This is a genomic window from Mycobacterium pinniadriaticum (assembly GCF_026242045.1).
Taxonomy (GTDB): domain Bacteria; phylum Actinomycetota; class Actinomycetes; order Mycobacteriales; family Mycobacteriaceae; genus Mycobacterium; species Mycobacterium pinniadriaticum.
The window spans coordinates 1-81,187 of record NZ_JAPJDO010000029.1; the positions used below are offsets into that span (position 1 = coordinate 1).

Here is an 81,187-nt window from a genome sequence, read left to right on the forward strand (position 1 = left end):
GCGGACCACCACCCTGAAACGCCACCGGAATGTCGCGACCCATCGCCGCAGACGGCACCATCAGGTACTCGACGTCGGCGGCATGGCCGGCCGGCGCTGTGGCACCCCACAGGCCGAGCGCCACAACGGCCGCGCAGACTCCACGGAACAGGCCCGACAGACTCTTCATAGTCACCTCAATGTCGACTCATCGCGCTAATAGCCCCCCCACCTGCTCATGAGTGAATCACACCGCTTACTCAGATAGTTCGGATACGCCAACGGCGACGACCCGAAGGTCGCCGCCGCTGACGGATTAGTGACCGGCCCGGTGTCAGGCGGTCGGCGTCGCGCCGAGCACCCGCTGGATGTCGGGCTTCATCTGCTGCAACTGCTGACCCCAGTAGTTCCACTGGTGGGTGCCGTTGGCCGGGAAGTTGAACACCCCGTTGGTCCCGCCATCGGCGAGGTAGGTGTCCCGGAACGTCTTGTTGGTCCGCAACGTGAAGCCCTCGAGGAACTTCGCGTTGAACAGGTTGCCAGCGCTGGTGCCGGCATCCAGATCGGACGGCTTGCCGTCGCCGCAGTAGATCCAGATGCGGGTGTTGTTGGCGATCAGCGTCTTGATGTTGACCATCGGGTCGTTGCGCTTCCACGCGTTGTTGGCATCACCGGTCGAGCCCCACATGTCGTCGGCCTTGTAGCCACCGGCATCGCCCATCGAGATGTTCACCAGGAACGGCCACCAGCCCTCGGACAGGTTGAGGAAGCCGGACAAGGACGCGGCGTACGGGAACTGCTCGGGATGCCAGATCGCCAGGGTGAGCGCGGCGGAGCCGGCCATCGACAGACCGACGGCCGCGCTGCCGGTGGGCTTGACCTCACGGTTGGCGGCCAGCCAGGCCGGCAGCTCCTGGGTCAGGAAGGTCTCCCACTTGTAGGTCTGGCAGCCGTTCTTGCCACACGCCGGCTTGTACCAGTCGGAGTAGAAGCTGGACTGGCCACCGACGGGCATGATCACCGACAGGCCGGAGTTGTAATACCACTCAAAGGCCGGGGTGTTGATATCCCAGCCGTTGAAGTCATCCTGGGCGCGCAGACCGTCTAGCAGGTAGACCGCAGGAGAGTTCGGCCCACCACTCTGGAACTGGATGCGGATGTCATGTCCCATGCCAGCGGACGGCACATCGAGATACTCCACCGGGAGGCCCGGCTTGGAGAACGCTCCCGCCGTTGCGGAGCCACCGACGACGCCGATCAGGCCGGGCAGCACGGCGGCGGCCGCGGTGGCCACCGTCAGCCGACGCAGCCAAACGCCGCGCAACTTCTCAACGAACTTCATTTATTTCCATCCTTTTTTGGGTGCCGCACCGCATGCGCTCAACGCAGCCGTGCCCTGGTAGTCAACCACAAGTGACGTGATCGTTCCTCTTCTACAGATGTTGTCGTTACCGCCCTCTCACCGGTTGATTGTGGCGATGAGGTCGGGTTTCAGCGCCGCCAACTGGGCTCCCCAATACGGCCACGAATGGTTGCCGGACACCGGGAAGTCGAACGTCGCGTTGGTGCCGCCCGCAGCGGTGTAGGCAGCCTGGAAATCCTTGTTGCTCGCCAACGCCATCGACTCCAGGCTGGTCGCACTCAGCGCCTGGCCCGGATCAGAACCGGTATCCAGGTCGGTCTGGCCGCCCGGCGCGCAGTAGATCCACAGCCGGGTGCCGTTGCGGGCGATGGTGCCCGCCTGCAGGACCGGGTCATTGCGCTTCCAGGCGGGATCCCACGGTGGACCCCACATGTTATCGACGTTGTAGCCACCCGCGTCGAGCATCGCCACCCGGATGGCCTGCTGCATGAACAGTGCCGACGGGTTGAGGAAACCCGACAGCGAGGCCGCATAGACGAACTGCTGGGGATGGTAGGCCGACAGGATCAGCGCGGCCCCGCCGGACATCGACAGGCCGACCACACCGTTGCCGGTCGTGGCGACCTGCTTGTTGGCCGACAGCCACTGCGGCAGCTCGCTGGTGAGGAATGTCTCCCACTTGTAGGTGTAAGGCTGCTTGTTGTAACTCGACGGCGAGTACCAGTCGCTGTAGAAGCTGGATTGCCCGCCGACGGGCATCACGACCGACAAACCCGAGCCGTAGAACCACTCGAATGCCGGGGTGTTGATGTCCCAACCGCTGTAGTCGTCCTGGGCTCGCAGACCGTCGAGCAGATACACCGCGTGCGGGCCGCTTCCTTGGAACTCGACGCGGATGTTTCGGTTCATCGACGGCGAGTACACGTCGAGGTACTCCACCGGAAGTCCGTCCCGTGAGAACGCCATAGCGCTCGGGACCACGCCGAGGACTGTCGCCAGTGCGGCCAGCAGGACGGCGGTGAGGGAGGCGCTCACAGCACGAACCATCGGTTGCTCAACTCATTTTCCGCGGCATGGGAGTGCCGCTCTCAGCCGACGTCGTTATCGGCGGGGACTCAGCCAGCGTTCACGCTTGACCTGTGTATCGCCGCGATCCTGCCGCAGCGTTACCGGCCGGAACCCGGCCGGCAGACCAAGCTACCGCCTCGACGATGGAATCGTGAAACCCGCTGGAATCGGCCAGCGCCGGGCGCCCGACCGCCGGGACACCGTTCTGCACGCCTCCGCGCAGCCGTAACCAGCGGATTTGATGCCGGCCCGGCGTTGTCTGGACACCCCTGGGCAGGGCGCACCCAGCACAGTCGTGCACTCAGGCGAAAGTTCCAGCGATGTTCACTTCAGCGCGATCCAGGTTGCGTTGACTATAGGCACACTCGTCTCATCTGCCTCAGCAATCACTGACGAATCCCGGACCAAGCACGCGGCGTGGCTTGTTGCGATCGTCACACCAACGGCGCTCGAGGCAAATATCCGGCGTACCAACGGCTTTGCCTCAGTCGCTGCAGAAGTCCCGGCTAGGGACCCGTCGCCGGCAGGCCGGTGTATGGAGTGCCCGGCAGGTCAGGCTCATCGAGACCGCAGCGCCGCAGTTCGTACTCCGGCACCCGATCGATCCGGTAACGGGTGAATTCGAGCGCATGCATCACATTCGACACGAACCGCCGGATCCCCAGTGGGCCGCGGATGGAGTTCAGCATCGCATCGGTTTCGGGGCAGCCAAGGGCCGCCTCGGCTTCCTTGATCCAGCCCTCGTCGAGGTAGGGCGGGACATAGGGATGTTTCTTGAACCAGGGCCCCTCGGCAACCGCCCAATCCGGGAACAGATTCTTGTCGTGGCCGATGCGGGCGTCCTCGAGACGCGCGGTGTGGGCCGCGATCGGGTTGGCCAGACCGATCTGGTCGATCACCCTGGTATCAAGGCCGACGTTCATACCCAGCATCCCCAGGTTGGTGAAAAACACTGTGTGATGCGCTATTTCACGACGCCACGTATCCATCGAGACCCCGGGCGGTGGTGGCGGCGGCGGGTAGGCGGGCACCACATCCCACTGGTCGTAGTTTCCCGACGGGAGCAACAACGCCCCGTCGGGGGTGTTGTTGATCGCGGCCAGGACCGCGCGCATACGCGGATAGTCCAGGTAGTCGGCAGCGGTCAGCGGATGCGCGTGACCCGTGGCCTGGGAGTAGAACCGTCGCTCGTCGACGATGCCCGAGTAGGTGACCCGGGTGGCGTCGGGACCCAAGCCCGGTGAGTTCGCCGCCCACAGCGACCAGCCGACGACGCCCAGCCACAGCGCGACGGTCGCGCCGGCCAGTACCACCCCCCGGTCCCGGGCGGACCGGACGGTGTCGGGCAGCACGACCGGAATCACCGACACCGGCGCCAGGAGGCAAAACACCGGCGTGAGCAAGACTCGGCCATGCATGAAGTCGCCGCCCTGACGGATCCAGTACAGGGCCTGCAGCAAACCGCTGACGAGCATGAAAATAACCACGGCCGCGGGACTTTGAATTCGCCGGGCCCATCGGCCCCAATTACCGAGCGGTTCCGCGGGACGGCGCCAGGTCGTGGCGCGCGCCGCCAGCAGCACCGCGCCGAGGGCGATCACCAACAGCGCCGCCAGCCACAGCGCGTAGGGACGATTGAAGTTGGCCAAGTAGATCAGGCCCTGCCCCCACTTGTCGCCGGAGGCGTCTTTCGCCAACGCGGTCTGCGGGAAAAGCAGCCCGTAGTAACCCATTCGGAAGATCTGGTAGCCCACCGGAAGCAGCCCGCCGGCTACCACGACGAGCAGTCGGCTGCCCCAGCCGCCAGCGGCGACGAGCATCATCACCAAAGCCAGCCCGCCTACCAAGGCGAGCTCCGGGCGGACCAGCACGCTCAGACCGGCGACGAAAGCCAGAGCGGCGATGAAGAAAGGGCCGCCCCGCTGCGTGCGGGGCGCCTGCGCCCAGACGATCATCATCCACCACAGCAGGCCCACCCAGGCGAGCACCAGGCCGTTCTCCAGACCCGAGGTGGCGAAATCACGAGCCGGCGGGATCGCGATGTACACCAGCGCGCCGGCCGGCAGCAGCACGGCCCGATGCCCCTGCAATCCCGGCGCGAACAGCCTTGCGGTACCGAGCATCACGAACACCACGCCGGCGATGGAAAGGCCGAGCGCCAGCGCCAGCGCGACGTACTCCAGCCGCACCGGCCCAGCGATCAGCGCACCGAAATAGTTGAGGAACGTCCACAGCGTGGAGGTGTTGGACTCCACCCGCTCACCGGCGTTGAAAACCGGACCGTTGCCGGCCAACAGGTTGCGCACCGTGCGCAGCACGATCAATCCGTCGTCGGCGATCCAGCGTCGCTGCCAGGCCCCCCAGCCCCACAACACGGTGACCACGACGACACCGAGCCACAAGCTGATCCGTGCCCACCGACCGAGCGGAAAGTCGGGCCAGCGCGTGAGCCGGTCCGCCGCCGCCGTAACGACCCTGTCAGCCGAAGAAGACTGCCGCACCGATGGTCCCGATCCACGCCAGCAGTAGAAGCTGCAGGACGCGGTCTTTCAACGCTATCTCCTCAGGCTCACCGGCCAGTCCACCGTCAACGTCGACGGCGTAGCGCAGGATCGCGATGGTGATCGGAATGATCGTGACCGCATACCAGGACGCGTTCGCGCCGTCACGCTCGAAGGCCCACAGGCTGTAGCAGACCACCATGGCGGTAGCGGCCACCGTCCACACGAAACGCAGGTAGGAAGCCGTGTAGCTCTCCAGAGACTTGCGGATCTTGGCGCCGGTGCGCTCGGCGAGTTGCAGTTCCGCGTAACGCTTTCCGGCCACCATGAACAGCGAACCGAACGTCATCACCAGCAGGAACCACTGCGACAGCAGAATACCCGCGGCCGCACCCCCGGCGATCGCACGAATGAGATATGCGGAGGACACGATGCAGATGTCCAGCACCGCTTGATGTTTGAGACCGAAGCAGTAGGCCAGCTGCATGACGATGTAGATAGCGATGACCACGGCCAGGTTCGGTGAGGCCAGGAATGAGATCGCCAGCGAGGCGATACCAAGGACCACCGCGAGTGTGTAGGCCAGCCATTGCGGCACCACACCGGCAGCGATCGGCCGGAACCGCTTCGTCGGGTGCTGACGGTCGGCCTCGACGTCACGCGAGTCGTTGACCAGGTAGATGCAGGAGGCGGCGAGCGAGAAGGCGACGAACGCGATCAGGATGTTGATCGCCATCTCGTCGTAGTTGTAGGGCACCTCGCTGCCGAGTGCCGCGATCGGCGCCGCGAGCACCAGCAGATTCTTGACCCATTGGCGGGGGCGGATGGCCTTGATGATCCCCCTGAACAGATTGCTCGGCGGTCCGGTCACCGGTGCCGCTTCCTCACTCATGGGCGCTCATTCCCGCGTCTCCTCCTGCGGTGATGCGAAACAGCCGACCGTGCGCGCGACGACGGCGCCGACGGCCGCACCGGCAAGCACATCGCTCGGGTAGTGCACGCCGAGCACCAGCCGCGACAGAGCCATCGCGGGCACCACCGCCAACGGGAGCCGCGAGCGGGTGGCCCGGCACAGCAGCATAGCCGCGGCGGTGGTGGAGGTGGCGTGCGCCGAGGGAAAGCTCAGCGCACTGGGCGTGCCGACGTTGACGGCGACCGCCGGGTGATTGGGTCGCTTGCGGCGTACCACCAACTTGATCGCGATGGCGGCCGCATGCGCGGCCACCGCTCCGATCCCCACCAACGCCCAGTCGCGCCGCCGTTTCGGCATGGCCAGCCCGCCCAGCGCCGACACCGCCACCCAACCCTGCGCATGCTCACCGAAGTGCGACATCGCCCTGGCCACCTCGATCACCGCCGGCTTGCCCAGCGTGGATTGGACGGCGACCAAGGCGGCAAGCTCACCGCGTGCGGGCGGCGCGACCGGCTCCGGCACGCTGTGCAGGGAGCCGTCAGGCATGAGCCGACGAGTTCTCGAGTAGCACCGTTTCCCACTTCTCCTTGCTGGACAGCACCGGCAACGCCTTGCGGTAGACCCTGCGCATCCGGTTGTACTTGCGGGCCAGCTCCACGTGCTGCCGCATCGAGGCGCGCAACAGCGCGAACATCTTGGCCCGGTCGCGCTGGCGGTACACCACCCCGCGGCCGTCGGCGGTGGTCACTGTGACCCCGTCGACCTTGCACAACAGGAACCAGCGTGCGTCCTGGGTCGGCACGTTGAGCTGGGGACGCTCGTGGTGGATCGGATTCTCCTTGCGGAGCTGGTGCAGCACACCACGGGCGAGCCGAAAACCGATGGCGGGCAGGGATACCGGCGGCTTGTGCACCTTGGTGCGCCCACTGGGCGCGGGCAGCGACGTCGCTCCCGGCAGAGTGACCGCGTCGGGGTACTGCTCGCGCATCTTGCGCACCTCGGGCAGCGCCGACTCCAGGATGGAGAAGATGTGCTCGGGCCCGGCCAGGAAATCCGCGATCGCCCGGTTCTGGATCGCAACCGTCGAATATTCAAGGCAGAGAAGATGTTTGAAGGTCGCCTTGATCGAGCTGGCCAACAGGCCGCGAACCGGGCCATCCCAGTGCAGGGCCGACACCACCAAGCGGTTGCGCAGATGGAAGTAGGCCTGCCAGTCGATCGCGTCGTCTTTGTCGCTCCACGCCATGTGCCAGATGGCGGTGCCGGGCATGGTCACCGTGCCGTATCCGTGTTCGCCGGCCCGCAGACCGTAGTCGGCGTCGTCCCATTTGATGAACAGCGGCAGCGGCTGGCCGAGTTCCTCGGCCACCTGCCGCGGGATCATGCACATCCACCAGCCGTTGTAGTCGACGTCGATGCGTCGGTGCAGCGCCAGGCTCTGTTCCTCGTCGTCGGCCAGCGGGTACTTGGCGAAGTTGTGGTCGTATTCGGTGTGCGGTGCGTTGGTCCACATGAAGTTGGCCCGGTCGACCACCTCACCCATGACGTGCAGGTGCGACGGCTCCTGCAGGTTGAGCATCTGGCCGCCGACCAAGGTCGGCGATTTGGCAAACCGGTTGAGCGCCAGCGCCCGTAGCACCGAGTCCGGCTCGATGCGGATGTCGTCGTCCATGAACAGGATCTGTTCGCAGTCGGTGTTCTTCAGCGCCTCGTACATCACCCTGCTGTAGCCGCCGGAACCACCGAGATTGGGTTGGTGGTACACGGCGAGCCGGTCCCCCAGCCGGGCCGCCACCGCCTCGAAATCGGGGTGTGCGGTTGACTTGTTGGTGCCCTGGTCGGTGACGATCACCGCACCGATCACCTCGTCCACCAATGGATCTGCCGTCAGCGACCGCAGGGCGTTGACACAGTCGGCCGGGCGGTTGAACGTGGGAATGCCGACCGTGATGTTGGCCCGCCCCGGTGCCGGCACCGGCGCATACCAGGCCGCCTTGTGCAGGGTGACGCTGCTGTCGGTGGTGATGTCGAACCAGATCCAGCCGCCGTCTTCGAAGGGGCCGAGCCCGATCTCGAACTCCGCCGCGGTCGGCGACGTCTCGTCCGGACTGCTGATCTCGGTGCCGCCGACCGTGATTCGGGCACCGGTGGCCTTCGACCGGTAGACGTCGACCCGGGCCGACCCGGTCAGTTCGACCCGCAGGACCACCGACTCCAGGGTCGACCAGCGACGCCAGTAGCTGGCGGGGAAGGCGTTGAAGTACGTCGCGAACGACACCTCGGACTCCGCACCGATCTCCAACGTGGTGCGCGAGGGGGCGTGCGCCCGGCGCGCGTTGGTCTCCGACTCTTCGATGTAGAGCTTGCGAACGTCGAGCGGTTCGCCAGGGCGCGGGAGGATCACCCGGGCCAGCAGGCTGACGGCCTTGGTTTCCCCGGCCGCGATGGGGCCGGATGGAATTTCGCTCATTCTGTGCTGCTTTCGGTAAGCGGGGTCCCGTCGCGCAGGTGCGGCGCCAGGACGTTCTCGTACATGTTCAGCGCGCTGGCGATCGCCATGTGCATATCCAGGTATTGATAGGTACCCAGCCTGCCACCGAAGAGCACCTTCGCCGAGGAGGTCTCCTGCCTGGCCCGGCTTCGGTAGGCGGTCAGCATTGCGCGGTCGGTCTCGGTGTTGATCGGGTAGTACGGCTCGTCGTCGTCGGCGGCGAACCGGGAGTACTCCCGCATGATGACCGTCTTGTCGGTCGGGTAGTCGCGTTCCGGGTGGAAGTGCCGGAACTCGTGGATGCGGGTGTAGGGCACGTCGAGATCGTTGTAGTTCATCACCGGGGTGCCTTGAAAATCTCCGCAGTCGCTCAAAACTTCGAGCTCGAAGTCCAGGGTGCGCCAGCCCAACCGTCCGTCGGCGTAGTCGAAGTAGCGGTCCAGCGGGCCGGTGTACACGACCGGGGCGTCGGGGCTCTGGGCCCGCAGGGTGTCGCGGACCTCGAACCAATCGGTATCGGTGCGGACCTCGATGAGGTCGTCGGCGGCCATGTTCTCCAGCCACTTGGTGTAGCCCTCGACCGGCAGACCCTCGTAGGTGTCGTTGAAGTAGCGGTTGTCGAAGTTGTAGCGCACCGGGAGGCGATTGATGACGGCAGCCGGAAGATCGGCGGGATCGGTCTGCCACTGCTTGGCGGTGTAACCCTTGACGAACGCCTCGTAGAGCGGGCGGCCGATCAGCGAAATGGCCTTCTCTTCGAGATTGGCGGCTTCGTCGGTGTTGAACTCGGCGGCCTGCTCCTTGATCAGCTGGCGGGCTTCGTCGGGGGTGAAGTACTTGCCGAAGAACTGCGCCACCAACCCCAATCCCATCGGGAACTGATAGGCCTGTCCGCTGTGCATCGCGAACACCCGGTGCTGATATCCGGTGAAGTCGGTGAACTGCCGGACGTAGTCCCACACCTTCTTGTTGGAGGTGTGGAACAGATGCGCGCCGTACCTGTGGATCTCGATACCCGTCTGCGGCTCGGGCTCGGAGTAGGCGTTGCCCCCGATGTGCGGCCGACGTTCGACAACCAGAACCCGTTTGCCGAGTTGGCTGGCCGCCCGCTCGGCGACGGTCAGGCCGAAGAAGCCGGAGCCGACGACGAGGAGGTCGAACGATCGCGATTCGGCCGGGGATTTGGATCCGGCGGGCAGGAGCGGAGCAACCCGGGAATCTGAACTGGTCATCGGCGCCTAGGTTATCGGACCGCGGCGGTGTGACCCGCATCGCAAGGCCAAGCGCCAGCGGGAAATCGGCTGTGCTCGCAACGAATCAAGGTCGCAATTAGCTCACGATTCCGCATCGCCACTCTGGACACTCCAATAACACCCGTACCATCAATCACGTTGGCTTCGGGCCCGGCGCACGGCCGATTCCGGGCCTTAACGAATAGCTCAGACACGAACGCTGTCTAAAAATTGAGGAGACTTCCGTGCCGAACCGACGTCGACGCAGGCTCTCGACAGCCATGAGCGCGGTCGCCGCCCTGGCCGTCGCAAGTCCAATTGCCGCTATTGGTGTGGTCGAGCTGACCGCCGCCCCGCAGAAGGCGCCCGAGCAGCGCGACTTCGTTCGCGCCGCGGTGGTGACCGATCTGCCCAACGAGCTGATGTCCGCGCTGCAGCAGGGTCTCTCGCAATTCGGGATCAACCTCCCACCGCTGCCGACGGGCCTGAGCCCGGCCGGCGCTCAACCGGCACAGGCCGGGCCGACGCTGACCACACCCAGCCTGGCGACGCCCGGGCTCACCACCCCCGGCCTGACCACCCCGGGTCTCACCACCCCCGGCCTGACCACCCCCGGTCTCACCACGCCGAGCCTCACCACACCAGGGCTCACCACACCCGGTCTGACCACACCCGGTCTGACCACCCCCGGTCTCACCACCCCCGGGCTCACCACTCCCAGCGTCAGCACCCCGGGCCTCACCACCCCCGGCCTGACCACACCCGGCCTGACCACACCCGGCCTGACCACACCCAGCGTCAGCACCCCGGGTCTCACGGTGCCCCCGGCGTCGGCTTCCTTGACCGATCCCGCCCTGACCAACCCGGCGCTGACCACTCCGCAGCTCGACGCGGGAACTCCGTCGCTGACGAGCCCCGGGCTGACCAGCCCCTCGGCGACCGGACTCGGCTTGCCCAACGAGCAGCCGATCAGCGCACCCCTGGGCCCGGTCGCCGGGACCTATCCGATCCTCGGTGATCCGTCACTGGCCATGCCGACCGCACCGGCCGCGTCCGGCGGGATCATCAGCGACTTGAGCAGCGCCGCCAACCAGCTCGGCGTCGGGCAAGCGATCGACCTGCTCAAGGGTGTGGTCATGCCGTCGATTACCCAGGCGATCCAAGGCGCCTCGACGGCGGCCGCCGCGACCCCAGCGGAAGCGGCAGCCCCGGCCGGTTAACGCAGACCTGCGTCGGAACGGCACCGCAGGGTGGGTCAGGCCGCTAGGTCAGTTAACCCGGAGAGGCCCCTGCGGTGCCGTTGCAGGCTCAACTATCACTTTCTTCACACTGGCCCGTGTCGGAACAGTGGTATCAGACGGCACATACGTAACATCGCCTTGTGTTGTCTCGTCGACCCGCGCCGACGATCGTGTTCTCCGCCATCGCGGCGACCGTCGTCATCCTGCCGTGGGCGATCACCGGGGTCCCCGGTTCGGAACACAAGGACGGCCCCCGCGCCGACGACACCGTGCTTTCCCAGCAGTCGCTGACCGGGTTGGGCGGCGGTGTGACAGTTCGCGAAGTCAGCCAGACGACCCCGTTCTCCATGGTGGCGCTGACGGGTACCGACCTCACTGGAACATCGGCCCGGGTGCGAGCCAAACGACCGGACGGAGCCTGGGGGCCGTGGTACGACGCGGAAACCCTCGAGTCCAATGCCGACGACAGCCAGCATGGCGGGCCGCGTGGCACCGACCCGGTTTTCGTGGGCACCACCACCTCGGTGCAGATTGCGATCACCCGTCCGCCCGGTGCCCCGGTCACCAGCGCACCACCCGAGAACGGACTCGATGCCGGCAAGGAACTCGGCTACGTGCCCGCGACGGCCGAACGGCCGTTCGCCCAGAACATCTCCGCCGTGCTCATCACACCGCCCAAGGCACCCGTCGACTCGCAGTGGAATCCTCCGACGGCCGCACTGGGACCCGGTCAGCCACCCAACATCATCAGCCGTGCCCAGTGGGGCGCCGATGACCACCTGCGTTGTGGCAATACCGCCTACGGCAACGGAATTCGCGCGGCAGTGGTACATCACACCGCGGGCAGCAACGACTACGCACCCGAAGACTCGGCGGCGATCGTCCGATCGATCTACGCCTACCACACTCGCACCCTGGGCTGGTGTGACATCGCCTACAACGCGCTGGTGGACAAGTACGGGCAGGTCTTCGAAGGACGGGCCGGCGGGATCACGAAAGATGTAATAGGTTCGCACACCGGAGGTTTCAACACCGACGTGTGGGGCGTGTCGTTGATCGGCGACTTCGAGGACGTCCCGCCCACCGATATCATGATCCGCACCGTCGGTCGGCTGCTGGGCTGGCGGATGGGTCTGGATCACGTCAACCCACTCGGCACCGTCATGCTGAGGTCAGCCGGTGGCGACTACACTTTCTTCTCGGCCGGGTCGACACCGACGGTGCCGACGATCTTCGCCCATCGCGACGTCGGCAACACCTTGTGTCCCGGCAACGCCGGCTATGCCGCGCTCGGCCAGATTCGGGATATCGCAGCACGATTCAATCGGCCACCCGACCTCGTCGACTCACTGCGTGGCGGCGCCATCCTCGCCAAGTGGGAAGCCATGGGCGGTAAGGACGGACCGCTGGGACTGCCGACCTCACCGGAGGCATCCGCTGACGGCAACGCGCGCTACGCGACCTTCGAGCACGGCGCCATCTACTGGTCGCCGACCACCGAGGCGCAACCGCTGACCGGGGCCATCTATGAGGCCTGGGCCTCGCTCGGCTATGAGCGCGGTGCGCTGGGCCTACCGACCAGCGGCGAGATTCAGGAGCCCGAGTGGATCGTGCAGAACTTCCAGCACGGCACCCTGAACTTCGACCGGCAGACCCACAACATCTTGCGAGTGGTCGACGCGCTGACCCTGGTAATGCCGCCACCGCCCGCCGACGGGCCGCCGGTGCAGCTGGAGCGGTTCAGCCGCCCCGAGAACCCGGCGGTGGACCATTGACGATTCTGCGGATTCTTCGCTCGCAGGTCTGAGGCAAATCTAGAGCCACCAGCGTTCGAGGACCCGAGCCAGGCCGTCGTCAGCGTTGGATGCGGTCACCTCATTGGCGGCCGCGACCGCCTCCGGGTGTGCATTGCCCATTGCGACGCCGTGGCCGGCCCAGCGCAGCATCGGCACGTCGTTGGGCATATCTCCGAACGCGACCACATCCTCGGCGGTGATCTCCAACGGCCGCGCGACCTCTTCGACACCGGTCGCCTTACTGGTCCCGAGGGGATTGATCTCGATCAGGCCGTTGTTCGTGGAGTAGGTGATATCACCCTCTACCCCAATATGTTTGGCAAGAACAGCGGCCATATCCGAACTACGGGCACCGGCCTTGCGGATCAGTAGCTTCACCGCCGGTGCGCTCAGTAGGTCCTCGATCGAGACCTCGGTGTTGTCCGGGTTGAGCCACGCATGCTCATAGCCGGGTGAGCTCACGAACTGCGGAGTCGCAGAGTCGTGAGCGCTGCGCCCGACCCGCTCAACGGCCAGGCCGGCACCGGGGATCACCCGGGTGGCGATCTCGGCCAGCTCGGTCAGGACATCGACCGACAAGGTGTGCGCGGAGATGATGCGGTCCTGGTCGGGGTCGTAGATCACCGCACCGTTGGCGCACACGGCCATCGGTGCGAAACCCAGCGCCTCGACCACCGGTGACACCCACCGCGGCGGACGGCCGGTCGCCAGCACGAATGTCGCGCCCGCGGCCACGGCGGCCCGCACCGCCTGGCGGGTGCGCGGCGTGACCCGCTCGTCGTCGTCGAGCAGCGTGCCGTCCACGTCGGTGGCGATCAACGCCGGCAACATCAGTGGTGCTCCCTTGCGCGGCGGGCCCGTTCGGCCAGCTCCGCCTCGTCGAGCCGCTTGGCCTCCTGCAGGCTCGGGGCCCCGCCGCCCAACGCCTCGGGGACCCAGTACTCGCCGGCCGGGTGCGGGTAGGCCAGCTGGACCTCATGCAGGATCGCGCTCATCTGATCCTTGAGGGCCGCTTCGAGCTCCGCGGCAGTCCCGGTCGGCGGAAGCGGCCGGCCGAAGCGGACGGTGAATGGAATCTTGTTGCGGCGCAGCTGCTTTGGGTGGTCTTTGGTCCATATCCGATGGGCCCCCCACACGATGCACGGAATGATCGGGACCTGAGCCTCCAGCGCCATGCGCGCAGCCCCGCTCTTGAAGTCCTTGAGGACGAAGGCCCGGCTGATGGTGGCTTCGGGATAGACCCCCACCAACTCACCGGCTTTCAGCTGACGAACCGCCTCGACATAAGCCTCGCCACCGGCCCGCCGGTTGACCGGGATCGTCTTTGTTCGCCTGATCAGCAAGTTCACGATCCGCACGTCCTGCATTTCGGCCTTGATCATGAACCGGATACGGCGCTTACGTTGGTACGTGCCCAGCGCGGCCGGCAGGAAGTCGATATAGCTGGTGTGGTTGATCGCGACCACGGCGCCGCCCCGTGCGGGAACGTTCTCGAGCCCCTCGAAGGTGATCTTGGTCCCCGCCGCCCGGACCGCCACCGAGGCGGCGATCTCCAGGGTGCGGAAAACGGGTTCCATGACTGCTACCCCGGCGGATCCGGTCGCTGTGCCCGTCTGGCCGCCTTTTCGGCCGCTTCGGCAGCTTCCATTGCGGCGGCCTCCGCCAACGTCGGCGCGCCACCGCCCAACCGGTGCGGGACCCAGAATTCCCCGGCCGGATGGGGACCGTAGCTGTCCTGCACATGTTCGAGCAGATGCTGCATTCTCGAGTGCAGCAGCGCGGTCAGCTCATTGGCCGGCAACGTCGGAGCGATGGGTTCACCCACCGCGATCGAGATGGGCACCCTGGGTCGCCACATCTTGCGCGGACGGCCCTTGGTCCAGATCCGCTGGGCACCCCACACGATGTGCGGGATGATCGGTACGTCCGCCGCGATCGCCATGCGCGCCGCCCCGGACTTGAAACCCTTGAGCTCGAAGCTACGGCTGATCGTCGCCTCCGGGTAAACGCCCACGAGCTCGCCGGCCTTCAGGGCCAGGCAGGCGGCGTCGAACGAGGCGGCGCCACTGTCCCGATCCACCGGGATGTGCCGCAGGCTGCGCATGATCGGGCCGGTGACCTTGGCGTCGAAGACCTCACGTTTGGCCATGAACCGCACCTTGCGACCTCTGCCCTGCAGATAGGCGGGCAGGCCGGCGAAGGTGAAATCGAAGTAGCTGGTGTGGTTGATCGCGATGACAGCCCCACCAGTGATGGGGAGGTTCTCGACGCCGGTCACGGTGAACTTCAGGCCCTGCACCCGCCAGGTCAGGCGGGCAAGCTGGATGACAGTCCCGTACACCGGTTCCACAGCGGTCAGCCTAGCCCGCCGCCGATGCGGGCCGCTTGCGGACCGGGGAGGAAGCGGGCCATCCAACACCGCCGCTGACGATGCGGGCCGCCTGCGGACCGCTAAGCTCGTCTCGGGTGCAGCGACCAGGGGAAAGGGGATTCGTGCAGGTCACCAGCATCGGCCACGCCGGCTTTCGGATCGACACCCAAGCGGGAAGCATCCTGTGCGACCCGTGGCTGAACCCGGCGTATTTCGCCTCGTGGTTCGTCTTCCCGGATAACAGCGGGCTGGACTGGGCTTGTCTGGGCGACTGCGATTATCTCTACGTCTCGCACCTGCACAAGGATCATTTCGACCCGAAATTGCTGGCCGAGTATGTCAACAAGGACGCCGTCGTTCTGCTGCCGGATTTCCCGGTACCCGACCTGAAACGCGAACTCGAGAGGGTGGGCTTTCACCGGTTCTTCGAAACCGCCGACTCGGTCAGGCATCGCGTCAGCGGACCCAAGGGCGAACTGGACGTGATGATCGTTGCACTGCGGGCACCGGCCGACGGCCCCATCGGCGACTCGGGACTGATCGTCTCCGACGGCACCACCACGGTCTTCAACATGAACGACTCGCGGCCGCTGGCGGTGGACGTGCTCGCCGAAGAATTCGGCCACATCGACGTGCACATGCTGCAGTACTCGGGCGCGATCTGGTACCCGATGGTGTACGACATGCCGGCGCGTGCCAAGCAATCGTTCGGAACACAGAAGCGTCAACGCGGCATGGACCGTTGCCGCCAATACATCGCCGACGTCGGTGCGACGTGGGTGATCCCGTCGGCCGGACCGCCGTGCTTCCTGGACCCCGCACTGCGCGACCTCAACGATGACCACGGCGACCCCGCCAACATCTTCCCCGACCAGATGGTGTTCCTGGAACAGATGCACCTGAACGGAAACGACGGCGGCCTGTTGATGATTCCCGGCTCGGTCGCTGATTTCACTGGTACGCAACTGGATTCGCTGACACATCCGCTGCCGACCGCCGACGTGGAGGCGATTTTCACCACCGGCAAGGCCGACTATATCGCCGACTATGCCGAGCGGATGGCGCCGGTGCTGGCGGCCGAGAAGGCCGGGTGGGCGCCCGCCACCGGTGAGCCGCTCCTGGAGCCGCTGCGTGCGAAGTTCGAGCCGATCATGCTGCAGAGCGATCAGATCTGCGACGGTATCGGGTATCCGGTGGAGTTGCGGCTGGGCGCGGAGACCGTCGTGCTGGATTTCCCGAAACGTGCCGTGCGCGAACCGGTTGCCGACGAGAAGTTCCGCTACGGCTTCGAGATCGCGCCCGAACTGGTGCGGACGGTTCTCCGTGACAACGAACCCGACTGGGTCAACACCATCTTTCTGTCTACCCGGTTCCGGGCGTGGCGGGTCGGCGGATACAACGAGTATCTGTACACCTTCTTCAAATGCCTGACCGACGAGCGGATCGCCTACGCCGACGGCTGGTTCGCCGAGGCGCGCGACGACAGCAGCGAAGTCACACTGAACGGTTGGACGATTCAGCGTCGCTGCCCCCATCTCAAGGCCGATCTGTCGAAATTCGGTGTGGTGGAAGGTTCGACGCTGACCTGCAACCTGCACGGCTGGCAATGGAACCTCGAGAACGGCCGCTGCCTGACAACCAACGGCCACGAATTGCGGTGTGCCCGGCGATGAGCGCGCCCCCGCAGCAGTATTACGACGACGGCCTGATTCAACTCGACCGTTTCGCACTGACACTGCGGCGCTATCACTTTCCGTCCGGCACCGCCAAGGTGATACCGCTATCCGCGATCAAGGGATACAAGGCCGAACCGCTCGGGTTCTGGATGCAACGCTTCCGGCTCTGGGGCAGTTCGGATCTGCGGCGCTGGCTGCCACTGGACATCTACCGCCCGATCAAATCGACGCTGGTCACCCTCGACGTGCCCGGAACTCATCCGAGCCCGGCGTTCACCCCGGTGAAGCCGCGCGAGTTTGTGCGGGTATTGGACGAGTTGCTGAGTTAATGGTGCGGTCTGCGCTCTCGGACCAGCCCGTACCCACGAGCGTCACGGCGCGGAAGTCCAGGGCCCCTTGATCACGCAGGTGACCCCGGGGTACTGGACGTTGACGAACAGCAACCGGCCATCCGCGGTGAAGGCCGGCCCGGCCATCTCGCTAGCCCCAGTGGGTCCGGGTTCGGGAAAGTCCTCGGAGTTCCAGTAATGCAGGTCCATCGGCTCGATCACCCGGGCCAGGTCCGCAACCTGGCCCGACGGTGTCAGCACCCGCAACCAGTTGTCACCTTTGTCGACGTCCTCGCCATCGCCGTCCTCGGCCATGAAGACCGAGCCGTCAGGGGCGACGGTGATCGCATCGGGCTGGTTGAGGATCTTAGGATCGGTCGACTCGTAGAGAAGTGTCAACGTCCCGGTGTTGTCGTCCTTGGGTTCGTAACGCCACACCTGACCGTTCTCGGCGTCACCCGCCTCGCTGGCGACGAACGTCACTCCCCCATCGGCCCACGACGAACCCTCCAGCCCCAGGAACCGGGCACCACCTTTGGCCCGGCCCTGCGAATACACCGCACCCGGATCGCTCTCGGCGTCGGAGGGATCGGGATCGTCGATATCCACCCAGTGCACGTCAAGCACCTGGCCTGCCCGCTGTGCCCGAGAGGTGTCGTACTCCTTCTCGCCGGTGACGGCCAACATCTGCAGCTTGCCCCCCGCGGCCAGCTGGCCCGGGCGGCTCGGCAGGAAACGGTAGAACCCGTCGCCGGGATCGCCGTTGTCCTCGGTCATGTACACGATCCCGGTGGCAGGATCGATGGGCGCGGTTTCGTGCTCGAAACGCCCCATGGCCGTCAGCGGCACCGGAGTGATGAGCCCCGTGGCGTTGGCGGGAATCTCGAATACATAGCCGTGTGGCTGTTCGAAACCCGCATCACGGCCGTTGGTGGTCTCCTCACAGGTCAGCCAGGACCCCCAGGGCGTAGCAGCGCCGCTGCAGTTGCTCAGCGTTCCATTGAGCACCAGAAAGCTCTCTACGAGCTTGCCCGAGGCCGGGTCGTACAGCGAGGAGGTGCAACCCGCCGGGGCGGCGCGGTCGTAGGCGTTGCGCTCGGCGAGTGCCTTCTGGCTGACGCCGGGGATGTCCATATCGATCTCGTGATTGCGGATCAGCCGTAGCCGCCCACCGTCCGCCGGGAACAGTCCCTGTCCGTCGTGGCAACCCGGTGTGGGCAGCCCGTCGCTCATGGGCGTACCGGCAGCCCCGAAGGTTTGGTAGCTGAATCCCTTCGGCAGTGCCAGCTCCTGTCCCGCCTCCGTCAATGGGCCCCACCCCCCGCTGGGCGGTGGCGCAGTGGTCGTCGACGGCGCGGCTACCGGAGACGGGTTCTTCGCGCAACCCGTGAACGCGCCCGACAGTCCAACGCCCACCAATCCCAATCCTGAAATAGCAAGCATCTCACGACGATTCAGCCGCACCGTCACTCCTTGAGGGTTAGGTCGACGGCACGATCTACGCGGACACCTGCGCGTGTCGGTCGACGACGCCAGCCAGCGTGGCAGGTCCCGCTATCCGCCGAGTGAAGCCCGGGCCAACTGCAGATGACCAGCAGGGTGGACCTCTCGTCACAGGACACGCGGCCCGGACGGCCCACCGCACGATGCCGATCTGGGCGGCAGCGAGCTAGGGCTGCCAGACCAGCTGGCGCAGTTCGGATGCCGCGTCGCTGGCGGTGTCGTAGACCCGCACGATGGCCTCGTCGCCGGGCTGCAGGTAGGTCGACTCGCCCAGTTTGGTGTAGCGCGTCGCGCCGATGCCGATGAGCACCTTCTGCGGACGCCCCGATGCCACCATCAGCGCCCCGACATCCTCCAAAGGCGTATCGGGAGAACCCTTTTGGTTGGCCAGCCGCTCGACGATCCAGTCCAGCAAGACTTCGCCGTAGTACGAGTAGCCCAGCAGCGGGCTGTCCACCCCGTACTCGTGGTGTACACCGTCGGCACTTCGCAGGTGACAGAGCAGCCGCAAGGTCGCGGTCGGCCCGTCCGGGGTGAGGTCACTGATGTCGAAGAACTGGTGCGCAACGCCCTTGGATGCCGGACCCCAGTTCTTCTTGTAACTGATCTTAGGCGCGTTCGGGCGGCGGATGGAGCAGTCGTTGAACGCGCCGAGCGCGAACGGCCGCAGCGTGACTACGGTGTCACCCTCCCACACCACATCGCAGGCCAGTCCCACCTCGGGCTCGATCTGCAGATTGAGCGGGCCATCAGCTTCGGTCGTCTTGGGCACCATCAGCGCGTCGTGCGACAGCGGGAATTCCCCCAGGAAACTGTCGTGACCGGGCGCGTACCAGGGAAAGATACCCTTGGGGGCCGCGCCGTCGCTGGCGACGTTCACGAAATCGACTGCCTCGCCGGCCTGTTCGAGATGGCCGGCGAAGTTGCCGGCGACACCGAAGCCGAACCAGCCGCGAACCTCGTCCAGGTCGAGTTCGATCACGGTTGCAGGACCTCCGTACCCACGTAAGGCACCAGGGCGGCGGGAACCCGCACGCTGCCATCGGGCTGTTGATGGTTTTCCAAAATCGCGACCAGCCACCGGGTGGTCGCCAGCGTGCCGTTGAGCGTCGCCGCGATCTGCGGCTTGCCGTTCTCGTCGCGGTAGCGGGTGGCCAACCGGCGGGCCTGGAATGTCGTGCAATTCGAGGTGGATGTCAGTTCGCGGTACGCCTGCTGGGTGGGAACCCATGCCTCGCAATCGAATTTGCGCGCCGCCGAGGATCCGAGGTCTCCCGCGGCCACGTCGATCACGCGGTACGGCACGTCGATCAGCTCGAGCATCTGGCGCTGCCAGCCCAACAACCGCTGGTGCTCGGCCTCGGCGTCTTCCGGGCGGCAGTAGACGAAGCCCTCCACCTTGTCGAACTGGTGCACCCTGATGATGCCGCGGGTGTCCTTGCCATAGCTGCCGGCCTCCCGCCGGAAGCACGACGACCACCCGGCGTAACGCAGCGGCCCGTCCGACAGGTCGAGGATCTCGTCGGAGTGATAACCGGCCAACGGCACCTCCGAGGTGCCGACCAGGTAGAGGTCGTCGTCTTCGAGATGGTAGATCTCCTCGGCGTGGGCGCCGAGGAATCCGGTGCCGGCCATCACCTCGGGGCGCACCAGTACCGGCGGGATCATCAGGGTGAACCCGTTGTCTCCGGCCAGCCGCACCGCCAGCTGCAGCAGGCCCAGCTGCAGCAGCGCGCCGCGGCCGGTCAGAAAGTAAAACCGCGAGCCGGACACCTTGGCACCGCGTTCCATGTCGATGAGTCCAAGCGACTCGCCGAGTTCGAGGTGATCCTTCGGGTTGTCGATCTCACGCGGCTGACCCACCACCTCGAGCACGGCGAAGTCATCCTCACCGCCGGCCGGGACTCCGTCGATGACGACATTCTGAATACCCAGGTGCGCGGCGGTGAACGCCGCCTCGGCCTGCGCCTGTTCGGATTCGGCCGACTTGACCTGTGCAGCAAGCTCTTTGGCGCGATCCAGCAGGGCGGGCCGGTCCTCCGGGGAGGCCGAACCGACCTTCTTGCTGGCGGCCTTCTGCTCGGCGCGCAGCGAGTCGGCGGCAGATATCGCCGCCCGGCGCGCGGCATCGGCGGCCAGCAGGGCGTCGACGAGGCCAGGATCCTCACCACGGCTGAGCTGGGACCGCCGTACCGCATCGGGGTCGTCGCGCAGCAGTTTCAGGTCGATCACGCCCGCAACCCTAACTATTGGCGTCGACCGCCGCGTCGGCCCCTCCTACCGACGACACAGCACAACCCCATAACATTACAACTGCATCACTTGTCACACGCCTCGGCGCGCCTGCCACAATGGATGCGATGTTGCAGTTATCCGAGCGCGAGGACGTGACGCCCGAGCTGCCCGAATCGGGCGCGCCGCGGCGCGCGTTTCTGCGCACCTTCCAGGCCACGTCGACCCGCCGTGTGCTGCTGTTGACCGCGCTCGGCGGCCTTCTGATCGCCGGCGTCGCGACCGCCCTGCCGATCGGACTCGACAACGGGCTGGCCGGCTCCGACCCGCTGCTGGGCGCCAAGGGCAGCGCGGCATTCGCCAGCGCCAAAGCCGGCAGCTGCTTGAACTGGCCGGACAAGAACCCTGACTCGGCCCGCATCGTCGACTGCAAAGACGAGCACCGCTTCGAGGTCGCCGAATCTGTCGACATGCGTGCCTATCCGGGGACCGAATACGGTCCCGACGCCGCCCCCCCGACGGCGGCGCGAATCCAGCAGATCAGCCTCGAGCAATGCCAGCCGGCCGTGGAGCGCTACCTCGGCGACAAGTTCGATCCCAACAGCAAGTTCACGATCAGCATGTTGTGGTCCGGCGACAAGGCCTGGAAGCAGGACGGCGAGCGGCGCATGCTCTGCGGTCTGCAGCTACCGGGCGCGGACAACCAGCAGATCGCGTTCAAAGGCCGGGTGGCCGAAATCGACCAGTCCAAGGTCTGGCCGGCCGGCACCTGCCTCGGCATCGACCCGGCCACCAACCAGCCAACAGACGTCCCCGTCGACTGCGGTGCGCCACACGCCATGGAGGTCACCGGCACGGTGAACCTGGCGGAGAAGTTCCCCGGCGCCCTGCCGTCGGACGCCGACCAGGACGCGTTCATCAAGGACGCCTGCACCCGCATGACCGACGCCTATCTGGCCCCCCTACAGCTGCGTTCGACCACGCTGACGCTCATCTACAGCACGATCTCGTTGCCGAGCTGGACCGCCGGCAGTCACCAGGTGGCCTGCAGCATCGGCGCCACACTGGGTAACGGCGGCTGGGCCACGCTCATCAACCCCGCCAAGGGTCCGCTCCTGATCAACGGGATGCCCCCCGTCCCGCCGCCGGACATTCCCCAGGAGCGACTCAACCTTCCGTCGATTCCCTTGCTGCCGGCCGTCCCGACGACCACGTACTCGCCGCCGGCCACTGGCAGCACCCAGAATCAGCAACAGCAGACTCAGCATCTGCCACAGCAGTCGACGGCACCGACCACCCAGTCGCAGGCGCCCCCCACGAGCGACAGTGCCCCGCCGCCGGAGGGCAACATCCTCAACGGGCAGTTCGTGCCGGCGCAGCCGGTGCCGCCCCCGCCCGCCGACGCGCCACCGCCACCTGTCGACTTACCCCCGATGGATGGTCCGCCTCCGCCAGCAGGCCCGCCGCCGGGACCGGCCGACGTCGTTCCGCCGCCGGCTTAGTGCCCGCGCGGATGGACCCGCAGCGGTTCGAGGAACTGGTCGGTGACGCACTGGATCTGATTCCGCCCGGTCTCGCTGCGGCGATCGACAACGTCGTGGTGCTGGTCGAGGACCGCCATCCCGGCGACCCTGATCTGTTGGGCCTCTACGAGGGCGTCGCGCTGACCGAGCGGGATTCCAGTTATGCCGGCTCCCTGCCGGACACCGTCACGATCTATCGGGAACCGCTGCTGGAGATGTGCGATACCGAAGCTGACGTAGTCGAAGAGGTTGCGATCACGGTAATCCACGAGATCGCACACCATTTCGGTATCGACGACGATCGCCTTCACGAGCTTGGTTGGGGCTGAGCAGCTTTCAGCGCGGCGGGTCGCCCTTCCAGTGGAAGCTGTTGACGTACTTGCCCATGTCCTGAGCGATCTGGACGTTGGCGCCCGAGGGCAGGCCTGGGCCGAAGTCAGGGCCGAACGCGTGATAGGGGCCGACCGCACCCGCCACCAGCGCCAGGTCATTCTTGACCGCCACCAGCAATACCGTGCGAAGGCGCATGTAGCTGTTGCCGGTTCCCTGCGGCCAGGTGTCGGCGACTTCCCCGTAGCCGGACTGGTACCCGACCATCGCATTGGGGATCTCGTAGGCGATCTTGGCGTCGGGGAACTTCTGCTTCAACAGCTCCCGAGCGATCACCTGGGCGCTCCGGCCCCTGGCGGGCTCGGAGAACAATTGCATGATCCCGGTATCCCCGGCGGTGAACTTCGCCGTCACGCCCTTGCCATCGGTGGAGATCTCATAGGCCGAACCCGGGGCCGGGTAGGACACCGTGAACGAACCGTCCTGCGGGGTGAACTTCGGCAGAGCGGTGACCGGGGTTCCCATCGGCGGCGCACCGCATTCGGGCGGACACATGAACAGCGGGATCTTCTGCGTGGTCTTCAACGACACCCCGACCAATGCCAGGGACACGACGACGATGGTGATCGCCCAGAGCCCCAGGGTGCGACCGGCCCGCGTCCGCGGTACCTCGGCGGCGACGTAGTCGCCCGGCGGCACCGCGTAGCCCGGGTACTGCTCCTCGTCGGCAACAGTCGTGGGTTTCGTCACGAGCCCTCCGCGGCCACCTGGCGCACCGGCCTGCTCTCACGGCGCGCCTGGCGGGATATCCGCGACGACGCGCGGCTGGCGGCGCCGCAGGCCGGACAGAACGCCATGTCCGGCACCACCATCTCGCAGTGGATGCACAGGATCGGCTCGTCCTGCTGGATCGGGTCGTGGGCCTCGTGCATCAACGCCAGTTGCAGCGAGATCCGCAGCAGGATCAGTGCGATCACCATGATCAGCACGTGCAGACCCAGCACCTGTAGCTGCGGCAGACCGAGCAGGTCGGTGCAGGCAACCCCGATGTGCATCAACACCACAACGGCGGCGAGCAGGAAGAGGATGGCGCGGATGCGTCCGGGCCGCTCGTGCGCGTTACCGCTAGGGCCCTTGAACCACAAGGCGATACCGAGCATCCCCCCGGCCACCGCCGCGGTGAGCGGGATGGTCACACCGCAGATGCCGGCCTCGACGAACAGACCCTTCATCGGCCGGCCATGCGCGAACAAGCCGGTGGCGAACTGCGGAGCGAGTCTGGTCAGCGTGGCACCGGCGGCGAACATCAACGACGACAGCGCGCCAACCACGAATCCGTCCAATGACTCTCGTGAACCCGCTCCCAGTAACCGCACCACCAGCGTGGGCACCAGCATGAGGAGCACACCCCCGGTGGGGATGGCGATCCCTTCTTTCACCAGATGCTGTAATGCCAGCCCGGCCGCCATCGGCACCCCATAGGCACGCGCGACGATCTCACCGGTCAGCAATATCCAGCCCACGCCGAAACCCGCGCCGAGGAGGCCGGCCGCGGCCAGGGAGCTCATCGACATGTCGCGGTACACGCCGGACTCGGCCAGATACAGCAGAAAAAGCACCGGCAGGCCCAGCGCACAGATCGTGATCAAGGCCGACGGCATCTTGACGATGGCGAAGCCGACCAGCCCCACCAGAACCAACATCAGCCCGACCCGGAACGGGGCACGGGAGCGCTTCGGGATGTGCGGGAACAGTGAACTGGCGACCGAGGGCAGCAATACGTTCTCGTTGGGAGCGGCACCGAAGGCGTCACCGCGCAGCCAGCGCGGCCCCTTGGCCTCCGCCGAGGCCCGGTGGGCGCCGCAGAGACCGCAGAAGTTACCGGCCGGGACATCCACCTCACAGACCGGGCAGACCATGGTCGGTACCGCGTCGTGGTCGGTTTCATCCTGGGTGCTCATGAGACAACTCTCTGCGCGACAAGAAGGTTCTGTGCCAGGTTCTCGATATTCGGGGTGCCCAACCCGGTCACCAGGTCGTAGCCGGACCGAGCGTCGGCGACGGCGTTCCCGCCCAAGTCCACGTCCTGGAACGAGGGCAGCGGCGCGCCTGAGGCGATGGCGTAGAGCAGTGGGTTGATATCGCCGATCAGGCGGCCACCCCGATCGAGCATGTACTGATTCATCACCGCGGTCAGCCCGGCCCAGATCGGGGCGGACAACGAGGTCCCGCCCCCCATGATGATCTGGTTGTCGAACACGATCTGCACGCCGGTGAACGGATCGGCCACGGCGGCGATGTCCGGCGTCAGTCGCTTGCCTTCAGCGCCATCGATGTCGAGATGTCGTTGCCAGGACGGGCGTTCGTACAGTGCCGACACGCCCCCTCCGGTGCCCTGGGACAGCGGAGGGTCGAACCAAGACTGTTCGGCCAGCCACACACCCTTGGGGTCCGTCGACAAGGTCGTGCCGCCGACATCGGTCATCTCCGGCATCGAGGCGACGGCGTCCAGACCGACGTCATTCTCACTCGGCGGCGACGACCACTCCTGGCCACCTTTGCAATCCAGACCGGCCAGGTCGCCACTGGCGTCGAAGGCCGTCGTGCCCGACTTCTGCGCGTCGGCCAGCGCCGAACGCACCGGAACCAGGTCGGCGGCGGTGATCAGTTTGTCGCAACCCCAGCCGATGGAGAAACTCCACACCGCCCCGGGGAAGCGGGCCTCGGTGTCCTCCATCATCTTGGCGATCTTCTCGTAGCCACCGTCGCCTTCAACGGTGGGTCGGGCGTTGACCAGCACCTTCTTGGCATCCGGGGCGACCGCGTGGATAGCCTCGAGATCCATGGTCGCCTCACCCCGGCGAGCCGGCGGCATACCACCTACCACCTCGGGAGTGAATTTCGGCAGGTTGAAGGTCGTCGAGAAGGTGTCCAGATCGGACTGCAGGAAACCATCGAAGGCGAACACGACAACGGTGATGCCCTTGCCGGTGTAGCCGCTGTCGTGCAACGGCATGGCGTTGTACGTGCGCAGCAGCGCGCTGGGATTCAGTCCTTGATCGGGAACTTCCTGCGGGAACATCCAGACCTTGGACTCACGGTGCGGGGTGTAGCCGAGGATGCGGCCGAGCGCGGCAACCTCCACGCTGAGCGACCGCGGAACCGACGGCTGTTGCGGCGAGGCGTAGAACACCTGACCCCGCATCCCGCGGTAGTCGTGCACGTCGACGTCGAACGCTCCGGACACCGCTTCGGGCGCACCTTCGAGGATCGCCCAACTGTCGCCCGGGCGCCAGCGCACCGAAAGATTCTGTTGAAGCGCCCATCCCATCAACAGGTCGGGACGGGAGTCATCGCGCAGCGCCGCGGTCAGCTGAACGTGGTCGGTGCGGGCCGGCCCCAGGTCGACCGAACTCTCCAATAGAGACGCGTACGGACCGCCGATCACCCCGGACTCGGTGGGTCCCGAGAACCGGTGGAGATCAGCGACCAGTACTGCGGCGGCGGTCAGCACCCCCAACAACCCCACCACACACAGCACCCGAAGGCGATGTACCCCGATCACTGTTGGTGGAGGGCTGCGGACGGATGCGGACCGAGCGGCTTAGCTGCCGCCGGTGATGACGTTGCCAGGCAGCGCGGTGGGAGCCGGCGGAGCCTTGACCGTGGGCGTGAAGGAGTTGGCGCCACCAGGCGAAACAGCCTTCTCGGTGGGCGACGGCGCGGGAGCACTCGTGGTGGTCGAAGTGGTGCTCTCCGGCGCCTTCTCCTCCGACTTACCGCAGGCGGTCAGCGTGCCCATACCGACGATCGCGAGCCCGCCAGCAACAAGCGCAATCTGCCGAGTCAAACGACCAGACATCATGATCAGTCCTTACTTCTCATAGCCGGGATTTGTCGATGGATCACTGGCTGGCCCGGCGGTTAACCAGCCCACCCCCGAAGGGCCGAGGACGCCCACGATATCGCACCGCACCAGCTATTGCATAGCAACTTTTGCTGCGGGCGAAATTACCGCCCTGCGACCCAGCGTGGCGACGACGCTCCGGCGAGCCTCGATGCTAAGAACGAAGCATGGTACGAAGCTGCCGAGAATGCGCCGCTGGCCTGGGACATTGCCACGGTACGCTGATTCGCCACGCCCTGCATCGCGCGGAGTGCACCGAGGATGGCTGCGACACGCCCGAGCTGGTTTTTCATACTTTCGTCATAGATTGCGAGACCGTCGGATGCACCTGCGTCCAGCAAACACCCGACCGGTTAGCCGGCTAGCGCGTCAGCCCATCGGGTCGACGGACTCCAGCGCATCGGAGACCGGATGCACATCGGGTTCGGGGTAGAACGGCGGGCTGATCGCCCCCCATTGCACGCAGCTCCAGCGGCCGTCGGTGATCGGTGACAACACCACCGACTCGGCGTTCGCCAGATGGTGGTCAAGCACGAAACTGCTCTCCACCCCGGCCAGCGTGGCCGCGACCAATCGGATCGCCGCGCCGTGGCTGACCACGACGATGTCGTCGTTCCAGGCATGGTTGTCGAGATAGCGCAGCCGCAAGTCGGTGACCACCGGCAGATAGCGGTCCAGGACGTCGCTGGCGCTCTCCCCGCCGGGCATCGGCACCGCCAGTTCGCCTTGGTGCCACCGCTGGTAGATCGCGTTGAACTCGGCGATCGCGTCGTCGTCGTTGCGGTTCTCCAGTTCACCGGCCTGCACTTCGTGGATACCGCCGAATTCTTCGGGCGACACCCGCAGTTGGTCAGCGATCTCGGCCGCGGTCTGGGCGGCCCGCCGGGCGATCGAGTGCACCAACAACCCGGGCGCACCGCTGCGGGCGAGGGCGAAGTCACGGGCCTGTTCCCGGCCGAGGTCGGTCAGGTCCGCCCCGGGCGGGCGGGTGTCGATGCGGCGCTCGACGTTGCCGTGCGACTGCCCGTGACGCAGAAGGATCAGCCGTCCACTCATGCCGGATCACCCTCGCGAAGGCGGGTCAGCCACCGGTCGGCCTCGTCGAGTTGCGGTGGTGTCGCCCCGGTCGCCGATTCCGTCGGCCAGGATCCGAGGTAGCGAACGTCGGCGCAGCGGCGGTGCAGTGCCTTCAACGCCTCGGCGACCGCACTGTCGTCGATGTGGCCGACGCAGTCCAGGAAGAAGACGTAGGTACCGAGTTCGGTCCGGGTGGGCCGGGACTCGATGCGGGTCAGGTCGATGTCGCGGATTCCGAATTCGGTCATCGCCGACACCAGCGCACCGGGTGTGTTGGCGATCCGCAGTACCACCGAGGTCCGGTCGGCCCCGGTTCGCGGTGGCGGTGCGCCGGGGCGGCCGACGAGCACGAATCGGGTCCTGGCGTTCGGCTCGTCCACCACGCCGTCGGCCAGTGTGGACAGCCCGTAGCGTTGCGCGGCCAGCGCGGTGCTGACACCCGCGTCGGCACGCCCGTCGGCCACCTCCTGGGCGGCCGCGGCGTTCGAATTCGCCGGAACGAGCCCCGCGTCCGGCAGATGCTCGGCGAGCCACCGCCTGACCTGTGCGGCGGCAACCGGAAATGCGGCAACAGTCCGCACCGAGGCCGGCTCCCGGCCGTCGCGCACCACGATGCTGAAGGCGACATCCAGAGTCAGCTCGGCGTAGATCTGCAGCGGTGAACCGGTCGCCAGACTGTCCAGGGTGGGCAGCACGCTTCCCTCGATGGAGTTCTCGATCGGTACACACGCGAAGTCGGCCGTGCCGTCCCGGACTGCGGCCAAGGCCGCCGGGGTGCTGTCCGTCGGCTCTGGTTGGGCCCCGCCAGGGCCACCCGGAACGACGCCGGCAGCGCACATCTTGAGAAGTGCCGCTTCGGTGAACGTGCCCTCGGGACCGAGGTAGGCGATGCGGGCCACCGCTCAACCCTATCGGGTCGGCGGCAGGGGAAGCCTTGCACGACCAGACCGCCATAGTTAACTTAGGCTTACCTCACTATCTGAAGGGTGTCCGATGACCACAGCGACGCTGACAATGCCATCCACCGCCGAACGCGTCCGCAGCGCCTGCGCGCGCGCCGCCGGGGCGATGCTGGTCGCCGACGGTGTAGCCCCGGCCGCCACACCGATACTGCACCTGCTTCCCGGCGGCACCTTCGCGGTCAGCCTGCCCGGAGACTCCGCGCTGGCCGCCCGAGTGAGCGTGGCCGGAACTGACGGAGTCGCCGCGGTGCTCGAGCTCACCGACGTCGCCCCGCTGCCGCTGCGCGAGCCGGTGCGATCGCTGGTGTGGATCCGCGGCCGCGTCCAGAGCGTGCCCGATCACACGGTGCGGACCATGGTCGACATGGTCGCCACCGAGCACCCCGACCCCGCCCTGTTGGACATCGGATCGGGGCAGACGCTTGTCCTGCTCGAGGTCGAATCCGTGGTTGTCGCCGACAGCGCCGGCGCCGAGACGGTCAGTCTCCACGACCTGATGGCCGCTCAACCCGACCCGTTCTGTGAGTTCGAATCGGCGTGGCTGCGCCATCTGGACAGTGACCATCCCGAGGTGCTCGCACGACTGGCCGGCAAGCTGCCCGCCCCGCTTCGGCGTGGTCGGGTCCGTCCGCTGGGCCTGGACCGCTACGGGGTCCGGCTGCGCGTCGAGAGCAGCGACGGCGATCACGACGTACGGTTGCCCTTCGGCGCGCCGGTGCACGATGTGCCGGGTCTGGGCCGAGCCATCCGGTTGCTGATGGGGTGCCCGTTCGTCAACGGGCTGCGCGCACGCCGGATGTAGGGGCGTTACCGTGGCGGGGTGAGCGCCGCCCGCGACGAGTTTCTCGCCACCGATCGGCGCGGACTGCGCATCGAACTTGGCGTCATGCTCGCCGTGACCTTCGGTGTCAGCGCCGTCATCGCGATGCTGCAGCTCTTCGACGCCGTACTTTCTGGGCTCGCCGGACATCGAGTTCGGTTGAACCCCAACCTGTCCCGCTATGACCTGATCAACCTCGGCCTGAACCTGGCCTCGGTAGCCCAGCTGGTCGCGTGGGGCACCCTAGGTCTGTACTTGTTGTGGCGCAGCGGGATCACCCCGGCCCGGCTCGGGCTGGGACGGGTGCGCTGGCGGGCGGACGTGCTGGGTGGCTTCGGCCTGGCCGCACTGATCGGCATCCCCGGGCTGCTGTTGTATCTCGCGAGCCGCTGGCTCGGAATGAACGCCGAAGTGGAGCCCGCGGCGCTGCACGACACCTGGTGGCGGATCCCGGTGCTGGTCCTGTCCGCCTTCGCCAACGGCTTCGCCGAAGAGGTGGTGGTCGTCGGCTACCTGATCACCCGGTTGAAGCAGCTGGGCCTGAGTCAGAACCGGGCGATCCTCGCCTCGAGTGTGCTGCGCGGGATGTACCACCTCTATCAGGGCTTCGGCGCCGGACTGGGCAATCTCGCCATGGGTGTGGTCTTCGGCTATGCCTGGTGCCGCACCGGCCGACTCTGGCCGCTGGTGATCGCGCACGGTCTCATCGACACCGTCGCATTCGTCGGGTATGTCGTACTCGCCGGTCATCTTGGCTGGCTCAAGTGAGCCGGCCACGTAAATTGGCCTGGTGAGCGACGACTGGCGGCCGCGACCCGCGCCGGATCCGCCAACCGAACGGATACCGCGGGGGGAGCCCTCGCAGGTGATCCGGCGCGACCCCGGCCGACCGCCGCCACCACCCCGCCGGCAATCGCCGCCACCACCACTGCGGCAACCACCACCACCGCCACCGCGGCGACCACCACCACCGCCACCGCGACGCCCTCCCCCGCCGCCGACGGCACGGCCGGCCATTCCCCCATCGGGCACGCCACCGCGAACGAAGCGCAAACGGCGCTGGGGCCGAAGGCTTTTCGTCACGCTCCTGCTGGTCGTCCTGGCCGCTGCCGCTGGCCTCGCCGGCGGCGCCGTCTGGATCGACTCAAGCCTGCACCGGGTCGCGGTGTTCGACTACACCGACCGGCCGGCCGCAGGTGCGGGCACCACCTGGCTTCTCGTCGGTTCCGACAGCAGGGCCGGACTCACACCCGAGCAGCAGGCGGAACTGACCACCGGCGGGGATCTGGGCAACGGGCGAACCGACACCATCCTCGTGGTCCACATCCCGGCGCTCGGGTCCAGCGGCCCCACCACGATGGTCTCGATCCCCCGCGACTCCTACGTGGACATTCCCGGCTACGGCATGGACAAGATCAACGCCGCGTTCGCCCTCGGCGGCGGACCACTGCTGGCCCAGACCGTCGAAGAGGCCACGGGGCTACGCCTCGACCACTACGCGGAGGTTGGCTTCGACGGCTTCGCGGTCGTCGTCGATGCGCTTGGCGGTGTCCAGGTGTGCCCGGCCGCTCCCATCGACGATCCGCTGGCCGGGATCAACCTGCCCGCGGGCTGCCAGACCCTCGACGGACGCGCTGCGCTGGGCTATGTGCGCAGCCGGGCGACCCCGCGTGCCGACCTGGACCGGATGGTCCACCAGCGCGAGTTCATGGCGGCGGTGATGCACAGGGCCACCAGCCCGGTGGTGTGGGTGAATCCGTGGCGCTGGTACGCGGTGCCGCATGCTGCCGTCGAATCACTGACCGTCGACAACGCTGACCACGTGTGGGACCTGGCCGCGCTGGGCTGGGCGCTGCACGGTTCCACCACGGAGATCACAGTGCCCATCGGCGAATTCACCAGCAGCGACTCCGGTTCGGTGGTGGTGTGGGACTCCGACGCGGCGGATCAGTTGTTCCACGCACTGCGCACCGATTCGGCGATCCCGCAGCAGGTCCTCGACGCGCAGCCCTAGCTCGAGCCCTGGTCGCCGGGAACGGCCAGCGGATTCTGCAGCCAGGCCTTGGTGCGTCCCGGATGGTTGGTGGCGATCCATCCCACGCCCAGATCGCGGCAGTACCCGACATCCTCGTAGTGGTCGATGGTCCAGCAGTACATGGCACGGCCCTGGGCGGCGGCGCGGTCGACCAACTCGGGATGCTCGCGCAGCGTGGCGATCGACGGCCCGACGGCCGTCGCACCGACCGTCGTGGCGGCGCTGCCGCCCAGATACCGGGAGGTCTCGCCCAGCAGCACAGTCGGCAGCAGCGGCGCCGCACGGCGGATCCGCCACACCGCCGCGGCGGAGAACGACATCACCACCGCGCGGGACAGGTCGGCCGAGGCCGGGGCCGCGATCCCATAGCGGTGTAACAGGGCCAAGACCTTGCTCTCCACCAGCCCGCCGTAGCGCACCGGGTGCTTGGTCTCGATGAACATTTTCACCGGCCGGTTCCAGTCCAGCACCAGGCGGACCAGGTCGTCGAGCGTGAGCAGGCCCGTGCCGTCCGGTGGGACGCCGGTACTCGAGCTGCCGTGCCACGCTCCCCAATCCAAGCCTTTGAGCTGGGCCAGTGTCATCTCGCTGACCAGGCCGGTGCCCGTCGAGGTGCGGTCCACCCGCCGGTCGTGCACACACACCAGGTGGCCGTCGCGGGTCAACCGGACATCGCATTCGACGCCGTCGGCCCCTTCCCGCAGGGCGAGATCATAGGCGGCCAGCGTGTGCTCGGGACGGTCGGCCGAAGCGCCCCGGTGGGCGACCACGAACGGGTGCCCGCCGTTCAGTCCGCCGGCCGAGTGCATAGGCCTATGCTGCCGGTTCCTGTTGGTCCGGCTCAACCGCTGACGGCGAGTCGGATTTGGCCGGCTCCGACTGGCCTACGCCCAGCATCACCCACCGGTGCAGCGGCCGTTCGACCGGCTTGCGCACAAAGGCATCGAATACCTGCCACAACAGCACCAACACCGCGGCGCCCAGCAGGTAGGCCACGATCACCGTCACGGTGTTGTCGGCGATGCCCTGCGGCTTGGTGGTGAAACTCGTGGCTATGGCGAAGAGAGAGACGGCGGTCGACAGGATCCACGCCATCCACCAAGCGGTGATCGGTCCGCGCAGGCGGGACTGGGTCTGCTCGGCGTGGGCGAGTTCGATGACATACACCGGTGCCCACACCAGGTTGACGATCGGAACCAGACAGCCGGCCCATAGTGCCCAGGCCGGCCGCGGATCCTCCTGCCCGAGGTGCTGATAGACCGCCGTTCGCCGAGCGATCAGCCACGACGTCGTGACAACAGCGGTCAGGATCACCGCCACGATCGCCGCCAGACTGACCAACACGCCGAGCAACAGCGCCGCGCCGGCGACCAATGGCGGCAGCAGTGATGTGCGGTTGATCAGCAACAGCACGTAGCGAACGATGTGGATGGCGGCGGCGAGACCGAAAATGGTCACCGCCGACAGCATTGCCGCGCGGACCGTGACAGGCGCCGGCCCCTTCTTGACGGTCGCGTCCTCGCTTGGCGCCGGCGGCGCCACGTGGTCGGCGAGACCCCACCGGGGGATGTAGGTATAGCGCGGCGTCGGCCCCAGGTGACGACGACGGCGACGCGGTGGCGGTGGCGGCCCCGGCCGGACCGCGATCCAGCGGAACCCCGACGGCAGCCGCGGTCCGCCGCCCTGCGGCCCGGCCGGCCGGGTCGGCGGATGGCTCGTCGCGGCGGGACCCCAGCGCGCATCCGGTGGATTGGTCGGGGCCATCAGGGCACCGTGGCAGCGGGGGCACCAGACGCGCTGGCGGTCGCGGACGTTCCATCGCGTCCCGCACTGAGAGCACACCTGAATCACGCGGACCAGCGTAGTCGGAGTCGCCAATGCCGCCGAGGGACAAAGCGCAGGAGCGGGGAAACACTCGGACCCTCGGGTCGTCCAAAAGCGACGCGGTATTGGGGCGATCAGGAGGCAGATTGTGGCACGCGGTGCATCTTCGACGTTCGGGGACGTGCAGCAATGACGGGGCTATCCACAGTTTCCACAGGTTTATCCACAGGCATCCGCACCGGTGAATGGGCATTGAGCGCACCATCTCGCCATGGAGACAGGCAGTATCTGTGGATAACCCGGCGGCCTGGGAACGCCCCGATCAACAAGCTCGTGGCGGCCGAGCGAAATCTTCTCAGCCGTCAGCAGCCACACGAGCCGCCACGACGCGCCGAGCGACACGCCGACCCCTCGGGAGCGACTGTGATTTTGGATACCCGGTTCCGCAATCAACAAACCACCGAATTCCAAGGCGTTCCGCGGATCCGGTCGGGCCGATTTTCCTCGGGGTACCGAAGGGGTTATGATCGCGCTCACAGAAGAGTCTGTGACTAAATTCACTGGGGGCGGTAGTTGAACGTGCTGTTCAGGACGGTGTGATGGCATCCCAATCATTCCGGGCGCAGTCCGCGTCGCAGCCTCCGCATTGGCATGCCTCCTCTGCGACCTGCAACCGCTCGTACATGCTGGCGGCCCTGCGCGCCGGTGTCATCGCCCTGGTCCTGCTCGGCATCCTCGCCGTGATCGTTTTGTTCTGAGCCCTGCCGGCCATCCGCTGAACCCACGTTCGGTTTAGCACTCGTGTCGTCTTGCGTGCCACGCGCCACGTACCGCATCCTGAATCGAACCGACCCGCTGTCGTGTCGCACTGGCATACCGAGGTGTTGCGGAGGCGAGATGGAAGATGGTTCCGGGCGTGCGGTTGAAGTCGCCCCTTTTCATGCTCGTGGTGCCCTGAAGGGCTTCGTCGTCTCGGGCCGATGGCCGAACTCGACGAAGGAGTGGGCACAGCTTCTGATGGTCGCGGTTCGAGTCGCCTCGCTTCCTGGATTGCTATCCACGACAACAATATTCGGCGTTCGGGAGGAACTGCCCGACAAACCGCAGCCAGGAACCGTAGGGCTGGTGCTTGCCGAGGGCACGGTTGTGGGTGAATCCGCGGTGCCGCCAGGACATTTCGCCGCCAAACAGCCCCCCGCACTGCTGATGCTGCACCCGCCCTCCGAAACCATGCCGTCACTGCCGGAATGCTCTGGTGCGGCGTCGGGTTGCGTTCTGCTACCCGGCATTCCCCATCTCGGGCTGGAACACCGCGCCGCGTGGGTCGAGGCGGAATCCGACGGCACCATCACCAGCATGGTCAGCCGGGTCGGCGTCGACCCGATCAGCCATCCCGACACCGCGATCCTGGCAATGCTGCTGGCCGCCTAGCCTCGATTGAGGGTTCCCGAACTTTCTAGCTCGGCGTGCCAAAATAATTGCTGCGGTGGGGTTTTCGAGTGGTACCGGTTGCCGGCATCACTCAGGTGCACGTAGAGTCAGCACCAGCGAAGGGGAGTAGCCCCCAATCGGACAATCGACATACTGGCCTGGCGGATTGACGCGGGCCCGGTTGTTCGGCCGGTATGAGTATCGGTGGGCGAGACCTTCGGCCGTAACCGTTCGTGGTTGCCGGCCGGAGGCATCGGTACCGCCCCCTGACGACAGCCACCCAACCAAGGAGTTCTGGGTGCTCTCCGCGTTGCTCCTGAGTTTCGCCGTCATCTTCGTCGCCGAATTGGGCGACAAGTCGCAACTGATGGCGATGACGTTCGCGCTGCGCCATCGCTGGTGGGTCGTGCTCAGCGGGATCACCGTCGCCACGACCGCGGTACACCTGATCTCCGTCGCCGTCGGCCATTACCTCGGCGCCGCGCTGCCCACCCGACTACTCGGGGTCCTCGCGGGACTCGCCTTCGTTCTTTTCGGGTTGTGGACGCTGCGAGGGGACCGACTCTCCGAGGACGAGGCCACCCGCGCACAGCGAACCACTGCACCGGCATTCTTCGCCGTGACTTCTGCGTTTCTCCTGGCCGAGCTGGGCGACAAGACAATGCTCGCGACGATCACCCTCGCTTCCGACAACGACTGGGTCGGCGTGTGGATCGGGTCCACGGTCGGCATGGTGGCGGCCGACGCGCTGGCCATTCTCGTCGGCGCACTGGCCGGCAAGCACCTCCCCGAGCGCTTCATCCAGCTGGCTGCGGCCGCCCTGTTCGGTGTGTTCGGGTTATCGATGCTCATCGAGGCCGTCTTCCCCACCGCGCCCGCCATCGCCGTCGCCGGAATACCGGTGGCCGTCGTCGCGCTGGCTGCGGTGGCGATTCGCGGCCTACCGCCCCGCCTGCGACCCGGGGTGCTGGGCAGCCCCACGCCGGCGTCGCCGGTGGGCCGCGACGGCGATGTCGCGCCTGCGAAGCAGTGCCCGGGCACGTCACCATAACCACAGTTACAGCAAAGTAGATTTCTGCGCCCGCGCTCGATACTCTCGGTTGCTCAGGGTCCTCTCAGGTTCTTGACCGTGCGATTTTCGGTCATGCCCGGCGCCAGGACGCCCTTCACCTCGCGTTTCTTTGCCCAACGACGCCTTGAGCGCCGTTGCCGACCTGAGAAAACACCCGCACAAATGTTTGCCGGATGCCCGAAAATGTCCGCGCGCGTCAATTATCAGGTAGTTTGCACTTGGTTGTCGGCGGATGTGTCGCTACGATGATCAGCAAATAAGCCAACGGAAACGACCGCTCTTCTCGCATGTGGAGGTCCAATAGATGAGCACCACGTTCTCGGCGCGACTGAATCGCCTGTTCGATACGGTGTATCCGCCCGGCCGGGGTCCTCATACCTCCGCTGAAGTGATTGCCGCGCTGAAGGCAGAAGGCATCACCATGTCGGCTCCGTACCTGTCTCAGCTGCGTTCAGGCAACCGGACCAACCCGTCGTCCACCACCATGACGGCGCTTGCCAACTTCTTCCGGATCAAGCCGCAGTACTTCACCGACGACGAGTATTACGAGAAGCTCGACAAGGAGCTGACCTGGCTGGCGAACATGCGCGACGAGGGTGTGCGCCGGATTGCCGCACGGACCGTCGGGCTCTCCCCGGAAGCCCAGCAGGACATCGTGTCGAAGGTTGACGAGCTGCGCCGCCGGGAACACCTCGACGATTAGCCCGTCGCCGAGGTCGCCGGAGTTTCGGCAACGTTAGGTACCGATCGGTGCTCGATCAGCTGCCGAGTGCTCGGTACTGGCGCGCGATCTCGAGAATCCATTCCCGGTCCGAGTAGTTCTCGGGCTGCCCGAGCCAGCCCATGCCCGGAAACTGCCCTTGCCCCGCCGGCTGAGCGACACGTGGGGTACGCCGGCCGGCATGAATCCACTTGGCGATCGCCATCGCCTGAACGTCGGGGCTCACCCCCTGGCGCTTGACGTCAGCCAACACGTCGACCCCCGCCCCTTCGGACGTTCCGGCGCGCAGGTGCTCGGCCATCGTGGCCTCGAGATAAAGAGCGTCCGAGATCAGGGACAACCGCTCGGCCACCCGGAATACCAGCGGACCGCGCGGGCGTTCACCGATCCCGACATCCGGCTGACGCCGCTCCAGTTCGGTCAGTAGGGGCTCGATGAGCCGCAACTCACGCCGCCCACCGAACCAGTCCTCGACCGCGGGTAACAGCGATCCCGTCGCCACGATCGCCATCGCCGCGCCCAGCAAGGTCGCTGCGGTTCCCACCCCCACCAGGCTCGAGGTGCCCACCGCGCGGATCAGGAAGAAGGCGCTGGCCGCCACCAGCAGCGCGATGCCGAGGCTGAACACGAAAAGCGCCCGGCCGCGTCGGGTCCGGTTGGAGTGGCGCATGCCGGCCCACAACACCAAGGTGAAAGCCAGCATCACGTAGAGCAGCGGAAGAAGCCACGGCAGCGAGGTGTTGGTCGACCCGAGGTTGAGACGCAGGTACTCCTCGGGCGACATCTCCGGTTGCTGACCGGACAAGAAGAACAGCACCAGTGACGCGACAGAGATCACCCCGGCCACCGCGTATTGCACTCCGGCGATCCGGCGGATGACGGCGGGACTGCGTGTCGAGGCGACGCTGGTGATCATCACGCAACTACCCGCCGCGCACCAGATCAACGCCACCTGGCTCAGCCCGATCGAGATGTTCGGCCAGCGCAGCGCGCTATCGATCAGCAGCGTCAAAGGTGGCCAGTTCAGCGCGGCGACCGCGCCCAGACTGCCGAGGGCGACGATCATCGCCGAACTGACCACCGACTGCTTGTTGACCAACGCCCACCCGATGCGCAGGCCGGTGGCCATTCCCAGCAGACCGGCGATCACCCAGACGATCAACCAAACGCCTCTCCGAGGCGGACTTGCACGATCGACGACCGGTCCGACGGTGACCGGCCCAGCCGATACAGCAGGAGCGCCGCGAAATCCTCGGCCTCCTGCTCGACGTCCTCGCCGCCCGGTCCCATGCACCCGGTGCGCTGGTTGAGCATGTAACCGATGAGATCGTCGCTGGCCAGCTCGGCGGCGTCACGAGCAGCCTCGGTGACCGAGATGCCGTAGTGCCCGAGGACTAGGTGGCCCAGCTCATGGGCCAGGGTGCGGTCCCACGTCGGCAGGCCGTTTTGGATCAGGAACACGTCGTGATCGGCGTACTGACGCCACTGACCGCAGACCCCCGGCGGCAGGTCGGCCATGGTGACCTCGATAAGGCGGTCCCGGTCTGCGCTGACGGCGGCAACCAGCCGGGTCAGTGAGATTTCACCGTGACGGGGGGCAAGATCCAGGACATCGTTCACAGCCGTGGTGACCCGGCGACTGGCCGACATCTCATCCCCCTTCCCCATCGGCGACTGGGCTGCGATGCACGGTCCGCGTCACCGCATGAACCGAGTGGTCCCCGCAGTCCGCACGACGTGGCCGGCCTTTGCTTGGCGGTACCCGACGACGCCTCCGAGTGCGGTGAGGGCCAGGAGTCCGGCGAAGCCCGGCAGGGCCACCGCCGCGACCTCGCCCATCTTGGCCTCCTGGAGGTATCTGGGATAGCCAACCCTAGTCGACGGCGGCACTTCTGTACCGGCTCCGGCTGACGTGGCGGGCGGACGTTCGCGGGTCACCGCGGATTCCCGGCCCGGACCGACCCGCGGTCCCGGCTCGGCCCCGGGGCCGACCGGGCGCAGTGGTGCTTCGATCACCGGCGGCAACCCGATCACCGGCGGCATCGTGATCGGCGGTGGTTCCAGACCGGTTGGCCCGACCGTCCCGTTCTCGGCGTTGACGACCGGGGGCTCCCCGGGCTGTCCCGGCTCGCCGGGAGGCGGAGTCGTCTGCGGCAGGATTCCGATGCCCGCCCCGCTGCCTCCTCCGGCCGCCTCCGGTGGCGGGACCATGCGCAGGCTCGGCGGTTCGGCCACGCCGACTCCCTCGCCCAGGGGACCCCGCGGCGGCCAATGCACCGGTGGTGGCGGGGGCAGGGGCGGTAGCGGCGGCAGGACGAGGGGGGGCAACGACGGGAATGGCGGACAAGGCCAGCCGGATTGTGGCCAATCGTGATGGCTCGGATACCAACTGCCGGCCGGCCCGACGCGCCTGCGCGACCCGCCCACGACTGTGGTGTCCGGCCGCGCGGTACCCGGCTTGATGACGGTGCCGTGAGGGTTTCGCGGGCCACCGGGCCGGTGCGCGCCGCTGCTGGGAGAACCGCTGTCGGCCCCGCGCGCGCCGTGGCCGCTCCCACCCGAGCCCGGGTCGGCGGCGGCCGGAGTCGCTGAAAGCAGGCCCGCCCCGCCACAGAGCAAACCGCACGCGATCACCCAGCTAATCGCTGCGGCCCTCATCGGCGAGCGGTTCACGACGTTCCTCGAGTTAGCGGCGTGTGTCGGCGCCGCATCGGATGGTTTGCAGATCATTGTGGCATAGCCGCAGGTCGTGGTCGTGCCCCTTGGGCCGGGCGATAGGGTTAGCTGACTCGGTCGGGAGCGTGCCTCGCCGATCGCCGACGATCTACCCGGGAGGCATCAGGAATGGGCCTGTTCACCAAGCGCAAAAGCCGCGCGACACGTCGTGCGGAGGCTCGGGCGATCAAGGCCCGCGCGAAGCTCGATGCCAAGCTTTCGGCGAGGAACGAGGCGCGCCGGATCAAGTCCGCCGAGCGTTCGGAGAACAAGGCGATCAAGGCCCAGTTGAAGGTCGCGCGTGACGCCGACCGGACCGCGGTCAAAGTTGCCGAAGCGCAACTCAAGGCGGCCCGGGAGGGCAAACTTCTGTCACCCACCCGGATACGGCGTGCGCTGACGGTATCCCGATTGCTGGCTCCGATTGTGGTGCCGGTGGCCTACCGTGCCGCCATCGCTGCACGCGGCGCGATCGATGAACGGCGCGCCGACCGTCTCGGCGTGCCGTTGAGCCAGCTCGGGCAATTCTCCGGGCAGGGCGGAGCGCTATCGGCGCGTATCGCCGGGGCGGAGAACTCTCTGCGGCAGGTGGCCGAGAAGAAGCCCAAAGACGCGGAAACCAAACAATTCGTGGGCGCGATGACCGAGCGGTTGGAAGCACTGTCCGCGGCCGTCACCGCAGCCGAGACCATGCCCGGCCCGCGGCGCCGCGATGCCCACGCTGCGATCGCCGGACAACTCGACGGTATCGATGCCGATCTGATGGCGCGCCTCGGCGTGCTGTGATGACCCGCCGCCGGTTGGTGACCCGGGCGCTCACGACAGCCGCGCTGACCGGCACCCTCATCCTGGGTTCGGCCGCGCCGACAGCCGGTGCCCACGTCCACGTCGACGCCGACCATCCCGTGCGCGGGGGCACCGCACTGGTCACTTTCCAGGTGCCCAACGAGTCGGAGACCGGCTCTCCCACAACGAGAGTCACCATCTCCCTGCCCAACGTCGCGTCGGCACGCACCGACGTGATGGCGGGCTGGACCGCCGCACTGAATCGTGACGCCAGCACCGGCATGTACCGCTCGGTGACGTTCACCGCAACTCCGGATGCCGGCATCGGGGCCGGCCAGTTCGAGTTGTTCGCGATGTCGATCCAATTGCCGGACGCTGATTCGGCGACGTTCCCGGTGGTTCAGACCTACGCCGACGGCACTGTCGTGCACTGGGACCAGCCCCCGCTGCCCAGTGGCGGGGAACCCGACTACCCCGCGCCGGTGCTGGAGCTGACGGCTGGACCGCACGCACCCGAGGAACGGCACAAGACGCCGGCGGCCCCGGCACCCACGACAACGGCATCGGTCAGCGCCGCGCCGACTGCGGGTGAGCACGCCGAACCCCAGGCCGGCCCCGACAACACCGCGCGTGCGCTGGCCGGCAGCGCGTTACTCGTCGCGGCCATCGGCGTCGGTGTCGCGGTGGCACGGCGACGAACGTGACCGCCGCCAGCGGGCCCGCGGGGGTCCGGCCGTAACCCTGACGGCCGGTGATCAGGGCCGGACGGCCAACCCCCACCTGGCATGATGGGTGCCACTGCCGGCGTTCGCGACTCGATAGTGCAAAGGAGCAGCCAGATGGCAGACGCGCAGGACCAGCCCGACGAGGGCCAGGAAGCCACGCCACCGGGGCCGCCACGCCCCGAGAAGGCCGCTGCCAAGAAGCAGCCGGCCAAAAAGGCGCCGGCCAAGAAGGCTGTCAAGAAGACACCCGCCAAGAAGGCTGTGAAAAAGACTCCCGCCAAGAAAGCTCCGGCCAAAAAGGCGCCGGCCAAAAAGGCGCCGCCGCCGGCCCTGGAGCCGCCCGCGACCCATGCCGCACTGGCCGCAGGCGATGGCTCGCCGCCGCTCGCTGTGGGCAATGGTTCCCCGCCGGTCGCCGAAGGTGCCCGCGCCGCGGCGGCCAACGCCAAGTCGTCAGTCGAGCAGGCCGCCAATCCATCGCCGCCCGCCCCAACCTCCGCCCGCTCGGCGCTTCCGTTCGCGGTGGCCTTCGCCGCGGCAGTGCTGATCGCCCTGCTGGTGCACCGCCTGCGGCAGCGGCACGCCGAATGAGTAAGGCCCTCCCCTTCCGCGCCACCGCCGACCTCGTCGATGACATCGGCCCCGAGGTCCGCAGCTGCGATGTCCAATTCCGTCAGTTCGGTGGCCGCACCGAATTCACCGGACCGATCAGCACCGTCCGCTGCTTCCAGGACAACGCGCTGCTGAAATCGGTACTGTCCGAACCCGGCGACGGCAGGATCCTCGTCATCGACGGCGACGCTTCGTTGCACACCGCCCTGGTCGGTGACGTCATCGCCGATCTGGGGCGCTCCAACGGCTGGGCCGGGCTGATCGTGCACGGCGCGGTGCGGGACGCCGCAACGCTGCGCACCATCGATATCGGCATCAAGGCCTTGGGGACGAACCCCCGCAAGAGCACGAAAACCGGCGCCGGCGAGCGTGACGTCACCGTCAGCTTCGGTGGTGTCAGCTTCGTCCCCGGCGAGCTGGCCTACAGTGACGACGACGGGATCGTCGTCGTCACTATCGACTAAACAGCTAGTGGGACACGGTGTTTGGCGAAGATCAATGCTTCGTCATCGACCTTGCCGTGCCGGATCAGACCGAGGTCCAGCAGATAGTTCTGCTTGAGCCGCCACGGTGTTCGCGACCCGGACTTCGGTAGCCGGTCCAAGGCCCGCAACACGTATCCAGGCGTGAAATCCATCAGCGGACGTTCCTCGATGTCGGAGGCGGGATGCGCGGGCTCGACGCGGTCATACCCGCTGGAATCCATGTAGTTGAGGACGCGGCAGACGAATTCGGACACCAGATCGGCCTTCAGCGTCCAGGACGCATTGGTGTAGCCGATGGTGAAGGCCATGTTCGGCACGCCGGAGAGCATCATGCCCTTGTAGGCCATCGTGGTGGTCAGATCGAGCGGCTGACCGTCGGCGAGGATCTCGGCGCCGCCGAACAGCTGTAGATTCAAACCCGTTGCGGTGACGATGATGTCGGCCGCTAGCTCCTGGCCCGAAGTCAGCTTGATCCCGGTTGGGGTAAAGCGTTCGATGGTGTCGGTGACGACCTCTGCCTGACCGTTGCGGATGGTGCGGAACAGATCACCGTTGGGCGCCAGGCACAGTCGCTGATCCCACACCCGGTAGCTCGGACCGAAATGCTTGTCCACGTCGTAGCCCTCGGGCAGCCGGCGTCGCGCCATCGTCATCAGCTGCTTGCGCATGAAGTTCGGGAACCGGCGGGCCAGCCGGTACTGGGCGGACTGGAACAGGATGCTCTTCCAGCGGTTGGCGATATAGGCGAGTTTGGCGGGAAGCAGCTTGTTCATCCGCACCGAGAACGGGTCCACGTCGGGCAACGCACCGATGTAGGTCGGTGAGCGCTGCAACATCGTGACGTGCCCGGCACCCGAGTTGGCCAGAGCGGGAATGAGAGTCACCGCTGTGGCGCCGCTGCCGATAACCACGACCCGCTTACCGGCGTAGTCCAGGTCCTCCGGCCAGTGCTGCGGATGCACGATGGTGCCGGTGAAGTCCTGCGCGCCGGGGAATTCCGGCGAGTAGCCCTCGTCGTAGTTGTAGTACCCGCTGCAGGCGAACAGGAACGAACAGGTGATCTCCTTGCGTTCACCGTCCGTCTCGACGCGCAGCGTCCACCGGTTCTCCGCACTCGACCACTCGGCGCTCACGACTTTCTGTCCGTACCTGATGTGCTTGTCGATGCCGTACTCCCGGACCGTCTCGTTGAGGTAGGACATGATCGACGGGCCGTCCGCGATCGCCTTCTGCGATGTCCATGGCTTGAACCGGAAGCCCAGGGTGAACATGTCGGAGTCCGACCGGATACCGGGGTACTTGAACAGGTCCCAGGTCCCGCCCAGATTCTCGCGGCGCTCGAGGATCACGAAGCTCTTCGACGGGCAGCGGTCCTGTAGGTGCCAGGCCGCGCTGATACCGGAGATTCCGGCGCCCACGATCACCACATCGACGTGTTCGGTCATGCCCGCCACGCTATCAACACCGTGTTGAATAGGTCAACGCTCTGTCGATGAATTCAACACCCTGTAAAGTACGGCTTGTGCCAGCTGCCACTCCGGCCCGCGTTCGCGGTCGCCGCGCCACCCGCCCCTCCGGCGACGACCGGGAAGCAGCGATCCTGCGCACCCTGGAGGACATGCTGGAGCAGCGGCCCTTCGCCGAGATCTCGGTGGATGACCTCGCCAAGGGCGCCGGCCTGTCCCGCCCGACGTTCTACTTCTATTTCGCCTCCAAAGACGCGGTGCTGGTGCGGTTGTTCGGCCGGGCGATCACGGCCTCCGGCGCCGACCGGCAGCAGCAGACCGAGACGGCGGATCAGCCGCCGCAGCAAGCCTGGCACGACGGCATCTACGCCTTCTTCGATTCGCTGCGGCCCCATCGCACGGTCGTGCTTGCCGGGTTGTCGGCCATGGCCGCCAACCCGGAGCTGCGGGAGATGTGGACCTCGTTCATGACCGGCTGGATCGACTACACGGCCGCACTGATCACCAAGGAACGGATGCGGGGCGCGGCGCCCGACACCATCCCGGCACACGATCTGGCGACGGCGCTCAACCTGATGAACGAACGTGTGGTGTTCGCCGCCCAGGGCAGCCAGAAGCCGACGCTGCCCGAGAACGCCGCCCTGGAAGCACTCGCCCACATCTGGATCGCCAGCATCTACGGTGAGGCTAGGGTCTCTGCGGCCTCGGTTTGATTCCGGCTTCGCATATTGGATTGCGCCCGGAGCGGGTGGCCCTAGTCTTGCGGCATGCCGGAGCCACATCCGCCGATGGGTGCCACCGTTGCCAAGTTCGCGTTGTACTGCATGTTGGCCGGTGTGTTGGTGGCGGCCATGCTGTTTCCGATCGCCGGCGGCGCGGGCATCGTGGTCAACCACGCCTCCGATGTAGCGGCGCAGGATTCCACCGAGCTGATGTCGGGTGAAGTCCCCACCGTCTCCACCATGGTGGACAAGGCCGGGAACGTCATCGCCTGGATCTATGCGCAGCGGCGCTGGCCGGTGCCCACCGACCGAATCGCCGACACCATGAAGTTGGCGATCGTGTCGATCGAGGACAAACGCTTCGCCGAACATAACGGCGTCGATGTCCAGGGCACCCTCACCGGTCTCATCGGCTACCTCAGGGGCGATCTCGACACCAGGGGCGGCTCGACGATCGAGCAGCAGTACGTCAAGAACTACAACCTGTTGGTGAACGCGCAGACCGATGCCGAACGGCGGGCCGCGGTCGAGACGACGCCGGCACGCAAGCTGCGCGAGATCCGGATGGCGCTGGCTCTGGACAAGGCCCTCTCCAAACCCGAGATCCTCACTCGCTACCTGAACCTGGTCTACTTCGGCAACGGCGCCTACGGGGTGCAGGATGCCGCCAAGACGTATTTCGGGGTCAACGCCGCGGACCTCAACTGGCAGCAGGCCGCGCTGCTGGCCGGCATCGTGCAATCGACCAGCGCCCTGAACCCGTACACCAACCCCGAGGCCGCGCTGGCCCGCCGCAACGTGGTGCTCGACACGATGATCGAGAACCTGCCGGACAAGGCGGACGAGTTGCGTGCCGCCCGGGCGCAGCCGCTCGGCATCCTGCCGCAGCCGAACAGTCTGCCGCAGGGCTGCATAGCGGCCGGCGATCGCGGTTTCTTCTGCGATTACGTGCTGCAGTATCTGGCCCGGGCGGGTCTGTCCAAGGACGATGTGGCACGCAACGGCTACCTGATCCGCACCACCCTCGACCCCACCGTCCAGAACAGCGTCAAGAAGGCGATCGACACCATCGCCAGCCCGACGCTGGACGGGGTCGCCAGCGTGATGAGCGTCATCCAGCCGGGCAAGACCAGTCACAAAGTGATCGCGATGGGTGACAACCGCAACTACGGCCTGCAGCTGGACGCCGGCCAGACGGTGCAGCCGCAGCCGTTCTCCCTGGCCGGCGACGGCGCGGGATCGATCTTCAAGATCTTCACCACCGCGGCCGCCATGGACATGGGCATGGGTATCAACGCCCAGCTCGAGGTTCCGGCCCAGTTTCAGGGCAAAGGCCTGGGCAGCAGTAGCGGTCCGGGGTGCCCCAAGGAGACCTGGTGTGTGCGCAACGCCGGTAACTACCGCAGCCCGATGAGTGTGACCGATGCCCTGGCCCAATCGCCCAACACGGCGTTCGCCCGGCTGATCGGGCAGGTCGGCGTGCCGCGCGCGGTGGACATGGCGGTGAAATTGGGGCTGCGCTCCTACGCCGAGCCCGGGACGGCGCGCGCCTACGAACCGGATAGCAACGAGAGCCTGGCCGATTTCGTCAAACGCCAGAACCTCGGCTCCTTCACCCTGGGCCCGTTCGAACTCAACGCGCTCGAATTGTCCAATGTCGCAGCCACATTGGCCTCCGGTGGGATGTGGTGCCCGCCCAGCCCGGTGGACAAGATCTTCGACCGCAACGGACGCGAAGTCGCCGTCGAGACCCAGGCCTGCGAGCAGGTGGTACCGGCGGGGCTGGCCAACACACTGGCCAATGCCCTGTCCAAGGACACCACCAGCGGCACAGCGGCCGGTTCGGCCGGCTCCGCGGGCTGGAGCCTGCCGATGTCAGGCAAGACCGGTACCACCGAGTCGCACCGCTCGTCGGGGTTTCTCGGTTTCACCAACCAGTACGCCGCGGCCAACTACATCTTCGACGACTCCACCAACCCCGGCGGGTTGTGCTCATGGCCGCTGCGCAAGTGCGGGTACGGCAACCTGTACGGCGGCAACGAGCCGGCTCGGACCTGGTTCATGGCGATGAAGCCCGTCGCCACGGACTTCGGCCCGATCGAACTGCCGCCCACCGACCCGCGCTATGTCGACGGCGGCCCGGGCAGCACGGTACCCAGTGTCACCGGCCTGAGCTTCGATGCCGCACGGAAACGACTGCGGGAAGCCGGCTTCCAAGTCGCCGAGCTGCCCACTCCGATCAACAGCTACTCCTCGAGGGGGTCGGTGGTCGGCACCACCCCGAGCGGCAAGACCATTCCGGGGTCGATCATCACCATCAACACCAGTAACGGAATCCCGCCACCTCCGCCGCCGGAGGCGGAACCGCCTCCGCCCGAGGCACCGCCGGAGGAACCGCCGCCCGACGTCAACGTCATCAACATCCCCGGCCTACCGCCGATAACGTTGCCGATGTGGCCGCCACCTCCGCCGCCGCCACCACCACCTCCGCCGGCGCCAGAGCCCGCGCCGCCACCACCGGCTCCGGAGCCACCACCGCCACCGGGGCCCGACGCGCCTCCGCCACCCTAGGCTGTCGGACCGGCATGCGAACATATGTTCGTGTCCGGCGCTGCGGCGACCATCCTGCACGCTGATCTCGACTCGTTCTACGCCTCGGTCGAGCAGCGCGACGATCCGACGCTGCGGGGTCGCCCGGTGATCGTCGGCGCAGGCGTGGTCCTGGCGGCCAGTTACGAGGCCAAGGCCTACGGGGTTCGCACGGCGATGGGCGGGCACCAGGCGCGCCGACTCTGCCCCGCCGCGGTCGTCGTCCCGCCCCGGATGTCGGCCTACAGCCAGGCCAGTGACGACGTCTTCGATGTCTTCCGCGACACCACCCCGCTGGTCGAACCGCTCTCGGTGGACGAGGCGTTCCTGGACGTGTCCGGGCTGCGCCGACTGTCCGGGGACCCCGTCCAGATCGCCACGCGCCTGCGTCAGCAGGTTCGGGACCGGGTGGGACTGCCCATCACCGTGGGTATCGCCCGCACCAAGTTTCTGGCCAAAGTGGCCAGTCAGGAGGCCAAGCCCGACGGCCTGCTGCTGGTTCCCCCCGACGGCGAGCTCGCGTTCCTGCATCCGCTGCCGGTACGCCGGCTGTGGGGAGTGGGCCCCAAGACCGCCGACAAGCTCGGGTCGCACGGCATCGATACCGTCGCGCAGGTCGCCGAACTCAGCGAGTCGATGCTGGCCTCGATGCTCGGGCCGGCCATGGGTCGTCAGCTGTATTGCCTGTCCCGCAATATCGACCGGCGCCGGGTGAACACCGCCGCTCGCCGGCGATCCGTGGGTGCCCAGCGGGCGTTGGGGCGGCAGGCCACGACGCCCGCTGAGCTGGATGCCGTGGTGATCGGCCTCATCGACCGCATCACCCGCCGGATGCGCTCGGCGCAACGCACCGGACGAACGGTGGTGCTGCGCTTACGTTTCGATGACTTCACCCGCATCACCCGCTCGCACACGATGGCCAGGGCCACCGCGTCGACGGGACCGATCCTGACCGCCGCGCGTGGTCTGGTCGCCGCGGCCGAACCCTTGATCGCCGAACGAGGCATCACGCTGATCGGGTTCGCGGTCTGCAACATCGACCCCGGCGGCGCCCAGCAGTTGGAACTACCGCTGGACGGCAGCAGGCCCGACTCGGTGCACCTGGACGCGGCGGTCGATCAGGTACGCCGCCGCTATGGCAATTCGGTGCTCACTCGCGGCGTGCTGGTCGGCCGGGACCCCGGGTTGGAGATGCCGCACCTACCGGACTGACTGCCAGCTGAACTATCGGGTCACAACCAACGGTAGTCGAACTGTGTGCTGCCGTTGCCGCTGAAGTCCACGTAGATCGGCCCGCTCAGGAATGCTTCGACTCCGGCATTGAAGTAATCGGGGCGGTCGGCGACGGTCAGTGCGTTGTACTCATTGATCCTGTAGTGGTACAGCAAGGTCTTGCCGTCAGCGGTGTAAACCCAGACCATCGTTCCCGCGGGCAGCCCATCGGCAGGGATCAGGGACTGCGAGATGGCTCCATACACACCGCCAGAATCAAAGCTGCCGGTCGAGACGGACTCGGGATCCCCGTCGTCGAACTTGAGCACTATCGGGGTGTGGGGAGTGCCGTCCAGCGTCGCTCGCGCCGGTAGCGGGTTCGGCCCCAACGTCAGGTACCCGCCGCGTTCATTGAGCAACATTCCCGTGCTGAGCATGCCGGGCAATGCACTGGTAACCGAACTCGTCAACGGGCCATAGGAATTCGGCCCGACGCCAAGAACGCCGACGACTCCGTCACCCAAGAATGTGATGAAGGCGGCCGAGTCTTCTTCGGTGACGATTCCGACATGGGTCGGGTCGGTGACGATTCCATTGCCGAAGTCGACGGTCGTCGTGTAGACGTCATACCCGACGGCTTCCGGGGTCCCGGCATAGCCGTATTCGGCCGAGCAGTGATCGCCGGATTGCTGGACGCAGGTGGTGGAGTCGTCTTGATAGGCACCGAGATTTTGTTGTCCCACATAGTCGCGGCTGATCAGCAAGCCTATCGATCCGGTGTCGAGGATGACAGGCACGAAGTCGCCGCCGTTGACCGAGATATAGACGATTGGCTGAGTGTCCAGGATGGACACCGGGACCGTGGCGTAGACCATGCCGTTCCGGTGCGCGTCGGCGACCGCCGCGTAGGCACTGACCGCCGCGGACTGACCGCCGAAAAGCCCGACGACAGGCAGGATCTGCTGAGCGGCCCCCATCGATGCCTGTGCAATCGTAGGCAGTAGCACCGTTGCGCCGAGGCTCAGGCGCGCGATGCCGTGAACGATCGGGGTGCCTTCACTGCGGGCGAAGAATGTCTGCGCACCTTGGTTCGAATCCTGCCAAGCCAGCAGCGACAACTGGGCTGTGGCGATCAACAGTTGCGGGGCGATCGCGACGATTCCCGCACCGACGTTCCCCTCGCCCCACGTTCCGGTGAACAACGCCGACTGCGCCTGGGCGAGCTGGTCCAGCGCAGTGCCGACGGGATCGTCTGCCGCGCCGGTCAACGACGCAGCCGAGGCGGACGGGGCTGCCTCCGTTGACCCGGTTGATGACTCCGATCCCCAAGACGGCTCCGCAGTGGATATCTCGACGCGGCGGCGTCCGGTGCCCGCTACGTGCGAACTTGCCTGACCCGCAGACGCAGCCGTGGTGACAGTCTTGAGCGCCCGACTGGGGCCGAGTGCTCGCGGCCCGGTGATCCCCACGGCGGGCCGGGCCGTGCCGGAGGCCTTTGACGCCGACGCATGCGATCCGTGCCGCGCCGAGGTGGCCGTCGCGCTACCGTTCCCCGTATCGGCCTGCGCAAATCCCGCGCAGTACAGACACATACCGCCGGCGATCGCCGATCCGACCAACATCGATCCTGCCCAGAGCCGGAATTTCACGCGCTGAGCCTAACGTGTCCGGTGGGGGGCCGCAGGTCACACGGCAAACCGCCGAGTCGGTTCAGCCCACGAGCTTTTTGGCCGGCCACGTGTTGATGATCCGATCAATCGGGACGCCGTTGTCCAGTGCCCGCTGTGCACCGTAGCCGAGGAAGTCCAGCTGTCCCGGCGCGTGAGCATCGGTGTCGATCGAGAAGTCACAGCCGATCTCCAGCGCCAGCTTGATCAACCGGGTCGGCGGGTCACGGCGCTCGGGGCGAGAGTTGATCTCCACGGCGGTGTTGTTGTCTCGGCATGCGGTGAACACCTTCTCGGCGTCGAACGTCGACTCCGGCCGGATTCCCCTGCTGCCGGTCACCAGTCGGCCGGTGCAGTGGCCCAGAACGTTGACTCGCGAATCGGCCACCGCGCGCACCATCCGTCGCGTCATCGATGGGCCGTCCATCGACAGTTTGGAGTGCACGCTGGCGACGACGATGTCGAGGCGGTCCAGCAGGTCGGGCTCCTGATCCAGGGTGCCGTCCTCGAGGATGTCGACCTCGATGCCGGTGAGTATCCGGAAGGGTGTCATTTTCTCGCGCAGCTCGTCGATGATGTCGAGCTGCCGGCGCAGCCGGTCGGCGGATAGCCCATTGGCGATGGTGAGCCGGGGCGAGTGGTCGGTCAGCGCGCAGTATTCGTGGCCCAGCGCCGCTGCGGTGCTCAGCATTTCGTGGATCGGGGCGGATCCGTCCGACCAGTTCGAATGCAGGTGCAGGTCACCGCGTAGGGCGGCACGGACCTCGCCGCCGCCGAGATCGGATGCTGCGCCACGTAATTCGACTAGAGCCTCGGGCTCCTGGCCCGCCCAGGCCTGGGCGATCACCTTGGCGGTCTTCGGGCCGATGCCGGCCAGGGTCTGCCAGCTGTTGGCCCGACCATGCCGCTCGCGGGCCTCCTCGTCCAGGCCCTCGACGATGTCGGCGGCCTTGCGGTAGGCCATCACCCGTCGAGAGTCTTCGCGGGCACGGTCCTTGTAGTAGGCGATCTCGCGCAGCGCGGCCACCGGGTCCATGGCTCCAGTGTGCCCGCTACAGATCGTTGCCGGCGTAGGACAGATTGAAGCTCTTGTTGGCCAGCGGGAAATCCGGCACGATCGTGTCGCTCATCGCCACCGGCAGCGCAGGCCAGTTGAACCATGACGGGTCGACGATCTTCGCGCGCGTGATACGCCCTTCGCCGTCGACCTCAACGCGATGCACGATCGTGCCGCGCCAGCCCTCGACTATGCCGACGCCGGTCCCTTCCCGCGGGTGGATCGACGCGGTCGCCTGCAGCGGGCCGGTGTGGGTCTCGGCGAGGTGTACCGCCAGTTCGGTGGACGCCGCGAACTCATCGCGGCGGATCGTATAGCGGGCCAGAACGTCACCGTCGCCACCGGCGGCCGAGGTCACCGGAAGTGCGACCGTCGGGTGGTCAAGACGTGCGTCCGTGCACACGCCGCTGCCTCGGGCGACATAACCCAGACAGCCCAGCGCCCGAGCATCGTCTGGTGACAACACTGCGGTGCCAGTGAAGCGGTCACGGATCCCGCCATTGCGCAGCGTGAGCTCGGCCACTTCCGCGAGATCAGCCGCGACGTGGCGCAACCGCGCCGGGTCGGGCAATTCCCGCAGAGTCACCGCGCCAGGACGGATGGCACCACGCAGCAGCCGGTGCCCGGTCACATCGGCGTTGAGCCGTAGCAGCTGTTCGCGGATCCGCTGGGCGTGAGCGTTGGCCAGTGCGAACCCGACGTCGTTGGCCAGGGCGCCCAGGTCGGTGGCGTGGTTGTAGAGCCGTTCCAGCTCGACGAGCATCGCCCGGAGCCGGTGCACCGGTTCTGGTACCTCCATGCCGAGCGCATCCTCGATCGCCAGGCTGTGCGCCAGCGCATGCCCGGCGGAGGTGTCTCCGCTGATCCGTTCGGCCAGGTCCACCGCGTCACCGGCCGCCCGACCCTCGAACAGTTTCTCCACACCGCGGTGCACGAACCACAGTCGAGCCTTCAGCCGCAGGACGGTCTCGCCGACGACCGAGAATCGGAAGTGGCCCGGTTCGATGAGTCCGGCGTGCACCGGGCCGACCGGGATCTCGTACACGCCGGGTCCGCCCACGGTGACGAACGGGAAGCGTCCGTCGGGCTCGAATTGGGTTGCCGGACCGGCATTTCGGCGCATTGGATGCCACGCCTGCGGCCAGTGGGCGTGGCGCACCAGTCGGCGTGGACGTGGGTGACCCACCGGCATGATGCCGTAGAGGTCGAGCATCTCCCGCTCGAATCTGCTCATTGGGAACGACAGATAGGCCAGCGAAGGCACGGCCGGGTCGTGTGCGGGCGTAGTGATCTCGAGTTCCACGCGGCGGTCCGGACGCCCTGCGAGAAACAGATACACCACCCGCAACCGGTCACCGTCGTCGTGCGCCGCCACCAGACCGAGCCGGTAGCCGTCACTCAACAGTGCCTCGGCCTGGTCGGCGAGCTCATCGCCGGACACCTGCCGACACTCCCGGGTATGCGTCACGACGACCCGCCGACAAAGTGCGCGGCCGTGGTGAACAGACCCGTCAGCGGTCCCGCCGTGACCCCGAGGACCAGAGACGACCCGATACCGATCACTAGCGCAGTGGCGACGGTCGCCGGCACCGGGATCGCCGGTGCGCCCTGCTCGGGCTCGCCGAGCAGCATTCGCCCGCCATTGCGCAGTAGCGCCGCAAAGGCGATGGCGACCAACAACATGGCCACGGCGAGCACCCAGCTCAGCCCCGCGTCAGCCAGCGACCGCGCGATGGCCAGCTCGCTGGCGAACATGGCGAACGGCGGAAACCCCAGTAGCACAATCAGTCCCGCACCGACTGAGGCTCCAATCAAGCGTGACCGTCTGATCACACCGCTCATCGCGGCGATATCGGTGCCGCCATGCGCCGCCTGCAGTTGACCGCCCGCCAGGAACAGGACGGTCTTACCGATCCCGTGGGCCAGCACATGCAGCAACAGGGCCGCGATCGCCAGGGTGGTGCCCGCCGCCAACGCGATCGCAATCAGGCCCATGTTCTCCATCGATGAGTAGGCCAGCATCCGTTTGACGTCACCGGTCACCGTCAGCATCAGCGCCGCAACGGCCAGGGTCGCCAGCCCCATCACCAGCAGCCCAACGCGCGGGAACGACGGGCCGGCGGCGGCGATCACCGGCTTGATCCGGATGAGCACGGAAAACGCAACCGAGAGCAGGACCCCGCTCATCAACGCCGAAACCGGGGCGGGAGCCTGGCTGTGGGCATCGGCGAGCCAGGTGTGGAATGGGACGAGCCCCACCTTGGCCCCGTAACCGATCAGCAGCAGGCCGCCGGCCAACCTTGTCACCCCGGGATCGAGGAGCCCGGCATGTGCGACGAGTACGTCGAGATCGAGCGCATGCCCCGCCGGTGCGCCGGCGTGCTGCGCGACGAAGTACAGCAGCACAGTGCCGAGGAACGCCATCGCGATCCCGACCGAGCACACGATGACGTACTTCCAGGTGGCCTCCAGCGCGGTGCGGGTCTGGCGGTGTCCGACGAGGAACGCGGTGATCACCGTGGTGGCCTCGATCGCCACCCAGACCACACCGATGTTGTTGGCGCACACCGCCAGCACCATGGCAGCCAGGAACGCGGGGGTCAGCGTGCCGTACGAGCGTGCCCCGCCGGCGTCGGTGTGGCCGTGCGCGAGCTCGGTGTCGATGTAGCCAATGCTCGCCCAGGTGGCCAGAGTGCCGACGACACCGATGACGATCAGCATGGTGACCGACAGCGCATCGGCGCGTAGCGCCCCGCCGAGCGCCAGGTGGCTGCCCGACCCGACCCGGAAGGCGAGCATCACACCCGCAGCCAACACCGCCACCGCGCCCAACACGGTGGTCGCCGCCGTGGCGCGACACCATCCGACCGCGAGGTTCACCAGCGCGGCGAGAACGGGCGCAAGGATCGCGACCAGGATCAGTGTCGTCATCAGTCGTGTAGCTCCTGCAGTCGGTCCAGGTCCGCCCCGCCGAACGCGCGCCGCAGCCGGCCGGTGAGAACGCCGATGACGATCACCGCGAACAGCACGTCCAGCGATGCACCCAGCTCGACGATCACCGGAACACCCGCGGTGAGCAGGAACGCCGTCGCGGCGATTCCGTTGTCCAGCATCAGAAATCCGGCCGCCTGTGACACGGCATGACGCCGTGTCGCCATGACGAACAGGGCGATGAGCACCACCGCGAACGCCGCGCCCACCGGCCCGGTGGTCGGACCGGGCTCCAGCGCCGCCACCGGGCCCGCGACAGCGAACCCGACGACGGTGAGCGCGGCGGTGATCAGCAGCGACGTGGAGGTGTTGACCAGCGGGGTCGCCTCGCGATCTTCGTCGCGCTCGGCCGCTACCGCGCGGGCCAGCAGCCACGGCAGCACGACCGCGCGTAAAACCATCACCGCGGCGCCGACGGCGATGAGTTCCCCGTCGCCGTCATGAATTCCGCGAACGACGGGGATCGCGGCCAGCGCGACGCCCTGCCATGCCAATAGCCGCACGATGACGAGAAGGTCGCGGCGCCAGACGACCAGCACCGCCGTGAGCAGCAGACCGCCCGCCGCGAAGCCGACCGCGCTGGTGAACATCTCTTGGCTCATCGGGTTCCCTATCCGGCCCTGGTGCTGAAGAAGTTGGCGGCGGTCACGGCGAGCAAGGCGAGCAGGAATGATCCGGCGAGCAGTTCGGGCACCCGGAATAGGCGCAGTTTGGCCAGGAACACTTCGCCGATCGCCAGGCCCAGGGCCAGCACCGCGACCTTCGCCGCGACCGCCACGATTCCGAGCGCCACCGCGAGAAGCCCGGCATCGGCGCCGGCGATTCCCCACGGCAGGAACAGATTTGCCAGCAATGCCAGCAACACGGTCAGGCGCATCCCCGCGGCCCATTCGACCAGGGCCAGGCGGGGCCCGGCGTACTCGAGGACCATCGCCTCGTGCACCATGGTCAGCTCCAGATGCGTTGCCGGGTTGTCCACCGGCAGCCGCCCGGTCTCGGCGATGATCACGATCACCAGAGCGACGAACGCCAGCAGGCCCGCCAGCGAGGCCACCTGACCTGGGTGCTCCAACGTATGGGCCACGAGCGCACCGAGATTCGCCGACCCGGCCGGGATCGACAGGGCGAACACGGCCAGCAGGATCGTCGGCTCGACCAGGGCGGCGATGGTGATCTCCCGGCTGGCACCCATCCCGCCGAACGACGTGCCGGTGTCGATACCCGCCAGCACCAGCGCCACGGTGCCGAGGAAGAGCAGGCCGACGACGGCGAACATGTCGGCGACCGGATCCAGTGGCGACCCCACGGCCACGATCGGCACGATCGCGGCGATCAACAGCGAGGTGCCGGCGACGACGGCGGGTGCGGCCGCGAACACCACGGTGGTCCCCCGCGGTCGCAGCAACTGCTTACCGAGCTGCTTGCGCAGGTCGCGCCACGGCTGCAGGACACCGCCGCCGCTGCGGCCCTCCGAGCGGGCACGCACCTGACGCATCAGCCCGATCACCAGCGGAGCGCCGACCATCACCAACCCGATCTGCGCGGCGCCGGCCAGGTAGGACACCACGCTCATCGCACGACCACCAGCACCACCAGGACACCGAGCGCGCCGTAGGCCAGGTACAGGTGCACGCTGCCGGTGTGAGCGCGCCGGACCAGTTGCGCGGCCGTGCTCACCGCACGAACGATCGGCGCATAGAGTCGGCGTTCGATGGCGTCGGTGATCTCGGCGCGGTAGGTGACCGCCTGCACCATGTACCGGGATTCCTCGTAATGGGTCACCTGGACATCGGCGTCGGGCTGCAGCACATTGTCGAAGACGCGCTGCAGCGGTTCGGCGAACGACGTTGCGGTGTACTGCATTCGCGGGGTCAGTTCGTCGGATCCGCACGCCCACAACGGCAGCATCTCGGTGGCCGGTCGCGTCCGTACCCGCAGCGATGCCAGCGCGACGGCGGCGACCATGGCGACCGCCAGGGCCGCGGCGAGTAGTCCGGGGGCTACCGAACCGGACAGACCGGGTAGCCGCACGATGGCCCCGAAGTCGGTGAACGCCACCGCCTGCGCGACCGGCAGCCCGGCGAGCACCCGCCGCAATGCCGGCGCGACGACGGCGGGCGTGAGGGCGAGCACGATGCATCCGATGGCGGCCAGCGCCATCGCGGCGAGCATGCTTGCCGAGGCCTCGTGCGCGCGCGCCGCCGACGACGAGCGGGGCCGCGCCAGGAAGCCGATGCCGAACGCCTTGACCATGGCCGCGACACCGAGGCCGGTGGTCAAGGCCACCGCACCGATGGCCAGCGGCGTGGTCAACGCGATCACCGCGTTGTTGGCAGGCGCGGCGTGGATCAGCGACTGCACCAGCAGCCATTCGCTGACGAACCCCGCGCCCAGTGGCAGGCCGGATGCCCCTAACGCGGCAATTCCGAAAAGTGTTGTGGTTGCTGGCATTCGGCGTGCCAGCCCGCCCATCCGGTCTAGGTCGCGCAACCCGGTACCGGCCAGCACCGACCCGGCGCCGAGGAAACCGAGGCTCTTGAACGCCGCGTGCGCCGCCAGGTGCAGCAGTGCCGCGGCGGCTGCGACGGTCGCGGCCGCATGCACACCGGCACCGGCGAACAGCATCGCCGCGCCGAGCGCGATCGTGATCAGACCCATGTTCTCCGTCGTCGAGTAGGCCAGCAGCCGTTTGAGATCCGTGGCCACCGAGGCCTGCAGCACGCCGTAGAGGGCCGACACCACACCGACGGCCAGCAGGGTGAGCGACCACCAGCGTGGGCCGGAACCCAGAACCTGGAGATCGATGCGGACGATGCCGTAGATGCCGAGGTTCACCATGGCGGCGCTCATCAGCGCCGACACCGGGCTGGGCGCTTCGGGATGCGCGCGGGGCAGCCACGCGTGCAACGGCAACAGCCCGGCCTTCGAGCCGAATCCGGCCAGCGTCAACAGGAACACCGCCGTGCGGACCCCGTCGGGCACGGCGGTCATGTCGGCTAACCGGTCTGTGCCGGTGGCCGCCGACAGCACCATCAGGCCGATCAGGATGGCGACGAAACCCAGCTGCGTCATGACGGCGTACTGCAGCGCCGCCGACCTGACCTCGGCCCGGGTGTGTTCGGTCAGCACCAGCAACAGCGACGCCACCGCCATCAGCTCCCAGGCGAGCAGGAAGGTCGTCACCGATCCCGCCGCGGGCACCAGCAGCATCGCCGCGACGAACAGCGGCAGCACGGCGAGCGGAAAGCTGCCCAGGTGTTCACGGCGGGCATATCCGATCGAGTAGACCCCGACGGGAACGGCGACCGCCCCGGTGAGGGTCATGAAGAACCCGCCCAGCGGTGCGAATTCCAATCGCAAGCCGGACAGTGGAAGCAACCAGCCGACATAGACCGGCCCCACGGTGCCGAACACCGCGGTCAAACCGATCCAGACTCCGACCACACCGAGCGCCGACGTCGAGGCCCCCGAGAGCACGGGACCAAAACCACTGCGCGACAGCGTCCGTCCGGATTCCACCGGAGCCGGGATGGCCGTGGTCGTCACTTTCCGGTCACCGCCCGCAGGGCGGCCACGATATCTGCCGGCGCCGGTGGACAGCCGGGAATCTCGACGTCGACGGGCACGACCTCACCCACCGCGCCGACCACCCCGTATGCCTCGGCGAACACGCCGCGATTCAGCGCACAGTCACCGCAGGCCAGGACCACCCTGGGCAGCGGGGTGGCCGCCACGGTATTACGAAGCGGCTCGGCCATATTGCGTGTCACCACCCCGGTCACCAACAACGCGTCCGCGTGCCGTGGCGAGGCCACCAGCCGCGCGCCGAACCGCTCTGCGTCGTAGACCGGTCCGAACGCCCCGGAGATCTCCACCTCACAGCCGTTGCAGGAACCTGCGTCGACGTGGCGGATCTGCAGCGAGCCGCGCACGCCCGCAGGTGGGTCGACCGCCGGTTCGGGGGTCGCGCCGGCGTCGTCGACGACGCGACCAGTCCGCAGGATCTTGGCGATCCACCCCATCGCTACCGCTCCCCCGGCACGCCCGCCCGCAGATCCTCGAGCACTGCGACGCGATCGGAGAGCACCGTGGTGAGGACCTTGCGTGCGACCGCGAGCAGTTCGGCGATATCTGGCGAGGCGATCGAGTAGATCACCGCGGCGCCTTCCTTGCGGGCCATCACGACACCGGCCCGGCGCAGAACCCCCAGCTGCTGAGACAGATTCGACGCCTCGATCCCGATTTCCGGGAGGAGTTCACCCACCGATCGGTCGCGCACGGCCAGTGACTCGAGGACGCGGATCCGGGCCGGGTGGCCGAGGGTTTTGAAGAATTCGGCCTTGAGCTTGTACAGCGGCTCCGATTCCACGGCACTCCTGAAGGATTTATCTTTCGCACTTTCGATCAATTGAAGAAATTATCATATCGTGTGAACGGCGGTGGTTTGCCCCCGGAGACCGTCGGGTATCAAACCCCCCATGTCTGCAATCCAGTGGGTGGTCGACTACCTCTGCGTCGCAGCGCTGGTCGCCGGCGGGGCAGTGGCATTCGCCGCCTGGTCCCGCGGGACCGAACGGACGACGCCCGCCGTCACCGTCCGCCCGGCACTTCTGGCGGGTGCGTTATGGCCGCTTTTCATGTTCGGGCTGGCCCAGTGGCTGTTGGTGCATGTGCTGGCCAAGTCACTGCGACGCGGATCCGTCCGCACCGGTGAGCCGGTACCCGACGACCTTCCGCGGCCGAAAGTTCACGCCTCGTAACGGCCGCGCTTCGACGCGCCCCTACCCGCCCGTACTGTGCGATCATCGCTGAGGTGATTCGCTGGTGCTGAGCGGCGCCGCGGCCGAGGCCGTCGCTCTCGTTGCGCTCGCGGCAGTGCTGACATTCGCCATGGCGCAGCCCCGCGGGCTACCCGAGGCAACGCTGGCCCTGCCCGCGGCGGTCCTTCTGGTGCTGCTCGGAGTCGTCAGCCCTGCAACAGCGCTCGACCAACTCCGCACCCTGGGTCCCACGGTCGGCTTTCTGGCCGCCGTCCTGGTGATAGCGCATCTGGCCGATCAGGCCGGGGTGTTCGACTGGCTGGGCGGCAGGCTGGCTGCCCTGTCCCGCGGGCGCCCGGTCCGACTGCTGGGGTGGGTGTTCGTCGCGGCATCGGTGACCACGGCGGTGCTGAGCCTGGACGCGACGGTGGTCCTGCTCACCCCGGTGGTGTTCACCACCGCGGTGGCAATGGGCCTTCGGGCCAAACCGCATGTGTACGCCTGCACCCATCTGGCCAACTCGGCGTCGATGCTGCTTCCGGTGTCCAACCTGACCAACCTGCTGGCGTTCACCTCGACCGGGCTGCCGTTCCTGGCCTTCGCCGCCGTGATGGGCCTGCCGTGGCTGGCCGTGATCGCCGTGGAGTATGTGGTGTTCCGCGGCTTCTTCCGCACCGACCTCGTTGCAGTACCCGCTCCCGCGGCGCCGAGTTCACCCGCGACGCTGACACCGGAGGTGCCCGCGCCCCGGTTCGCGTTGTCGGTGCTGGCGCTGACCCTTGTCGGGTTCGGCGCACTCGGGTTCGTCGGCGTCGAACCGGTGTGGGTGGCCGTCGCCGGCGCCGCCGTGCTGGCCGCGCCCGCGTTGGCCCGGCGCCGGATCACGGCGCTGACGCTGGTGCGGGAGGCCTCGCCGCTGTTCTGTTTGTTCGTCTTCGCCTTGGGGATCGTGGTGGCCGGAGTGACCGGGCACGGCCTGGGCCGGGCGTTGATGGCAGCGTTACCCACGGCCCCCACCTTCACCGGGCTGCTGGTGGTCGCGGCGGTGGCCGCGGTGCTGGCCAACGTGGTCAACAATCTGCCGGCGACCCTCGTGATGCTCGGGGCTCTGGGCGCAGCCGCCCACCCCGGGCTGGTGCTGGCGATGCTGATCGGCGTCAACGTCGGCCCCAATCTGACCTATGTGGGCTCGCTGGCGACACTGCTGTGGCGACGGGTGCTGGCCGGACGAGACGCCGCGCCCGCGCTGGCTGAGTTTCTGCGTCTGGGGGCGGTGACGGTGCCGCTGGCGCTCCTGGCAGGTGTGGGCGCCCTGTGGCTGGGGTTGACCTTGGGCAGAGGATGGTTGATATGACCGCACGTGTCGTGGTGTGGCTCACCGAGGGCATGTGGGAAGCGGCCGTCGACGCGGTCGCGCGAACCGTCGCCGCCACAACTGAGCCGATGGCCGTGACTCTGCTCTACGTGATCGACGCCCAGGTCAGCGAGGCCGTCCATGGGGCTTTCGGGGCCCTGCTCGGGCGCGGGATGCGGGATCGTGATCCCGGTACCGCCGTGGAGGCGGCGGCCCGCCATGCCGCCGCGGATCTACTGGAAGCAGCTCGGCACCGGCTCGGACGAGACGCCGAGCTCGTGGTGCGCACCGGGCGGGTGGAGCGCGAGGTGGTGTCCGCGTGTGCGGGCGCCGAACTCCTCGTCTGTGTGCGCGACGGGGACTACTCCCGGCTGGGTCCGCACAGTCTCGGCCATCACACCCGGTTCGTCGTCGACCATGCGCCGTGCGCGGTGCTGCTGCTGTGGCCCGGCACCGCGCCGGGATTGAGTTCCATCCCGCCGCCGCCCGATCAGCGCTGAGGGCGAACTCGGCCGGTCATGTCTCGCCGACCGGCACCGCAACTCCGGCCTCGGGGAGGTTCGCGGTCTCGGGCACCCCCACCACGAACACGATCAGGGCCAGAACCGCGATCCCGGACAGGACGAACAGCGCGACGTGAAAGCCGGCGGCAACAGCGACGAAGCCGGCCAGGGTGGGGCTCAGCGCGGCCCCGATGCCCTGCAGGGTGGTCGCGGCCCCGAGCACGAGGTTGAAGTGACCGGTGCCGCGGGTCAGGTCGGCGACGACGAGGACGAACATCGCGCCGAAGATTCCCGCCCCGATGCCGTCGAGGATCTGGACGGACACGATGTAGTACGGCTCATCCCACCAGGTGAACATCACGCCGCGTAGCGGCAGTACGAGGAATGCGGCCAGGAAGATCGGCTTACGCCCCCACTCCTTGCCTTTCTTGGCGATCATGATCGCCATCGGGATCATCACCAGTTGCGCGACGATGATCAGTTCGGCCTGGAACAGCGTGCCCATCTTCACGTTCTCCAGGGCCAGCTCCTGACCGCTGAGCGGCAGCATCGCGCCGTTCGCGAGCTGCCACAACATAGTGGCCGCGCACAACGCCAGCAACGGGCGCGACTCCAACAAGACTTTGAAGCCCGACGGCCTCTTGTGCCCTGCCTTCGTTCCGGGTTCGGTGGGGGTCAATCCGCGGGCGACATCGTTGTCGATCAGCTTCGGATTGATCATCAGCGTCGCGACGACGACCAGTATTGCGACCGCGGCGGCGAACCAGAATCCAGCTTTGATCGTGATGAAGTAGCCGGCCAGCCCGAAGACGACCGCGCCCACCACGTTGCCGGCATGGTTGAACGCTGCCATTCGGCCGGTGCGGTAGGTGTAGGCCGCGGCCCCCACCAGACCCAGAGCCACCGCGGCGATCGCCGGCGGGAAGACGGTGCCGGCGACGCCGGTGACGACTTGGGCGGTGGTGATCACCGAATAACTGGGCTGGACGGTGACTAGGAACGCACCGACGGCCGTCGCCAACGCGGCGACGATGATCAGGGTGCGCTTGTGCGCGGTCCGGTCGATGAACGCGCCGATGGGCGTCTGCACCGCCAGCCCGACGAGTCCTCCGACGGTGAGCACCAGCCCGATGTCGGCCGTGTTCCACCCGGGCACGGTGAGTAGGTAGATGCCCAGGAAGGGCCCCAGCCCCGACTGCACGTCGGCGAGGAAGAAGTTCAGCCCATCCAGCGCCCCGAGCGAGCGCCCCAACGATGGCGGGTTTCCCGCCGAATCATGTCGATCGGAAGCCTGTCGGTCCGCCATAGCACTTTCCGTCGGTCGCCAGGACGCCACAACAGTGATAGGGCTACCGGCCGAACGGGCGAACGGCCGCGGTCCTGGCGCTAAGCGCAGCACTGGTGCCCACGACGGTGAGCGACCCGGCGCCGATACGAGGTCAACGGTAATTGGTGGCCGCAGGCACCAGAAGGAGATTGATTGTTTCCGTTAGGCAAATTTCGCGATCAGGCAAATATCCGTTTGCCCGGTGTCGGCGCCGGTGGATCGGGGTTCCGCTCCGGGTCAGTACGCTCGGGGGGTGCGATTCGCGTTCAAGACCTCACCGCAGAACACCACGTGGGCCGACATGTTGGCGGTCTGGCAGGCCGCCGATGATATCGACGTCTACCACTCCGGCTGGACGTTCGACCATTTCTATCCGATCTTCTCCGATCCGGCGGGTCCGTGCCTGGAGGGCTGGTCCACCCTGACCGCGCTGGCGCAGGCGACCACCCGGCTGCGGCTGGGCACCTTGGTCACCGGGATCCATTACCGGCACCCCGCGGTGCTGGCCAACATGGCTGCCGCGGTGGACATCATCTCCGGCGGCAGGCTGGAACTGGGCGTCGGCGCCGGCTGGAATGAAGAGGAGTCGGGCGCCTACGGCATCGAGCTGGGCAGCATCAAGGAGCGCTTCGACCGCTTCGAGGAGGGCTGTCAGGTACTCATCGGCTTGCTCAGTCAAGAGACCACCGACTTTCACGGCACCTACTACCAACTCGAGGCCGCGCGCAACGAACCGAAGGGCCCGCAACGGCCACACCCGCCGATCTGCATCGGCGGCAGCGGTGAGAAGCGCACCCTGCGCATCACCGCCCGCTACGCCCAGCACTGGAACTTCGTCGGCGGTACGCCCGAAGAGTTCGCCCGCAAGCGCGACGTGCTGGCCGCCCATTGTGCCGACATCGGCCGAGACCCGGGCGAGATCATGCTCTCGGCGCATATCCGGCTCAGTGAGGACCACGACTACCCCAAGGCGGTGGCCGAGGCCGCTGCTCTGGGCGCCGAGGGACTGGATCTGGCAATCGTCTACCTGCCCACGCCGCACAGTCCCGCGGTGCTGGAACCGCTCGCCGAGGCTATCCGCGATTCGGGGCTGCTCGACGCCGACGCGTGAGCCGGGGCCGCGTTGGCGACGCACCCGTCAATTTCTAAGGTTTTTCTCAGTTAGGGCTTGTATCGGGTGACCATGCGCGATCATGAACTCGCCACCACGGACGTTCTGGGGGAATCGGGGGATGGTCGGCTCGGAACAGGGATTCATCGGCAAGTGCGGGTCGTGCGGCAACGACCTTCGCGCCAGAGCGCGGTTCTGCGACGTGTGCGGCTCAGCCGCGGCCTGGCAATCGGTACGGGGCGAGTACAAGCAGGTGACTGTCCTGTTCGCCGATGTCGTCGGTTCCATGCGCCTGGCGGAATCGCTGCGGCCCGAGCAACTGCAAGCGGTCATGCATGAGTTGTTCAATCGGACCGCGGCGGTGGTGCAGCGATTCCAGGGGACCGTCGCGATGTTCACCGGTGACGGTCTGATGGCGTTGTTCGGTGCGCCACTGGCCCTCGAAGACCATGCCCTGCGCGCCTGCATCTCGGCCTTGGAGATCCAGTCGGTGACCGAACAGCTGGCCGCGGAGTTGCTCCGCGACGACGGTATCGATCTGAAGGTACGGGTCGGGCTGAACTCGGGCGAGGTGGTGGCAGGCGAAATCGGCTCCGGTCGGGGCACATACACCGCCGTCGGCCACCCGGTCGGGATGGCACAACGGATGGAGAGCGCGGCGCCACCCGGCGGGGTGCTGTGTTCACAGACGACGTCGCGACTCGTCGAGCGGTCGGCGAGATTGGGTCCGCTGACCAACGTCCAGATCAAGGGCTCCGATGCACCGGTCCCGGCCCGGCAACTACTCGAGATTCGACTCGACCGAATGGTTCTGGGCCGCAGTGAGAGTCAACTCGTCGGACGCGATCCGGAATTGGGTCAGCTCACCAGCGTGTTCGCCGCCAAGCAGGGCGCTCTGATGTCGGTCATCGGCGCGCCCGGCCTGGGCAAGACCCTTCTGGTGAAGCGGTTCACAGAATTCGCTGCCGCCCGCGACGCCAGGATCGTTGTTGCTCGCTGTGAAGCTCACACCACCGGCGTCTCGTTCCGAGCACTGGCCCGACTGATGCGGGCCCTGTTCGACGTCGACGGTCTACCGGCGCCGGAGGCCCGGACCCGCGTCGTCGCACAGCTTGACGGCCAGTACTCCGAATCGGTGGATGCGCAAATACTTTTCGACGCGATGGGACTGCACGACGGCGACGATCCTCCGCAGTTCAGTGTCGACGGCCGCCGACGCCGGCTGGTCGACACACTGGCCAACGCGGTTCGAATCCACGGCCGGCGCACTGTGTTTGTGCTGGAGGACGCCCATTGGATCGACGGTTCCAGCGATGAAGTGATCACCGCCTTCGCGGCCGCGGTGGCCAAGACGGGATCGATCTTCGTCACGACGTACCGCCCTGAGTACCGCGGCGTTCTGCACCGCAGTTCCACCCGCACCGTCGAATTGCAGGGACTCTCGCACGCGGCAGCCGCGCGGGCGGTGGGCCAGATCCTGGGCGACGACCCGTCGACGGCACAGCTGTGTCAACAGATCGCCCACGCGGCGGCCGGTAATCCTTTCTTCGCCGAAGAAATCGTCCGTGACCTCGCCAGCCGCGGTGTGCTGAATGGAAACCGCGGCAGCTACCGAGTTTCCGGCAAGGTGGATCACATCTCGGTACCGGCGACGGTGCAGGCGGTGCTGGCGGCTCGCATCGATCGTCTTCGCCCCGAGACGAAGTCGATCCTCAACGCCGCGGCCGTGATCGGCTCGCGATTCGACGCCGACACCTTGCAGACCGTCCTGCCACAGACCACACCCGAATCGATGGCGGAACTGGTTGCGGCGCAGCTGATCGACCAGACGGAATTCGTCCCCGCCCAACGCTTCTGCTTCCACCACCCCCTCGTCCGCGCGGTGGCCTATGACTCGCAACTCCACGCTACCCGGGCACGCACCCACAACGCGGTCGCCGAGGCGATCCAGCGGCGCCCCACCTTCTCCGACGAGAGCGCCGCCATGGTCGCCGCCCACCTGGAGGCGGCCGGTCAACTGGTGGACGCCTATCGGTGGCACATGCGAGCCGCCGCATGGCTCCGGCCACGGGACCTGCCGGCGGCACGCGCCCAATGGGACAGCGCACGCCGCGTCGCCGACGAACTCCCCGGTGAGGACAACCAGGTGCTGGACATGCGGATCGCCCCGCGGACCATGCTCGTCTCGACCACCCTGTACGTCCGCGACGAGTTCGCGACTGATGACACCTACCGCCAATTGCACGCCCTGGCAACGAAGAACGGTGACCTCATCTCTTTGGCGATCGGCATGGCGGGCCGAATGTTCTCGATGGCGGTCAACGACAATCGGGCATGTGAGGCACTGCCCCTGGCGACCGAACTGCACGAGCTGACCACTCGCATCCCGGCCGATCCCGCGATCGGAGGCCTGCTTCTCAACGCGGTCGCGTTCACCAAACTCGCCAATGGTGATTTCCTTTCAGCCCAAAGAATTTGGGCTGAGATCCTCGCCCTCGGACCCGGCTGCCCCGAGGAGGAGATCGCACCCGCCCAGGCGCTTCTCGGTTTCGCCCAGATCTGCCTGGGGGACGGAGTGACGGGCCACCGCAACCTGCGGGCGGGGACCGAGCGGGCTCGTCTGCTCCATCCGGTCAATTCGGCTTCTGTGCAACTCTATTCGGCAATTCTGGCGGCGCTGGGTCTCGTCGACGTGGGCAGTCTCCTCGAGGATGTCCGCACCGCCTGGCAACGGGCCGAATCCTTCGGCGACATCTGCGGGATCATTCTCGCGCGGTGGACCTACGGGACGATCCTCGTGCGGTCACCGGACCGCCATGACGAGGGCATCGCGACCTTGCGCAGCGCTCGGGCCACCTCGGACGAACACCGTTTGGGCGCCTGCACGTCAGCCACGACCACCGCCGATCTTGCTCTGGAGAAGGGCCGCAATGGACAGCTGGGCGAGGCGATCGCCGACGTCCGGCAGTCCTACGAGGAGTTTCTATCCGGCGTTCCGACCTTCGCGGTGTTCCCCGCAGAAGCTTTGGTCGAGCTGTTGGTGGCTCGTGGATCCGGCGACGACCTCGCCGAGGCGCGTCGCGTTCTCGAACGCTGGCAGGAGCGCGAAATCGACGTGCCCGCCTTGGGTCTGTGGCCGCTTCGAGCACGAACACTCCTGGCGCGGGCAGAATGCGATGAGCGCGCCTTCGCCGACGGCGCGAAGCGCTACCTGCGACTCTGCGAACAATTGAATGCCATCGGCAGGCTCGACGAAGCCCGTCAGCTTGCCGGCGCCGCCGCCCTGCGGAACCCAACGAGGTAACCCGAATGGCGAGCATCCTGGCCTACACCTCCCCGGCGCTGGGTCACATGCTGCCGATCAGCGCGCTGCTGGCGGAATTGGCCCACCGCGGCCACCGTATTCACCTGCGGACCCTCTCGTCGGCCGTCCAGATCGGAACACGGCTGGGCTTCCAGGCGTCGCCGATCGATCCCCGTATCGAGGCCATCGAGCTCGAGGATTGGCGGGCGGGCAATCCTCGCGAGGCTCTGCGGCTGGGGGTGCGTGCGTTTGGACAGCGGGCCCACTATGAAGGCGAGGACCTGGCCCGCGCCGTAGCCGACGTCAACCCCGACGCCCTGGTGGTCGACGTGAACTGCTGGGGGGCGTTGTGCGCCGCAGAGGCCGGCGCCGTTCCCTGGACATGCTTCACCCCGTACACGCCCGCTGTGCGGTCGCCCGGGGTACCGCCGTTCGGTCTCGGCTTGCGGCCGCTACCCGGGCTCCTCGGCACGGCACGGGATGCGGCGATCGAGGCTCTGGTCACCCGGTCCCTCGAGCGGATCATGCTGCCCTCGATCAATTCGGTCCGAGACACCATTGGTCAGGCGCCGGTCGGCTCGATGGACGAGTTCCTGCGCCGTGCACCGCTCATGCTGGTCGCCAGCGGAAAGCCGTTTCAGTATCCGCAGACGCGGTGGGGCCCCGCTGTGCAGATGATCGGTCCCTGTGTCCTCGATCCACCCTCGGAATCGGTTCCCGACTGGCTGGCGGCGATCGACCGTCCGATCGTGCTGGTCACCACGTCGTCGGAGAAGCAGGACGACGCGGCGCTGGTCGAGACGGCGATCGCCGCCCTCGCCGAAGATCCCGTCCACGTCGTCGCCACCATGCCGGCCGGTCTCGCCGGCCAGGTGGCCGCCGGTCCGCACGTGAGCGTCTGCGAGTTCATCCCGCACGGTCCGGTCCTCGAGCGCGCTGTCTGCGCGGTGACCCATGGCGGGATGGGCGCGACGCAGAAGGCCCTCTCGTATGGGGTCCCGGTCTGTGTGGTGCCGTTCGGGCGCGATCAACTCGAAGTCGCGCGGCGGGTGGAGGTAGCGCAATGCGGCACGCGTCTGCCGGCTCGCAGGCTGTCACCACAGCGCCTGCGGGAGAAAATCCGGCAGGCGATGACGATGTCGGCCGGTGTTCGGAACGTCGCGGCGGGATTCGTCAAGACCGGAGGGGTACCGCACGGAGCCGACCTCGTCGAACGGGAGCTCCTCGGCCTCAGATAACGATCTGGTAACAGCTGGCAAAGTGCTGACGATCAGAAATGCCGGCGAATTCTGTTGCTAGAACCCGTAGCGCAGGAGTTCGGCGGGCGTGACCAGACGCTCGTGCTTGGCCGGGAACTCGCGACTCTTCACGGGGTGGCGGAAGAAGGACCAGGCTATACGCCCGACCCGCGAGCGCGATATCGGGTTGAGGTACACAAGGATCACTCCTGTGGTCGAATCTCGGTCTTACCGGAGCGCTACTTTACCGCAACACCCGCTCCAGCAATTAGACACAGGTCACACCGCAAACTGCAATAGGCGCGCCGGTTAATAATCCGATGATTCCGGTGAGACTAGAGGGGTCAGTGTGGCCTGGGCCTCACAGCGATATCGGCGGGCAAACCGTTGCTACGCGAACTGTGGTGTCTCGGGACAGCGGCCGGCTCAGCGCTGCGGGGCAGCTGTCGGCTTGATCGGTGCCGGCAGCGCGGAGTGCCCCATCAGGTAGCGGTCGACGCCGGCGGCCGCGGCCCGGCCCTCGGCAATCGCCCACACGATCAGCGACTGGCCACGACCCATGTCGCCGGCGACGAAGACACCCGGCACCGTGGTGGCGAAGTCCTTGTCGCGGGCGACGTTTCCGCGCTCGGTGAGCTCCACCCCCAGGTCGGTGAGCAGCCCCGGCCGCTCCGGCCCGACGAAGCCCATCGCCAGCAGCACCAGATCGGCGTCCAGTTCGAAGTCGGTGTCGTCCACCTTCTCGAACTTGCCGTCCTTCATCACCACTTCGTGCGCACGCAGCCCGGTGACCTTGCCGTCGTGACCGAGGAACTTCTCGGTGTTCACCGAGAACACCCGTTCGCCGCCCTCCTCGTGGGCCGAGGACACCCGGAACATCAACGGATACGTCGGCCACGGGGTCGAGTCCGCTCGGGTCTCCGGCGGGCGCGGCATGATCTCGAACTGGTGGATGCTGGCCGCACCCTGCCGGTGAGCAGTGCCGAGGCAATCGGCGCCGGTGTCGCCGCCGCCGATGATGACGACGTTCTTGCCCTTGGCGGTGATCGGCGGCTCACCGTTCTCGTCGAGAACCGGATCGCCCTGCTGCACCTTGTTGGCCCAGGGCAGGTATTCCATCGCCTGGTAGACACCCTCGAACTCGCGGCCCGGGATCGGCAGATCGCGCCAGGCGGTCGCCCCGCCGGAGAGCACCACCGCATCGAAGTCGTCGCGGAGCTGATCGGCGGTGATGTCCGCCCCGACGTTGACGCCCACGCGAAACTTGGTGCCCTCGGCCTCCATCTGGGCCAAGCGTCGGTCGATGTGGCGTTTCTCCATCTTGAACTCGGGAATCCCGTAGCGCAGCAGGCCGCCGATGCGGTCAGCCCGCTCGAAGACGGTGACGTCATGCCCGGCCCGGGTCAACTGCTGGGCGGCTGCCAGGCCCGCGGGCCCGGAACCGACGACTGCGACCTTCTTGCCGGTGATGACATCCGGCGGCATCGGAACGACCCAACCCTCGTCGAAGGCGTTGTCGATGATCTCGACCTCGACCTGCTTGATGGTCACCGGGTCCTGGTTGATGCCCAGCACGCACGACGCTTCACACGGCGCCGGGCACAGACGGCCGGTGAACTCCGGGAAGTTGTTGGTGGCGTGCAACCGCTCGATCGCGTCGCGCCACCGGTCCCGGTACACCAGGTCATTCCACTCGGGAATCAGGTTCCCCAGTGGACAACCGTTGTGGCAGAACGGGATACCGCAGTCCATGCATCGCGCAGCCTGGTGCTCGAGGGTGTCGTGGGAGAAGTCTTCGTAGACCTCTTTCCAGTCCTTCAGCCGCAGGTCCACCGGCCGGCGGACCGGCAGTTCGCGCTTGGTGTACTTCAGGAAGCCGGACGGGTCAGCCATGAGACTCCGCCATGATCGCCTCGTCGACATCCGCGCCGGCCGCCTCGGCCTCGGCGATCGCCTGCAGCACGGCCTTGTAGTCGCGCGGCATCACTTTCACGAATTTCCCTACCTGTTCTGACCAGTCAGCCAGGATGCGCTGGCCCACAACCGAATCGGTGGCATCCACGTGCGCGACGATCATGTCGCGTAGCCACTCGATGTCGGCGTCGTCGAATTCGTCCAGATCCACCATCTCGGTGTTGAGGTTGCCGGCCAGCTTGGACTCGGGGTCGTAGACGTAGGCGACGCCGCCGGACATGCCCGCCGCGAAGTTCCGCCCGGTCTCGCCGAGGATGACGACCTTGCCGCCGGTCATGTACTCGCAGCCGTGGTCGCCGACACCCTCCACGACGGCGTGCGCGCCGGAGTTGCGCACCGCGAACCGCTCACCGACCACGCCCCGCAGGAAGGCCTGCCCGCTGGTGGCGCCGAACAGGATCACGTTGCCGCCGATGATGTTGTTCTCAGCGACGTAGTCATCCGGGACGTTGTCGGAGGGACGGATCACGATCCGGCCGCCCGACAGACCCTTGCCGACATAGTCGTTGGCGTCGCCATAGACCCGCAACGTCACACCCTTGGGGACGAATGCCCCGAAGCTGTTGCCCGCCGAGCCGTCGAAGGTGATATCAATGGTGCCGTCCGGCAGGCCCTGGCCGCCATAGGCTTTCGTGACCTCATGGCCCAGCATCGTGCCGACGGTGCGGTTGACGTTGGCGATCTTCGTGCTGAACCGCACCGGCGTCGCGGTGTCGATGGCCTCGCGGCTCTGCACGATGAGCTGCTGATCCAGCGCCTTGTCCAGCCCGTGATCCTGGCGTGAGCTGCAGTACAGATCCTGGTTCATGAACGCCGACTCCGGTTCGTGCAGAACAGGAGTCAGGTCCAGCTTGTGGGCCTTCCAGTGCTCGGCGGCGCGGGTCGTGTCGAGCGCATTGACCTGGCCGACGGCCTCGTTGATGGTACGGAAACCCAATTGCGCCAACAGTTCCCGAACTTCTTCGGCGATGAACATGAAGAAGTTCTCGACGAACTCCGGCTTGCCGTTGAACCGCTCGCGCAGAATCGGGTTCTGGGTCGCGACGCCCACCGGGCAGGTGTCGAGGTGGCAGACCCGCATCATGATGCAGCCCGACACCACCAGCGGCGCGGTGGCGAAGCCGTACTCCTCGGCACCCAGCAGCGTCGCGATCATCACGTCGCGACCGGTCTTGAGCTGGCCGTCGACCTGGACCACGATGCGGTCCCGCAACCCGTTGAGCAGCAACGTCTGCTGGGTCTCGGCGAGCCCGAGTTCCCATGGCGCACCGGCGTGTTTCTGCGACGTCAGCGGCGTCGCGCCGGTCCCGCCGTCGTGACCCGAGATCAACACCACATCCGCATGCGCCTTGGAGACACCGGCGGCCACCGTGCCCACGCCGTTCTCGCTGACCAGCTTCACGTGGATGCGCGCGCCGGGGTTGGCGTTCTTCAGGTCGTGGATCAGCTGGGCCAGATCCTCGATCGAGTAGATGTCGTGGTGCGGCGGCGGCGAGATGAGGCCGACGCCCGGGGTGGAGTGGCGGACCTCGGCCACCCACGGGTACACCTTGTGACCGGGCAGCTGACCGCCCTCACCGGGCTTGGCGCCCTGGGCCATCTTGATCTGGATGTCGGAGCAGTTGGTCAGGTAGTGGCTGGTCACGCCGAAGCGGGCCGACGCCACCTGCTTGATCGCGCTGCGACGCCAGTCGCCATTGGCGTCCCGGTCGAAACGGTCGACCGACTCGCCGCCTTCACCGGAGTTCGACCGGGCACCGAGACGGTTCATCGCGATCGCCAGAGTCTCGTGCGCTTCGGCGGAGATCGAGCCGTAGCTCATCGCGCCGGTCGAGAACCGCTTGACGATCTCGCTGGCCGGCTCCACCTCCTCCAGCGGAACAGGGGGCCGCAGACCGTCTTTGAACTTCAGCAGGCCACGCAGCGAGGCCATCCGCTCACTCTGGTCATCGACCAGCGAGGTGTACTCCTTGAACACCTTGTACTGCCCGGTGCGGGTGGAGTGCTGCAGCTTGAACACCGTGTCGGGGTTGAACAGGTGGTATTCACCCTCGCGGCGCCACTGGTATTCGCCACCGACCTCGAGCTCGCGGTGTGCGCGCTCGTCGGGGCGGTCGAGGTACGCGAGCTCGTGGCGGGTGGCCACGTCGGCAGCGATGTCCTCGAGATCGATTCCACCGGTGGCGCAGTGCAATCCGGTGAAGTACTCGTCGAGGACACGCTGGCTGATACCGATCGCCTGGAAGAGCTGCGCGCCGGTATAGGACGCCAGGGTGGAGATGCCCATCTTGGACATCACCTTCAGCACGCCCTTGCCCGCGGCCTTGACGTAGTTCGCCTTGGCCTGGTCGCTGGTCAGACCCGTGATGAGACCGCGGTCGACCATGTCCTCGACCGACTCGAAGGCCATGTAGGGGTTGATGGCCGCCGCTCCGAAGCCGCACAGCATGGCCATGTGGTGCACCTCGCGGGCGTCACCGGACTCGACCACCAGTCCCACCTGGGTGCGGGTGCGTTCGCGGACCAGGTGATGGTGCACCGCGGCCACCGACAGCAGCGACGGGATGGGCGCCAGCCACTCGTTGGACTCGCGGTCGGACAGCACGATGATGCGCGCGCCGTTGCGGATCGCCTGCGAGACCCGCTTGCGGACATCCTCGAGGGCGCGGCGCAGCCCCTGAGCGCCGTCGGCCACCGGATACAGGCACTGGACGACCGCGGCACGCATGCCGTGCTTGCGACCGCGGACCTCGTGGTCGGGGTCGACGTTGATCAGCTTGGCCAGGTCGGCGTTGCGCAGGATCGGGTGGGGCAGCACGATCTGGCGACACGAGTTCTCGTCGGGGTTGAGCAGGTCACCCTCCGGACCGACGGTGCCCTGCAGGCTGGTCACCACCTCTTCGCGGATGGCGTCCAGCGGCGGGTTGGTCACCTGGGCGAACAGCTGCTGGAAGTAGTCGAACAGCATCCGCGGGCGCTGCGACAGCACGGCGATCGGGGTGTCGGTGCCCATCGATCCCAGCGCTTCGGCGCCGTTGCGGGCCATCGGCGCCAGCAGCAGGTTCAGTTCCTCATAGGTGTAGCCGAAGATCTGCTGGCGCAACACAACCCGGTGGTGTGGCATCTTGACGTAGTTGCCCTGCGGCAGCTCGTCCAGGTTGAACAGGCCGTCGTCGAGCCACTCCTGGTACGGCTGTTCGGCGGCGAGTTCGGCTTTGATCTCCTCGTCGTCGACGATGCGGCCCTGCGCGGTGTCCACCAGGAACATCCGGCCGGGTTGCAGGCGCATCCGCTTGACCACCTTGGCCGGGTCGAGGTCGAGGACACCGGCCTCCGAGGCCATCACCACCAGGCCGTCGTCGGTCACCCAGATCCGGGACGGCCGCAGCCCGTTGCGGTCGAGCACCGCACCGACCACCGTGCCGTCGGTGAAGCACACCGACGCCGGACCGTCCCACGGCTCCATCAACGAGCCGTGGTACTGGTAGAACGCCCGGCGGGCGGGGTCCATGTCCTCGTTGCGCTCCCAGGCCTCCGGGATCATCATCAGCACGGCATGAGCCAGGCTGCGCCCACCGAGGTGCAGCAACTCCAGCACCTCGTCGAACCGGGCGGTGTCAGAGGCACCGGGGGTGCAGACCGGGAAGATCTTGTTCAGGTCGTTGTGATAGCCGAAGACGTCGGTGTGGATCAGCGCCTCGCGCGCCCGCATCCAGTTCTCGTTTCCGGTGACGGTGTTGATCTCGCCGTTGTGGGCGACCCGCCGGAACGGGTGGGCCAGCGGCCACGACGGGAACGTGTTGGTGGAGAACCGGGAGTGCACGATGCCCAGCGCGCTTTCCAGCCGGTCGTCCTGCAGGTCCAGGTAGAACGCCTTGAGCTGCGGCGTGGTCAGCATTCCCTTGTAGACGAACGTCTCACCGGAAAGGCTTGGAAAATAGACGGTTTCGCGACCCGGGCCGTCCTGGCCGGGCCCCTTGGTGCCCAGCTCGTGCTCGGCGCGTTTGCGGATTACATAACAGCGGCGCTCCAGCTCGATTCCGCTGGCTCCACCGATGAACACCTGGCGAAACGTCGGCATGGCATCGCGCGCCAGCGCACCCAGCGACGAATCGTCGGTCGGCACGTCACGCCAGCCCAGCAGCTCCAGGCCTTCGGACTCGATGATCTTCTCGACGGCCGCGCACGCCGCCGCCGCATCCTTGGACGACTGCGGCAGGAACGCGATGCCGGTGGCGTAGCGGCCCCGCGCGGGCAGGTCGAAATCGACAACGGCACGCAGGAAGGTGTCGGGAACCTGCAACAGGATGCCCGCCCCGTCGCCGGTGTTCGGTTCGGCGCCCTGAGCACCGCGGTGCTCGAGGTTCAGCAGTGCGGTGATCGCCTTGTCCACGATGTCGCGGCTGCGCCGGCCGTGCATGTCCACCACCATGGCGACGCCACACGCATCGTGCTCAAATGCGGGGTTGTACAGCCCGACACTCCTGGGCATTCGCACCTGACCCTTCACAAGCTTTTTTGCGCGGTGGTTCGTCGACGTCACCGCGCCCCGCCAGGGATTCCTCCGTGCGTCGCTGAACGGGGCTCCACTGTGGTGTCAACAAGTCGTAAAACGATATGCCAAACACCGCCTGACATGCCAACTTAGTCTAGGCTAACCAGGTCGACCCCCCGCGCTGCGCGACGCTGCGGCCTGCGACCGGATTCGCCACGGAATCCGTTGCCGGGTCCCCCTTTTGGTTACGCGATCGTCCGTTCACACGCCTTGGCGCTGACGAGGTGGCCCGTCAGGGCGGTCAGGGCTTGTTTGCTGGGAGCGAAGGCCCCGATTTCGGTTGCCGAGGGGCAGGTCACATCGGCACTCGTCAACGTCGTCGTGACCTGCGTTGAAGCGAGGTCTGCGACTTTGCGCAAACTCTGGTCGGATTCTTATTTTCGTCTCTCGCCCAAACCGACAAACGGGTGAGGAAGTGCGAGTGCAAAGCCACAAAACGTCGATCTCGGGGCCGCAGGCGATACTGAACACGATGACCGATCGCGACGACTACCGGCGTGACCACCCCCGTCAGGCCCCGCCGGGGTACTCCGGGCCTTCAGGGGGGCCGCCGACCGACCGCATCCCCCGCATCCAGGCTCAGCTGCCCTACCCCCCGCTGCCGGTGCCCCCGCCGTCGCGTATTCCGAAGCCGACACCGTCCCATGGGTGGCGCCGCGGTGTTCATGCGGCGACGTTCGGGTTGGTGAATCCGGGTCCGTCACGTCAGGAGCGGCGCCAGGCGGTGATGGAGGCGATGATCTCCGCCCCGCTGCGGGGCCACTACAAGATCGGGGTGCTGGGCAAGGGCGGGGTGGGCAAGACGACGGTGGCCGCCAGCGTCGGGTGCGTGCTGGCCGAGTTGCGCCGCGGGGACCGGGTGGTGGCCGTGGACGCCGACACCGCGTTCGGCCGGCTGGGCAGCCGGATCGACCCACGCGCCGACGGCTCGTACTGGGAACTGGCCAAGAACAAGAATCTCCAGTCCTTCGCCGAGGTGCTCACCCGGATGGGCAGCAATTCCTCAGGGCTGTTCGTCCTGGCCGGCGAGAACGGCAGCCGCCGGGGAATTCTCGACCCCGCGATCTACCGGGAGGCCACCATGCGCCTCGACCGGCACTTCACGATCTCCATCGTCGACTGCAGCTCGACGATGGACGCCCCGGTCACCCAGGAGGTGATGCGCGACATGGACGCGCTGATCGTGGTGTCCTCGCCGTGGCCGGACGGGGCCTCGGCGGCCGCGCAGACTCTGGAATGGCTTGCCGCCCACGGCAGGACCGGACTGATGCAGCGCACAGTGATCGTTCTCAACGATTCCGACGGCCACTCCGACAAGCGAACCCGCAACGTGCTGGCCGACCAGTTCCGCTCGCGGCGGCAGGCGGTGGTCGAAGTCCCGTTCGATCCGGGCCTGCGTCCCGGTGGGGTGATCAACAACACCGGCGAAATGTCCACGTCCACCCGGCGGGCCTTCGTCGAAGTGGCAGCGGTTGTTTCGCAGTTCTTCGCGACGATTCCTCATCGTGGACCCCACGCCCGCTAGCATCGGCGGATACCCGATCCAATCGGTGCTCGGCACCGGTGGGACGAGCACGGTCTACCTTGCGCGACACGCTGATCACCTGGTGGCACTGAAGGTCTTCGACTCCGGACGCCGCTGGCCGCCAACTCTTGCCCATCCCAATATCGTGCCGGTGTACGCGAGCGGCGAGACGGCGTCGGGACAACGCTGGACGGCAATGCAATACGCGCCCGGCGGCGACGCCGACACCGAGCTGCGAGCCGGGCGGATGCCCCCGGATCGCGCGGTACGGATCATCGCCGCGGTCGCCGAGGCCCTGGACTTCGCCCACTCCCACGGCGTCGTGCACGGCGATGTGAAGCCGTCGAATTTCCTACTCGACGACCATGACCGGGCGTTGCTGGCCGATTTCGGCGCGCCGCCGTTCGCCGAAGACGGGATGGTCCTGACGTCGGCAGCCTACGCGTCGCCGGAGATGTTGCGGGGTGCGGACGTCGACGGGCGTGCCGACGTCTATTCGTTGGGCTGCGCGCTGTTTCGGCTGCTGACCGGCAAGCCACCGTTCTTCGACGCCGCTTCCAAGGCCGAAGTGGTGGACTGCCACCTACACCGGCCCGCACCATGCGTCACGACGTTCGCGCCCTGGCTGCCCGCGACGATCGACGCGGTGGTCGCCAAAGCGATGGCCAAGAACCCCGCCGAGCGCTATCGGAGCGCTCGCGCGTTGGCGGCCGAGGCGGCCGAGGCACTGCGGTGAGCGATGAGTTCAACTGGGTTACCAATGTGTTGGCCACGGCGCGGACAGCTACTTGTGTTAGCTCGGACAAGCCTTACGCGCTTCTCCCGGCAGCGACGCACGGGCGCTTCCGGCAGTCCGGCACCTCCGAGTCGATCCCCACCGGTCGAACACGGTTCGGTATATCGAGGATCGCCATGCACTCGTCGGCCGAGACAACGGCCAAGGTGACGATCCTCGCCGGGCTCGCGAGCGGGCGCACCTTCGGGCACTGGCCTAATATGCCAACGTGCCAGACCAGCTGGTGCAGAGTCGACTCGCCGACCCACTCGCTGAGTGGTGCGATATCGGCAAGATGCAAGCACCTAATTGATCGGGTACTGGCAGAAATTCAGACATGCCCCCCGACACGCCGAAGACGGGGAGCTTCAGCTTCTACCCTCGTCTGGTGATGTTCACGCCGTTGCACCGCAGCCTCGGTCTGGCACCAATCGGACCTACCGACGAAATTCTGGACCAGGCCGCCGAGGCGGGCGTGACGGAGAGCTACGACTTCGACTGGAAGTCCGAGCTACCGGCTCAAAGCGGACTCGGGCGCGTGGGATACCGATGAGACAGTGTGAGTCCCACCGGTTGACTGGCTGGTTTCACCTGCCTGAGTCCCCTAGCACCCGCATACCGGGTGTTTTGGACTGGCAGCCCGATGGTGGTGCAACCCTCGAACTGATTGGCGGCTTCTCCGGCCAGCCCAAGTTTCGGCGAACTGATACCGGCGGATTCGTGACCAGTCAAGTAGTCGGCGACGTGCGGTCCGGAACGATCCTGGGAGAGTCCGTCGACGGAGAACGAGTGTCCATCTGGGACGCCCAGCGTGGCCGGTACACCGCCGGACTCACCGATGGCATTCGGGAGGAAATCTGGCATTCCTCGTGGATGTGCATCGGAGCCCACATCGTCAGCCCACAGGAGCCTGGTTTCACCCGAGCGACCATCGCCATCGATGAGCTCTACTACCTCACTGATGACGGCCGGTTCTGCGCGCCACAGGGGGCGCAAATTGAAGGCGTCGAACATCCGGGTGAGACGCAGCCGGATGGGACTCTGTTGGTGCCATATGTCTTCCCCGTTATCGGCGGCTATCGTGCCGAATACGCACGCGCCGACACCGCCGATACCCGCTACACCATCACGACGACGGCGACCCGACCGTTCCTGAGCCCCGCGACGGCAGCCTGGCCGGACCTGAGGCTTCAGATGATGACCACCAACCTGCGAAAGGGCCCCACGGTCAACCTGCAGGTTAGTGCTCAGGCCTCAATTTATTTGCCGGACAGTTCATCCGGGCCCGCTTCCGACTTTGTTGAACGGATTGCCGCCATCGATGACCTCGTTCAACTAGCCACATTCGAGGCTTGTGGCATCTCTCAGATCTCTCTACGTACCCGCAGTGACGAGAAGGTCTCCCTTCTGATGCACACCGGCAAGGTTGCGCGTCCCGAGGATGCCCACAAACCAGCATCTGTCGTGTTCACTCTCGCCGATGTTTCGCTGGAAGCATTCATGCAGGCGCGACGACGTTTCACCGACGGCAATCAGGCAGGCTACGCCTGGAGCGTCGTCGTAGGCCTATGCGGATACACCTCTGGCCTCGTCGAGGAATACGTGAGCCAGGCACTTGCCGCGGCCGAGGGGTTCCACCGCTGGTGCCTCAACGGCGGAAGCAACGTTTCGTTGAAAGATCGCCTTCGAGCACTACATGACGGGCTCGCTCCCGAGGTGCAGGCGGCGCTCGGCCTCGACATCGAACCGTGGGTCGGCTGGGCCGTGTGGGCACGCAACCACGTTGCGCACGGTGGGACGAAGAGTTGGCGTCAGATCCGCGACTACTTCGAACTCCACGCAGTTGCCGAATCGGTTCATTTAATGACGTACCTTGCCGCACTACAGGAATTCCGTGTACCGACCGAAAACGTTCGTGATGCCCTTCTTAACCACCCTCGATTGAAGGTGCTGGCTGAGCAGTCCTCACAAGTCAACGATTTGGGCGCCGCCAACTGATAGTCAGCCCGTGCTGCAATCCTTCAGCGCCACCACCGCAGTCACCCGATGCCAACCGCCGTTCTGCGCCAGTATGTCTTCGACCTTTCACCGCGTCGCGACCTAAGCCGAAGAGCCCGCATGCCCGCGACTCGGCGCCAAAGTCGAACGCAGCAATCGCGCTCCCCCATCGCGGAACGAGAAACGTCAGATCAGACACAGACAAGATCGGTAACGGCATCGGCCCGACAGCACCACCGATTGGCCGATCCTCCCTCCCCCGCAGTTGATTCGCCATACGAGCTGCGCCGGCTGGCCAGCGCGCAGGCTTCACGGATTGGCTTGTCGACAGAGATCCACACGGGGGCCGGGATGCACACCATTACACCCGAAGCGGACAATGACCGGGTGGTCTCCGAAGAACGCAAGCGCCCTCGGTTTCGAACTCGTAGCGAACCCGCCGTAGTGGTCGCCGATCCCGAGGCTTTGTTCGGAGAACTCCCTCGCACGCCTGCGGGTGTCGGCGCGTTGTGGTCGCACCAGGCAGACCAGCTGCGGACCTACGCGGCCGACCACGTCAAGAGCCAGGACGTCGCCTTGGAACTGCCGACGGGCTCGGGCAAGACGCTCGTGGGTCTACTCATCGCCGAATGGAGACGGCGGTCGATGAGCCAGCGAGTGGTGTACGCCTGCCCCACTAAGCAACTGGCGCAGCAGGTATTCGACAAGGCCACGGCTCAGGGTGTGCCCGTGACGATGCTTCACGGTTCGCACCGGTCCTGGGCGGCGGCGGATGTCGCGCGGTATTCGATGGGCGCGGCCGTTGCAATCAGCACCTACTCGACCATCTTCAATCTCAAGCCTCATCTGGGCGACGCGCAGACATTGGTCTTCGATGATGCACACGCCGCCGAGGGGTACGTCGCGGATGCGTGGGCGTTGAGCGTCGACCGCGCCGAGGACGCCTACCATTTGCTCTTCGACCAGTTCGGCGACATTTTAGAGCCGGCATTCGTGCAACGTATGGTCGCACCGGACAGTCCGACCGGAGACCGCGGTGAGGTGCGTTTACTCCCGGTCACTGCCGTTGCGCGCAAGGCCGTTGACCTCGATCGCATCCTGTCGGCGCTCACCGGTGACGCCTCCTATCGGTTCAACATGCTGCGTGCCAATCTCGCGTCATGCCTGATCTATGTATCCCGTCGCGAGTTCTACATCCGTCCTATGATCCCGCCCACCTTCGAGCACGACGCGTTCGTCGGCGCAGCCCAGCGGTTATACCTCTCTGCGACCCTCGGTGACGCTGGCGAGCTCGAGCGCGCCTTCGGCCGAACAGGGATCAAGCGGGTCAAGGTACCCCCGGCCTGGGATCGAGCCGGCAGCGGCCGACGCTTTTTTGTATTCCCCGAACTCGCCGAACCGCCGAGGGCCGAGGACACGGCATCGATAGAGGGTGACTCGGCCAGTTCCGAGACCGCCGGCGGCGGGCAGCACGATGCCGACTCAGCGGAGGTGGACCCAAGCGAGGAGCAGACCCAGGATGTGGTGGCAGAGAGGTCGACTGCTTTCGATGTCGTTGAGCAGTTGTTTGATCTAGCGGATAAGCGGCTGGTGCTCACACCCGACGACGCAGCTGCCGTCCGCATCGCCGACACCCTGGGCATCCCCGCTGCCGAGCGTGTCGCGGCCAACAACCGCGACGGCTTGCGCCCATTCCTTGAGGCAGAGCGGGCTACTTTGCTGGCCCCCAACCGCTACGACGGGATGGACCTGGCAGCCGAGTCCTGCCGCATGATGCTGATGGCGGGTCTGCCCCAGGCATCTCATTTGCAGGACCGGTTCCTCGAAACACGCCTCGGCGCCACGGAGGTCCTCGAGGAGCGTGTCCGCACGCGCGTCCTGCAGGGTGCCGGACGCTGCACGCGCGGACCCAACGACTGGGCCGTGGTCGTCGTCTACGGCGACGAGGTACTCCGGTTCCTGTCCCGAGCCGAAGTGCGCACCGCCCTACCCGTCGAACTGCAGGCCGAAATCCAGTTCGGTCTCGACCAATATGGTGTTGCAGCCGAGGACCTCGTGCTGCTCGCCGAAAGCGCTCTGCGCCAAGACGACGTGTGGCGCGAGGACGCCGAGCCGGAACTGGCCCGAATGCGCCGTGATTCACACCGTGTCCGTCCTGCCAACGCCGACGCGCTGGCCCGCAGCGCAGAACGAGAGGTACGTGCGTGGGCGGCGGCGTGGCGGCAGGACTGGGAAACTGCGACCCGAGCCGCCATCGATGTCCTCGAACACTTGACCGCTGAGGGGCTTCGGCCCTATCGAGCGCTGTGGGCGTATCTCGGAGCGGCCTGGTCGGCGCTGGCGGCCGCACAAGACGGCGATGTGGTCGCCACCGAACGAAGTAGCGAACTGCTGCGCCGGGCACGCCGAGCAGCGACACGCACCACCTGGCTTACTGAGATCGAACCCCGCCTCGGCGAGCAGGTCGACGCCGACCCGGTCGACGAGGCGGCTGTTGAGCAGATCGTCGGGCGCCTGCGCGGAGCCCTGGCCTCTGCGGCCAAGTACACCCGTCGCAGCAGCGAGATGCTCTCGCAACTCAGCCAGACCGTCGCCACTCCTTACGAACTGGGGCTGTCGGCTCTCGGCGAATTCCTTGGCGCCACCGAATCATTCAAGCCCAAGCGGCAGGGTCGGGCGGACGCCGTCTGGATTTTCGCCGATCTGTGGATCACCGTCGAGGCCAAGAGCGCCCAACTGACCGACGGCGCGCTCAGCATGGACTACGTCCGCCAGACGAACACCCACCTGGCGTCGGAAGCTGGCGACCGCTCGGCCGATTCAGCACCACCGGGCAGCTTCTCGGTCATCGTGTCGCCACGCGGCGTCGTCGAGCCAGATGCCGTCGCTATCGCCGAGCCCTTCCTCCACATCGTCGACCTGCGCCTTATACTCGATATCGCCCACGACGCGGTCCGCGCCTGGAACCAACTACGAGGGCTCGCCCCCGGAACCGCGGGCGAGGCGTTGCACCGGGAAGCAGCCCAGGTCCTGTGGGAGCATCGTGTGCTCCCGACCCAGCTTCGCGAACGCCTCAGCATTCAACCGATCCGCCGCGTGTGAACGGCGCCGCCTGACTGTCGGCCATGCCAGGAGGGAGACCCGCGGCGGGGTCATTGGTGTCCCGTTCGCAAGAAAGGACTGAATCAAACTTAGCGAGTCTCCGAACGAGCCGTTGTTATGGTTACCGGCTCTTCGCAGTTGAGGGTGTAGCGGTGGTCGGCGCGTCGTTGCCGGGATAGGGGTCGAGGTCTTCCGAGGATGGAGGTTCCTACGCCAGCCATCCGAAAGACCTCGACG

General features: G+C 66.9%; 70 protein-coding genes. 33 read left to right on the forward strand and 37 right to left on the reverse strand.

The window, feature by feature from the left end:
* Positions 1-313: 313 nt before the first annotated feature.
* From ORI27_RS24475 to glf, 7 genes are all read right to left on the reverse strand, one after another.
* On the reverse strand, positions 314-1,321 hold the full coding sequence (locus ORI27_RS24475; protein WP_265999733.1) for an esterase family protein: 1,008 nt from the start codon (positions 1,319-1,321) through the stop codon (positions 314-316).
* A 117-nt stretch (positions 1,322-1,438) separates the two neighbouring features.
* The gene (locus ORI27_RS24480) at positions 1,439-2,389 is read right to left on the reverse strand and encodes an esterase family protein (protein WP_265999732.1); all 951 of its coding nucleotides are present in this window, start codon (positions 2,387-2,389) and stop codon (positions 1,439-1,441) included.
* A 527-nt stretch (positions 2,390-2,916) separates the two neighbouring features.
* The gene (gene zomB / locus ORI27_RS24485) at positions 2,917-4,911 is read right to left on the reverse strand and encodes a flagellar motor control protein ZomB (protein WP_323055663.1); all 1,995 of its coding nucleotides are present in this window, start codon (positions 4,909-4,911) and stop codon (positions 2,917-2,919) included.
* Complete coding sequence (locus ORI27_RS24490; protein ID WP_265999731.1) at positions 4,889-5,803, reverse strand: decaprenyl-phosphate phosphoribosyltransferase; 915 nt, start codon at positions 5,801-5,803, stop codon at positions 4,889-4,891. Before ORI27_RS24490 ends, zomB begins: the two co-directional genes overlap by 23 nt.
* Before the next feature lie 6 nt (positions 5,804-5,809).
* Entirely contained in the window at positions 5,810-6,370 is a 561-nt protein-coding gene (locus ORI27_RS24495) for a phosphatase PAP2 family protein (RefSeq protein WP_265999730.1), read from the reverse strand.
* On the reverse strand, positions 6,363-8,294 hold the full coding sequence (locus ORI27_RS24500) for a glycosyltransferase (RefSeq protein ID WP_265999729.1): 1,932 nt from the start codon (positions 8,292-8,294) through the stop codon (positions 6,363-6,365). Before ORI27_RS24500 ends, ORI27_RS24495 begins: the two co-directional genes overlap by 8 nt.
* A complete protein-coding gene (glf, locus tag ORI27_RS24505) occupies positions 8,291-9,547 on the reverse strand; it encodes a UDP-galactopyranose mutase (RefSeq protein WP_265999728.1) in 1,257 nt (418 codons plus the stop codon). The genes ORI27_RS24500 and glf overlap by 4 nt, the downstream gene beginning before the upstream one ends.
* A gap of 245 nt (positions 9,548-9,792) precedes the next feature.
* On the opposite strand from glf, the gene ORI27_RS24510 reads away from it, so the two are divergent.
* Entirely contained in the window at positions 9,793-10,767 is a 975-nt protein-coding gene (locus ORI27_RS24510; protein ID WP_265999727.1) for a hypothetical protein, read from the forward strand.
* 161 nt (positions 10,768-10,928) lie between these two features.
* Positions 10,929-12,563 (forward strand): N-acetylmuramoyl-L-alanine amidase, encoded by a 1,635-nt coding sequence (locus tag ORI27_RS24515; RefSeq protein ID WP_265999726.1) that lies wholly within the window; start codon positions 10,929-10,931, stop codon positions 12,561-12,563.
* A 39-nt stretch (positions 12,564-12,602) separates the two neighbouring features.
* On the opposite strand, the gene ORI27_RS24520 is transcribed toward ORI27_RS24515, so the two are convergent.
* The 3 genes from ORI27_RS24520 to ORI27_RS24530 are packed head-to-tail and all read right to left on the reverse strand — an operon-like array spanning position 12,603 to position 14,934.
* Entirely contained in the window at positions 12,603-13,415 is an 813-nt protein-coding gene (locus ORI27_RS24520) for an HAD family hydrolase (RefSeq protein ID WP_265999725.1), read from the reverse strand.
* Positions 13,415-14,161: a lysophospholipid acyltransferase family protein gene (locus ORI27_RS24525; RefSeq protein ID WP_265999724.1), complete on the reverse strand. Its 747-nt coding sequence runs from the start codon at positions 14,159-14,161 to the stop codon at positions 13,415-13,417. The genes ORI27_RS24520 and ORI27_RS24525 overlap by 1 nt, the downstream gene beginning before the upstream one ends.
* 5 nt (positions 14,162-14,166) lie before the next feature.
* The gene (locus ORI27_RS24530) at positions 14,167-14,934 is read right to left on the reverse strand and encodes a lysophospholipid acyltransferase family protein (protein WP_265999723.1); all 768 of its coding nucleotides are present in this window, start codon (positions 14,932-14,934) and stop codon (positions 14,167-14,169) included.
* A gap of 143 nt (positions 14,935-15,077) precedes the next feature.
* Here ORI27_RS24530 and ORI27_RS24535 point away from each other — a divergent pair, with 143 nt between their 5' ends.
* A complete protein-coding gene (locus ORI27_RS24535; RefSeq protein WP_265999722.1) occupies positions 15,078-16,628 on the forward strand; it encodes an MBL fold metallo-hydrolase in 1,551 nt (516 codons plus the stop codon).
* Positions 16,625-16,960 (forward strand): hypothetical protein, encoded by a 336-nt coding sequence (locus ORI27_RS24540; RefSeq protein ID WP_265999721.1) that lies wholly within the window; start codon positions 16,625-16,627, stop codon positions 16,958-16,960. The genes ORI27_RS24535 and ORI27_RS24540 overlap by 4 nt, the downstream gene beginning before the upstream one ends.
* Positions 16,961-17,002: 42 nt before the next feature.
* Here the strand turns inward: ORI27_RS24540 and ORI27_RS24545 are convergent, their stop codons facing one another.
* From ORI27_RS24545 to serS, 3 genes are all read right to left on the reverse strand, one after another.
* Positions 17,003-18,268, reverse strand: coding sequence for an alkaline phosphatase PhoX (locus ORI27_RS24545; RefSeq protein ID WP_265999720.1), 1,266 nt, complete (start codon positions 18,266-18,268; stop codon positions 17,003-17,005).
* Between the two features lie 361 nt (positions 18,269-18,629).
* Entirely contained in the window at positions 18,630-19,445 is an 816-nt protein-coding gene (locus ORI27_RS24550; RefSeq protein WP_265999719.1) for a DUF5718 family protein, read from the reverse strand.
* Complete coding sequence (gene serS / locus ORI27_RS24555) at positions 19,442-20,695, reverse strand: serine--tRNA ligase (protein WP_265999718.1); 1,254 nt, start codon at positions 20,693-20,695, stop codon at positions 19,442-19,444. Before serS ends, ORI27_RS24550 begins: the two co-directional genes overlap by 4 nt.
* Positions 20,696-20,814: 119 nt before the next feature.
* Here serS and ORI27_RS24560 point away from each other — a divergent pair, with 119 nt between their 5' ends.
* Together ORI27_RS24560 and ORI27_RS24565 are read left to right on the forward strand one after the other, a co-directional pair.
* Positions 20,815-22,197, forward strand: coding sequence for a septum formation family protein (locus ORI27_RS24560; protein WP_265999717.1), 1,383 nt, complete (start codon positions 20,815-20,817; stop codon positions 22,195-22,197).
* The gene (locus ORI27_RS24565; protein WP_265999716.1) at positions 22,197-22,547 is read left to right on the forward strand and encodes a metallopeptidase family protein; all 351 of its coding nucleotides are present in this window, start codon (positions 22,197-22,199) and stop codon (positions 22,545-22,547) included. The genes ORI27_RS24560 and ORI27_RS24565 overlap by 1 nt, the downstream gene beginning before the upstream one ends.
* Before the next feature lie 7 nt (positions 22,548-22,554).
* Here the strand turns inward: ORI27_RS24565 and ORI27_RS24570 are convergent, their stop codons facing one another.
* From ORI27_RS24570 to ORI27_RS24585, 4 genes are all read right to left on the reverse strand, one after another.
* Positions 22,555-23,298: a hypothetical protein gene (locus ORI27_RS24570; protein ID WP_265999715.1), complete on the reverse strand. Its 744-nt coding sequence runs from the start codon at positions 23,296-23,298 to the stop codon at positions 22,555-22,557.
* Positions 23,295-24,509: a zinc ribbon domain-containing protein gene (locus tag ORI27_RS24575; RefSeq protein WP_265999714.1), complete on the reverse strand. Its 1,215-nt coding sequence runs from the start codon at positions 24,507-24,509 to the stop codon at positions 23,295-23,297. The genes ORI27_RS24570 and ORI27_RS24575 overlap by 4 nt, the downstream gene beginning before the upstream one ends.
* Complete coding sequence (locus tag ORI27_RS24580; RefSeq protein WP_265999713.1) at positions 24,506-26,080, reverse strand: S53 family peptidase; 1,575 nt, start codon at positions 26,078-26,080, stop codon at positions 24,506-24,508. Before ORI27_RS24580 ends, ORI27_RS24575 begins: the two co-directional genes overlap by 4 nt.
* A 72-nt stretch (positions 26,081-26,152) precedes the next feature.
* Positions 26,153-26,413: a hypothetical protein gene (locus ORI27_RS24585; RefSeq protein WP_265999712.1), complete on the reverse strand. Its 261-nt coding sequence runs from the start codon at positions 26,411-26,413 to the stop codon at positions 26,153-26,155.
* A gap of 209 nt (positions 26,414-26,622) precedes the next feature.
* On the opposite strand from ORI27_RS24585, the gene ORI27_RS24590 reads away from it, so the two are divergent.
* Positions 26,623-26,820 carry a hypothetical protein gene (locus ORI27_RS24590; RefSeq protein WP_265999711.1) on the forward strand — a complete coding sequence of 66 codons (198 nt, stop codon included), beginning with the start codon at positions 26,623-26,625 and terminating at the stop codon, positions 26,818-26,820.
* A gap of 4 nt (positions 26,821-26,824) precedes the next feature.
* Here ORI27_RS24590 and ORI27_RS24595 read toward each other — a convergent pair whose 3' ends face one another.
* Both ORI27_RS24595 and pheA read right to left on the reverse strand, forming a co-directional pair.
* Positions 26,825-27,511, reverse strand: coding sequence for a histidine phosphatase family protein (locus ORI27_RS24595; protein ID WP_265999710.1), 687 nt, complete (start codon positions 27,509-27,511; stop codon positions 26,825-26,827).
* Positions 27,508-28,431 carry a prephenate dehydratase gene (gene pheA, locus ORI27_RS24600; RefSeq protein ID WP_265999709.1) on the reverse strand — a complete coding sequence of 308 codons (924 nt, stop codon included), beginning with the start codon at positions 28,429-28,431 and terminating at the stop codon, positions 27,508-27,510. Before pheA ends, ORI27_RS24595 begins: the two co-directional genes overlap by 4 nt.
* A gap of 94 nt (positions 28,432-28,525) precedes the next feature.
* On the opposite strand from pheA, the gene ORI27_RS24605 reads away from it, so the two are divergent.
* The 3 genes from ORI27_RS24605 to ORI27_RS24615 are packed head-to-tail and all read left to right on the forward strand — an operon-like array spanning position 28,526 to position 31,328.
* Positions 28,526-29,296 (forward strand): DUF2470 domain-containing protein, encoded by a 771-nt coding sequence (locus ORI27_RS24605; protein ID WP_265999708.1) that lies wholly within the window; start codon positions 28,526-28,528, stop codon positions 29,294-29,296.
* A gap of 18 nt (positions 29,297-29,314) precedes the next feature.
* A complete protein-coding gene (locus ORI27_RS24610; RefSeq protein WP_265999707.1) occupies positions 29,315-30,082 on the forward strand; it encodes a CPBP family intramembrane glutamic endopeptidase in 768 nt (255 codons plus the stop codon).
* 22 nt (positions 30,083-30,104) lie between these two features.
* Positions 30,105-31,328: an LCP family protein gene (locus ORI27_RS24615; protein ID WP_265999706.1), complete on the forward strand. Its 1,224-nt coding sequence runs from the start codon at positions 30,105-30,107 to the stop codon at positions 31,326-31,328.
* Here ORI27_RS24615 and ORI27_RS24620 read toward each other — a convergent pair.
* Positions 31,325-32,158, reverse strand: coding sequence for a glycerophosphodiester phosphodiesterase (locus ORI27_RS24620; protein ID WP_265999705.1), 834 nt, complete (start codon positions 32,156-32,158; stop codon positions 31,325-31,327). The two genes, ORI27_RS24615 and ORI27_RS24620, sit on opposite strands and share 4 nt — an antisense overlap.
* Positions 32,159-32,162: 4 nt before the next feature.
* Positions 32,163-33,200 carry a DUF4328 domain-containing protein gene (locus ORI27_RS24625; RefSeq protein ID WP_265999704.1) on the reverse strand — a complete coding sequence of 346 codons (1,038 nt, stop codon included), beginning with the start codon at positions 33,198-33,200 and terminating at the stop codon, positions 32,163-32,165.
* A gap of 572 nt (positions 33,201-33,772) precedes the next feature.
* Here ORI27_RS24625 and ORI27_RS24630 point away from each other — a divergent pair.
* From ORI27_RS24630 to ORI27_RS24645, 4 genes are all read left to right on the forward strand, one after another.
* On the forward strand, positions 33,773-33,931 hold the full coding sequence (locus ORI27_RS24630) for a hypothetical protein (RefSeq protein WP_265999703.1): 159 nt from the start codon (positions 33,773-33,775) through the stop codon (positions 33,929-33,931).
* Between the two features lie 139 nt (positions 33,932-34,070).
* Complete coding sequence (locus ORI27_RS24635; protein ID WP_265999702.1) at positions 34,071-34,604, forward strand: peptidase; 534 nt, start codon at positions 34,071-34,073, stop codon at positions 34,602-34,604.
* A gap of 298 nt (positions 34,605-34,902) precedes the next feature.
* On the forward strand, positions 34,903-35,655 hold the full coding sequence (locus ORI27_RS24640; protein WP_265999701.1) for a TMEM165/GDT1 family protein: 753 nt from the start codon (positions 34,903-34,905) through the stop codon (positions 35,653-35,655).
* Between the two features lie 325 nt (positions 35,656-35,980).
* Positions 35,981-36,379, forward strand: a complete 399-nt coding sequence (locus ORI27_RS24645) for a transcriptional regulator (RefSeq protein ID WP_265999700.1) — start codon at positions 35,981-35,983, stop codon at positions 36,377-36,379.
* 55 nt (positions 36,380-36,434) lie between these two features.
* On the opposite strand, the gene ORI27_RS24650 is transcribed toward ORI27_RS24645, so the two are convergent.
* Genes ORI27_RS24650 through ORI27_RS24660 form a run of 3 tightly spaced genes read right to left on the reverse strand, consistent with a single transcriptional unit; the run spans position 36,435 to position 38,632 of the window.
* Positions 36,435-37,559 carry a hypothetical protein gene (locus ORI27_RS24650; RefSeq protein WP_265999699.1) on the reverse strand — a complete coding sequence of 375 codons (1,125 nt, stop codon included), beginning with the start codon at positions 37,557-37,559 and terminating at the stop codon, positions 36,435-36,437.
* Positions 37,556-38,047: an ImmA/IrrE family metallo-endopeptidase gene (locus ORI27_RS24655; protein ID WP_265999698.1), complete on the reverse strand. Its 492-nt coding sequence runs from the start codon at positions 38,045-38,047 to the stop codon at positions 37,556-37,558. The genes ORI27_RS24650 and ORI27_RS24655 overlap by 4 nt, the downstream gene beginning before the upstream one ends.
* 48 nt (positions 38,048-38,095) lie before the next feature.
* Entirely contained in the window at positions 38,096-38,632 is a 537-nt protein-coding gene (locus ORI27_RS24660) for a hypothetical protein (protein WP_265999697.1), read from the reverse strand.
* Positions 38,633-39,241: 609 nt separating this feature from the next.
* On the opposite strand from ORI27_RS24660, the gene ORI27_RS24665 reads away from it, so the two are divergent.
* The 4 genes from ORI27_RS24665 to rraA all read left to right on the forward strand — a co-directional run bounded on the left by ORI27_RS24665 (position 39,242) and on the right by rraA (position 41,699).
* A complete protein-coding gene (locus tag ORI27_RS24665; RefSeq protein ID WP_265999696.1) occupies positions 39,242-39,898 on the forward strand; it encodes a DUF6474 family protein in 657 nt (218 codons plus the stop codon).
* A complete protein-coding gene (locus ORI27_RS24670; RefSeq protein WP_456085467.1) occupies positions 39,895-40,602 on the forward strand; it encodes a YcnI family copper-binding membrane protein in 708 nt (235 codons plus the stop codon). The genes ORI27_RS24665 and ORI27_RS24670 overlap by 4 nt, the downstream gene beginning before the upstream one ends.
* A gap of 135 nt (positions 40,603-40,737) precedes the next feature.
* The gene (locus ORI27_RS24675) at positions 40,738-41,214 is read left to right on the forward strand and encodes a hypothetical protein (RefSeq protein WP_265999694.1); all 477 of its coding nucleotides are present in this window, start codon (positions 40,738-40,740) and stop codon (positions 41,212-41,214) included.
* Complete coding sequence (rraA, locus tag ORI27_RS24680) at positions 41,211-41,699, forward strand: ribonuclease E activity regulator RraA (RefSeq protein WP_265999693.1); 489 nt, start codon at positions 41,211-41,213, stop codon at positions 41,697-41,699. Before ORI27_RS24675 ends, rraA begins: the two co-directional genes overlap by 4 nt.
* Here rraA and ORI27_RS24685 read toward each other — a convergent pair.
* On the reverse strand, positions 41,696-43,165 hold the full coding sequence (locus ORI27_RS24685; protein ID WP_265999692.1) for a flavin-containing monooxygenase: 1,470 nt from the start codon (positions 43,163-43,165) through the stop codon (positions 41,696-41,698). The two genes, rraA and ORI27_RS24685, sit on opposite strands and share 4 nt — an antisense overlap.
* Positions 43,166-43,212: 47 nt before the next feature.
* On the opposite strand from ORI27_RS24685, the gene ORI27_RS24690 reads away from it, so the two are divergent.
* From ORI27_RS24690 to dinB, 3 genes are read left to right on the forward strand one after another with little or no spacing between them, the layout of a single operon-like run.
* Positions 43,213-43,899 (forward strand): TetR/AcrR family transcriptional regulator, encoded by a 687-nt coding sequence (locus ORI27_RS24690; RefSeq protein ID WP_265999691.1) that lies wholly within the window; start codon positions 43,213-43,215, stop codon positions 43,897-43,899.
* 54 nt (positions 43,900-43,953) lie between these two features.
* Positions 43,954-46,479, forward strand: coding sequence for a transglycosylase/D,D-transpeptidase PonA2 (gene ponA2 / locus ORI27_RS24695; RefSeq protein WP_265999690.1), 2,526 nt, complete (start codon positions 43,954-43,956; stop codon positions 46,477-46,479).
* Positions 46,480-46,503: 24 nt separating this feature from the next.
* The gene (gene dinB / locus ORI27_RS24700) at positions 46,504-47,709 is read left to right on the forward strand and encodes a DNA polymerase IV (RefSeq protein ID WP_265999689.1); all 1,206 of its coding nucleotides are present in this window, start codon (positions 46,504-46,506) and stop codon (positions 47,707-47,709) included.
* A gap of 20 nt (positions 47,710-47,729) precedes the next feature.
* Here dinB and ORI27_RS24705 read toward each other — a convergent pair whose 3' ends face one another.
* A complete protein-coding gene (locus tag ORI27_RS24705; RefSeq protein WP_265999688.1) occupies positions 47,730-48,977 on the reverse strand; it encodes a PecA family PE domain-processing aspartic protease in 1,248 nt (415 codons plus the stop codon).
* A gap of 154 nt (positions 48,978-49,131) precedes the next feature.
* On the opposite strand from ORI27_RS24705, the gene ORI27_RS24710 reads away from it, so the two are divergent.
* The gene (locus ORI27_RS24710) at positions 49,132-49,365 is read left to right on the forward strand and encodes a hypothetical protein (protein WP_265999687.1); all 234 of its coding nucleotides are present in this window, start codon (positions 49,132-49,134) and stop codon (positions 49,363-49,365) included.
* 54 nt (positions 49,366-49,419) lie between these two features.
* Here the strand turns inward: ORI27_RS24710 and ORI27_RS24715 are convergent, their stop codons facing one another.
* From ORI27_RS24715 to ORI27_RS24750, 8 genes are read right to left on the reverse strand one after another with little or no spacing between them, the layout of a single operon-like run.
* Positions 49,420-50,412 carry a PHP domain-containing protein gene (locus tag ORI27_RS24715; protein ID WP_265999686.1) on the reverse strand — a complete coding sequence of 331 codons (993 nt, stop codon included), beginning with the start codon at positions 50,410-50,412 and terminating at the stop codon, positions 49,420-49,422.
* Between the two features lie 16 nt (positions 50,413-50,428).
* Entirely contained in the window at positions 50,429-51,901 is a 1,473-nt protein-coding gene (locus ORI27_RS24720; RefSeq protein ID WP_265999685.1) for a hydrogenase large subunit, read from the reverse strand.
* On the reverse strand, positions 51,898-53,364 hold the full coding sequence (locus ORI27_RS24725; RefSeq protein ID WP_265999684.1) for a proton-conducting transporter transmembrane domain-containing protein: 1,467 nt from the start codon (positions 53,362-53,364) through the stop codon (positions 51,898-51,900). Before ORI27_RS24725 ends, ORI27_RS24720 begins: the two co-directional genes overlap by 4 nt.
* Positions 53,364-54,026 (reverse strand): hypothetical protein, encoded by a 663-nt coding sequence (locus tag ORI27_RS24730; RefSeq protein WP_265999683.1) that lies wholly within the window; start codon positions 54,024-54,026, stop codon positions 53,364-53,366. The genes ORI27_RS24725 and ORI27_RS24730 overlap by 1 nt, the downstream gene beginning before the upstream one ends.
* A gap of 8 nt (positions 54,027-54,034) precedes the next feature.
* A complete protein-coding gene (locus ORI27_RS24735) occupies positions 54,035-54,988 on the reverse strand; it encodes a respiratory chain complex I subunit 1 family protein (RefSeq protein WP_265999735.1) in 954 nt (317 codons plus the stop codon).
* 5 nt (positions 54,989-54,993) lie between these two features.
* Entirely contained in the window at positions 54,994-56,925 is a 1,932-nt protein-coding gene (locus ORI27_RS24740; RefSeq protein ID WP_407666420.1) for a proton-conducting transporter transmembrane domain-containing protein, read from the reverse strand.
* Between the two features lie 41 nt (positions 56,926-56,966).
* The gene (locus ORI27_RS24745) at positions 56,967-57,446 is read right to left on the reverse strand and encodes an NADH-quinone oxidoreductase subunit B family protein (protein ID WP_265999682.1); all 480 of its coding nucleotides are present in this window, start codon (positions 57,444-57,446) and stop codon (positions 56,967-56,969) included.
* Positions 57,447-57,448: 2 nt separating this feature from the next.
* Positions 57,449-57,793, reverse strand: coding sequence for a lsr2/espR transcriptional regulator (locus ORI27_RS24750; protein ID WP_265999681.1), 345 nt, complete (start codon positions 57,791-57,793; stop codon positions 57,449-57,451).
* A gap of 109 nt (positions 57,794-57,902) precedes the next feature.
* Between ORI27_RS24750 and ORI27_RS24755 the strand changes: the two genes are divergently transcribed.
* The 3 genes from ORI27_RS24755 to ORI27_RS24765 all read left to right on the forward strand — a co-directional run bounded on the left by ORI27_RS24755 (position 57,903) and on the right by ORI27_RS24765 (position 60,038).
* A complete protein-coding gene (locus ORI27_RS24755) occupies positions 57,903-58,184 on the forward strand; it encodes a hypothetical protein (protein ID WP_265999680.1) in 282 nt (93 codons plus the stop codon).
* Between the two features lie 64 nt (positions 58,185-58,248).
* Positions 58,249-59,538, forward strand: coding sequence for an ArsB/NhaD family transporter (locus ORI27_RS24760; protein WP_265999679.1), 1,290 nt, complete (start codon positions 58,249-58,251; stop codon positions 59,536-59,538).
* Entirely contained in the window at positions 59,535-60,038 is a 504-nt protein-coding gene (locus ORI27_RS24765; RefSeq protein WP_265999678.1) for a hypothetical protein, read from the forward strand. The genes ORI27_RS24760 and ORI27_RS24765 overlap by 4 nt, the downstream gene beginning before the upstream one ends.
* A gap of 16 nt (positions 60,039-60,054) precedes the next feature.
* Here ORI27_RS24765 and ORI27_RS24770 read toward each other — a convergent pair whose 3' ends face one another.
* Positions 60,055-61,347 (reverse strand): MFS transporter, encoded by a 1,293-nt coding sequence (locus tag ORI27_RS24770; RefSeq protein WP_265999677.1) that lies wholly within the window; start codon positions 61,345-61,347, stop codon positions 60,055-60,057.
* A gap of 274 nt (positions 61,348-61,621) precedes the next feature.
* Between ORI27_RS24770 and ORI27_RS24775 the strand changes: the two genes are divergently transcribed.
* The 3 genes from ORI27_RS24775 to ORI27_RS24785 all read left to right on the forward strand — a co-directional run bounded on the left by ORI27_RS24775 (position 61,622) and on the right by ORI27_RS24785 (position 67,021).
* Positions 61,622-62,479 (forward strand): LLM class F420-dependent oxidoreductase, encoded by an 858-nt coding sequence (locus ORI27_RS24775; RefSeq protein ID WP_265999676.1) that lies wholly within the window; start codon positions 61,622-61,624, stop codon positions 62,477-62,479.
* A gap of 82 nt (positions 62,480-62,561) precedes the next feature.
* A complete protein-coding gene (locus tag ORI27_RS24780) occupies positions 62,562-65,783 on the forward strand; it encodes an ATP-binding protein (RefSeq protein WP_265999675.1) in 3,222 nt (1,073 codons plus the stop codon).
* A 5-nt stretch (positions 65,784-65,788) separates the two neighbouring features.
* Positions 65,789-67,021 carry a glycosyltransferase gene (locus ORI27_RS24785; RefSeq protein WP_265999674.1) on the forward strand — a complete coding sequence of 411 codons (1,233 nt, stop codon included), beginning with the start codon at positions 65,789-65,791 and terminating at the stop codon, positions 67,019-67,021.
* A gap of 426 nt (positions 67,022-67,447) precedes the next feature.
* Here the strand turns inward: ORI27_RS24785 and ORI27_RS24790 are convergent, their stop codons facing one another.
* Positions 67,448-68,914 (reverse strand): glutamate synthase subunit beta, encoded by a 1,467-nt coding sequence (locus ORI27_RS24790; RefSeq protein ID WP_265999673.1) that lies wholly within the window; start codon positions 68,912-68,914, stop codon positions 67,448-67,450.
* On the reverse strand, positions 68,907-73,487 hold the full coding sequence (gene gltB / locus ORI27_RS24795) for a glutamate synthase large subunit (protein ID WP_265999672.1): 4,581 nt from the start codon (positions 73,485-73,487) through the stop codon (positions 68,907-68,909). Before gltB ends, ORI27_RS24790 begins: the two co-directional genes overlap by 8 nt.
* 535 nt (positions 73,488-74,022) lie before the next feature.
* On the opposite strand from gltB, the gene ORI27_RS24800 reads away from it, so the two are divergent.
* The 5 genes from ORI27_RS24800 to ORI27_RS24820 all read left to right on the forward strand — a co-directional run bounded on the left by ORI27_RS24800 (position 74,023) and on the right by ORI27_RS24820 (position 80,950).
* Entirely contained in the window at positions 74,023-75,075 is a 1,053-nt protein-coding gene (locus ORI27_RS24800; RefSeq protein ID WP_265999671.1) for a MinD/ParA family ATP-binding protein, read from the forward strand.
* Positions 75,056-75,811 (forward strand): serine/threonine-protein kinase, encoded by a 756-nt coding sequence (locus tag ORI27_RS24805; RefSeq protein ID WP_265999670.1) that lies wholly within the window; start codon positions 75,056-75,058, stop codon positions 75,809-75,811. The genes ORI27_RS24800 and ORI27_RS24805 overlap by 20 nt, the downstream gene beginning before the upstream one ends.
* 376 nt (positions 75,812-76,187) lie before the next feature.
* Entirely contained in the window at positions 76,188-76,403 is a 216-nt protein-coding gene (locus tag ORI27_RS24810; RefSeq protein ID WP_265999669.1) for a hypothetical protein, read from the forward strand.
* Positions 76,400-77,848: an ApeA N-terminal domain 1-containing protein gene (locus tag ORI27_RS24815; RefSeq protein WP_265999668.1), complete on the forward strand. Its 1,449-nt coding sequence runs from the start codon at positions 76,400-76,402 to the stop codon at positions 77,846-77,848. The genes ORI27_RS24810 and ORI27_RS24815 overlap by 4 nt, the downstream gene beginning before the upstream one ends.
* Positions 77,849-78,199: 351 nt before the next feature.
* The gene (locus ORI27_RS24820) at positions 78,200-80,950 is read left to right on the forward strand and encodes a DEAD/DEAH box helicase (protein ID WP_265999667.1); all 2,751 of its coding nucleotides are present in this window, start codon (positions 78,200-78,202) and stop codon (positions 80,948-80,950) included.
* Positions 80,951-81,187 lie beyond the last annotated feature (237 nt).

What these genes read in the sequence shown, in the direction of transcription:
- ORI27_RS24475 (WP_265999733.1), bottom strand. Translation starts at nt 1,321, where the DNA reads ATGAAGTTCGTTGAGAAGTTGCGCGGCGTTTGGCTGCGTCGGCTGACG.
- ORI27_RS24480 (WP_265999732.1), bottom strand. Translation starts at nt 2,389, where the DNA reads ATGGTTCGTGCTGTGAGCGCCTCCCTCACCGCCGTCCTGCTGGCCGCA.
- ORI27_RS24490 (WP_265999731.1), bottom strand. Translation starts at nt 5,803, where the DNA reads ATGAGTGAGGAAGCGGCACCGGTGACCGGACCGCCGAGCAATCTGTTC.
- ORI27_RS24495 (WP_265999730.1), bottom strand. Translation starts at nt 6,370, where the DNA reads ATGCCTGACGGCTCCCTGCACAGCGTGCCGGAGCCGGTCGCGCCGCCC.
- ORI27_RS24500 (WP_265999729.1), bottom strand. Translation starts at nt 8,294, where the DNA reads ATGAGCGAAATTCCATCCGGCCCCATCGCGGCCGGGGAAACCAAGGCC.
- glf (WP_265999728.1), bottom strand. Translation starts at nt 9,547, where the DNA reads ATGACCAGTTCAGATTCCCGGGTTGCTCCGCTCCTGCCCGCCGGATCC.
- ORI27_RS24520 (WP_265999725.1), bottom strand. Translation starts at nt 13,415, where the DNA reads ATGTTGCCGGCGTTGATCGCCACCGACGTGGACGGCACGCTGCTCGAC.
- ORI27_RS24525 (WP_265999724.1), bottom strand. Translation starts at nt 14,161, where the DNA reads ATGGAACCCGTTTTCCGCACCCTGGAGATCGCCGCCTCGGTGGCGGTC.
- ORI27_RS24540 (WP_265999721.1), top strand. Translation starts at nt 16,625, where the DNA reads ATGAGCGCGCCCCCGCAGCAGTATTACGACGACGGCCTGATTCAACTC.
- ORI27_RS24560 (WP_265999717.1), top strand. Translation starts at nt 20,815, where the DNA reads ATGGATGCGATGTTGCAGTTATCCGAGCGCGAGGACGTGACGCCCGAG.
- ORI27_RS24575 (WP_265999714.1), bottom strand. Translation starts at nt 24,509, where the DNA reads ATGAGCACCCAGGATGAAACCGACCACGACGCGGTACCGACCATGGTC.
- ORI27_RS24585 (WP_265999712.1), bottom strand. Translation starts at nt 26,413, where the DNA reads ATGATGTCTGGTCGTTTGACTCGGCAGATTGCGCTTGTTGCTGGCGGG.
- ORI27_RS24590 (WP_265999711.1), top strand. Translation starts at nt 26,623, where the DNA reads ATGGTACGAAGCTGCCGAGAATGCGCCGCTGGCCTGGGACATTGCCAC.
- ORI27_RS24595 (WP_265999710.1), bottom strand. Translation starts at nt 27,511, where the DNA reads ATGAGTGGACGGCTGATCCTTCTGCGTCACGGGCAGTCGCACGGCAAC.
- ORI27_RS24605 (WP_265999708.1), top strand. Translation starts at nt 28,526, where the DNA reads ATGACCACAGCGACGCTGACAATGCCATCCACCGCCGAACGCGTCCGC.
- ORI27_RS24620 (WP_265999705.1), bottom strand. Translation starts at nt 32,158, where the DNA reads ATGCACTCGGCCGGCGGACTGAACGGCGGGCACCCGTTCGTGGTCGCC.
- ORI27_RS24630 (WP_265999703.1), top strand. Translation starts at nt 33,773, where the DNA reads ATGGCATCCCAATCATTCCGGGCGCAGTCCGCGTCGCAGCCTCCGCAT.
- ORI27_RS24635 (WP_265999702.1), top strand. Translation starts at nt 34,071, where the DNA reads ATGGAAGATGGTTCCGGGCGTGCGGTTGAAGTCGCCCCTTTTCATGCT.
- ORI27_RS24645 (WP_265999700.1), top strand. Translation starts at nt 35,981, where the DNA reads ATGAGCACCACGTTCTCGGCGCGACTGAATCGCCTGTTCGATACGGTG.
- ORI27_RS24655 (WP_265999698.1), bottom strand. Translation starts at nt 38,047, where the DNA reads ATGTCGGCCAGTCGCCGGGTCACCACGGCTGTGAACGATGTCCTGGAT.
- ORI27_RS24665 (WP_265999696.1), top strand. Translation starts at nt 39,242, where the DNA reads ATGGGCCTGTTCACCAAGCGCAAAAGCCGCGCGACACGTCGTGCGGAG.
- ORI27_RS24675 (WP_265999694.1), top strand. Translation starts at nt 40,738, where the DNA reads ATGGCAGACGCGCAGGACCAGCCCGACGAGGGCCAGGAAGCCACGCCA.
- rraA (WP_265999693.1), top strand. Translation starts at nt 41,211, where the DNA reads ATGAGTAAGGCCCTCCCCTTCCGCGCCACCGCCGACCTCGTCGATGAC.
- ORI27_RS24685 (WP_265999692.1), bottom strand. Translation starts at nt 43,165, where the DNA reads ATGACCGAACACGTCGATGTGGTGATCGTGGGCGCCGGAATCTCCGGT.
- ORI27_RS24690 (WP_265999691.1), top strand. Translation starts at nt 43,213, where the DNA reads ATGAATTCAACACCCTGTAAAGTACGGCTTGTGCCAGCTGCCACTCCG.
- ponA2 (WP_265999690.1), top strand. Translation starts at nt 43,954, where the DNA reads ATGCCGGAGCCACATCCGCCGATGGGTGCCACCGTTGCCAAGTTCGCG.
- dinB (WP_265999689.1), top strand. Translation starts at nt 46,504, where the DNA reads ATGTTCGTGTCCGGCGCTGCGGCGACCATCCTGCACGCTGATCTCGAC.
- ORI27_RS24715 (WP_265999686.1), bottom strand. Translation starts at nt 50,412, where the DNA reads ATGGACCCGGTGGCCGCGCTGCGCGAGATCGCCTACTACAAGGACCGT.
- ORI27_RS24725 (WP_265999684.1), bottom strand. Translation starts at nt 53,364, where the DNA reads ATGACGACACTGATCCTGGTCGCGATCCTTGCGCCCGTTCTCGCCGCG.
- ORI27_RS24730 (WP_265999683.1), bottom strand. Translation starts at nt 54,026, where the DNA reads ATGAGCCAAGAGATGTTCACCAGCGCGGTCGGCTTCGCGGCGGGCGGT.
- ORI27_RS24745 (WP_265999682.1), bottom strand. Translation starts at nt 57,446, where the DNA reads ATGGGGTGGATCGCCAAGATCCTGCGGACTGGTCGCGTCGTCGACGAC.
- ORI27_RS24755 (WP_265999680.1), top strand. Translation starts at nt 57,903, where the DNA reads ATGTCTGCAATCCAGTGGGTGGTCGACTACCTCTGCGTCGCAGCGCTG.
- ORI27_RS24765 (WP_265999678.1), top strand. Translation starts at nt 59,535, where the DNA reads ATGACCGCACGTGTCGTGGTGTGGCTCACCGAGGGCATGTGGGAAGCG.
- ORI27_RS24770 (WP_265999677.1), bottom strand. Translation starts at nt 61,347, where the DNA reads ATGGCGGACCGACAGGCTTCCGATCGACATGATTCGGCGGGAAACCCG.
- ORI27_RS24780 (WP_265999675.1), top strand. Translation starts at nt 62,562, where the DNA reads ATGAACTCGCCACCACGGACGTTCTGGGGGAATCGGGGGATGGTCGGC.
- ORI27_RS24785 (WP_265999674.1), top strand. Translation starts at nt 65,789, where the DNA reads ATGGCGAGCATCCTGGCCTACACCTCCCCGGCGCTGGGTCACATGCTG.
- ORI27_RS24790 (WP_265999673.1), bottom strand. Translation starts at nt 68,914, where the DNA reads ATGGCTGACCCGTCCGGCTTCCTGAAGTACACCAAGCGCGAACTGCCG.
- gltB (WP_265999672.1), bottom strand. Translation starts at nt 73,487, where the DNA reads ATGCCCAGGAGTGTCGGGCTGTACAACCCCGCATTTGAGCACGATGCG.
- ORI27_RS24800 (WP_265999671.1), top strand. Translation starts at nt 74,023, where the DNA reads ATGACCGATCGCGACGACTACCGGCGTGACCACCCCCGTCAGGCCCCG.
- ORI27_RS24810 (WP_265999669.1), top strand. Translation starts at nt 76,188, where the DNA reads ATGCCCCCCGACACGCCGAAGACGGGGAGCTTCAGCTTCTACCCTCGT.
- ORI27_RS24815 (WP_265999668.1), top strand. Translation starts at nt 76,400, where the DNA reads ATGAGACAGTGTGAGTCCCACCGGTTGACTGGCTGGTTTCACCTGCCT.
- ORI27_RS24820 (WP_265999667.1), top strand. Translation starts at nt 78,200, where the DNA reads ATGCACACCATTACACCCGAAGCGGACAATGACCGGGTGGTCTCCGAA.